112 protein-coding genes, 1 tRNA gene, 1 pseudogene and 1 riboswitch are annotated in these 109,866 nt (G+C 71.7%); of the genes and pseudogenes, 57 read left to right on the top strand and 57 right to left on the bottom strand.

Translation table 11 applies throughout. From position 1 onward, the window contains the following. The first annotated feature begins 469 nt into the window (after positions 1–469). Positions 470–796, top strand: a complete 327-nt coding sequence (locus AB0I06_RS18670) for a GYD domain-containing protein (protein ID WP_363119899.1) — start codon at positions 470–472, stop codon at positions 794–796. Between the two features lie 81 nt (positions 797–877). Here the strand turns inward: AB0I06_RS18670 and AB0I06_RS18665 are convergent, their stop codons facing one another. Next, the gene (locus AB0I06_RS18665; protein ID WP_363119898.1) at positions 878–1,174 is read right to left on the bottom strand and encodes a ribosomal protein L7/L12; all 297 of its coding nucleotides are present in this window, start codon (positions 1,172–1,174) and stop codon (positions 878–880) included. A gap of 466 nt (positions 1,175–1,640) precedes the next feature. On the opposite strand from AB0I06_RS18665, the gene AB0I06_RS18660 reads away from it, so the two are divergent. The 3 genes from AB0I06_RS18660 to AB0I06_RS18650 all read left to right on the top strand — a co-directional run bounded on the left by AB0I06_RS18660 (position 1,641) and on the right by AB0I06_RS18650 (position 3,720). Continuing rightward, positions 1,641–1,871: a hypothetical protein gene (locus tag AB0I06_RS18660; RefSeq protein WP_363119897.1), complete on the top strand. Its 231-nt coding sequence runs from the start codon at positions 1,641–1,643 to the stop codon at positions 1,869–1,871. Between the two features lie 248 nt (positions 1,872–2,119). After that, the gene (locus AB0I06_RS18655) at positions 2,120–2,527 is read left to right on the top strand and encodes a YciI family protein (protein ID WP_363120002.1); all 408 of its coding nucleotides are present in this window, start codon (positions 2,120–2,122) and stop codon (positions 2,525–2,527) included. Between the two features lie 8 nt (positions 2,528–2,535). After that, complete coding sequence (locus AB0I06_RS18650) at positions 2,536–3,720, top strand: DUF6596 domain-containing protein (RefSeq protein ID WP_363120001.1); 1,185 nt, start codon at positions 2,536–2,538, stop codon at positions 3,718–3,720. Between the two features lie 93 nt (positions 3,721–3,813). On the opposite strand, the gene AB0I06_RS18645 is transcribed toward AB0I06_RS18650, so the two are convergent. The 3 genes from AB0I06_RS18645 to phoU form a co-directional block, all read right to left on the bottom strand. Next, positions 3,814–4,065, bottom strand: coding sequence for an SCO4226 family nickel-binding protein (locus tag AB0I06_RS18645; protein WP_363119896.1), 252 nt, complete (start codon positions 4,063–4,065; stop codon positions 3,814–3,816). Between the two features lie 165 nt (positions 4,066–4,230). Beyond that, a complete protein-coding gene (locus AB0I06_RS18640; RefSeq protein ID WP_167345925.1) occupies positions 4,231–4,386 on the bottom strand; it encodes a hypothetical protein in 156 nt (51 codons plus the stop codon). Positions 4,387–4,588: 202 nt separating this feature from the next. Further along, positions 4,589–5,290, bottom strand: coding sequence for a phosphate signaling complex protein PhoU (gene phoU, locus AB0I06_RS18635; protein ID WP_363119895.1), 702 nt, complete (start codon positions 5,288–5,290; stop codon positions 4,589–4,591). A 246-nt stretch (positions 5,291–5,536) separates the two neighbouring features. Here phoU and AB0I06_RS18630 point away from each other — a divergent pair, with 246 nt between their 5' ends. Then, on the top strand, positions 5,537–6,829 hold the full coding sequence (locus AB0I06_RS18630) for an ATP-binding protein (protein ID WP_363119894.1): 1,293 nt from the start codon (positions 5,537–5,539) through the stop codon (positions 6,827–6,829). Continuing rightward, the gene (locus tag AB0I06_RS18625) at positions 6,826–7,506 is read left to right on the top strand and encodes a response regulator transcription factor (protein ID WP_030243122.1); all 681 of its coding nucleotides are present in this window, start codon (positions 6,826–6,828) and stop codon (positions 7,504–7,506) included. The genes AB0I06_RS18630 and AB0I06_RS18625 overlap by 4 nt, the downstream gene beginning before the upstream one ends. A 162-nt stretch (positions 7,507–7,668) precedes the next feature. Here AB0I06_RS18625 and AB0I06_RS18620 read toward each other — a convergent pair whose 3' ends face one another. Continuing rightward, complete coding sequence (locus tag AB0I06_RS18620; protein ID WP_363119893.1) at positions 7,669–8,343, bottom strand: DUF461 domain-containing protein; 675 nt, start codon at positions 8,341–8,343, stop codon at positions 7,669–7,671. 580 nt (positions 8,344–8,923) lie between these two features. Here AB0I06_RS18620 and AB0I06_RS18615 point away from each other — a divergent pair. From AB0I06_RS18615 to AB0I06_RS18590, 6 genes are all read left to right on the top strand, one after another. Then, entirely contained in the window at positions 8,924–9,406 is a 483-nt protein-coding gene (locus tag AB0I06_RS18615; RefSeq protein WP_003953493.1) for a CarD family transcriptional regulator, read from the top strand. Between the two features lie 289 nt (positions 9,407–9,695). Next, positions 9,696–10,460: a 2-C-methyl-D-erythritol 4-phosphate cytidylyltransferase gene (gene ispD / locus AB0I06_RS18610; protein WP_363119892.1), complete on the top strand. Its 765-nt coding sequence runs from the start codon at positions 9,696–9,698 to the stop codon at positions 10,458–10,460. Then, positions 10,450–10,944: a 2-C-methyl-D-erythritol 2,4-cyclodiphosphate synthase gene (gene ispF, locus AB0I06_RS18605; protein WP_363119891.1), complete on the top strand. Its 495-nt coding sequence runs from the start codon at positions 10,450–10,452 to the stop codon at positions 10,942–10,944. Before ispD ends, ispF begins: the two co-directional genes overlap by 11 nt. Before the next feature lie 99 nt (positions 10,945–11,043). Further along, complete coding sequence (gene cysS / locus AB0I06_RS18600) at positions 11,044–12,441, top strand: cysteine--tRNA ligase (protein ID WP_363119890.1); 1,398 nt, start codon at positions 11,044–11,046, stop codon at positions 12,439–12,441. A 114-nt stretch (positions 12,442–12,555) separates the two neighbouring features. Then, the gene (gene rlmB / locus AB0I06_RS18595; RefSeq protein ID WP_363119889.1) at positions 12,556–13,497 is read left to right on the top strand and encodes a 23S rRNA (guanosine(2251)-2'-O)-methyltransferase RlmB; all 942 of its coding nucleotides are present in this window, start codon (positions 12,556–12,558) and stop codon (positions 13,495–13,497) included. Positions 13,498–13,625: 128 nt separating this feature from the next. Further along, on the top strand, positions 13,626–15,326 hold the full coding sequence (locus tag AB0I06_RS18590; protein WP_363119888.1) for a DoxX family membrane protein: 1,701 nt from the start codon (positions 13,626–13,628) through the stop codon (positions 15,324–15,326). A 222-nt stretch (positions 15,327–15,548) separates the two neighbouring features. Here the strand turns inward: AB0I06_RS18590 and AB0I06_RS18585 are convergent, their stop codons facing one another. The 4 genes from AB0I06_RS18585 to AB0I06_RS18570 all read right to left on the bottom strand — a co-directional run bounded on the left by AB0I06_RS18585 (position 15,549) and on the right by AB0I06_RS18570 (position 19,349). After that, positions 15,549–16,280, bottom strand: a complete 732-nt coding sequence (locus AB0I06_RS18585) for a nucleotidyltransferase family protein (RefSeq protein ID WP_351626508.1) — start codon at positions 16,278–16,280, stop codon at positions 15,549–15,551. A 97-nt stretch (positions 16,281–16,377) separates the two neighbouring features. Beyond that, on the bottom strand, positions 16,378–16,827 hold the full coding sequence (locus AB0I06_RS18580) for a hypothetical protein (RefSeq protein ID WP_363119887.1): 450 nt from the start codon (positions 16,825–16,827) through the stop codon (positions 16,378–16,380). Positions 16,828–17,045: 218 nt separating this feature from the next. Further along, on the bottom strand, positions 17,046–18,134 hold the full coding sequence (gene ugpC / locus AB0I06_RS18575) for a sn-glycerol-3-phosphate ABC transporter ATP-binding protein UgpC (RefSeq protein WP_363119886.1): 1,089 nt from the start codon (positions 18,132–18,134) through the stop codon (positions 17,046–17,048). Positions 18,135–18,371: 237 nt separating this feature from the next. After that, positions 18,372–19,349 carry a YafY family protein gene (locus AB0I06_RS18570; protein WP_363119885.1) on the bottom strand — a complete coding sequence of 326 codons (978 nt, stop codon included), beginning with the start codon at positions 19,347–19,349 and terminating at the stop codon, positions 18,372–18,374. 98 nt (positions 19,350–19,447) lie between these two features. On the opposite strand from AB0I06_RS18570, the gene AB0I06_RS18565 reads away from it, so the two are divergent. Both AB0I06_RS18565 and AB0I06_RS18560 read left to right on the top strand, forming a co-directional pair. After that, positions 19,448–19,879, top strand: coding sequence for a DUF3224 domain-containing protein (locus AB0I06_RS18565; protein ID WP_363119884.1), 432 nt, complete (start codon positions 19,448–19,450; stop codon positions 19,877–19,879). 93 nt (positions 19,880–19,972) lie between these two features. Continuing rightward, positions 19,973–20,046 (top strand) — tRNA-Thr (locus tag AB0I06_RS18560). Positions 20,047–20,114: 68 nt separating this feature from the next. On the opposite strand, the gene AB0I06_RS18555 is transcribed toward AB0I06_RS18560, so the two are convergent. Then, the gene (locus tag AB0I06_RS18555; protein WP_363119883.1) at positions 20,115–20,774 is read right to left on the bottom strand and encodes a L,D-transpeptidase; all 660 of its coding nucleotides are present in this window, start codon (positions 20,772–20,774) and stop codon (positions 20,115–20,117) included. Further along, on the bottom strand, positions 20,764–21,288 hold the full coding sequence (locus AB0I06_RS18550) for a SigE family RNA polymerase sigma factor (protein ID WP_363119882.1): 525 nt from the start codon (positions 21,286–21,288) through the stop codon (positions 20,764–20,766). Before AB0I06_RS18550 ends, AB0I06_RS18555 begins: the two co-directional genes overlap by 11 nt. Positions 21,289–21,485: 197 nt before the next feature. Between AB0I06_RS18550 and AB0I06_RS18545 the strand changes: the two genes are divergently transcribed. Beyond that, on the top strand, positions 21,486–22,361 hold the full coding sequence (locus AB0I06_RS18545; RefSeq protein WP_363119881.1) for a L,D-transpeptidase: 876 nt from the start codon (positions 21,486–21,488) through the stop codon (positions 22,359–22,361). 151 nt (positions 22,362–22,512) lie between these two features. Then, entirely contained in the window at positions 22,513–22,854 is a 342-nt protein-coding gene (locus tag AB0I06_RS18540) for an SH3 domain-containing protein (protein ID WP_363119880.1), read from the top strand. Between the two features lie 100 nt (positions 22,855–22,954). Here the strand turns inward: AB0I06_RS18540 and AB0I06_RS18535 are convergent, their stop codons facing one another. The 3 genes from AB0I06_RS18535 to AB0I06_RS18525 all read right to left on the bottom strand — a co-directional run bounded on the left by AB0I06_RS18535 (position 22,955) and on the right by AB0I06_RS18525 (position 26,241). Next, on the bottom strand, positions 22,955–23,854 hold the full coding sequence (locus tag AB0I06_RS18535; RefSeq protein WP_363120000.1) for an aminoglycoside phosphotransferase family protein: 900 nt from the start codon (positions 23,852–23,854) through the stop codon (positions 22,955–22,957). Between the two features lie 198 nt (positions 23,855–24,052). Continuing rightward, entirely contained in the window at positions 24,053–25,036 is a 984-nt protein-coding gene (locus AB0I06_RS18530) for a zinc-binding dehydrogenase (RefSeq protein ID WP_363119879.1), read from the bottom strand. 44 nt (positions 25,037–25,080) lie between these two features. Next, positions 25,081–26,241 (bottom strand): NAD(P)-binding protein, encoded by a 1,161-nt coding sequence (locus AB0I06_RS18525; RefSeq protein WP_363119878.1) that lies wholly within the window; start codon positions 26,239–26,241, stop codon positions 25,081–25,083. A gap of 129 nt (positions 26,242–26,370) precedes the next feature. Here AB0I06_RS18525 and AB0I06_RS18520 point away from each other — a divergent pair, with 129 nt between their 5' ends. After that, positions 26,371–27,048: a pentapeptide repeat-containing protein gene (locus AB0I06_RS18520; RefSeq protein WP_363119877.1), complete on the top strand. Its 678-nt coding sequence runs from the start codon at positions 26,371–26,373 to the stop codon at positions 27,046–27,048. A gap of 28 nt (positions 27,049–27,076) precedes the next feature. Here AB0I06_RS18520 and AB0I06_RS18515 read toward each other — a convergent pair whose 3' ends face one another. Together AB0I06_RS18515 and AB0I06_RS18510 are read right to left on the bottom strand one after the other, a co-directional pair. After that, entirely contained in the window at positions 27,077–27,718 is a 642-nt protein-coding gene (locus AB0I06_RS18515; protein WP_363119876.1) for a hypothetical protein, read from the bottom strand. Positions 27,719–27,797: 79 nt separating this feature from the next. Continuing rightward, the gene (locus AB0I06_RS18510) at positions 27,798–28,298 is read right to left on the bottom strand and encodes a hypothetical protein (RefSeq protein ID WP_363119875.1); all 501 of its coding nucleotides are present in this window, start codon (positions 28,296–28,298) and stop codon (positions 27,798–27,800) included. Between the two features lie 7 nt (positions 28,299–28,305). On the opposite strand from AB0I06_RS18510, the gene AB0I06_RS18505 reads away from it, so the two are divergent. Then, positions 28,306–29,736 (top strand): M1 family metallopeptidase, encoded by a 1,431-nt coding sequence (locus tag AB0I06_RS18505; protein ID WP_363119999.1) that lies wholly within the window; start codon positions 28,306–28,308, stop codon positions 29,734–29,736. A 3-nt stretch (positions 29,737–29,739) separates the two neighbouring features. Here the strand turns inward: AB0I06_RS18505 and AB0I06_RS18500 are convergent, their stop codons facing one another. After that, positions 29,740–30,252, bottom strand: coding sequence for a GNAT family N-acetyltransferase (locus tag AB0I06_RS18500; RefSeq protein WP_363119874.1), 513 nt, complete (start codon positions 30,250–30,252; stop codon positions 29,740–29,742). A gap of 206 nt (positions 30,253–30,458) precedes the next feature. Then, a complete protein-coding gene (locus AB0I06_RS18495) occupies positions 30,459–31,034 on the bottom strand; it encodes a TerD family protein (protein WP_010035999.1) in 576 nt (191 codons plus the stop codon). Positions 31,035–31,194: 160 nt separating this feature from the next. On the opposite strand from AB0I06_RS18495, the gene arfB reads away from it, so the two are divergent. Next, complete coding sequence (arfB, locus tag AB0I06_RS18490; protein ID WP_363119873.1) at positions 31,195–31,632, top strand: alternative ribosome rescue aminoacyl-tRNA hydrolase ArfB; 438 nt, start codon at positions 31,195–31,197, stop codon at positions 31,630–31,632. Here arfB and AB0I06_RS18485 read toward each other — a convergent pair. Together AB0I06_RS18485 and AB0I06_RS18480 are read right to left on the bottom strand one after the other, a co-directional pair. Next, positions 31,629–32,120: a GNAT family N-acetyltransferase gene (locus AB0I06_RS18485; protein WP_363119872.1), complete on the bottom strand. Its 492-nt coding sequence runs from the start codon at positions 32,118–32,120 to the stop codon at positions 31,629–31,631. The two genes, arfB and AB0I06_RS18485, sit on opposite strands and share 4 nt — an antisense overlap. A 73-nt stretch (positions 32,121–32,193) precedes the next feature. Further along, positions 32,194–32,778, bottom strand: coding sequence for a flavin reductase family protein (locus AB0I06_RS18480; RefSeq protein WP_363119871.1), 585 nt, complete (start codon positions 32,776–32,778; stop codon positions 32,194–32,196). A 346-nt stretch (positions 32,779–33,124) separates the two neighbouring features. On the opposite strand from AB0I06_RS18480, the gene cdgB reads away from it, so the two are divergent. Together cdgB and AB0I06_RS18470 are read left to right on the top strand one after the other, a co-directional pair. Beyond that, positions 33,125–34,783, top strand: coding sequence for a diguanylate cyclase CdgB (cdgB, locus tag AB0I06_RS18475; RefSeq protein WP_363119870.1), 1,659 nt, complete (start codon positions 33,125–33,127; stop codon positions 34,781–34,783). 117 nt (positions 34,784–34,900) lie between these two features. Then, positions 34,901–35,839, top strand: coding sequence for a CBM35 domain-containing protein (locus AB0I06_RS18470; protein WP_363119869.1), 939 nt, complete (start codon positions 34,901–34,903; stop codon positions 35,837–35,839). 69 nt (positions 35,840–35,908) lie between these two features. Here the strand turns inward: AB0I06_RS18470 and AB0I06_RS18465 are convergent, their stop codons facing one another. The 4 genes from AB0I06_RS18465 to AB0I06_RS18450 all read right to left on the bottom strand — a co-directional run bounded on the left by AB0I06_RS18465 (position 35,909) and on the right by AB0I06_RS18450 (position 39,426). Further along, the gene (locus AB0I06_RS18465) at positions 35,909–36,160 is read right to left on the bottom strand and encodes a hypothetical protein (protein WP_363119868.1); all 252 of its coding nucleotides are present in this window, start codon (positions 36,158–36,160) and stop codon (positions 35,909–35,911) included. 39 nt (positions 36,161–36,199) lie between these two features. Beyond that, complete coding sequence (locus AB0I06_RS18460; protein WP_363119867.1) at positions 36,200–37,129, bottom strand: 1-phosphofructokinase family hexose kinase; 930 nt, start codon at positions 37,127–37,129, stop codon at positions 36,200–36,202. Positions 37,130–37,249: 120 nt separating this feature from the next. Continuing rightward, positions 37,250–38,485 (bottom strand): N-acetylglucosamine-6-phosphate deacetylase, encoded by a 1,236-nt coding sequence (gene nagA / locus AB0I06_RS18455; protein ID WP_363119866.1) that lies wholly within the window; start codon positions 38,483–38,485, stop codon positions 37,250–37,252. Next, positions 38,485–39,426, bottom strand: a complete 942-nt coding sequence (locus AB0I06_RS18450) for an ROK family protein (protein ID WP_363119865.1) — start codon at positions 39,424–39,426, stop codon at positions 38,485–38,487. The genes nagA and AB0I06_RS18450 overlap by 1 nt, the downstream gene beginning before the upstream one ends. A 133-nt stretch (positions 39,427–39,559) precedes the next feature. Here AB0I06_RS18450 and AB0I06_RS18445 point away from each other — a divergent pair, with 133 nt between their 5' ends. Beyond that, a complete protein-coding gene (locus AB0I06_RS18445; protein WP_363119864.1) occupies positions 39,560–40,813 on the top strand; it encodes an extracellular solute-binding protein in 1,254 nt (417 codons plus the stop codon). 35 nt (positions 40,814–40,848) lie between these two features. Continuing rightward, complete coding sequence (locus AB0I06_RS18440; RefSeq protein ID WP_363119863.1) at positions 40,849–41,094, top strand: DUF3263 domain-containing protein; 246 nt, start codon at positions 40,849–40,851, stop codon at positions 41,092–41,094. A gap of 85 nt (positions 41,095–41,179) precedes the next feature. Here AB0I06_RS18440 and otsB read toward each other — a convergent pair whose 3' ends face one another. The 3 genes from otsB to AB0I06_RS18425 form a co-directional block, all read right to left on the bottom strand. Further along, positions 41,180–42,007: a trehalose-phosphatase gene (gene otsB, locus AB0I06_RS18435; protein WP_363119862.1), complete on the bottom strand. Its 828-nt coding sequence runs from the start codon at positions 42,005–42,007 to the stop codon at positions 41,180–41,182. A 6-nt stretch (positions 42,008–42,013) separates the two neighbouring features. Continuing rightward, positions 42,014–43,402, bottom strand: coding sequence for a trehalose-6-phosphate synthase (locus AB0I06_RS18430; RefSeq protein ID WP_363119861.1), 1,389 nt, complete (start codon positions 43,400–43,402; stop codon positions 42,014–42,016). A 72-nt stretch (positions 43,403–43,474) separates the two neighbouring features. After that, on the bottom strand, positions 43,475–44,419 hold the full coding sequence (locus AB0I06_RS18425) for a glucosyl-3-phosphoglycerate synthase (RefSeq protein ID WP_363119860.1): 945 nt from the start codon (positions 44,417–44,419) through the stop codon (positions 43,475–43,477). Positions 44,420–44,575: 156 nt separating this feature from the next. Further along, positions 44,576–44,731, top strand: a riboswitch (SAM riboswitch). Positions 44,732–44,746: 15 nt separating this feature from the next. Here AB0I06_RS18425 and thrC point away from each other — a divergent pair. The 6 genes from thrC to AB0I06_RS18395 all read left to right on the top strand — a co-directional run bounded on the left by thrC (position 44,747) and on the right by AB0I06_RS18395 (position 52,042). Then, on the top strand, positions 44,747–46,033 hold the full coding sequence (thrC, locus tag AB0I06_RS18420; protein ID WP_363119859.1) for a threonine synthase: 1,287 nt from the start codon (positions 44,747–44,749) through the stop codon (positions 46,031–46,033). 126 nt (positions 46,034–46,159) lie between these two features. Continuing rightward, positions 46,160–46,435, top strand: coding sequence for a MoaD/ThiS family protein (locus AB0I06_RS18415; protein WP_003991133.1), 276 nt, complete (start codon positions 46,160–46,162; stop codon positions 46,433–46,435). Positions 46,436–46,881: 446 nt separating this feature from the next. Further along, positions 46,882–47,085 carry a cold-shock protein gene (locus tag AB0I06_RS18410; RefSeq protein WP_010035953.1) on the top strand — a complete coding sequence of 68 codons (204 nt, stop codon included), beginning with the start codon at positions 46,882–46,884 and terminating at the stop codon, positions 47,083–47,085. Positions 47,086–47,417: 332 nt separating this feature from the next. Continuing rightward, positions 47,418–49,040: a chaperonin GroEL gene (groL, locus tag AB0I06_RS18405; RefSeq protein WP_363119858.1), complete on the top strand. Its 1,623-nt coding sequence runs from the start codon at positions 47,418–47,420 to the stop codon at positions 49,038–49,040. Positions 49,041–49,268: 228 nt separating this feature from the next. Then, positions 49,269–50,393 (top strand): NADH:flavin oxidoreductase, encoded by a 1,125-nt coding sequence (locus AB0I06_RS18400; RefSeq protein ID WP_363119857.1) that lies wholly within the window; start codon positions 49,269–49,271, stop codon positions 50,391–50,393. A 92-nt stretch (positions 50,394–50,485) separates the two neighbouring features. Further along, entirely contained in the window at positions 50,486–52,042 is a 1,557-nt protein-coding gene (locus AB0I06_RS18395; protein WP_363119856.1) for a carboxylesterase family protein, read from the top strand. A gap of 3 nt (positions 52,043–52,045) precedes the next feature. On the opposite strand, the gene AB0I06_RS18390 is transcribed toward AB0I06_RS18395, so the two are convergent. The 4 genes from AB0I06_RS18390 to AB0I06_RS18375 all read right to left on the bottom strand — a co-directional run bounded on the left by AB0I06_RS18390 (position 52,046) and on the right by AB0I06_RS18375 (position 54,694). Further along, a complete protein-coding gene (locus tag AB0I06_RS18390; protein WP_363119855.1) occupies positions 52,046–52,615 on the bottom strand; it encodes a hypothetical protein in 570 nt (189 codons plus the stop codon). A gap of 13 nt (positions 52,616–52,628) precedes the next feature. Then, positions 52,629–53,432, bottom strand: a complete 804-nt coding sequence (locus AB0I06_RS18385) for a hypothetical protein (RefSeq protein WP_363119998.1) — start codon at positions 53,430–53,432, stop codon at positions 52,629–52,631. Positions 53,433–53,679: 247 nt separating this feature from the next. After that, positions 53,680–53,871: a DUF397 domain-containing protein gene (locus AB0I06_RS18380; protein ID WP_363119854.1), complete on the bottom strand. Its 192-nt coding sequence runs from the start codon at positions 53,869–53,871 to the stop codon at positions 53,680–53,682. After that, positions 53,855–54,694, bottom strand: coding sequence for a helix-turn-helix transcriptional regulator (locus AB0I06_RS18375; RefSeq protein ID WP_363119853.1), 840 nt, complete (start codon positions 54,692–54,694; stop codon positions 53,855–53,857). Before AB0I06_RS18375 ends, AB0I06_RS18380 begins: the two co-directional genes overlap by 17 nt. A 114-nt stretch (positions 54,695–54,808) precedes the next feature. Between AB0I06_RS18375 and AB0I06_RS18370 the strand changes: the two genes are divergently transcribed. The 3 genes from AB0I06_RS18370 to AB0I06_RS18360 all read left to right on the top strand — a co-directional run bounded on the left by AB0I06_RS18370 (position 54,809) and on the right by AB0I06_RS18360 (position 57,966). Beyond that, positions 54,809–55,054, top strand: a complete 246-nt coding sequence (locus AB0I06_RS18370) for a hypothetical protein (protein WP_363119852.1) — start codon at positions 54,809–54,811, stop codon at positions 55,052–55,054. 135 nt (positions 55,055–55,189) lie between these two features. Continuing rightward, entirely contained in the window at positions 55,190–57,220 is a 2,031-nt protein-coding gene (locus AB0I06_RS18365) for a hypothetical protein (RefSeq protein WP_363119851.1), read from the top strand. Positions 57,221–57,324: 104 nt separating this feature from the next. Further along, positions 57,325–57,966 carry a hypothetical protein gene (locus AB0I06_RS18360; protein ID WP_363119850.1) on the top strand — a complete coding sequence of 214 codons (642 nt, stop codon included), beginning with the start codon at positions 57,325–57,327 and terminating at the stop codon, positions 57,964–57,966. A 52-nt stretch (positions 57,967–58,018) separates the two neighbouring features. On the opposite strand, the gene murQ is transcribed toward AB0I06_RS18360, so the two are convergent. After that, positions 58,019–58,951 (bottom strand): N-acetylmuramic acid 6-phosphate etherase, encoded by a 933-nt coding sequence (gene murQ, locus AB0I06_RS18355; RefSeq protein WP_363119849.1) that lies wholly within the window; start codon positions 58,949–58,951, stop codon positions 58,019–58,021. Positions 58,952–58,996: 45 nt separating this feature from the next. Beyond that, the gene (locus AB0I06_RS18350; protein WP_363119848.1) at positions 58,997–59,932 is read right to left on the bottom strand and encodes a MurR/RpiR family transcriptional regulator; all 936 of its coding nucleotides are present in this window, start codon (positions 59,930–59,932) and stop codon (positions 58,997–58,999) included. A gap of 55 nt (positions 59,933–59,987) precedes the next feature. Between AB0I06_RS18350 and AB0I06_RS18345 the strand changes: the two genes are divergently transcribed. After that, positions 59,988–60,371, top strand: a complete 384-nt coding sequence (locus AB0I06_RS18345) for a hypothetical protein (RefSeq protein WP_363119847.1) — start codon at positions 59,988–59,990, stop codon at positions 60,369–60,371. A 7-nt stretch (positions 60,372–60,378) separates the two neighbouring features. Next, on the top strand, positions 60,379–60,666 hold the full coding sequence (locus tag AB0I06_RS18340) for a DUF4031 domain-containing protein (RefSeq protein WP_363119846.1): 288 nt from the start codon (positions 60,379–60,381) through the stop codon (positions 60,664–60,666). On the opposite strand, the gene AB0I06_RS18335 is transcribed toward AB0I06_RS18340, so the two are convergent. Both AB0I06_RS18335 and AB0I06_RS18330 read right to left on the bottom strand, forming a co-directional pair. Next, positions 60,636–61,691 (bottom strand): GNAT family N-acetyltransferase, encoded by a 1,056-nt coding sequence (locus AB0I06_RS18335; protein ID WP_363119997.1) that lies wholly within the window; start codon positions 61,689–61,691, stop codon positions 60,636–60,638. The two genes, AB0I06_RS18340 and AB0I06_RS18335, sit on opposite strands and share 31 nt — an antisense overlap. Before the next feature lie 34 nt (positions 61,692–61,725). Continuing rightward, the gene (locus tag AB0I06_RS18330; protein ID WP_363119845.1) at positions 61,726–62,388 is read right to left on the bottom strand and encodes a hypothetical protein; all 663 of its coding nucleotides are present in this window, start codon (positions 62,386–62,388) and stop codon (positions 61,726–61,728) included. Between the two features lie 46 nt (positions 62,389–62,434). Here AB0I06_RS18330 and AB0I06_RS18325 point away from each other — a divergent pair, with 46 nt between their 5' ends. Together AB0I06_RS18325 and AB0I06_RS18320 are read left to right on the top strand one after the other, a co-directional pair. Continuing rightward, on the top strand, positions 62,435–63,115 hold the full coding sequence (locus AB0I06_RS18325) for a maleylpyruvate isomerase family mycothiol-dependent enzyme (protein ID WP_363119844.1): 681 nt from the start codon (positions 62,435–62,437) through the stop codon (positions 63,113–63,115). Positions 63,116–63,230: 115 nt separating this feature from the next. Next, positions 63,231–63,923: a copper homeostasis protein CutC gene (locus AB0I06_RS18320; RefSeq protein ID WP_363119843.1), complete on the top strand. Its 693-nt coding sequence runs from the start codon at positions 63,231–63,233 to the stop codon at positions 63,921–63,923. A 130-nt stretch (positions 63,924–64,053) separates the two neighbouring features. On the opposite strand, the gene AB0I06_RS18315 is transcribed toward AB0I06_RS18320, so the two are convergent. Next, on the bottom strand, positions 64,054–66,096 hold the full coding sequence (locus tag AB0I06_RS18315) for a UvrD-helicase domain-containing protein (RefSeq protein WP_363119842.1): 2,043 nt from the start codon (positions 66,094–66,096) through the stop codon (positions 64,054–64,056). A gap of 269 nt (positions 66,097–66,365) precedes the next feature. Between AB0I06_RS18315 and AB0I06_RS18310 the strand changes: the two genes are divergently transcribed. Then, on the top strand, positions 66,366–66,557 hold the full coding sequence (locus tag AB0I06_RS18310; RefSeq protein ID WP_363119841.1) for a hypothetical protein: 192 nt from the start codon (positions 66,366–66,368) through the stop codon (positions 66,555–66,557). A 15-nt stretch (positions 66,558–66,572) separates the two neighbouring features. Here the strand turns inward: AB0I06_RS18310 and AB0I06_RS18305 are convergent, their stop codons facing one another. Then, positions 66,573–68,216 (bottom strand): DNA repair helicase XPB, encoded by a 1,644-nt coding sequence (locus tag AB0I06_RS18305; protein WP_363119840.1) that lies wholly within the window; start codon positions 68,214–68,216, stop codon positions 66,573–66,575. A gap of 190 nt (positions 68,217–68,406) precedes the next feature. On the opposite strand from AB0I06_RS18305, the gene istB reads away from it, so the two are divergent. Then, the gene (gene istB / locus AB0I06_RS18300) at positions 68,407–69,735 is read left to right on the top strand and encodes an IS21-like element helper ATPase IstB (RefSeq protein ID WP_363119839.1); all 1,329 of its coding nucleotides are present in this window, start codon (positions 68,407–68,409) and stop codon (positions 69,733–69,735) included. On the opposite strand, the gene AB0I06_RS18295 is transcribed toward istB, so the two are convergent. The 3 genes from AB0I06_RS18295 to AB0I06_RS18285 all read right to left on the bottom strand — a co-directional run bounded on the left by AB0I06_RS18295 (position 69,713) and on the right by AB0I06_RS18285 (position 72,831). Beyond that, positions 69,713–69,901, bottom strand: a complete 189-nt coding sequence (locus AB0I06_RS18295; RefSeq protein WP_363119838.1) for a hypothetical protein — start codon at positions 69,899–69,901, stop codon at positions 69,713–69,715. The genes istB and AB0I06_RS18295 overlap by 23 nt on opposite strands. 91 nt (positions 69,902–69,992) lie before the next feature. Next, positions 69,993–70,124 carry a hypothetical protein gene (locus AB0I06_RS18290; protein ID WP_267886819.1) on the bottom strand — a complete coding sequence of 44 codons (132 nt, stop codon included), beginning with the start codon at positions 70,122–70,124 and terminating at the stop codon, positions 69,993–69,995. 169 nt (positions 70,125–70,293) lie between these two features. Continuing rightward, the gene (locus AB0I06_RS18285) at positions 70,294–72,831 is read right to left on the bottom strand and encodes a helicase C-terminal domain-containing protein (RefSeq protein WP_363119837.1); all 2,538 of its coding nucleotides are present in this window, start codon (positions 72,829–72,831) and stop codon (positions 70,294–70,296) included. Between the two features lie 152 nt (positions 72,832–72,983). Between AB0I06_RS18285 and AB0I06_RS18280 the strand changes: the two genes are divergently transcribed. Both AB0I06_RS18280 and AB0I06_RS18275 read left to right on the top strand, forming a co-directional pair. Next, complete coding sequence (locus AB0I06_RS18280) at positions 72,984–73,994, top strand: hypothetical protein (protein WP_363119836.1); 1,011 nt, start codon at positions 72,984–72,986, stop codon at positions 73,992–73,994. 52 nt (positions 73,995–74,046) lie between these two features. Then, positions 74,047–74,679: a haloacid dehalogenase-like hydrolase gene (locus tag AB0I06_RS18275; RefSeq protein WP_363119835.1), complete on the top strand. Its 633-nt coding sequence runs from the start codon at positions 74,047–74,049 to the stop codon at positions 74,677–74,679. Here AB0I06_RS18275 and AB0I06_RS18270 read toward each other — a convergent pair. After that, positions 74,658–74,906, bottom strand: coding sequence for a hypothetical protein (locus AB0I06_RS18270; protein ID WP_363119834.1), 249 nt, complete (start codon positions 74,904–74,906; stop codon positions 74,658–74,660). The two genes, AB0I06_RS18275 and AB0I06_RS18270, sit on opposite strands and share 22 nt — an antisense overlap. 164 nt (positions 74,907–75,070) lie before the next feature. On the opposite strand from AB0I06_RS18270, the gene AB0I06_RS18265 reads away from it, so the two are divergent. Next, a complete protein-coding gene (locus AB0I06_RS18265) occupies positions 75,071–75,454 on the top strand; it encodes a cold-shock protein (RefSeq protein ID WP_010035896.1) in 384 nt (127 codons plus the stop codon). Positions 75,455–75,456: 2 nt separating this feature from the next. Here AB0I06_RS18265 and AB0I06_RS18260 read toward each other — a convergent pair whose 3' ends face one another. The 4 genes from AB0I06_RS18260 to AB0I06_RS18245 all read right to left on the bottom strand — a co-directional run bounded on the left by AB0I06_RS18260 (position 75,457) and on the right by AB0I06_RS18245 (position 78,958). Then, positions 75,457–76,305, bottom strand: a complete 849-nt coding sequence (locus AB0I06_RS18260; RefSeq protein WP_363119833.1) for a 1,4-dihydroxy-6-naphthoate synthase — start codon at positions 76,303–76,305, stop codon at positions 75,457–75,459. Next, positions 76,295–77,005: a futalosine hydrolase gene (locus AB0I06_RS18255; protein WP_363119832.1), complete on the bottom strand. Its 711-nt coding sequence runs from the start codon at positions 77,003–77,005 to the stop codon at positions 76,295–76,297. The genes AB0I06_RS18260 and AB0I06_RS18255 overlap by 11 nt, the downstream gene beginning before the upstream one ends. Then, the gene (locus AB0I06_RS18250) at positions 76,975–77,448 is read right to left on the bottom strand and encodes a DUF2771 domain-containing protein (RefSeq protein WP_363119831.1); all 474 of its coding nucleotides are present in this window, start codon (positions 77,446–77,448) and stop codon (positions 76,975–76,977) included. Before AB0I06_RS18250 ends, AB0I06_RS18255 begins: the two co-directional genes overlap by 31 nt. A gap of 76 nt (positions 77,449–77,524) precedes the next feature. Then, positions 77,525–78,958, bottom strand: a complete 1,434-nt coding sequence (locus AB0I06_RS18245) for an MFS transporter (RefSeq protein ID WP_363119830.1) — start codon at positions 78,956–78,958, stop codon at positions 77,525–77,527. Positions 78,959–79,229: 271 nt separating this feature from the next. Between AB0I06_RS18245 and AB0I06_RS18240 the strand changes: the two genes are divergently transcribed. From AB0I06_RS18240 to AB0I06_RS18225, 4 genes are all read left to right on the top strand, one after another. Next, positions 79,230–80,156: a DUF3027 domain-containing protein gene (locus AB0I06_RS18240; protein ID WP_363119829.1), complete on the top strand. Its 927-nt coding sequence runs from the start codon at positions 79,230–79,232 to the stop codon at positions 80,154–80,156. A gap of 124 nt (positions 80,157–80,280) precedes the next feature. Continuing rightward, on the top strand, positions 80,281–83,439 hold the full coding sequence (locus AB0I06_RS18235) for a molecular chaperone Hsp90 (RefSeq protein ID WP_363119828.1): 3,159 nt from the start codon (positions 80,281–80,283) through the stop codon (positions 83,437–83,439). A 170-nt stretch (positions 83,440–83,609) separates the two neighbouring features. Then, the gene (locus AB0I06_RS18230) at positions 83,610–84,476 is read left to right on the top strand and encodes a calcium-binding protein (RefSeq protein ID WP_363119827.1); all 867 of its coding nucleotides are present in this window, start codon (positions 83,610–83,612) and stop codon (positions 84,474–84,476) included. Positions 84,477–84,696: 220 nt separating this feature from the next. Beyond that, entirely contained in the window at positions 84,697–85,551 is an 855-nt protein-coding gene (locus tag AB0I06_RS18225; RefSeq protein ID WP_363119826.1) for a hypothetical protein, read from the top strand. A 55-nt stretch (positions 85,552–85,606) separates the two neighbouring features. Here AB0I06_RS18225 and AB0I06_RS18220 read toward each other — a convergent pair whose 3' ends face one another. The 3 genes from AB0I06_RS18220 to AB0I06_RS18210 form a co-directional block, all read right to left on the bottom strand. Continuing rightward, positions 85,607–85,990: a hypothetical protein gene (locus AB0I06_RS18220; protein WP_363119825.1), complete on the bottom strand. Its 384-nt coding sequence runs from the start codon at positions 85,988–85,990 to the stop codon at positions 85,607–85,609. A gap of 159 nt (positions 85,991–86,149) precedes the next feature. Beyond that, a complete protein-coding gene (locus AB0I06_RS18215) occupies positions 86,150–86,542 on the bottom strand; it encodes a hypothetical protein (protein ID WP_363119824.1) in 393 nt (130 codons plus the stop codon). A 46-nt stretch (positions 86,543–86,588) separates the two neighbouring features. Next, positions 86,589–86,957 carry a hypothetical protein gene (locus AB0I06_RS18210; protein ID WP_363119823.1) on the bottom strand — a complete coding sequence of 123 codons (369 nt, stop codon included), beginning with the start codon at positions 86,955–86,957 and terminating at the stop codon, positions 86,589–86,591. 688 nt (positions 86,958–87,645) lie between these two features. Between AB0I06_RS18210 and AB0I06_RS18205 the strand changes: the two genes are divergently transcribed. Beyond that, positions 87,646–88,026 carry a hypothetical protein gene (locus AB0I06_RS18205; protein WP_363119822.1) on the top strand — a complete coding sequence of 127 codons (381 nt, stop codon included), beginning with the start codon at positions 87,646–87,648 and terminating at the stop codon, positions 88,024–88,026. A gap of 107 nt (positions 88,027–88,133) precedes the next feature. Further along, positions 88,134–89,318: a hypothetical protein gene (locus AB0I06_RS18200; RefSeq protein ID WP_363119821.1), complete on the top strand. Its 1,185-nt coding sequence runs from the start codon at positions 88,134–88,136 to the stop codon at positions 89,316–89,318. A gap of 62 nt (positions 89,319–89,380) precedes the next feature. Here the strand turns inward: AB0I06_RS18200 and AB0I06_RS18195 are convergent, their stop codons facing one another. The 3 genes from AB0I06_RS18195 to AB0I06_RS18185 form a co-directional block, all read right to left on the bottom strand. After that, complete coding sequence (locus AB0I06_RS18195; protein WP_363119820.1) at positions 89,381–91,804, bottom strand: HAD-IC family P-type ATPase; 2,424 nt, start codon at positions 91,802–91,804, stop codon at positions 89,381–89,383. Between the two features lie 145 nt (positions 91,805–91,949). Beyond that, entirely contained in the window at positions 91,950–92,795 is an 846-nt protein-coding gene (locus AB0I06_RS18190) for a methyltransferase domain-containing protein (RefSeq protein ID WP_363119819.1), read from the bottom strand. A 121-nt stretch (positions 92,796–92,916) separates the two neighbouring features. Further along, on the bottom strand, positions 92,917–93,192 hold the full coding sequence (locus tag AB0I06_RS18185) for a DUF2530 domain-containing protein (protein WP_363119818.1): 276 nt from the start codon (positions 93,190–93,192) through the stop codon (positions 92,917–92,919). Between the two features lie 118 nt (positions 93,193–93,310). Between AB0I06_RS18185 and AB0I06_RS18180 the strand changes: the two genes are divergently transcribed. Continuing rightward, the gene (locus AB0I06_RS18180; protein WP_363119817.1) at positions 93,311–94,762 is read left to right on the top strand and encodes an NCS2 family permease; all 1,452 of its coding nucleotides are present in this window, start codon (positions 93,311–93,313) and stop codon (positions 94,760–94,762) included. On the opposite strand, the gene AB0I06_RS18175 is transcribed toward AB0I06_RS18180, so the two are convergent. After that, positions 94,732–94,971 carry a ribbon-helix-helix protein, CopG family gene (locus AB0I06_RS18175; protein ID WP_142162634.1) on the bottom strand — a complete coding sequence of 80 codons (240 nt, stop codon included), beginning with the start codon at positions 94,969–94,971 and terminating at the stop codon, positions 94,732–94,734. The genes AB0I06_RS18180 and AB0I06_RS18175 overlap by 31 nt on opposite strands. A 149-nt stretch (positions 94,972–95,120) precedes the next feature. Here AB0I06_RS18175 and AB0I06_RS18170 point away from each other — a divergent pair, with 149 nt between their 5' ends. Then, complete coding sequence (locus AB0I06_RS18170; RefSeq protein ID WP_031135926.1) at positions 95,121–95,558, top strand: MarR family transcriptional regulator; 438 nt, start codon at positions 95,121–95,123, stop codon at positions 95,556–95,558. 26 nt (positions 95,559–95,584) lie between these two features. Then, the gene (locus tag AB0I06_RS18165) at positions 95,585–96,949 is read left to right on the top strand and encodes an MFS transporter (protein WP_363119816.1); all 1,365 of its coding nucleotides are present in this window, start codon (positions 95,585–95,587) and stop codon (positions 96,947–96,949) included. A 5-nt stretch (positions 96,950–96,954) separates the two neighbouring features. Here the strand turns inward: AB0I06_RS18165 and AB0I06_RS18160 are convergent. After that, positions 96,955–97,314, bottom strand: a pseudogene (locus AB0I06_RS18160) (Uma2 family endonuclease); the annotation flags it as partial. A gap of 42 nt (positions 97,315–97,356) precedes the next feature. Further along, entirely contained in the window at positions 97,357–97,878 is a 522-nt protein-coding gene (locus AB0I06_RS18155) for a GNAT family N-acetyltransferase (RefSeq protein WP_363119815.1), read from the bottom strand. 25 nt (positions 97,879–97,903) lie between these two features. On the opposite strand from AB0I06_RS18155, the gene thpR reads away from it, so the two are divergent. Beyond that, positions 97,904–98,476 carry an RNA 2',3'-cyclic phosphodiesterase gene (gene thpR / locus AB0I06_RS18150; protein WP_363119814.1) on the top strand — a complete coding sequence of 191 codons (573 nt, stop codon included), beginning with the start codon at positions 97,904–97,906 and terminating at the stop codon, positions 98,474–98,476. 184 nt (positions 98,477–98,660) lie between these two features. Here the strand turns inward: thpR and AB0I06_RS18145 are convergent, their stop codons facing one another. Continuing rightward, positions 98,661–99,653 carry an aldo/keto reductase gene (locus tag AB0I06_RS18145; RefSeq protein ID WP_363119813.1) on the bottom strand — a complete coding sequence of 331 codons (993 nt, stop codon included), beginning with the start codon at positions 99,651–99,653 and terminating at the stop codon, positions 98,661–98,663. A 198-nt stretch (positions 99,654–99,851) separates the two neighbouring features. Here AB0I06_RS18145 and AB0I06_RS18140 point away from each other — a divergent pair, with 198 nt between their 5' ends. Continuing rightward, on the top strand, positions 99,852–101,522 hold the full coding sequence (locus tag AB0I06_RS18140; RefSeq protein ID WP_363119812.1) for an amidase: 1,671 nt from the start codon (positions 99,852–99,854) through the stop codon (positions 101,520–101,522). Between the two features lie 7 nt (positions 101,523–101,529). Here AB0I06_RS18140 and AB0I06_RS18135 read toward each other — a convergent pair whose 3' ends face one another. Then, positions 101,530–102,204, bottom strand: coding sequence for an SGNH/GDSL hydrolase family protein (locus AB0I06_RS18135; protein ID WP_363119810.1), 675 nt, complete (start codon positions 102,202–102,204; stop codon positions 101,530–101,532). A gap of 129 nt (positions 102,205–102,333) precedes the next feature. On the opposite strand from AB0I06_RS18135, the gene AB0I06_RS18130 reads away from it, so the two are divergent. Beyond that, on the top strand, positions 102,334–103,311 hold the full coding sequence (locus tag AB0I06_RS18130; RefSeq protein ID WP_363119809.1) for a WD40 repeat domain-containing protein: 978 nt from the start codon (positions 102,334–102,336) through the stop codon (positions 103,309–103,311). A gap of 295 nt (positions 103,312–103,606) precedes the next feature. Here the strand turns inward: AB0I06_RS18130 and AB0I06_RS18125 are convergent, their stop codons facing one another. After that, entirely contained in the window at positions 103,607–104,380 is a 774-nt protein-coding gene (locus AB0I06_RS18125; RefSeq protein WP_363119808.1) for a TetR/AcrR family transcriptional regulator, read from the bottom strand. Positions 104,381–104,489: 109 nt separating this feature from the next. On the opposite strand from AB0I06_RS18125, the gene AB0I06_RS18120 reads away from it, so the two are divergent. The 4 genes from AB0I06_RS18120 to AB0I06_RS18105 all read left to right on the top strand — a co-directional run bounded on the left by AB0I06_RS18120 (position 104,490) and on the right by AB0I06_RS18105 (position 109,797). Continuing rightward, positions 104,490–105,449 (top strand): ATP-binding cassette domain-containing protein, encoded by a 960-nt coding sequence (locus AB0I06_RS18120; protein ID WP_363119807.1) that lies wholly within the window; start codon positions 104,490–104,492, stop codon positions 105,447–105,449. Beyond that, positions 105,446–106,264 (top strand): ABC transporter permease, encoded by an 819-nt coding sequence (locus tag AB0I06_RS18115; RefSeq protein ID WP_363119806.1) that lies wholly within the window; start codon positions 105,446–105,448, stop codon positions 106,262–106,264. Before AB0I06_RS18120 ends, AB0I06_RS18115 begins: the two co-directional genes overlap by 4 nt. 136 nt (positions 106,265–106,400) lie before the next feature. Further along, positions 106,401–107,921, top strand: a complete 1,521-nt coding sequence (locus tag AB0I06_RS18110; RefSeq protein WP_363119805.1) for a cellulase family glycosylhydrolase — start codon at positions 106,401–106,403, stop codon at positions 107,919–107,921. Between the two features lie 271 nt (positions 107,922–108,192). Continuing rightward, positions 108,193–109,797 carry an alpha/beta hydrolase gene (locus AB0I06_RS18105; protein WP_363119803.1) on the top strand — a complete coding sequence of 535 codons (1,605 nt, stop codon included), beginning with the start codon at positions 108,193–108,195 and terminating at the stop codon, positions 109,795–109,797. The last annotated feature ends 69 nt before the right edge of the window (positions 109,798–109,866 follow it).

The following is a 109,866-nucleotide window of genomic DNA, read 5'->3' as shown; positions in this document are numbered from 1 at the left end:
GGGTTGGTTCGAGGTACTGCGCAACGCGGTAAGTCGGCGCTCATGACGGCGCTGGCTGGGCCGTCCCTGGGCCGTCCGAGGCCGCTCAACGGTGGCCAACGACGACCAATGACGACCACCCAGCCGCTCACGAACCGCGCCCTGACCAGCGAAAACCCAGCTAACCGAGATCCCCGACAACACCCAGGGCAAGAAGAAGTAACCAGAGCTGAAGAAGCCCCCTGCCTGCGGGTTGTCCGCGGGTAGGGGGCTTTTTGTTGGGCTTGGGCCGTCCGGGGCGACGCGCGAGCGACGGACTCGGATGTCGGGGAACAGCGGGGAGTGGCGGTGAGAAATGGTCGGGCGGCGGAGTCGCTCACGCAGTGGTCATGCCGGTCGTCATCCCGGCCATTCGAGGGAGATGCGCGCGGCCCCGGGGGCGTGTCGCACCTCGCGGGGGCATCCCTTGCTGGGACGAAAGGGAGACATCGTGCCGCTCTATCTGTCGAGGTTCAGCTATACGCCGGAGACTTGGGCGAGACTCATCGACCACCCCGAGGACCGTGCGAAGGCCGCTCAGTCGTACATCGAGTCCGTCGGCGGCAAGCTGCACGGCTTCTGGTACGCCTTCGGCGCCCGCGACGGCTACAACTTGTGGGAGGCCCCCGACAACGTCTCCATGGCCGCGGTCGCCCTGGCGATCAGCGGAGGCGGCGCGCTCAGCTCGTTCGAGACGACCGTTCTCCTGAGCATCGACGAAACCATGGAGGCCCTGCCCAAAGCCGGGCAAGTCCGGTACCGGGCCCCCGGCGCGTAGCGGTTCGGGTGGTCGGCGCCGACGAGCAACTCCCGGTTTCCGGGCCGTTCGAGGCCGCTCCGACCCCTGAACAGGTAGCGGTCAGGGCGAAGGGGCCGTGCGCTCACCGGGCTCCGGCTCCTGCCTCCACTCCGCTCCGGCTCCGGCGCTTTGGAGCACAGCGACAGCGGACTGAGCCTCGCCCGGAGACAGACCCCCAAGGAGGGTGACGGGCGCTTGGCGCGCCAGGTCCCGGCTGTGCCACAAGCTCTGCCCGGTCACCTTGCGCACCGCCAGGATCACATGCATCTCGAAGGGCCCGCAGTCGACGAGCACCACCTCGTGGGACGGGTCGTCGCAGAGCAGCGTGCAGTAGTCGGTGGACTCCTCGTCGGACATCTCGCCCTCCTGCCTCGGCGAACGCGAGCGTATGTGCCCTCGGGCGAGGCAGCCATGGCTTTTCGGGTGCGGTCGGGCCTCCTCGGCAGGAGGTTGGCGTACACCCGCCGAGCCAGGCCAGGGACGGTGTGGCCCAGGCATGCCGTTCTCGCGGGACTCCGTGTGACCGGCCCCACCCAGGCACGGCGAGCAGGCCCGCTCTCGCATGACCGGCGAGCGACCCCGGCCCTTCGCGCGCACCATGGAGGAAGCAGCAAGGAGGCGCGTCATGAGCAGGAAGCACCGCGCTTCGGAACCGCAGACATGGGGTCCACGCCCGCGCCACCCTCAAGGGGCGATGCCGCCGCCGGACGCCTGGCCGGGACCTCCACCTCAGGGCTCACCCCCTGGCCCGCCTCCGTATCAGGGCGGCGCCGCGCCCCCGCCGAGGAAGCGGCGCCGTGTCTTCCTGTGGGTCTTCCTCGCCGTGCAAGTCCTGTTCCTGGTCTGGGTCATCTGGGCTGCGACGAACGCCGGTGGGACACCCGCGGAATGCCGCGGACTGACGGGAGACGAACGGGAGCTGTGCAACGACGCGAACGACGTCGGGACCACGATCGGGGTCGGCTTGCTGATCGGACTGTGGGCCGTCACGGACTTCATCCTCGCCCTGACGTACCTGATCTACCGGCTCGCCAACCGCCCGCCTCGGTACTGAGGCACACTCACCTCAGTCCAGCCGGAGGAGCACCGCCTCGTCCGACCGGCACTGCAACCATGCCGATCTCCTGCGCGAACGGATCGACGGTCGCGTCGGGCAGTGAGACGTACGCGCCGCCGAGCCGGACAGCGGGTCGGAAAAAGACCCGAAAAAAACTTCGGCGGCGATGTCGAGAACCCGCGTCCGGCTCCGTCCCCGGGGTGAAGGCGGCCAAGATGGGTCGCACCAGCACCGAGGAGACGACGATGGCCAAGTACCTGCTGCTGAAGCACTACCGCGGCGCCCCGGCACCGGTGAACAACGTGCCCATGGACCAGTGGGCGCCCGAGGAGATCTCGGCGCACGTGCAGTACATGAACGACTTCGCGGCCCGGCTCGAGAAGACCGGCGAGTTCGTCGACGGCCAGGCGCTCGCCCCCGAGGGAGCGTGGGTCCGCTACGACGGTGAGGGGCGCCCGCCGGTCACCGACGGCCCGTTCGCGGAGACCAAGGACCTCATCGCCGGCTGGATGATCATCGACGTCGACAGCTACGACCGTGCCGTCGAACTGGCCGGGGAACTGTCGGCGGCCCCCGGGGCGGGCGGGAGGCCGATCCACGAGTGGCTCGAGGTGCGTCCCTTCCTGACCGCGCACCCCACCATCACGGAGTGAACCCACTCATGGACGAGGCACTGCTCCGCCGCCTCACCCCGAGCGTGCTCACGATCCTCGTCCGCCGCGGAGCCGACTTCGCGGCGGCCGAGGACGCCGTGCAGGAGGCGCTGATCGAGGCGCTGCGCGTGTGGCCGACCGGCTCTTCCCCGGGCTCTCGGCCCGACTCCGGCAAGGGAGACCCCGTTCGGGACCCGAAGGGCTGGCTGGTCACCGTCGCCTGGCGCAAGTTCCTCGACCACACGCGGGCGGACAGCGCCCGCCGCCGGCGTGAGGACCTGGTCGTCGAGGAGCCGGCGCCCGGGCCGGCGCCCGACGTGGACGACACACTCCAGCTCTACTTCCTGTGCGCCCACCCCTCGCTCACGCCGTCGTCGGCGGTCGCGCTCACCCTGCGCGCCGTCGGCGGTCTCACCACCCGGCAGATCGCCCGGGCGTACCTCGTCCCCGAGGCGACCATGGTGCAGCGCATCAGCCGGGCCAAGCGCACCGTCTCCGGTGTGCGGTTCGACCAGCCCGGCGATGTCACCACCGTGCTGCGCGTGCTCTACCTGGTCTTCAACGAGGGTTACTCCGGCGACGTCGACCTCGCCGCCGAGGCCATCCGGCTCACCCGGCAGCTCGCGGCCCGCATCGACCACCCCGAGGTGGCCGGGCTGCTCGCCCTCATGCTGCTCCACCACGCCCGGCGCGCCGCCCGTACCGCGCCCGACGGCAGCCTGGTCCCGCTCGCCGAGCAGGACCGCGGCCGGTGGGACACGCGTCTGATCGCCGAGGGCGTCGCGATCCTCCAGGCGGCCCTCGCCCGTGACCGGCTGGGCGAGTTCCAGGCGCAGGCCGCCATCGCGGCCCTGCACGCCGACGCGCCGACCGCCGAGGAGACCGACTGGGTGCAGATCGTCGAGTGGTACGACGAGCTGCTGCGCCTGACGGACAGCCCGGTCGTGCGGCTCAACCGCGCGGTGGCCGTCGGCGAGGCCGACGGGCCGCGTGCCGGCCTCGCGGCACTCGCGGCCCTGGACGACTCGCTGCCCCGCCACACCGCGGTGGCGGCCTACCTCCACGAACGCGACGGCGACCTGGACACGGCGGCCCGCCTGTACAGCGAGGCGGCCCGGAAGGCTCCCCACCTCGCCGAACGCGACCACCTGACCCGTCAGGCGGCCCGCCTCAACGCCGCCCTACGCCGCTGACGGGCCCCGTGCCGCGCATCGACCCCACCGCACATCGACCTCACCGCCCGTCAGCGCACCACAATCAGTGCACCCCAATCACCGCTCCGTACGTCACCGCACGATCAACGGCACGGGGTGCACCTCGTCCGCCTTGTGCCCGGCGCGCTCGTGGATGCGCTGGACCGCTTCGGCCGAGGGGGCCTCGGAGAGGCAGTAGACATGGCCGGACTCCGGGTCCGCCCAGGCCATCTCGAAGTGGACCTGCTCGTCCTTCTCTATCGCGAGGTCCGCGTTGTGGGCTTCACGCAGCTGTTCCTCCGTGATGCCTTCCATGCCGCGATGGACATCCATGAACTTGGGCATGCCTCGCGTCTCCTTCCCGGCACGGCGCTCGCCCGCGCCGTCTTGCCTCCCTCTCATGCTCCGCCCGTACGGCCGCCCGGGCGACCCCGGATCCCGGGGCCGCACGCCGAGGGGCCCCGGCGACACGGCCGGGGCCCCACAGGTCGTACGGGCAAAGCGTCGGCGTCAGCCGCACTGGCAGGGGCTGCCCGACTGGCAGCCGCAGCCGCAGCCCGAGCCGCAGCCGCACGCGGCGATCAGGGGCAGGCTCCTGATCTCGGCGGGCTGTTCGGTCTCACGCTGCCGGGCGGGGTCGGGCGTGGTGCTGGGGGATTCGGCCATGGGTCCCTCCTCGAGGCTGGTGCCTGTGCCCATTGGATGCCCCGGCAGCTGGGCGCATCAACGGCGCACTGAGGCGCCCGCGCGCCCAGACCGCCCCCGACCGTCCCCGGGCCCCGCCCCCGACCGGTGCCGCCAGTGCTCCCGGCCCCGACACCGACCCGCCCCGTCAGGCGCTCCCGGCCCCCGGCACCGACCCGCCCCGTCAGGCGCTCTCGGCCCCCGGCACCGCCTGGATCTCCGGCTGCGCGTCCGTCTGGAGCTCGTCCGCGTGCTCGCCCGTCACCAGGTACACCACGCGCTTGGCTACCGACACGGCGTGGTCGGCGAACCGCTCGTAGTAGCGGCCGAGCAGCGTGACGTCCACGGCCGTCTCGATGCCGTGCTTCCAGCGGTCGTCCATCAGGTGCTGGAAGAGCGTGCGGTGCAGCAGGTCCATCTCGTCGTCGTCCTGCTCCAGCTGGAGCGCCAGGTCGACATCCTTGGTGATGATCACCTCGGCGGCCTTCGCCATCAGGCGCTGCGCGAGCTGGCCCATCTCCAGGATCGTGGCGTGCAGGTCGCTCGGGACAGCGCGGTCCGGGTAGCGCAGGCGCGCGAGCTTCGCCACGTGCTGGGCGAGGTCACCCGAGCGCTCCAGATCGGCCGACATGCGCAGCGACGTGACGACGATGCGCAGGTCCGTCGCCACCGGCTGCTGCCGCGCCAGCAGGGCTATGGCCCGGGCCTCCAGGTCGTGCTGGAGCTCGTCGACCCTCTGGTCGGCCTCGATGACGTTCTCGGCCAGCTTCAGGTCGGAGTCGAGCATGGCGGTCGTGGCGCGCCCGATCGCCGACCCGACCAGCCGGGCCATCTCCACCAGACCGTCGCCGATCGAGTCCAGTTCCTCGTGGTACGCGTCCCGCATCAGGCTTCCCTCTCGTACGTCTTCACTCGGGGGTCCAAGGGCCGGGGTCCACCGGACAACCGGCGGTACGACCGTCGTACTACCAACGGTCCGAACCCCACGCTCCCACGTTCCGGCCTGTACGCGTCCGTTTCCGGCATCCCAAATGAACCAATACTGGCTCCAAGGTGAACTCTGGGCGACGAGTGTTCGAGCTCGCACCCCGACGGCTGTGGAGGGTGCCCGAGCCATGCCTAACCTGGGTGCATGGACGTGAACGCGGCGGTCGCCGCAGCGGCAGCGATCGCCGGGGTGCTCACCGGCGTCATCGCCATGCTCGCGTTCCGCTGGAGTGAGCGCGAGCAGAAGCGCCCCACCCGCAGCTCCCTGCACACCGACGCGGTCCTTCCGCCCGGCGTGGACACGGTCCTGTCGGTCCTGCGATCGTCCGCCGTCGTCCTCGACGAGGCGGACGCCGTGGTCAAGGCCAGCTCGGCGGCGTACGCCCTCGGCCTGGTGCGCGGCGGCAAGCTCGCCGTCGAGCCGATGCTGCAGATGGCCCGGGACACCAGGCGGGACGGCGAGATACGCCAGGTCGAGCTGGACCTGCCACGGCGCGGCACCGGACGCGGAGAGGCCCTGGCCGTCTCCGCGCGGGTCGCGCCGCTCGGCTCCCGGCTGGTGCTGCTGCTCGTGGAGGACCTGACCGAGGCCCGCCGCATCGAGGCGGTCCGGCGCGACTTCGTCGCCAACGTGAGCCATGAGCTGAAGACGCCGGTCGGTGCCCTCTCGCTGCTCTCCGAGGCCGTCATGGACGCCTCCGAGGACCCCGAGGCGGTCGAGCGGTTCGCCGGGCGCATGCAGATCGAGGCCACCCGGCTCACCAGCCTGGTGCAGGAGCTCATCGACCTCTCCCGGGTGCAGAACGACGACCCGCTGGAGGACGCCGAGCCGGTCCGGGTCGACGAGCTCGTCGCCGAGGCCGTCGACCGCTGCCGGCACCAGGCCGGTGCCAAGCAGATCACCATGGCCGCCGGTGGCGCCGCCGACCTGCACGTCTGGGGAAACCGCGGCCAGCTCGCCGCCGCCCTGGGCAACCTCGTCGAGAACGCCGTCAACTACTCACCCGCCCGCACCCGCGTCGGCATAGCGGCCCGCAGGGTGAACGCACCCGGCGGGGAACACATCGAGATCGCCGTCACCGACCAGGGCATCGGCATCTCCGACAAGGACAAGGAGCGCATCTTCGAGCGCTTCTACCGCGTCGACCCGGCCCGCTCCCGTGCCACCGGCGGCACAGGACTGGGACTGGCGATCGTGAAGCACGTGGCCGCCTCGCACGGCGGGGAGGTCACGGTGTGGAGCGCCGAAGGCCAGGGCTCCACCTTCACCCTGCGGCTGCCGGAGGCCGGTGCGCCCCGCGATCGCGCCCATCAGCAGCCCGCCCGAGAGACACGCGCAGGAGGCGCGGGCCTCGACGTGGAGGCCGGGCGGTACACCCCTGAATCCCCCGAATCGAACGCGTACGAAACGCTTCCCGCCCCGGAGGTCCTTCCGTGACCCGTGTGCTCGTCGTCGAGGACGAGGAGTCCTTCTCCGACGCCCTGTCGTACATGCTCCGCAAGGAGGGCTTCGAGGTCGCCGTCGCGACCACCGGGCCCGACGGACTCGACGAGTTCGAGCGCAACGGCGCCGACCTCGTCCTCCTCGACCTGATGCTGCCCGGCCTGCCGGGCACGGAGGTCTGCCGTCAGCTGCGCGGCCGCTCCAACGTCCCCGTCATCATGGTGACCGCCAAGGACAGCGAGATCGACAAGGTCGTCGGGCTGGAGATAGGAGCCGACGACTACGTCACCAAGCCGTTCTCCTCGCGCGAGCTGGTCGCGCGCATCCGGGCCGTGCTGCGCCGCCGCGGCGAGCCGGAGGAGGTCACCCCGGCCGCCCTGGAGGCGGGCCCGGTCCGCATGGACGTGGACCGGCACGTGGTCACGGTCGGCGGCACCAAGATCGACCTGCCGCTGAAGGAGTTCGACCTGCTGGAGATGCTGCTGCGCAACGCCGGCCGCGTCCTGACCCGCATGCAGCTCATCGACCGCGTCTGGGGCGCCGACTACGTCGGTGACACCAAGACCCTCGACGTCCACGTCAAGCGTCTGCGCGCCAAGATCGAGCCGGACCCGGGCGCTCCGCGCTACCTGGTGACGGTCCGCGGCCTGGGCTACAAGTTCGAGCCGTAGGCCGGCCGCGCACGACGGCGAAACGAAGGGCGGGACCTCTCTTCGGAGAGGTCCCGCCCTTCGTTCTGTGCTGTTCAGGGCCCGCGCACTGCGCAGGACCCTGCGCGTTGCTCAGCGCCCGCTACGGCTCAGCGCCCGCTACGGCTCAGCGCCCGCTACGGCTCAGTGGCCGGCGCTCGCGCTCGCCGACGCCGCGTCGGTCGGCGTGCCGGACGCCTCGTGACCGCCCGGCTTCGCACCGGCGGCGGGGCTCTCCGACTCGCCCTCGGCCGGCGAACCGGACGCGGAGGCGGACGGGGACGCGGAGGTGCCCGGAGCGGCCGGGACCTCGGTGGGGCCCCACTCCTTGAAGTAGTGCTCGGCGGGCACGACGAACGCGCTCAGGCTCACGGCGCCGGTCTTGCTGAAGGTGAAGGTGACCTTCTGGGCGTTGCCGTCCTGCACCGCCTCACGGCTGCTCGGCAGCATCGCCGTGGCGTTGTCCTTGCCGCCGACGACCAGCGAGCCGCCGGGCGGGATGCTGAGGCTGCCGCCCTTGGCCGGCTTGAGCTCGGCGGTCTTGCCGGTGCCGGGCAGGGTGATGGACTCCAGCGTCTCGGCGCTGGAACCGGAGTTGAAGAAGGTCGCGGAGATCGCGGCCGGGCCGGTCGATTCGAGATCGGGCTGCGTGATCACGATCGCGTTCTGGACCTTGATGTCGCCGACGCTCGTCGCCGCGTTGTCCGGCTTGATCTCCAGGGTCTGGGCGTTGTTGCCGGCGCCGCACGCGGCGAGCGAGGCGATCGAGAACGCGGTGACGGCGGCGGCGAGGGCACCGCGTCGAAGGCTGCTGCTCACGGCGGAGGCAACTCCTTGACTCGAGCGGAGCGGCCGATAAAGCCGCCCTAAGTGTCTGTCAGCGGCCCTTAGGTTACCGAGCCGCCCTGGTCCGGCCGCACCCGACCCCCCGGCACCGGTGATCCCAGCTGAGTCGCACAGACTCCTGCGTCACATTGGCGCGGTGCTCGTCCGGCATTCACATAAGAGTCGAGGCCGGTCCCGCAAATCTTCCGTGAAGGAATGTGCGGCCACCTCGGAATTGATCACGCACGGCTCCTCCGCGTGGCCGGTGATCAATTCCGGATTCGACCGGAACCCGGCTCGGGCATCCGAACGGAGTAGCGGAAGTCGAGCACACGGAACCGGACATATCGGGATGTTCGGCCATCTGGAGGGCGCTCCGGATGCGTGTAACGTACGCGTTTCGCTCACCCCGGACAGCCGCTCCCACCTGCGAATACCTTCTTCCACTCCCTGTCCGAAGCACGTTCCTGTCGGAGTTGTCAAGCCCCGAGATACGCCCTGACCTGCGAAAACGCCATTCAGAACCCGCGATTTCCGTGTTACCCTGGATAGCCACGGAAGGGGTACCTGTCACATGACGTTCAAGGTTGGCGACACCGTGGTCTATCCCCATCACGGGGCCGCGCTGATCGAGGCCATCGAAACTCGCCAGATCAAAGGCGTGGACAAGACCTACTTGGTGCTGAAGGTCGCCCAGGGTGACCTGACGGTACGTGTGCCAGCGGACAATGCGGAGTTCGTCGGCGTGCGTGATGTGGTCGGTCAGGACGGGCTGGACCGGGTCTTCGAGGTGCTGCGCGCACCGTACGCCGAGGAGCCCACGAACTGGTCCCGTCGTTACAAGGCAAACCTGGAGAAGCTCGCTTCGGGCGATGTCATCAAGGTCGCGGAAGTCGTGCGTGACCTGTGGCGTCGTGAGCGCGAGCGCGGACTCTCCGCCGGTGAGAAGCGCATGCTCGCCAAGGCCCGCCAGATTCTGGTGAGCGAGCTCGCCCTCGCGGAGAACACCAACGAGGACAAGGCCGAGGCTCTGCTCGACGAGGTTCTCGCCTCCTGAGGCGAAGCCGGTCGCTCAGCGCTCAGCAGATCAGGCGCGCGCCTGACCATCGAAATGCCGCGGTGCCCGATGACGAATTCCTGTCGCCGGGCGCTGCGGCATGTTCGTACTCCGGCGCCGATGCGCCGCCACCCCGGGATGTGTTATCACTCACGCCCCGGTGCTTGCTGTGCCGGGCCCGGGCACCGGCTCGACCAGCGTCACGGAAGGGTCCGGTCGAGCGCGTCGCGCCCGGCACTCCTCCAGGCCATACCCACGCCAGGCCAGCACACAAACCTGACAGGAACCGATGTCTGACGATTCGCGTCCCTCGCCGTCCGCCGCCTCCTCCGCGGCCCGTACGGCGGCCGTGATCCCGGCCGCCGGACGGGGGGTACGGCTCGGTCCGGGTGCCCCCAAGGCGCTCCGCGCGCTGAGCGGCACCCCCATGCTGATCCACGCGGTCCGCGCGATGGCCGCCTCCCGCGCCGTCTCCCTGGTCGTCGTCGTCGCCCCGCCCGAGGGCGCGGCCGAGGTCAAGTCGCTGCTCGACGCGCACGCCCTGCCCGAGCGGACGGACTTCCTGGTCGTGCCCGGCGGGCAGACCCGCCAGGAGTCCGTGAAGCTCGGCCTCGACGCGCTGCCGCCCGGCCACGACATCGTGCTGGTGCACGACGCGGCCCGGCCGCTGGTCCCGGTGGACACCGTCGACGCCGTGATCGAGGCCGTGCGTGACGGCGCCCCGGCCGTGGTCCCGGCGCTGCCGCTCGCCGACACCGTCAAGCAGGTCGAGCCCGCCGCCGTGCCCGGCGAGCCGGAGCCGGTCGTCGCCACGCCGGAGCGCGCACTGCTGCGGGCGGTGCAGACCCCGCAGGGCTTCGACCGGGACACCCTGGTCCGGGCGCACGAGACGGTGACCGGCGAGGTCACCGACGACGCGGGGATGGTCGAGCGGCTCGGCCTCACGGTCGTGGCCGTCCCCGGTCACGAGGAGGCCTTCAAGGTCACCCGCCCCCTCGACCTGGTCCTCGCCGAGGCGGTCCTGGCCCGCAGGAGGCTCAACGATGGCTTCTGACCTGCCCGTTCTGCCCCAGGTCGGCATCGGCACCGACATCCACGCCTTCGAGGACGGCCGCGAGCTGTGGTGCGCCGGCCTGAAGTGGGAGGGTGAGGGCCCCGGCCTGGCCGGCCACTCCGACGCGGACGTCGTCGCCCACGCCGCCTGCAACGCCCTCTTCTCCGCCGCCGGCCTCGGCGACCTCGGACAGCACTTCGGCACCGGGCGCCCCGAGTGGTCGGGCGCCTCCGGGGTCACGCTCCTGACGGAGGCCGCCCGCATCGTGCGCGAGGCCGGCTTCCGGATCGGCAACATCGCCGTCCAGGTGGTGGGCCCCCGCCCGAAGATCGGCAAGCGCCGGGACGAGGCCCAGAAGCTCCTGTCGGAGGCGGCCGGGGCCCCCGTGTCGGTCTCGGGCGCGACGACGGACGGGCTCGGTTTCCCCGGCCGCGAGGAAGGGCTGATGGCGGTGGCCACCGCGCTGGTCGTGCGCGTCGGCTGAGGGCGAGGGACCGGGCCGCGCCGACGGCCGATGTCACGAATCCGTGCGCCCCGCGGGGAAGGTCCTGAGGCACACCCGCGGGCCCACTACCCTGGAGTGGTGACTATTCGCCTGTACGACACCAGCGCCCGGCAGATCCGTGACTTCTCCCCGCTCCAGCCGGGTTGTGTCTCGATCTACCTGTGCGGTGCCACCGTGCAGGCCGCGCCGCACATCGGGCACATCCGCTCCGGGCTGAACTTCGACATCATGCGCCGCTGGTTCGAGTACCGCGGCTACGAGGTCACGTTCGTGCGGAACGTGACCGACATCGACGACAAGATCATCGCCAAGTCGGCCGACCTGAACCGCCCCTGGTGGGCCATCGGCTACGAGAACGAGCGCGCGTTCAACGACGGTTACGCCGTGCTCGGTTGCCTGCCGCCCACCTACGAGCCGCGGGCCACCGGCCACATCACCGAGATGATCGAGATGATGCGCGGCCTCATCGAGCGCGGGCACGCCTACGAGGCCGACGGCAGCGTCTACTTCGACGTCCGCTCCTGGCCCTCCTACCTGGAGCTGTCCCGGCAGGACCTCGACGAGATGCGCCAGCCCGCCGAGGAGGGCATCACCGGCAAGCGCGACCCGCGCGACTTCGCCATGTGGAAGGCCACCAAGCCCGGCGAGCCCGACTGGGAGACGCCGTGGGGACGCGGCCGGCCCGGCTGGCACCTGGAGTGCTCGGCCATGGCGCACAAGTACCTCGGGTCCGCCTTCGACATCCACGGCGGCGGCCTGGACCTGGTCTTCCCGCACCACGAGAACGAGATCGCCCAGGCCAAGGCCTACGGTGACACCTTCGCCCGGTACTGGGTGCACAACGCCTGGGTCACCATGAGCGGCGAGAAGATGTCCAAGTCGCTCGGCAACTCGGTCCTGGTCAGCGAGATGGTCAAGCGCTGGCGCCCCATCGTGCTGCGCTACTACCTCGGCACCCCGCACTACCGGTCGATGATCGAGTACAGCGAGGAGGCACTGCGCGAGGCCGAGTCGGCGTTCGCGCGGATCGAGGGCTTCGTGCAGCGCGTGGTGGAGAAGGCCGGCCCGGTCGAGCCCGCCGCCGAGGTGCCGCTCGCCTTCGCTGAGGCCATGGACGACGACCTGGGCGTGCCGCAGGCGCTCGCCGTGGTGCACACCACCGTCCGGCAGGGCAACAGCGCGCTCGCCGCCGACGACAAGGAAGCGGCCGTGGCCCGGCTCGCCGAGGTCCGCGCGATGCTCGGCGTGCTCGGCCTCGACCCGCTGGATTCCCAGTGGGCCGGGGAGGGCGACCGTGGCGAGGACCTGCACGGCGTGGTCGACACGCTCGTGCGCATGGTCCTCGACCAGCGCGAGGCCGCCCGGGCCCGCAAGGACTGGCCCACCGCGGACGCCATCCGCGACCAGCTGAGCCAGTCCGGCCTGGTCATCGAGGACGGCCCGCAGGGCCCGCGCTGGAGCCTCGGCCCGCGCTGAGACCAGCGCCACGGCTGATCGACTGTGCCGCCCGGGCCTCCGGGCGGCACACTGCAGACGTAAGAGCCGTGCACAGACGTACGGACGAATCACTTCACGGAGACGAGTAGCTCAATGGCCGCGAACAACCGCCGCATGTCCGGCAAGAAGGGCGCGCAGGTCGGCAGTGGCGGCCAGCGGCGCCGGGGCCTGGAAGGCAAGGGCCCGACCCCGCCCGCCGAGATGCGCAAGGGGCACAAGAAGAACCGCGTCGCCAACGCCAAGGCGAAGCAGGCCGTACGCCGGCCCACCGTGCGCGGCCGTGGCGGCAAGGGCACGTCCGAGCTGGTCGTCGGACGCAACCCGGTCCTGGAGGCGCTGCGCGAGGGCGTCCCGGCGTCCACCCTGTACGTCCAGCAGTTCATCGACAACGACGAGCGGGTGCGCGAGGCCCTCCAGGTGGCCGCCGAGCGCGGCGGCATCAACCTCATGGAGGCGCCGCGCCCGGAGCTGGACCGGATGACCAACGGCCTCAACCACCAGGGCCTGGTCCTCCAAGTCCCGCCGTACGAGTACGCGCACCCCGAGGACCTGGCGTCCGCCGCCTACGACGAGGGTGTGGACCCGCTGATCGTCGCCCTCGACGGGGTCACCGACCCGCGCAACCTGGGCGCGGTCGTCCGCTCCGTCTCCGCCTTCGGCGGGCACGGCGTCGTCGTCCCCGAGCGGCGTGCGGCCGGCATGTCGGCCGGTGCCTGGAAGACGTCCGCCGGTACGGCGGCCCGCACCCCGGTCGCCCGCGCCACCAACCTCACCCGGGCCCTGGAGGCGTACAAGAAGGCCGGCATCACGATCGTCGGCCTGGCCGCCGACGGCGAGTCGGAAGTCGGTGAGCTGGCGGCGCTCGACGGCCCCGTCGTCATCGTCGTCGGCAGCGAGGGCAAGGGCCTGTCCCGGCTGGTCGGGGAGACCTGTGACCACCGGGTGCGGATCCCGATGCCGGGCGGCGCCGAGTCGCTCAACGCCGGTGTGGCGGCCGGGATCGTGCTGTACGAGGCGGCCCGTCGCCGTCGCTGAACAGGCGTCCGGAACTTCACCCGTACGGGGTAATTTCGGTGTCAGTGGTGCGACGAGGACAAGCTTGACGGGGTCCGGACAGATCCGGCGGGTCAAAGCAGTGTCCTAACGCGACGTCACTCGGTTAGATGAGTGTGGACACCAGAACACCCCGCACACCCACGGGGGACCGCTCGTCGGGACTCGACGACGCTCCCGCGCTGAGCATGGTGAAGGTGCCGAGCGACCCGGCGCAGGTCATCGTCAATCACGCGAGTTTCCGCGTGCAGTTGGGCGTCTCGACGCGTCGCGTCCAGTCCCCCCGGGTCGCACGGCATCTGACCGCCACCGAGGACACCGCCCGCGTCCCCCTCGTCGGGGGCGAGGCGGGCGGGGCCACCGCCCGTCGCCGGCCCGTCGTCTGGAGCGGCAGATCGGCGCCGGACGACACCGGTGCGCACCGCCTCCTCCAGGCCGTGCGGCACGAGAGCGTCCGCCACGCCGAGGAGTCCGTCTCCGACACCGGAGCCACCCAGGTCATCTCCCGCGTGGGACCGGGCTACGACACCCCCGGATACCAGGGCGCGGGCTACGGCGGCGCCGGCTACGAGGGCGACGGCTACGAGGACGGCCTCGCCCAGACCGTCGAGACCCCGGTCGTCGGCCCCCAGCGCACGCATGAGCCCGCCGACGGCACCCGGCTGCTGCCGCCCATGCGCACCGTCGGCAGCGCCTACGACGAACAGGGCGACGCGGACGCCGAGTTCGGGGACTCCGACCTCGACGTGGACGGCACCGGGCGCCGGGCGAAGCGGCACGGCGACGACCCCGCACGGCACGCCTACTACCCGGGCCGCCGGATGAACCTCGGTGTCGTCCTGCTTCCGCTGCGCGTCTTCCTCGGCTTCATCTCCATCTACGCCGGCATGGGCAAGCTGTGCGACCCCGTCTACTTCGAAGGCGGCAAGCGCGGCTCCATGGTCAAGTGGCTCAACACCCTGCATCCGTGGGAAGTCGCCGAACCACTGCGCCAGTTCGCCCTGGAGCACCCGGTCGGTGCCGGTCTGGTCATCGCCTTCGCGCAGGTCATCGTCGGCGTCCTGACCGTCCTGGGCTGCTGGCAGCGCGTCGCAGCCTGCCTGGGCGCGCTGCTGTCGGCCGCGCTGCTGGTCACGGTCAGCTGGAAGAGCGTCCCCGCCTACGAGACGCCCGACATCATCTACCTCGCCGCCTGGTCCCCGCTGATCATCGCCGGCGCCCCCGTGTACTCCGTCGACGGGCGGCTGGCCGGCAGTGCCTGGCGCCGTCTCGGCCCCCGCGCGGACATCTGGGACCTGCGGCGTTACGTGCTGCGCCGCGGCGCCCTCGTCACCGCCATCGTCACCGGAGTCACCCTGCTCGTCGGCTCGCTGCTCGGCGGTGCCGTCCGGGACGCCGACCGGGTCGTCGTCCCGGGCCCCGGCGAGGCCCCGCGCAACGAACTGCCCGGCTCCCCGCTCCCGGGCGAGCCCGGCAAGCGGAAGGAGAAGCGGACCCCGTCGGCCTCCTCCTCGCCCACCCAGAGCGCCACGGCCGGCTCCGCGAGCCCCACTGCGGGCACCACGACCCGGCCCGGTGCCACCCGCGACACCGGCACCGTCACCGGCGGCTCCCCGAGCCAGACCCAGGGCACCGCGGGCCAGGCCCCGCCCCAGCAGTCCTCCCCGGTCGACCAGGCCCCGAGCACCACGACCGGCCCCACCTCCGGCGGCGGCACGGCGACGGGCGGCACGGGCTCGACCGGCGGCACGGGCGGCGGTGGCTCCTCCTCCACGGGCCGTCCGGGACTCGTGGGCGGCCTGCTGGGCTGACGGCCGGCCGGCACGACACAAGGCCCCGCTCCGGGAAGGTGCGGGGCCTTGTGCATGCGGAGGGGGACGAAGGCCATAGGGGGCGCGGGGAACTGCGCGAGACGTCACGACGAGCGGTCAGTCGCCGACGGGAAGCGACCGGCCGAGCGCTCAGCGCCGCGAACGCCGCCAGTTCTTTGACGGCTGTCAGGCCCTTCACCACCGGCGCGACCGGCGGAGCTCTCAGCGTCCCAGCGCCGCCAGCTCCTTCGCGGCCTCGGTCAGGTCCTTCGCCGTGTCGATGGCCCGCCAGTACGACCCCTGCGGGATCGTGAACCCGGCCAGCCGCCGCTCACGGGCCAGATGCGGGAACGTCGTCCGCTCGTGGTCCCCCCGGTGCGGCAACAGCCCGGCGAACTCGGGGGAGAAGACGTACACGCCGGCGTTGATCTCGAACGTCGACGGCGGCGCCTCGATGAAGTCGGTGATGCGCCCGAACCCGTCGGTCCGCACCGCGCCCCACGGCAGCCGGGGCCGCGCCAGCGCCAGCGTCGCGAGGGCGTCCCGCTCGGCGTGGAAATCGGCCATGTCCCGCAGCGAGAACCGCGTCCAGATGTCCCCGTTCGTCGCGTACCAGGGCTGGTCGGGGTGCGGAAGGTGCGCCGCCGCGTACTTGAGGCCGCCGCCGCGCCCGAGCGGCTCCGGCTCGACGACCGTCGTGACGGAGACCGGCAGCTCGGCCGTCTCCAGCCACTTCTGCAGCACCTCGGCGAGATGGCCGCAGGAGACCACGACGTCCGTCACGCCCTCGTCGGCGAGCCAGGACAGCTGATGGCCGATGATCGGCGTCCCCGTCCCGGGAATCTCGACCATCGGCTTGGGCCGGTCGTCGGTGTACGGACGCAGCCGGGAGCCCTGGCCACCGGCCAGAACGACGGCTTGAACGGGGCGGGACGCGGCGCTCGGATCGCTCATGGACACGAACTGTACGGGGCGTCCCGCCCGGGACAGCGGCCGACGACGGTTTCCGTCAGCCGTGAAGGACCTCCCACCCGGTGGCAGGGCGGTGTGCTCAGTTGTGCGCGGCGGCGACGCCGGTGGCGAAGGCGGTGTCGCACACCGGGCGCGCGTAGGACTGGGCGCGGGTCGGGCCGTAGACCCGGACGGCGGCCTGGCCGAGGGCGCGGGCGATGGACGCGCAGTGCTTCGCCAGCGACGGGCGGCCGTTGACCGCCTGCTGGAGGTGGGTGAGGGCGACGCCCGGGTCCTCCTCCTGCAGTTCGGTCAGCAGCTTGTCGCGCAGGATGTCCTGGGGGGCGCGCTTGGCGGCCCGTGGCGTGCCCACGGAGGTGTCCGCGGCGGTGAGCACCGGGTCGGTGGAGTTCCCCGACCAGTTGACTCGGGTGACCGCGAGGGTCCCGGAGAGCACCAGGACGACGGGCAGGACGAAAGCGAGGGTGCGGCCGATCCGGCGGGCGGGGCCCCGGCCGCGTCGCGTCTGTTGGTTCATGGAGTGCTTCACGCGTGTGAGGGTAGCGCCCGGTAGTGGTTTGTAGACATTTAGTCACCGGTTCGGGGGATGAGAGAGTGCCACTTTCCGGGTAACGCGTTGACGCACACTGCTCGAAACGTCCGGTCTGCCGGGGTATTTGTCGACAACGGCGAGGGCCCCGCAGCACGCTGCGGGGCCCTGTTCGTCAACCTGGGTGAATCACCCGGGGTTGTGGGTGCGCGAGTTGATCAGTCGGACAGTCGCGCGCCGGTCGACGTCGAGAACACGTGGGTCTCGCCGGAGCGGGGCACGACGTGCAGCTGGCTGCCCTTCTCCGGGACGTCACGGCCGCTGACGCGGACGACGAGGTCCTTGGACTCGTCGCCGACCTTGGCGGTGCCGTAGACGTACGCGTCGGCGCCGAGCTCCTCCACGACGTTGACGGTGACCGGGAGGCCCAGCTCGGCGTCCGCGCCGGCCACCTCGAAGTGCTCGGGGCGCACGCCCACGGTGACGGTCTTGTCGGTGGCGGCGGCGATCGCGTCGCGCTGCACCGGCACGACCGACTTGCCGAACTTCACGCCGCCGTCGGTGATCGGCACCTCGACGAGGTTCATCGCCGGGGAGCCGATGAAGCCGGCCACGAAGAGGTTGGCGGGCCTGTCGTACATGTTGCGCGGGGTGTCGATCTGCTGGAGCAGACCGTCCTTGAGGACCGCCACACGGTCGCCCATCGTCATGGCCTCGACCTGGTCGTGGGTGACGTAGACGGTGGTGATGCCCAGACGGCGCTGGAGCGAGGCGATCTGCGTACGCGTGGACACACGCAGCTTGGCGTCCAGGTTGGACAGCGGCTCGTCCATGAGGAACACCTGGGGCTCACGCACGATGGCGCGGCCCATGGCGACACGCTGGCGCTGACCGCCGGAGAGGGCCTTCGGCTTGCGGTCCAGGTACTCGGTGAGGTCGAGGATCTTCGCGGCCTCCTCGACCTTCTGCCGGATCTCCGCCTTGTTGACGCCGGCGATCTTGAGCGCGAAGCCCATGTTGTCGGCGACGGTCATGTGCGGGTAGAGCGCGTAGTTCTGGAACACCATGGCGATGTCCCGGTCCTTGGGCGGCAGGTGCGTGACGTCGCGGTCGCCGATGCGGATCGCGCCCGCGTTGACGTCCTCGAGCCCCGCGAGCATGCGGAGCGAGGTGGACTTGCCGCAGCCGGAGGGGCCGACGAGGACGAGGAACTCGCCGTCCTCGATGTCGATCTCCAGCGCGTCGACGGCGGGCTTGGTGGAACCCGGGTAGATCCGGGTCGCCTTGTCGAACTGCACAGTGGCCATGGTGAATGAACCCCTTCTACCGGCAGGAACGTGCCGGACGATCCGAGTAGGAAGGTGGTGCCACGACGGTGTTCCGTTGTGGTGTAGTCCACGCGCGTGAACTGGCTCAGGACGGTACCTGGCGTTCACACGTCTGTCAGTAGTTCCGGGCCTGTGAACTTCGCGGAAATTTTCGAAGCGGCAGCTCGGGTCCGGTCGTCAGTGAGAGCGCGCCTGCGCCACCTCGGGTCCGGTCGGTCAGGGGGAGCACGCCCGCCCGTACCGGTCCGCCAGTGCCGCGACGGCCCGGGCGACGGCCTGCCGAAGCCCGGGAGGGCCGAGCACCTCCGCCTCCGGGCCGAGCCGCAGCAGGTCGCCCACCGCCACCGCCTCCGACTCCACGGGCAGTTCCACCTCGACCCAGCCGTCCCCGTCGGGCGGTCCCGCTCCCTCCAGCGCCCGGGCGCCCGCCGCACCGAACTGCATGGGGAGCAGCCGCCGGGCGCGAGGGGAGATCCGCAGCCGTGCGGTGTCCTGGTGCAGGGCCGCCTCCAGACGCCGGGAGGACTCGGCCCAGTAGGCGGCCAGGTCGAAGCCCGCCGGCCGTTCGAAGACCTCCCCGGTCTCCTCCACGGCCAGCACGCGGGACACCCGGTAGGTGCGTACGGCCTCCTCCGCCAGGGCGACCAGGTACCAGATGCCGCCCTTGAGGACGAGCCCCAGCGGCCGCACCTCCCGCTGCACCTCGCCGCGCCAGCGCCGGTAGTGCAGCCGCAGCGCCCGCCGCTCCCACACGGCCGCCGCCACCGCCTCCAGACAGGGCACCGGGTCGGCCTCCCGGAACCAGGCCGGCGCGTCCAAATGGAACCGCTCCTGCACCCGCCGCGCCTGCCCGGCGAGCTCCGCCGGCAACGCCGCCTGCACCTTGAGCTGGGCGCTGGCCAGCACCGCCCCGAGCCCCAGGTCCCGCGCGGGCCCGGGCATCCCGGCGAGGAACAGCGAACCGGCCTCGGCGTCGGTCAGGCCGGTCAGCCGCGTCCGGTACCCGTCCATCAGCCGGTAGCCGCCCTCGGGCCCCCGGTCGGCGCACACCGGCACACCGGCCGCGCCCAGCGCCTCGACGTCCCGGTAGACCGTCCGCACCGACACCTCCAGCTCGGCGGCGAGCTCGGGGGCGGTCATCCGCCCGCGGTTCTGGAGCAGCAGGAGCAGCGAGAGGAGCCGGTCGGCGCGCATGGAGCCATTGTCACGGCGCATCCCGCCGTACCTGACAGGAGATGTCAGGTACGGCGTCCAGGCTGGTCGCGCCATCAGGCCGACCGAGAGGACCATCCATGCCCGGCACCACCCGCACCACCCGCACCACCACCACCGGTCACTTCACCTACGCCGACTGGCAGGAGCGCGTGATCGGCCCCGGCGAGGACGCGAACCCGCGCCTGGCCCACGCCTCCGTCCGGAACACCTTCACCGGCGGCATCGAGGCGGCCGCGACCACCTGCGAGTACACGATCGTCTACGTCACCGCGAAGACCGGCTCCTTCACCGGCATGGAACTGCTCACCGGCCGCGTCGACGGCCGCGAGGGGAGCTTCGCGGTCGAGGAGCGGGGGTTCTTCGGCGAGGACGGGACCGTGCACTGCACCTTCGAGGTGGTGCCGGGCTCGGGCAGCGGCGGTCTGACCGGCATCCGGGGAGAGGGCGCCTTCATGGCACGGCACGGCGAGACGGCTGTGGAGTATCGGTTCGCCTACGAGGTGGAGTAGACGGCAGCCCGCACGGAACTTCGTGGCTCGGCGTGACGGGCTCTGTGTACAGTGGATCCGCCCTCACCCGCGGCAACGCGGTACACGGCGCCCGCCTCCTTAGCTCAGCTGGCCAGAGCAACGCACTTGTAATGCGTAGGTCGTCGGTTCGAATCCGACAGGGGGCTCGGTTGAAACCCCAGGTCGGCCCTTGCGACCTGGGGTTTCGTCGTGAGGTGGGGGAGTGGGGGTGCGGTCAGTCGCGGGGTGGGCTCGTGCGGTTGATGCGGACGGTGTCGCCGGGGCGCAGCAGCTCGTAGCACCACTTCGCGTCCGCCGAGCGCAGTCCGATCCAGCCCCGTGTGACATCGCGTTCGCCGGGGGCCTGCTCGTTGAAGGACAGGGCGACGAGGTAGTTGGTCGTGCCGTCGGCGGCCCGCAGTTCGACCACCCAGCGCAGGGCGATGTCGTACTCGTCGCCCAGCCCGACGGTCCCGGCCGTCATGCGCCGTTCGGCGTACTTGGCGACGACGGTCATGCGGCCGGTCGGCGTGGGGTGCTGTGCGGTGCCGCCGGACACGGGCAACCGGCGTCCGGACAGGGCGAGTTCGTGCTGCGTGAGGTCGATCGTCGCCGTGGCCTTCGCCCGGTGCGGCCGGGCCGGTGACGGCTGGAGCGGCGCGCTGGCGCTCGCGGCGGCGGGGGGCGCCGGGCGGATGCCGTCGTCTGCGGTGAACGCCATGGCGAGGCCCCCGGCGAGGGCCAGTGCGACGGCGGCGGCCCCGCCCGCGTAGGCCGCACGGCGCCGGCGTCCACGGCGGTCGGCCAGCCGCCTGATCTCCTGCCCCGGCACGTGCGGGGGGACCCGATGACGGTCGGCGACGTCGTGCAGCAGGTCGGTGAGGTCATCGGACACGGTCGCCCTCCTTCTCACCGCTGTCGTTCCGCAGGCCGGTCCGCTCGGGGGCGAGATGCGCGGCGAGCGCGGCCCTGCCGCGTGACAGGCGGGCCTTCACCGTACCCACGGCCGCGCCGGTCTCGGAGGCTACCTGCTCCACGCTCAGGTCGCACAGGTGGTGCAGGACGATCGCGGTGCGCTGGGCCTGCGGCAGCCGGCGCAGGGCCTGGACCAGCGCGGCGTGCTCCGGACCCGGCCCGGGGACATGCTCGGGGACCGCGTTGTGGCGTACCAGTTCCAGCCAGCGCCGGGCACGGCGCCAGCGGCTGATCGCGAGCCGTACCGCCACCGTGCGCACCCACGCTTCCGGCGCCTCGTCGGCCAGCATCTCGCGCCGCCGGTCCCAGGCGCGCACGAACGCCTCCTGGACGACGTCCTGTGCCTCCGCCAGATCCCCGGTCACGGCGTAGACCTGCCCGACCAGCCGTGGGAAGGCGGAGGCGTAGAAGATGTCGAACTCCTCCTCCGTCATGGCCCGTTCGCCCCCGTGTGGTCCTCGCCCCGAAGTCCCGCGAAAAGAGTTCGCATCCGCTGCAACCCGGCTGCCCTGCCGTGCGTACAGGTGGCGTACATGGAAACACAACGAGAGGGTTGCGCGTGATCACGGGGGAAGAGCGTGGCCGGGCCGGGTGGACCGCATCCGTCTGGGCGGTCATCACCGTCTGCGTCATGGGGGCCGTGACGGCCTGTTCGGGGCCGGTCGCCTCGGACGCCACGGCCCGGCAGGACGCGAGGACGGGCACCACGGCCCCGTCGCCGGACACGGCCAAAGCGCCCGAACGGCCGGAGCCCGAGGCGCTGAGGGATGCGCGCCTCAACGTCCGGGACGGGCAGGTCGTGGGGGTGGGCATGCCGCTGTCGGTGACCTTCGCCCGGCCGGTCCCGCCGGCCGAACGAGCCCGGGTGGAGCGGGCCTTGGAGGTTCGTACCGCGCCCGCGGCGGACGGGGCGTGGAGCTGGGTGAAGGACCGGAACCTGCCGGAGGGGCAGCGGATCGACTACCGGCCCCGCGCGTTCCACAGACCGGGCACGGACATCACCGTGCGCGTCGGCTCGCGGCTGACGCGCCATGTGACCGTCGGGCGCTCGCTGGTCGCCACGGTCGACGTCCGCCGCCATGAGATGACGGTCGTGACCGCCTCCGGTGAGCGTCGTGTCCCGGTCACCGCCGGCGCACCGGGCATGGACACCTGGAACGGCACGATGGTGGTGTCCGACAAGCAGCGCAGGGTGTGGATGGACTCCCGGACCGTCGGCTATGGCGACGCCTACAAGGGCTACTACGACTACGCGGTCCATCTGACGGCCTCGGGCACCTACCTTCACCAGAACGCCAAGGCCGACACCTACGCGGGCCGCGGCAACGTCACCCACGGCTGCATAGGCCTGGCCACCGACGGCACGGCGCGCCGTTTCTACGAGCAGGTGATCCCCGGCGACGTCATACGGGTCGTCGGTTCCAAGGAGACCGTCGCGCCCGGCAACGGGTACGGCGACTGGAACCTGTCGTGGGAGCAGTGGCGGGCCGGAAGTGCCCTGACCTAGGGCCTCCCACCGGCCCTGGCGGCCTTCCCCTGACCACGCGTCACACATGACCGCACGGCGAGGACGCCGTCCCGCAGGGACAGCGCCTCGAAGACAACGGAGGAGACAGACAACGATGCAGCGTCTTACGTCACGTTCGAGGACCGGGCTCATGACCGCGGCGGCCGCCGCCGCGGTCCTGGTCGCGGCCGGTACGGCCGCTCCCGCGGTCGCCGCGCCGGCCCAGCGGGCCGAGGCCGTGAGTGTCCAGTCCCAGACGGTCACCACCTGGATCAACGGCAACGTACGGATCGGGCCGGCGACGGGCTACCGGATCGCCTACACCGTCGCGGCGAACCAGAGCCTGAGCGCCGAGTGCTGGCTCGTGGGCGGCTTCGTCAGCGCCAACGGCGTCCACCACGACAAGTGGGTGCTCCTGTCGGACGGCAACTACATCTGGGGCGGCCTGCTCAAGGGCAACGAGGTGGGCAACGTCTCCAGGCCCTGCTTCTGAGGTCGGCACCGGACCGGCAGCGTGCCGCGGCACGACGAGGGGGTACCGCGGCACGCTGCCCCTCGCCCTCCCCATGTGCTCGTGGGGGGGGTGGTGCGCGTCAGGGACCGTGGACGCGCAGACGGCGGGCGATGTCCAGCTGGTCGTCGTCGAGGGGGCGGCCGTCCTCGACGTCCCACAGGGCGTTCTGGAGGAGGCGGCCCAGGGTCCAGGCGCGGGCGCGGGGGCGGTCCAGGGCGAGGATGTCGGTCATGGCGTCGAAGCGCCAGAGGACGTCGTCGGGGTCGTAGCGGTTGTCGAGGGCGGGCCACAGCTCGAAGCCGGGGTCGCCGGCGAGCGGCTTGGGGTCGATCGCGAGCCAGGGGGCGCGGCCCGAGGCGAGGACGTTCTCGTCGTGGAGGTCCCAGTGCAGGAGCCGGTCGCCCGGTTCGCCGACGACCTCGCGCACGGCGGCGGCGCAGTCGGCGACGAGGCGGCGGACCGCGGGGTCGGGGATGCGGCCGAGGGCCCAGGGGGTCTTGTCGAGCATGGCCCGGGCGATGTCGCCGAGGCGGCGCAGGCCGGGCGGGGCCGGGAAGGACGTCAGGTGCGCCAGGAGCTCGGCGATGGTGACGACGGCCCGGTGAGGGTCCGGCTCCCGGGACAGCATGCGGGTCTCGTCGAGGCGCTCCAGCAGCATGGTGCCGGTGGGCTCGTGGTGGTCGAGGAGGCGTACGGCTCCGTCGCCGTCCCAGACGCGCAGCGCGACCGGTTCGCCCTCGCTCTCCTCGTCGAGGATCTGGAGCTTGAGGACCGCCGGGGTGCCGTCGGCGGTCCGGACGACCGGGAGGACCAGGGCGGAGACGCCGTGCATCGGGGGGCCGTCGGGTTCGAGGGCCCAGTGGTCGAGGAAGCGGGCCGTCCGCTCGGGCAGTCCTGCGATGAAGGCGCGGCCCGCCTCGCCGTTGAACTTCTCCTGTGATGCCGCCAGTTCCCGGGGAATGTCGATCACCCGCGGCACGGTAGTGGGCGGGCCGGGGAGGGTCATGCGAATTTCGCTCCCGCCCCGGGCCGCCACACCCTCAGGCCTCCGCGCATGACGCCGACGGCTCACCAGACGGCGACGGCCCACCAGACGCCGCCGGCCCACCAGGCGGCGACGGCTCGCCAGATGTCGACGGCCCCTCAGACGCCGACGGTGCAGCCGTGGTCGTCGCCCTCATGGCTCCAGAACCACCTTTCCGATCGTGCGGCGGGACTCCAGCGCCCGGTGCGCGGCCGCGGCCTCGGAGAGCGGGAAGCGCTGTACGGCCGGGGTCAGCCGGCCCGCCGCCGCCTCGGTGAGGGCGCGCAGTTCGAGGGTGCGCAGAGGGTCGGGTCCGCCGGCCTTCCCCAGCATCACCGGGCCGAGGACCTGCTCGGAGACGCCGTCGACGAGGTAGGGGCCGCCGTCCTTGATGCCCTCGCCGGACCAGCCGAAGACGATGTGTCTGCCGCCCGGGCCGAGGAGGGCGACGGCCTCGCGGGCGACGTCGCCGCCGACGCCGTCGAAGACGACGGTCGCGGTCCGGCCGCCGAGGTGGGCGCGGACCTTGGACGGCCAGGCGGGGTCCTTGTAGTCGACGGCGAGGTCGGCGCCGCCGGCCTGCACACGGGCGGTCTTCTCCGGCCCGCCCGCGAGGCCGACGACGGTCGCGCCGGCGTGATGGGCGTACTGCACGAGCAGGGTGCCGATGCCTCCGGCGGCGGCCGGCACGACCACCACGGAGTCGGGGCCGAGGTCGGCGAACTGGAGGATGCCCATCGCCGTGCGGCCCGTGCCGATCATGGCGACGGCCTCGACGAAGTCCAGGTTGCCGGGGATCTCGTGCAGGCGCTCGACCTCGGTGACGGCCAGTTCGGCGTAGCCGCCGGGGACGAAGCCGAGGTGGGCGACCACCTGCTTGCCGAGCCACAGCCCGGCGACGCCCTCGCCCAGGGCGTCCACGACACCGGCGACCTCCCGGCCGGGGACGGTGGGCAGCGGTGTCGGCTCGGCCGCCGGTCCGCCCCGCATGCCCTCGCGCAGGGCGGCGTCCAGGAGGTGGACGCCCGCCGCGCGTACGGCGATCCGGACCTGGCCGGGACCGGGCCGGGGGTCCTCGACCTGCTCGTAGGTGAGGTTCTCGGGCGGGCCGAAGGCGTGCAGGCGCACGGCGTACATGGCAGCTCCTCTGGTGGGGCGTTCGGTGCGACCAGCTTTCAACCTCAAGCATGCTTGAGGTCAAGCTCCCGTCGGCCGAGGGCCAGGGACACGGCCGTCAGGGCGCTGTTGAAGGAGACCTCCGACAGCACACCGGGGGCCGCGACCTGGTCGCCGGCGAGGTAGACCCCGTCGCCCCGGTCCACGGCCGGACGGTCCCGCCAGCTGGTGCCGGGCGGATCGACCGCGCCCGTACGGCCGGTCGCCACCGCCTCGCGCCGCCAGGTGACGCGCTCGCGCCAGCCCGGGAAGCCCAGGTCGAGCAGCTGCTCGGCGCGGGCGGTGCCGTCGGCCTTGAACTCGTGCGGGGCGAGGGGGAGCTGTCCCTGGATCAGCTGTTCGCCGGCCGGGGCGAGGGTGCGGTCCTGGGCGGTGAAGCGCTCCAGCCAGCCGGGCGCGTCCAGGTCGGAGATGACGAAGGGGTCCCCGCGCCGGGTGCGCACGGCCAGGTCGACGAGGGCGGTGCGGCCGCTCGGCCAGGTCAGGGAGTCGTCGCCGAGCAGGCGGCGGGCGGCGTCGAGGGAGGTGGCGACGACGACGGGCGTGCCGGTGGGGAGCGTGTCGACGCGGGACAGGGTCTCCATCCGCACGCCCAGGTTCCAGGCACGGGCGGCCATCCGGTCGATGAGGCCGGCCCACCCGCCGCGCGGGTAGTGCGCCTCGGGCGGCAGCTTGGTGGCGCGGCGCAGCCGTTCCTGCACGAACGCGGCCGACAGCGACCCCGGGTCGTGGTGGAACAGGGCGACCGCGGAGTAGTGGGCGGCGGCCCGGGCACCCTCCTCGCCCGCGATGCCGGTCGCCCAGGTCAGGAAGTCGGCGTCCACGGGCGCCTGCCGGACCGTCCGGCGCAGCAGTTTCAGCATCGGGAAGGGCGGGGTGCGGCGCAGCACGCCCCGGTGCCGCAGCCGGAGCCGGGCCGCCTCCAGGGGCGGGAGCGGGGCGAGCGGCCCGATGAGGTCGCGCTGCTTGAGCCAGGCCCAGTGCGGGCCGCCGTTGTAGAGGGCGTGCGGTCCCTCGTTCGTGCGGTACGGGCCCTCGGCGGTGCGCGCCCGGCCGCCGAGGGTGTGGTGGGCCTCATGGAGGGTGACCTTGGCGCCTGCCTCGGCGGCGGTGATGGCCGCGGTCAGGCCGGCGAAGCCACCGCCGATGACGGTGATGCGGTGCATGGCTGGGAATCTCCCTCGGGTCGGGGTCACCTTCTGCACGTACGACCGATCCGGGGCGCCGGAATGTGACACGGCCGGTGTTCTCGCAGCTCAGGGCCGGTTGTCAGTGGCCGGGTGCAGCATGGGGGCATGGCAAGGAGAGCGGCGGGCGGTACGGGTGTGAAGGGCGCGCGGCGACCGGAGGTGCGGCTGCCGGTGCTGGAGCCGTACGAGGGCGCCGCGCTGGAGCCGGACGGGGACTACGACGGGCTGGATTTCCGGGAGGCGGATCTCTCCGGTCAGGACGGCTCGGGCGCCCGGGTCATGGACTGCGCCCTGACCGGCTGCGCGCTGGACGAGTCCCGGCTGCGGCACGCCCGTGTCCTGGACTCGGTCCTCACCGGAGTCCGGGGCGTGGGCACCGACCTCGCCGAGGCGACCCTGCGCGATGTGGAGCTGGTGGACGCGCGGCTCGGCGGACCGCAGCTGCACGGGGCGGTGCTGGAGCGGGTGCTGATCCGCGGCGGCAAGATCGACTATCTGAATCTGCGCACGGCCCGGCTCAGGGACGTCGTCTTCGAGGGCTGCGTCCTGGTCGAGCCGGATTTCGGCGGGGCCCGTCTGGAGCGGGTGGAGTTCGTGGACTGCGCGGTGAAGGGCGCCGACTTCCACGCGGCGACCCTGGCGGACGTCGACCTGCGGGGCGCCGCGTCCCTGGAGATCAGCGGCGGGCTCGACCGGCTGGCGGGGGCGGTGATCAGCCCGGCGCAACTGCTGGATCTGGCGCCGGTGCTGGCGGCGCAGTGGGGGATCCGCGTGGAGGGCTGAGACACGCCGCCCCGCACCGCGGCAGGGCTCAGGCCTCGTACCAGCCCAGCGGGCCGGTCCCCTCCGCCGGTTCGTAGGACCGGTGCAGCGCGATGAGGGCGTTGACCAGGCGTGGATCCAGCTCGTGCCGCAGCATCCGGTAGTCCTCGGCCACCGCGCGGAAGACGAGGTGGGCGCTGCGGGAGGAGTCCCGCCAGATGATGCGCCGGGGCGGGCGGAAACCGAGGTCGGCCTCGGCCATCAGGACCCACAGCAGGAACAGCAGGCGCAGGGGCAGTCCCAGGGGCCACCACAGGACCCACCACACGAGACGGCCCGCGTAACCCTGGAGGACGGGTCCGGTGACAGGCTCCACGGTCCAGCGCTCGCGTCCCCAGCGGAAGGCGCGGCGCCGCCGGAAGGTGATCCGTCCGAGCGGGGCGCCCCGGGGATCCAGGACGTGGTAGACCGCCGGGTGCCCGCTCAGCCGTGTGCCCAGGGGCTGCTGCGTGACCACGCGGGCGACCGGTGTGCCGTCCTCGGCGCGCAGCTGGAAGGCCCGGAGCGAGCGGAGCCGGTCGGGAGCCGGAGCGTCGGGATCGCGGCAGAGCCGGACGGACGTGCCCGGCCCCGCGCCGTCCTCGCCGACCACGGCCGGCGGGTGCACCGTGTGGTTCAGGTGGTACGTCACGCGCCCGTGGTCATGCTCCCGCTCTCCCCGTGTCAGGTACTGATCACCGGTGATGGTGTCACCGCGGTCGCCCGGCGCCTCAGGAGACCCGGGGGAAGCGGGCCTGGAGGGTCCAGATCGCCGGGTTCTCCGCGAGGTCGTCGTGCAGGTCGGTGAGGTCGGCGATCAGGTCGTGCAGGAAGTCCCGTGCCTCCCGGCGCAGTTCGGCGTGGGAGACGGTCAGGGCGGGTTCCTCCGCGCGCATCCAGTCGGCCTCGATGTCCACCCACCCGAAGCGGCGCTCGAAGAGCATCCGGTCCGTCGACTCGGTGAAGTCCAGCTCGGCGCGCTGCGGCCGGGACGCCCTGGAGCCCGCCGGATCCCGGTCGATGCGTTCCACGATGTCGCACAGGGCCCACGCGAAGTCGAGCACCGGCACCCATCCCCAGGCTGTGGACACCTCGTGATCGGTCTTGGTGTCCGCCAGATAGACGTCCCCGCAGAACAGGTCGTGGCGCAGGGCCCGGACGTCCGCGCGGCGGTAGTCGGTCTGCGGCGGGTCGGGGAAGCGGTTGGAGAGGGCGTAGCCGATGTCGAGCACGCAGGTGATGGTGTCACGTGATCGTAGGATCACGGTCGTGGCCCGTTCTGTACGTCTTGTCCCCGTCCTGCTGGCCTCGGCCCTGGCCGCCACCGCCTGCGGCGGCGGAGTGCACGGCACCCCCGGCGGCTCCGGCGTCCGCGACCCCTACTTCCCGAAGGCCGGCAACGGCGGCTACGACGTCACCCACTACGGTCTGCGCCTCGCCTACGACCCCGGCGCCCACCACCTCACCGGCACGGCCACCCTCACCGCCCGCGCCACCCAGGACCTGTCCGCCTTCGACCTCGACTTCCTCGGCATGGAGGTCGAGAAGGTCACCGTCGGCCGCGAGGCGGCCCGCTGGAACCGCGCCGGGCAGGAGCTCACCGTCCGGCCGCACGACGACATCGACCGGGACGAGACGTTCCGGGTGACCGTCCGCTACTCCGGAGCGCCCGAGACCGTCACCGACCCGGACGGCTCCCGGGAGGGCTGGCTGCGCACCGCCGACGGGGCGCTCGCGCTCGGCGAGCCGACGGGGTCGATGGCCTGGTTCCCCGGCAACCACCACCCGTCCGACAAGGCGGCGTACGACCTGACGGTCACCGTGCCGCGAGGCCTGCGGGCCGTGTCCAACGGGGAGCTGCGCGGCGAGAGGACCGAGCGGGGGCGTACGACGTTCGTGTGGCACTGCGGTGAGCCGATGGCCGGCTACCTCGCCACGCTCGCGATCGGCCGCTTCGACGTCGGCCGCTCCGCGGCCGGGGACCTGCCCATGTACACGGCCGTCGACCCGGCCGAGGCGGCGGCGAGCCGGCCCGTGCTGAAGAGGATCCCGGAGGTGCTGCGGTGGGCGGAGCGGCGGTTCGGTCCGTACCCCTTCTCCTCCACCGGCGCGATCGTCGACCGCGCCGCCGAGGTCGGCTACGCGCTGGAGACCCAGACCCGGCCGGTGTTCCCGGGGGCGCCCGATCTCACGCTCCTCGTGCACGAGTTCGCCCACCAGTGGTACGGCGACTCCGTCACGCCCGAGAGCTGGCGGGACATGTGGCTCAACGAGGGCTTCGCGACGTACGCGGAGTGGCTGTGGGAGGAGGACCACGGCGGGCGGAGCGCGCAGGAGACCTTCGACGCCCTGTACTCCGGCGCCCACTTCGACACCGAGGAGGCCGGGGAGGAGATCTGGGAGTTCCCCCCGGCGGACCCGCCGAGCGCCGCGCGGATCTCCGACCCGCCCGTGTACTGGCGGGGAGCGATGGTGCTGCACAAGGTGCGGCAGGCCGTCGGGGACGACCGGTTCTTCTCGATCCTCAAGGGATGGGCGGCCAAGTACCGGTACGGCAACGCCGGCACGGCCGACTTCACGGCGTTCGCCGAGAGGCAGGCGCCCGGCGCGGACTTGCGGCCGGTCTGGGACGAGTGGCTGTACGGGGACGGGAAGCCGGAGCGGGTCTGAGCGCTACGGCGTGGACAGGTCCTTGCGCAGCACCGAACAGGGGCGCCGCCGCAGCAGATCCTCACGGTGGTCGATGACCCGGTAGCCCAGCGCCGTCCAGAAACCCGAGGCCGTGTGGTTGCCGTCCAGGACGGCCAGACGCACTGCGGTGCGGCCGGCCGCGCGGAAGCGGTCCTCCACGAGGGTGGCCAGACGGCGGCCGTGGCCCTGGCCGTGCAGGCTCGCGTCGACCATCAGCAGGCCGATCCAGGGATCCGGGTCGGCCGGGTCGGGGTGGTGGGCGAGGGTGACGGCGATGCCGATCAGGCGGCCGAAGCTGCGGGCGAGCAGGATCTCGGTGCCGGGGTGTTCCCGCTCCTGCGCCAGGGCGGCCGCGACCTGCTCGGGGCGGATGTCCTTCGGGTCGGGGAAGTCGCCGCCGAGGGTGTGGAACGCGTGGTTGGAGGCGTAGAGGGCGGTCAGCTCCGCGAGGAGGCCGTCGCCCAGGGGGGCCGGGGGCAGGGGGTCGAGGATCACGTGGGGAACGTATCCCGGGTGGGGCGGATTCCGGCGCGCCGTGGGGGGCTCGGGGGGACCTGTGCGGCGTCGGGGGTCAGGCCGCGCAGGACGGTAGGCGGGTGCGGGCCGGTGGTGGCTTGTCGCGCGGTTCCGCGCGCCCCTGAGGGAGGAGCCCCCGGGCCGGATCTCCGGCTCGGGGGCTCCTCCCTGCGCTCGGGCGTCCGTCAGACGTTGACGCCGAAGTCCTGGGCGATGCCCACCAGGCCCGAGGCGTAGCCCTGGCCGACCGCGCGGAACTTCCACTCCGCGCCGTTGCGGTACAGCTCGCCGAAGACCATGGCCGTCTCGGTCGCCGCGTCCTCCGACAGGTCGTAGCGGGCGATCTCGGCGCCGCCGGCCTGGTTGACGATGCGGATGTAGGCGTTGCGGACCTGGCCGAAGTTCTGGCTGCGGTTCTCCGCGTCGTAGATCGAGACCGGGAAGACGATCTTGTCGATGTCGGCCGGGAGGGCGGCGAGGTTGACGTTGATCGCCTCGTCGTCGCCGGCGCCCTCACCCGTGCGGTTGTCGCCGGTGTGGACGATGGAGTTGTCCGGCGTCTGCTTGTTGTTGAAGAACACGAAGTGGGCGTCCGAGTAGACCTTGCCCTGCGTGTTGACCGCGATCGCCGAGGCGTCGAGGTCGAAGTCCGTGCCGGTGGTGGTGCGGACGTCCCAGCCGAGGCCCACGGTGACGGCGGTCAGGCCCGGAGCCTCCTTGGTGAGCGAGACGTTGCCACCCTTGGACAGGCTTACAGCCATTGTTGGGAGTCCCTTCCCTCGTTTACATGCGGCGAAGAAGCTGCGGCACCGAAGCTACCGCTACCCCCATGAACGTGGAGAGGGGTACGCGAGGTTCCAGGTCCTTTACTTTCTTTACTCGCCGTTATTGGGATGACGTGGACGGGACAGAAGCGGGAACATGGACGGCATGTCCGGTCACCACGTCATCCGCGGCTCCGTCTCCCTGCCCGAGGCCGAGCTCATGTGGCGTTTCTCGCGGTCGTCGGGGCCGGGTGGGCAGCACGTCAACACCAGCGACTCGAAGGTCGAACTGAGCTTCGACCTGGCGAAGACCGAGGCGCTGCCCGCGGTGTGGAAGCAGCGGGCCCTGGAGCGGCTGGCCGGGCGCCTGGTCGACGGGGTCGTCACCGTGCGGTCCTCGGAACACCGCTCCCAGTGGCGCAACCGCGAGGCAGCCGCCGTGCGCCTCGCCGCACTCCTGGCGGAGGCCACCGCACCCCCGCCCAAACCCCGCAAGCCCACCCGGATCCCCCGGGGCATCAACGAGCGGCGGCTGCGCCAGAAGAAGCAGCGCTCGGAGACCAAGCAGGGGCGCTCCACGCGGAACTGGGGCTAGGCGCCGCCAGGCAGGCGCCGCTGGGTCAGGGGCAGCACGCCCACGGTCTGGCCTCCGCTCTGCTCCCCGTTCGTGCGGAAGCCCAGTCCCAGGTAGAACCGTTCCGGGCCGTCGGGGCCCGGGTGCCAGGTGACGTAGAGCTCTTCGCTGCCGCGCCGGCGCAGTTCGGCCGCCACGGCCTCCACGGCGAAGCGGCCGTAGCCCTTGCCCTGCTCCCCGGCCGCGATGTTCAGCCGCCACAGGCCCGAGCGGCGGACGCTGCCGTCCTCGAACCAGTCGATGTCGAGGCAGGCCATGAGGAAGCCGACCGGGCGGTCGCCGTCGACGATCAGGCGGGGCCAGGCGACGCCGGAATGGACGTAGGCCTCGGCGAGCGACTTCACCACGGGGGCGACGGCGTGTTCCTGGTCGGGGCGGACGTGGATGCCGAGGGCGGCGTCGAGGTTCGCGGGGGTGATCTCCTCGAGGCGGAGGCCGGTCGTCGTCATGCGCGCACCCTAGGCGGGCGGCTCGGCGCCCGGCCAGCGATTTCCTCAGCCCGACCGACTCAGCCCGACCGACTCAGCCCAACTGCCGGTACCGGCCGTGGAAGTACGTCAGGGGGCCGCCCTGCGCGTTGGGGACGGTGGCCGTCAGGACGCGGCCGATGACCAGGGTGTGGTCGCCGGCGGGCACCCGCTGCTCGGTGCGGCACTCCAGGACGGCCAGGGCGCCGCCGACCAGCGGGGCGTGGGTGTACTCGCCGCGGGTGAAGGGGAGGTCGGCGAACAGCAGGCGGTCGCTGACGCGGCCCTTCATCGCGAAACGGCCCGCGATGTGCCGCTGGCTCTCGGAGAGCACCGACACCGCCCACAGCTCCTGCTCCTCCAGCAGCTCGTCCATGCGGGAGCCCTCACGCAGGCTGACCAGCACCAGGGGCGGGTCCAGGGACACCGACATGAAGGCCGTCGCCGTCATGCCCACGTCCTCGACGTCCGGCGCCGAGGGGTCGTCCGGGTCGAGCGAGGGCTCCTGCGCGGTCACCAGGACCACACCCGAGGCCAGCCGGGACATGGCGGCGCGGAACTCGTCATTGCTCACCCCTTCAGCATGCCCGGCGGCGGGCGGCGGAAGGACCGGGGACGTGGCAGCGGGAGTGTTCGGCACACGGCAACGCTAATCGCCGCTTCCCGCGCACCGCATCGGACTCCCGCCCGATCACGGTCTTAGGACTCTCGACCGACGTCAAAGGGCCCGCAGACGGGCGGGACGGAAATACATGTGCGCAACCTGACAAAGTTTGCGTTCGGTAGCCGCACGTGAAGAACGCAGAAACTCCACTCAATTGTTCAGCTTTGCCTGTGACTTGAGTCACAAGGGGCAGGAATTGTTGACCCTGTGTACCGAGTGGGCAGCGCGCTGTGATTCAGTGGCGGGGAAGCTGCCAGGACCGTACGCCGATGAGAACCCTTGATTCTTGATTCGCTGCGAGGTACTCGGGGGGAGGGCGAGCATGGAGACCGAGTCGGAGCCCTACGTCCGTCTTGCGTCCCTGCGACAACTGCACCAGGTCATGGCCGACATGAACACGGCCCGCAGCCTGGCGGACACACTGCAGACGGTCGCGGAGGGCGTCGTCGCGGCCCTCGGGTACGAGCTGGCGTGCGTGAACCTCGTCCGGCCGGACGGCGACCTCGTCGTCGCCGCCTTCGCCGGGAACCCCGCCGCCGAGGCCCTCATCACCGGCCGGGTCGGCTCGCGTGACTCCTGGGAGCGCCGTCTCGGCATGGGCGAGCACTGGGGCGACCTGGTGTTCATACCGCACACCGAGGGCTGGGTCCTCGACGACGACGACGTCCCGCAGTGGTACACCGACGGCCCCGCCCCCCGCTTCGAGGACGAGTGGCACCCGGCCGACCGCCTCTTCGCCCCCATGTACGCGCCCGCCCCGAAGGGCAGCGGTACGTGCGGTGAGCTGATCGGCGTGCTCTCCGTGGACCGGCCGCGCAACGGCCGCCGGCCCGGGGCGTGGGGCCGTGAGGCGCTCCAGATGTACGCCTTCCAGGCCGCCATCGCGATCAGCAACGCCCGGCTCCGTGCCAACATGCAGCGGGCGCTCGTCCGTCTGGAGCGCGAGCAGCAGGCGCTGCGGGCGAGCGAGGAAAGCTTCAGGCAGGCCTTCGAGTACGCCCCGTCCGGCATGGCCATCGCCGAGATGGGCGGCGACCAGCACGGCCGGATCCTGCGCACCAACGACGCCCTGTGCCGGCTGCTGGGCCGCCCCGCGTCCGCGATGCGCCGCTACTCCTTCTCCGACCTGGTCCACCCCGAGGACATAGGCACCCTGCTGCGCACCTCGGCGGAGGGCGGGCGCGCCGAGCTCCGCCTCGGCCGCCGGGACGGCACGTACGTATGGGTGTCGCTGCGCAACAGCGTGGTCGCGGACGCCGCCGACGGGCCGCGCTTCCTGCTCACCCACGTCGAGGACATCGAGGAGCGCAAGCGCCGCGAGCTCCAGCTCGCCCACCGGGCCTCGCACGACTCGCTCACCGGCCTGCCGAACTCCGCGGAGCTGCGCTCCCGGCTGTCCGCCCGGCTCTGTCAACGCGCGTCCACCCCGCACACCGCCGCCGAGTCCGTCGACGCGGCCTACGGCCATCCCGCCTTCGACGTGGTCGGCCCCGGCTTCGACTTCCGGCAGGGCGCCGAACCGTACGACGCCTACGACCACCACGTGCACACCGTCGCCCCGGACGGGGATCACGACGACGGCACCAAGGGCCTCGCGGTGCTCTTCTGCGACCTCGACGGCTTCAAGTCGATCAACGACCGGTTCGGGCACAACGCGGGTGACGCGGTGCTCATCGAGGTCGCCCGGCGGCTGAGCAACGGCGTCCGCGACGGCGACACGGTCGCGCGGCTCGGGGGTGACGAGTTCGTCATCCTCGCCGACGGGCTCGGGCGGGCCGACGCCCAGGACCTCGCGGTCCGGCTGCGCAACGAGATCATCCAGCCCATCCGTGCCGAGGGGCGGGCCGTCCGGGTGGGCGCGAGCTTCGGCATCGGATGGGCACACTGTGGAATGACGGCGGACGAAGTGTTGAAATCCGCTGACGAGCGGATGTACGTCGAGAAACGATCTCGTCCCAAACAACACAGACGCGCCGGGTGAAGCCCTGGTCAGTGAGTTGATGCGGTCTGAGTCACCCGTTTGGGTCTCCGGGAGCGGGTAGGCTCGCTTACTCACCCGTGTACCGCATGCACCGCACCTGACTGAGGAGACCAAGGGATGACGCCCGGCAACAACGGCGCGAGCACGCCCGAGGACGACGACCCGTTCGGCTATCTCTACGCCGACGGGCAGGCCAACGGAGCCCAGCCGCCGTCCGGGGGCTACGGCTACCCGAACTCGGTCAACCGGGTGCGGGCGGTCGGCACGCGTCCCTACGGCCAGCAGCAGCCGCAGGCCGCTCAGACCGCGCCCTACGGGCAGGTCCCGCAGCAGCAGGGTGCGTACAGCCGGCCGAACGCGCACTACGCGGCGCCGGAGACGCTGCCCGGCGGTGCCACGACCGCGCAGCAGCAGCTGCCGGGCGCAGGCGGTGGCGGCCGGGGTGGGCGTGGGCCGAATCACAAGGGCCTGCTGATCGGCGCGATCGCGGTGGTCGCCGCGGTCGTCATCGGCATCGGCGTGGCCATGCTGGGCGGCGACAAGGACAAGGACAAGGCGTCCGACGAGGTGGGCACGTCCCCGACCCAGTCCCAGGAATCCAAGCCGAGCCCGTCGAAGAGCGAGGCCGGCGGAAGCACGGCGGAGCTGCCGAAGACCGACGCGAAGGCGCTGCGGCTCGCGCCGGGCGTTTCGACCGCGTCGGACATCAAGGGCTCGAAGGCCGACGGTGGCGTCTATGTGACGGGCTTCAACCATGTCGGAGCCACGGTGACCTGGACGGTCAACGGCATCGAGAAGGCCGGTGCCTACCGGCTCTATGCCCGCTACAGCGTTCCCGGAGCCGACGCCAATGCGACGCTGCTGGTGAACGGCAAGGCGAACGCCCAGCCCATGGGCCTGAAGAACTTCATCAACTCACCGAAGGGCGACTGGGAAAAGGGCTGGCAGACCTCCTGGGCTCCGGTCACCCTGACCAAGGGCACCAACACGATCGAGCTTGCCTGTAACGAGGGCAATCAGTGTGACGCGATCCTCGACAAGTTCTGGGTGCAGTAGGGCTCGTACAGCGAAACGGTCCGCCGGTACATCGGCGGACCGTCCCTGTGAGGCTCGGGCTACGCGGCACTAACCTCCATAGACAGCGATACCGGTGACGGTGCCATGGGTGTCGTCCGAGTAGGTGTGCGGCTTCAGAGTGACCAGCTTGCTGCCGACGCCGCAGCCGGTGCCGGGGGTGATGTGCCAGAACTCGATGCGATAAGATGTCTGGTTCGAGACGGGCCGGGCAGTTTTGAAGGTGTCGCAGCCGGGTGTCACGGACAGGACGGTCCTGGTCCCGTCCTGTTCTTCCCGCCGCAGCCGGTGTGGCGAAAACACCGGACAGCAGTGCACCGACGAGGACCCCCGTCACAGCTTCTACGCGGCCGACGCCGCGCTGGTCACCGACACTCGTACCAGGAACTCCTCGTACGCCCCCCGGTCGAACTCGCCGGCCACCGGTGCCCGCACTGTCGCCGCCGCGAGGGCCGTCGCCCGGGTGAGGCGGGCCGGCCAGGGGAGGTGTTCCACCAAGCCCGAGAGCAGGCCCGCCACCACCGCGTCGCCCGCGCCTGTCGGGTTGCCTCGTACGGGGGTCGGTGGGGTGGCTCGCCAGTGGCCCTCGGGGGTGGCTGCGAGGAGGCCCTCCGGGCCCAGGGAGGCGACCACCGTGTGCGCGCCGCGGCGGCGGGCGTCCTGGGTGGCGCGCAGGGGCTCGTAAGAGCCGGTCAGTTCCGCGAGTTCGTCGGCGTTCGGCTTGATGACGTCCGGGCGGGCCGCGACGCCCCGGCGCAGCGGTTCGCCGCTGGTGTCCAGCAGGACCGGGACCGCGAAGGAGCGGGCCGTGCGGACCAGGCCCGCGTACGCGCCCACCGGGACGCCCGGCGGCAGGCTGCCGCACAGGGCCACCGCGGAGGCGGAGGGAAGCAGGTCCTCGTACGCCTCCTGGAAGGCGGACCACTCCGTGGGTGTGACCGTCGGGCCCGGTTCGTTCAGCTGGGTGGTGTCGCCGGTGCGCTCGTCGACCACGGCGATGGTGCGGCGGGTCGCTCCGGAGATCGGCACGAGCGCGTCCACGACGCCCGGTGCCGCCGCGAGCTTCTCCCGCACGACCCGGCCCGTCGCCCCGCCCGCGAATCCCGTCACCGTCACCTCGTGCCCGAGCGCCGCGAGCACCCGGGCGACGTTGACGCCCTTGCCGCCGGGGCGCTCCGTCACCTCGGTGACGCGGTGGGAGGTGTGCGGCCTGAGGGACGGTACGCGGTAGGTGATGTCGAGAGCGGTGTTCAGCGTGACCGTGAGGATCACCTGGGCCGACCTCCCCCGATGTGCTTGCCGACGTGAACGTGCAGGAAGCACGATCATGCCAAACAGACGGCGGTCGGCCCAGTCCTGGAGTCGGCCACCGTCCGCCGACTGCGGGACGCATCAGCCCAGTTGGGGAGGGACCACCCATTCGCCCCGGCGCATGACGCCCTTCAGCTCGTACGCCGAGTCGACGAGCAGCAGGTCGGCGTACTTCCCGGGCTCCAGTGAGCCGATCGTGTCGGCCATGCCGAGCAGGCGCGCCGGGGTGGCGGACAGGGCCGTCACTGCGTCCTCGACGGAGAGGCCGTCGACCGTGACCGCTCGCTTGAACGCGCGGTCCAGGGTGAGGGTCGAGCCGGCGATCGTGCCGTCCTCCAGCAGACGGGCCACGCCGTCGGCGACCTCCACCTCCAAAGGGCCAAGCCAGTAGCGTCCGTCGCCGAAACCGGCCGCGTCCATCGCGTCCGTGATGAACGCGACCCGGCCCGCGCCCGCGTGGTGGAACGCCAGCTGGAGCGCGGCGGGGTGCAGGTGCGTGCCGTCGTTGATCAGCTCGACCGTGATCCGGTCGTCCTCCAGGAGGGCCGTGATCGGGCCGGGGGAGCGGTGGCCGAGCGGGGGCATCGCGTTGAAGAGGTGCGTGGCGACGGTGGCGCCCGCGTCGATGGCCTCCACCGTCTGCTCGTAGGTGGCGTCCGTGTGGCCGATCGCCGCGATCACGCCGTGGTCGGCGAGCAGGCGTACGGAGTCGAGGCCGCCGGGCAGTTCGGTGGCCAGGGTGACCATCGCCGCCCGGCCCCGGGCCGCGTCGATCAGCTTGCGGACGTCCGCGGGGTGCGGGTCGCGCAGCAGGGCCTCGGAGTGGGCGCCCTTGCGGCAGGGGGAGATGAACGGGCCCTCGAAGTGGACACCGGCGATCTCGCCCTGCTCCGCCAGCTCGCTCAGCAGGCCGGCGCGCCTTGTGAGGGAGTCCATGTCGCCGGTGACGGTGGAGGCGACCAGGGTGGTCGTGCCGTGCAGGCGGTGGGTGTGGATGCCCTTGAGGATGTCGTCGACCGTGCCGGAGGTGAAGGAGGCTCCGCCGCCGCCGTGGTTGTGCAGGTCGACGAAGCCGGGGATCACGTAGTGGCCGGTCGCGTCGATGACGTGGGCGTTTTCAGGGGCGGTGGCGGTGATGCGGGTGCCGTCGATCACCAGACGGCCGTCTTCGGCTGTTCCTGTGGGGAGTACCACGGTCGCGCCGGTGAGGACCGTGGGGTGTCCGGCCGTCGCGGGGTGCGGGTGCGTCGGGGCTGGTCGCGCCCCGCGGCGGAGCCGCAGTTCGGCGCTGTCCCGCGCCCCTGAGTCGGCTGCCATCAGGGCGTTACCTCCATGCGGTCGGTCGATGCCAGAAGATCCCAGGCCAGTAGGCCCGCGCCGAGACAACCCGCGCTGTCACCCAGGGCCGCCGGGACGAGTGACGGCTGTTTCTGAAAGGTGATCCGCTGCCGGATGGCCTCCCTCAGCGGCGTGAACAGGGTTTCCCCCGCTTCCGCGAGGCCACCGCCGATGATCAGAGTGCGGGGATCCAGCAGCGTCAGGGCCGTGACCAGGCCGTCGGCCAGGGCGGCCACGGCCTCCTGCCAGACCGCGGCCGCCCTGGGGTCGCCGGAGTCCACCGCCTTCGCGCAGTCCGCCGCGTCCGCGCCCGGGGTGCCGGAGGCCGCCGCCCAGGCCTCGCTCACGGCGGCGGCGGAGGCGAAGCGCTCCAGGCAGCCGTGCTGCCCGCACGGGCAGGGCGCGCCGCCGGGGCGTACGACGATGTGGCCGATCTCCCCCGCGAAGCCGTGCGCGCCCGCCTCGACGCGGCCGTCGACGCCGATGGCGCCCGCGATGCCGGTGCCCAGGGCTACGAACAGGAACCGGTCCGCGCCCCGGCCCGCGCCGACCCGCCCCTCGGCGAGGCCGCCGGTGCGCACGTCGTGCCCGAGGGCGACCGGGACGCCCAGCCGCTCGGTCAGCAGGGCGCGCAGCGGGACGTCGCGCCAGCCGAGGTTGGCGGCGTAGACGGCGACGCCGTCCGCCTCGTCGACGATGCCGGGGACGGCCACGCCCGCGGCGGACGCGGGCGTGCCGAAGTGCTCGGTGCCGTAGGCGCGCAGCTCGGCGGCGAAGTCGAGGATGCCCGCGACGACGGCGTCCGGCCCCTGGGCGCGTCCGGTGGCCCGGCGGGCTCGGTGCAGCACCTGGCCCCCCGGCCCGGCCAACGCGGCCTTCATTCCGGTGCCGCCCACGTCCAGGGCGATGACATGTCTCACGGGGAACAGTGTGACCCGGGGACCCGCAAGAGGTCTAGTCCACTTACGTGGTGTAGACCTTGTTCCGCATATCGAAATGTTTCGGCGGCGGTGACGCCGGGGTTGGGGAAGAACAGCAGTGCAGCGGCGGCGGATGGCAGGAACGATCGCGGTGGTGTCCGCACTGGGCATGACGGCGGTTCTCGGCGGCTGCGGTGTCACGGGCGGCTCGGCCGACGTGACCCTGAAGCTGGTCGCCGCCGACTACGGCGACAGTGCGGCCAACAGCTCGAAGAAGTACTGGGACAAGCTGGTCGAGGAGTACGAGGCCGACCACCCGGACGTCCGGATCGACGTCAGCGTCTACTCCTGGAACGACGTCGACCGCAAGGTCAGGGAGATGGTCGCCGCCGGTGACCCGCCGGACATGGCGCAGATCGGCGCGTACGCGGACTACGCCGCTCAGGACCAGCTCTACAAGGCCGACGACCTGCTCTCCATACGCGCGCAGGCCGACTTCAACGGGCAGCTGGCCTCCGCGGGCCAGGTGAAGGGCGTGCAGTACGGCATGCCGTTCGCCGCCTCCACGCGGGTCCTCTTCTACAACAAGACCCTCTTCGCCAAGGCCGGCATCACCCCGCCCGAGTCCTGGGACGACCTGGCCGAGGACGCCGAGGCGCTCAAGGCCAAGGGCGTGAAGTACCCCTACGCGCTGCCCCTGGGCCCCGAGGAGGCACAGGCCGAGACGATGCAGTGGATGCTCAGCGGCGGGGGCGGCTACACCGACGGCGTCGACAGCTACGGCATCGACTCCGCGGAGAACATCGACACCTTCTCCTGGCTGAAGAACGACCTGGTCGGCAAGGACCTGACCGGGCCGGTCGCGCCCGGCGGGCTGAACCGGGCCGCGGCGTTCGCCGCCTTCGCCAGGGGCGAGGTCGGCATGCTCAACGGCCATCCCTCGCTGATGAAGACGGCCGAGAAGAACGGCGTGGAATTCGGGATGGTGCCCACGCCCGGCAAGGACGGCCCGAGCCGGTCCACCCTCGGCGTCTCCGACTGGATGACGGCGTTCCGCAAGAACGGGCACCGCGACCAGGTGGGCGAGTTCCTCGACTTCGTCTACAGCGAGAAGAACGTGCTGGCCTTCTCCCGCGAGTACGACCTGCTGCCGGTCACCACCTCCGCCTCCACCACCATGGCCTCCTCGGACGAGGACAAGCACCTCAGGCCGTTCCTGGAGGAACTGCCGGCCTCCGAGCTCTACCCGGTCGGCAAGACGTCCTGGGCCGACGTCAGCGCCCAGGTCAAGCAGCAGATCGGCAAGGCCGTCACGTCCGGCGGCAGCCCCTCGGGCGTCCTGGGCCACCTCCAGGCGGCGGCGGTGCGGGCCGAGAGCGCGGAGTAGCCCCGCTGTCGGTGGCAGGCGTTACGGTGCCGTGCATGGACGAGGACACGGGTGAGCGGGAGCTCGGGCGCAGGGAGCGGGACATCCTCGCGCTCGAACGCCGCGGTTTCTCCGGCCCGGGTGTGAAGGAGCGGGCCATACGGGAGGAGCTGGGGCTCGCCCCCGTGCGCTACTACCAGCTTCTCAATGCCCTGCTGGACGACGCTCGGGCGTTGGCGCATGATCCGGTGACGGTGAACCGGCTGCGGCGGGTTCGGGAGCGGCGTCGGTCCGAGCGGTGAGGGGCGGGGGCTTCGGGCCGTCGTGTGGGTGCGGGTGCGTCGTGGTTGTTCGCCCAGTTCCCCGCACCCCTGGGGGCGTTGCCCCTCAGCCGATCGAACGCGCCAGCGCGGCCAGCAGCTCCACGACACCCTCCGGGCCGTCCACCACCACGTCCGCCCGTTCCCTGAGTTCGGTCACCTCGTCGCTGCCGCTGCACACCAGCAGGCCCGGGGTGCCGTCCACGCGCAGGGTGTCCACGGCGGCGTAGGCGGGCAGGTCGCCCAGGTCGTCACCGCCGTAGAGGACGGAGCCGGCGCCGATCTCGCGGGCGAACGCGCTCAGGGCGACGCCCTTGTCCACGCCGGGCGGGCGCAGTTCCAGGACCAGGCGGCCGGGCTCGACGATCAGTCCGTGCCGGGCCGCCAGGTCGGTCAGCGGCGCGCGCAGGGCGTCGAAGGCGGCCTGCGGGTCGGCGGCCCGGCGGGTGTGCACGGCCACGGCCCGGCCCTTGTCCTCGACCCAGGTCCCGCTGCCTTCCAGCAGCCCGGGCAGCTCGACGCGGACGGCGTCGACGCCGGGGTGCGGGCCGGGCGCGGTCACCTCGCCGCTGCGGGCGTCCCACCGCTCGGCGCCGTAATGCCCGAGGATCACGAGGTGCTCCAGGCCCGGCACGTCCGCGAAGCCGCCGTTGCGCACCGCGACCTCGGCGGGCCGGCCGGTGATCACGGCGATGGCGGCGACCTTCGGGGCGAGCGCCGCCAGCGCGCCCAGCGCCCGTGGATGGGCCCGGGCCAGCTCGGGATCGGCCACGATCGGCGCGAGCGTCCCGTCGAAGTCCAGGGCGATCAGCGCCTTGCCGGGATCGGCGAGCAGGGCGGCGAGGCCGTCCCGCCCGGCTGCCGTGACCGGCGTGGGCAACGCGTTCGCGCTCATCGCCGCTCAGCCCCTCAACGCGTCGAGCTGGTCCAGGAACCACTGCGCCGGTGGCAGTGCCGTCGCCGCCGCGGCCAGGCGCTTGCCGCGTTCGGCGCGTTCGTCCGGGCGCATCGACAGCGCCTCGTGCAGGGCCGCCGCCGTGCCCGTCACGTCGTAGGGGTTCACCGTGATCGCGTCCTCGCCGAGCTCCTCGTGCGCCCCGGCCTCCCGGGACAGCACCAGCGCGCAGCCCGCGTCGGAGACCACCGGGACCTCCTTGGCGACCAGGTTCATGCCGTCGCGGATGGGGTTGACGAGGGCCACGTCCGCCAGGCGGTAGGCGGCCAGCGAGCGGGCGAAGTCGTCCTTGACGTGCAGCACGACCGGAGTCCAGCCCGGCGTCCCGTACTCGGCGTTGATCTCGTCGGCCAGCCGCCGCACCTCGGCCGTGTAGTCCCGGTACACCGCCAGGTCCTGCCGCGAGGGGTAGGCGAAGGCGACGTGCGCGACGCGCTCGCGCCACTCGGGGTGGTCCGCCAGCAGCTGCCGGTACGCCAGCAGCCCGCGCACGATGTTCTTCGACAGCTCGGTGCGGTCGACCCGGACGATGGCACGGCGGCCCTCGCCGATCTCCTGCCGCAGCGCGGACATCCGCTCCTCGACGTCCGGTTCGTGGGACCGGGCGCGCAGGAAGTCGGCGTCGGCGCCCAGCCCGTGCACTCCGACCCGGGTGCCGCCGAGCCCTCCCGCGAACCGCTCGGCGCACGCGGTGAACGCCTCCGCCCAGCGCTCGGTGAGGAAGCCCAGCCGGTCCGCGCCCAGCATGCCGCGCAGCACCTGCCCGGCCACGTCGTCCGGCAGCATCCGGAAGTACTCCGGCGGCGCCCACGGCGTGTGCGAGAAGTGCCCGATGCGCAGGTCCGGCCGCAGCTCGCGGAGCATGCCCGGCACCAGCGTCAGGTGGTAGTCCTGCACCACGACCGCCGCGCCCCGCGCCGCCTCCTCGGCCAGCGCCTCGGCGAAGGCCCGGTTGTACGTCTCGTAGGACGCCCACTGCCGCCGGAACTCCGCGTCGAAGACCGGCTCCAGGGGGGTCTGGTAGAGCATGTGGTGCACGAACCACAGGACCGAGTTGGCGATGCCGTTGTACGCGTCGGCGTGCACGTCGGCCGGGATGTCCAGCATCCGCACGCCGTCCTCCCCGACCCCGCGCCGCACCGCCTCGCGGTCGCCGTCGGACAGCGCCGAGCACACCCACAGCGCGTCCGCGTCCGAGCCGATCGCGGAGAGCCCGGAGACCAGTCCGCCGCCGCCCCGTTTGGCGTCCAGCGAACCGTCCTCACCCACCGTGTACGAGACGGGACCCCGGTTGGAGGCCACCAGCACCTGCGCAGCACCGTACGTTGAAGCCATAGACCTCAACCTAGCCCGGCCCGGAAACGCTCAAACGTACGGATCTTCCGGGCCCGGCCGAAAACGGCCCGGTCAGGCCGCACTGCGCGCCCGGTACTCGGCGATCTCCACCATGGGCGGACGCTCCTCGGTGTCCACGGAGTAGGTGCGCGGCGCGAAGCCGTCCCGGCTCCGCTCGAACTGCGTCAGGGACGGCCGGATCAGATGCCCGCGGGCCAGCCGCAGCTGGGCCGTGCGGTAGATCGCGGCGGCCATCCGGCCCAGCGCCTGCCCGTCCTGGTGCCGGTGCTTGCGCACCCCCACGTCCACCTGGGCGAGGGCGTCCAGGCCCGCCAGGTGCAGGGCGTCGACCAGCATGCCCAGCTCCACGCCGTAGCCGACGGGGAAGGGCAGCTGCTCCAGCAGGGAGCGGCGGGCCGCGTACTCGCCGCCGAGCGGCTGCACGAAGCCGGCCAGCTGCGGCCAGTGCATGTTGAGCAACGGGCGCGCCATCAGCTCGGTGACCCGGCCGCCCTGCCCGGAGGCGCCGTCCAGCGGACGGTCGTACATGGCCTTCACCAGGGCCACGTCCGGCTCGGTGAGCAGCGGGCCGACGATCCCGGAGACGAAGTCGGACGAGAAGTCCCTCAGGTCCGCGTCGACGAAGCAGACGACGTCCCCGCGGGTGACCAGCAGCGAGCGCCACAGCACCTCGCCCTTGCCGGGCACGGCGGGCAGGCGCGGGAGTATCGCGTCCCGGTGCACCACCCGCGCGCCCGCGGCGGCGGCCACCTCGGACGTGCGGTCGGTGGAGCCCGAGTCGACGACCACCAGCTCGTCGACGAGCGGGACCTGCCGCATCAGGTCATGGCGGATGACGGCGACGATGTCACCGACCGTCGCCTCCTCGTTGAGCGCGGGCAGCACCACGCTGACCGTCTGGCCCGTGCGCTGCTTGGCGGCCAGGATCTGGTGGAGCGGACGATCGTTCGCGGACCAGGAACGGGTGCTCAGCCAGCGCTCGACTTCTTCCAGCACCGTGGCGGCTCCTCTGCGTACTCTCGGCGGGACGGGTTGTGATCCATCTCGCGGTTCGGACGGCTATCTCAACTGTCCTGGTCGTCGGTTACAGTCTTGAACAACGCGGATGACCATCGCATGTCCGGGGGTCACCCGCCGCCTACAACCACATACAGCTCATCCAGAGGGGCAGAGGGAAACGGCCCGATGAAGCCCCGGCAACCCTCCAGTCGGTACTCGTAGGTCACTGTCGACCGCGTCGCGAGGCTCCCGGCTAGGGAAGGTGCCAAATCCGTCTCACGGCGAAACGCGTCGTGAGGAAGATGAGGAAGGGCCTCGCCTCACATGGCTGTGCAGACTGTTGCAAGCACCACTGACTCCACCGTAGACCTCGGTCCCGCCGCCGCGCTGAGCTGCCGCGAGTGCGGTCACCGCGTGCCCCTCGGCCCGGTCTTCGCCTGCGAGGAGTGTTTCGGCCCGCTGGAGATCGCCTACGACTTCTCGGCCTACGACACCGAAGAGCTCCGCAAGCGCATCGAAGCGGGTCCCGCGAACATCTGGCGCTACGCCCCGCTGCTGCCGGTCCCGGCCGACGTGGCGGACAAGCCGAACATCAACCCGGGCTGGACCAAGCTCGTCAAGGCCGACAACCTCGCCCGCGCGCTGGGCGTCGACGCCGGCAAGCTCTTCGTCAAGGACGACTCCGGCAACCCGACGCACTCCTTCAAGGACCGGGTCGTCGCCCAGGCCCTGGAGGCCGCCCGCGCCTTCGGCTTCACCACCCTCTCCTGCTCCTCCACCGGCAACCTCGCCGGTGCGGTGGGCGCCGCCGCGGCCCGCGCCGGCTTCCGCTCCTGCGTGTTCATCCCGCACGACCTGGAGCAGGGCAAGGTCGTCATGGCGGCGGTCTACGGCGGCGAGCTCGTGGGCATCGAGGGCAACTACGACGACGTGAACCGCTTCTGCTCCGAGCTGATCGGCGACCCGGCCGGCGAGGGCTGGGGCTTCGTCAACGTCAACCTGCGGCCGTACTACGCCGAGGGCTCCAAGACGCTGGCGTACGAGATCTGCGAGCAGCTCGGCTGGCAGCTGCCGGACCAGCTCGTGGTGCCGATCGCCTCCGGCTCGCAGCTGACGAAGATCGACAAGGGGCTCCAGGAGCTGATCAAGCTCGGTCTGGTCGAGGACAAGCCGTACAAGATCTTCGGCGCGCAGGCGCTCGGCTGTTCGCCGGTGTCCACGGCGTTCAAGGCCGGGCACGACGTGGTGCGCCCGCAGAAGCCGGACACCATCGCCAAGTCCCTGGCCATCGGCAATCCGGCGGACGGGCCCTACGTGCTGGACATCGCGCGGCGGACCGGTGGTGCGGTGGAGGACGTGGACGACGAGCAGGTCGTCGAGGCGATCAAGCTGCTCGCGCGGACCGAGGGGATCTTCGCGGAGACCGCCGGTGGGGTGACGGTGGGTGTCACCAAGAAGCTGATCGAGAGCGGGCTGCTGGATCCGTCGAAGACGACGGTGGTGCTCAACACCGGGGACGGTCTCAAGACGCTGGACGCGGTGGCGGGGACGGGGCTGACCGCGACCATTCGTCCCAGCCTGGAGTCGTTCCGGGAAGCGGGCCTCGTCTGACCGTCGTTCGCTGCGGGCCGGTGGGGGCCGGTCGCGCCCACGCGGCGGAGCCGCAGATCGAGACAGCCCCGCGCCCCTGAGGGCGCGCCCCAGCCGTAGCTCACAAAGAACCGGAGGACATGTCCGATGAGCGTCACCGTCCGCATCCCCACCATCCTGCGTACCTACACCGGCGGGCAGGCCGAGGTCGCCGCCGAGGGGGCGAACCTCGGTGAGGTCATCGCCGATCTGGAGAAGAACCACACCGGGATCGCCGCCCGCGTGCTGGACGACCAGGGCAAGCTGCGCCGGTTCGTCAACGTCTACGTGAACGACGACGACGTGCGGTTCGAGCAGGGGCTGGAGACGGCCACGCCCGACGGTGCCGGAGTGTCGATCATTCCCGCCGTCGCCGGCGGCTGAACCGGTCGGACGGCCCGATTATTACCTTCGGTAACGGCCGTCACCCAGAGTTCATCGAATTGCCCCTTCCGTGAGAGAAGCGGAAGGGGCAATTCTGTGTGGTTGAGCGGGGTACAGTTGGGGAACGCGATCCCGATCCCTTGATCGGAATCCTGAATTCCTGCCGCGAGCCCGACAAGATGTAGCCAAAGTGTGCGCGTCTTTCGCGGCTTTTGTTCTTTTTGTGTGGCCCGACTTGACCCGAATTCGGGCGAATTCTCCCTACATTCCGGATCCTGCGCGTCCGGAATTCTCGTCCGATTGACCTGTTGCAGACGGCAGTTGGACAGATACATTCAGCCGCGGTCGACGCGTTCCGGCGCACGCCCCCAACCGTGGGGGGTGAGGTCTGACCCGGATCCGCGAAGTGTGGATCTGTGCAAGGGCCAGTAATAGGGGAGTTAGGCATGGCTCAGGGCACCGTCAAGTGGTTCAACGCGGAGAAGGGGTACGGCTTCATCGCGGTCGACGGTGGTGCGGATGTTTTCGTCCACTACAGCGCGATTCAGATGGACGGCTACCGCACCCTTGAAGAGGGCCAGCGGGTCGAGTTCGAGATCTCGCAGGGTCAGAAGGGACCGCAGGCCGACATGGTTCGCGTCTCTGCCTGAACGCGCACCACGACCACCGCTCAAGCGACCGGTCTTCTCAGAAGGGCCCGTACCCCCCGGGGTGCGGGCCCTTCGGCCTGTTCGCACGCCCTGTCGGTCCCTGTTCGCGGGTGGCTGACGCCCCGGCCCAGTCCCCGGGAGGCGCTTGCACTCGCAGGGGTCGAGTGCTAATCATTGCGTTAGCACTCTGAAGGTGAGAGTGACAACGTAAGGACCGGGTCGGTGAGGCCCACGGACCGGATGGGGCAAGGAACCAACCGGTCGGGGCCGTCCGTCGCGGGCGCGGGCGCGGTCCGAAGTAATCACCCCCAGTCCTGGAGGGACCACTTCACATGGCCAAGATCATCGCGTTCGACGAGGAGGCGCGGCGCGGCCTCGAGCGCGGCATGAACCAGCTCGCGGACGCCGTCAAGGTGACGCTCGGCCCCAAGGGCCGCAACGTCGTCCTCGAGAAGAAGTGGGGCGCGCCCACGATCACCAACGATGGTGTCTCCATCGCCAAGGAGATCGAGCTCGAGGACCCGTACGAGAAGATCGGCGCCGAGCTGGTCAAGGAAGTCGCCAAGAAGACGGACGACGTCGCCGGTGACGGTACGACCACCGCGACCGTGCTCGCCCAGGCCCTGGTCAAGGAGGGTCTGCGCAACGTAGCCGCCGGCGCCAACCCGATGGCCCTCAAGCGGGGCATCGAGCGTGCCGTCGAGGCCGTCTCCGCCGCCCTGCTGGAGCAGGCGAAGGACGTCGAGACCAAGGAGCAGATCGCCTCCACGGCCTCCATCTCCGCCGCCGACACCCAGATCGGCGAGCTCATCGCCGAGGCGATGGACAAGGTCGGCAAGGAAGGCGTCATCACCGTCGAGGAGTCCCAGACCTTCGGTCTTGAGCTGGAGCTCACCGAGGGTATGCGCTTCGACAAGGGCTACATCTCGGCGTACTTCGCCACCGACATGGAGCGTATGGAGGCCGTCCTCGACGACCCGTACATCCTGATCGCGAACTCCAAGATCTCCAACGTCAAGGACCTGCTCCCGCTCCTGGAGAAGGTCATGCAGTCGGGCAAGCCGCTGCTGATCATCGCCGAGGACGTCGAGGGCGAGGCTCTGTCGACGCTGGTCGTCAACAAGATCCGCGGCACCTTCAAGTCCGTCGCCGTCAAGGCCCCGGGCTTCGGCGACCGCCGCAAGGCCATGCTGCAGGACATCGGCATCCTCACCGGCGGCGAGGTGATCTCCGAGGAGGTCGGCCTCAAGCTGGAGAACGCCACGATCGACCTCCTGGGCAAGGCCCGCAAGGTCGTCATCACCAAGGACGAGACCACCATCGTCGACGGTGCCGGCTCCGCCGACCAGGTCCAGGGTCGCGTGAACCAGATCCGCGCCGAGATCGAGAACAGCGACTCGGACTACGACCGCGAGAAGCTCCAGGAGCGCCTGGCGAAGCTCGCCGGCGGTGTCGCGGTCATCAAGGCCGGTGCCGCCACCGAGGTGGAGCTCAAGGAGCGCAAGCACCGCATCGAGGACGCCGTGCGCAACGCCAAGGCGGCCGTCGAGGAGGGCATCGTCGCCGGTGGTGGCGTGGCCCTGCTCCAGGCCTCCTCGGTCTTCGAGAAGCTGGACCTCGAGGGTGACGAGCAGACCGGCGCCAACGCCGTGAAGCTGGCCCTGGAGGCCCCGCTCAAGCAGATCGCCGTCAACGGTGGCCTCGAGGGTGGCGTCATCGTCGAGAAGGTGCGCAACCTGCCCGTCGGTCACGGCCTGAACGCCGCGACCGGTGAGTACGTCGACATGATCGCCGAGGGCATCATCGACCCGGCGAAGGTGACGCGCTCCGCGCTCCAGAACGCCGCGTCGATCGCCGCGCTGTTCCTCACCACCGAGGCCGTCATCGCCGACAAGCCGGAGAAGGCCGCCGCGCCGGCCGGCGGCGGCATGCCGGGCGGTGACATGGACTTCTGATCGACCTGAAGGTTGATCAACGTCCTGACGAGGGCGGTACTCCCTGTTCCGACAGGGGGTGCCGCCCTCGGGCGTGTCCGGGGTGCGGCCCCTGTGGCGTGTCCGGGATGCGGCCGGTGATGTGACCGGGGTCATGCCGGGGGCGGGATGGCCGCGCGGCGCGGGGTGGTTGACGCCTGTGTCCTATGCGTATGCACATACCGTCCGGTACCCCCAAGGGAGCCCCACGTGACCGTCGCCGCCTCCGCTTCCCGCGCCGCCGCCATCCTGTCCCGGCCCGTATCGCTGGGCGGTCTGACCGTCCCGAACCGGATCGCGATGGCGCCGATGACCCGCATGTTCTCCCCGGGCGGCGTGCCCGGCGAGGACGTCGTCTCGTACTACGCGCGCCGCGCCGCCGCCGGGGTCGGCCTGATCGTCACCGAGGGCACCTACGTCGGCCACGAGTCGGCCGGGCAGAGCGACCGTGTGCCGCGGTTCCACGGCGAGGAGCAGCTCGCGGGCTGGGCGAAGGTCGCCGACGCGGTGCACGCCGCCGGCGGCACGATCGTGCCGCAGCTGTGGCACATCGGCATGGTCCGCAACCAGGGCGAGCCGCCCGTCGCCGACGCCCCCGCCGTCGGCCCCTCCGGCCTGCGCATCGGTGCGACGGAGCCCACCGGCAAGGCCATGACGCAGGCCGACATCGACGCCGTCATCGGCGCGTTCGCCGAGGCCGCGGCCGCGGCCGAGCGCATCGGCTTCGACGGTGTGGAGATCCACGGCGCCCACGGCTACCTGCTGGACCAGTTCCTCTGGGAGGGCACCAACCGCCGCACCGACGCCTACGGCGGCGACCGGGTCGCCCGCGCCAAGTTCTCGGAGGAGATCGTCGCGGCCGTCCGCGAGGCCGTCTCCGCCGACTTCCCCATCATCTTCCGCTACTCCCAGTGGAAGCAGGAGGCCTACGACGCCCGCCTCGCCGAGACCCCCGAGGAGCTGGAGTCCATCCTGACCCCGCTCGCGGCGGCCGGTGTCGACGCCTTCCACGCCTCCACCCGCCGCTACTGGGCCCCCGAGTTCGACGACTCGGACCTCAACCTGGCCGGCTGGACCAAGAAGCTCACCGGCAAGCCCGCCATCACCGTCGGCTCGGTCGGCCTCACCGGCGACTTCATCAAGGCCTTCCAGGGCGAGGGCGCCGAAGTGGGCGACCTCGACAACCTCCTGGACCGCTTCGAGCGCGACGAGTTCGACATGGTCGCCGTCGGCCGCGCCCTGCTCCAGGACCCCGAGTGGGCCCGCAAGGTGCTCGACGGCCGCTTCGAGGACCTGGCGCCGTACGACCCGGCGGCGCTGAAGACCCTCAGCTGACCCGCCTCCTCACGGGGTGCCTGGATCTGCTTGCGCCGGTCGAGGAGACTGACCGGACGCTTGTTCGCCAGCCCCCGTGAGGAGATTCCCAGATGACGACGACCGACTCCCGCCCCTCGGCGGACGGCCCGTCCGAGCAGCCCGGCCCGGTGGTGCGCACCACCGCCGGAGCGGTACGCGGACGGAGGGAAGAAGGCCTCGCCGTCTTCCGTGGCATCCCCTTCGCCGCACCCCCGGTGGGCGAGGCCCGCTTCCAGGCGCCGCGCCCCGCCCCCGCCTGGGACGGCATACGCGAGGCGTACGCCTTCGGCCCGCCGCCCCCGCAGGATCTCGGCCTCATGGGCGGCCCGGGTCTGATCGACGTGCCCCAGGGCGACGACTGGCTCACGGTCAACGTCTGGACCCCCGAGCCCGACCCGGACGCGCGCCGCCCGGTGATGGTGTGGATCTACGGCGGCGCCTACAAGCTCGGCCACTCCGGCAGCCCCGGCTACGACGCCCGGCGCATCGCGGCCGACGGCGACCTCGTCGTCGTGTCCCTCAACTACCGGGTCGGCATGGAGGGTTTCGCGCACATCGAGGGCGCGCCCGCCAACCGCGGACTGCTCGACCAGGTGGCCGCGCTGGAGTGGGTGCGGGAGAACATCGAGTCCTTCGGCGGTGACCCCGCGCGGGTGACGGTCTTCGGCGAGTCGGCCGGGGCCGGTTCCATCGCCTCCCTGCTCGCCATGCCGCGCGCGGCCGGACTGTTCCGGCGGGCGATCGCGCAGAGCGTGCCGGGCACGTTCTTCTCCGACGCCCTGGCCCGGGACATCGGCATGGCCCTCGCCGCGGAGCTGGGCCTGCGTCCCACGGTCGCCGACCTGGCGACGATCGCCCCGCGCAAGCTGACCTCGGCGGGCGAGACGCTCGGCCCGAAGATGCCCCAGCACATCGACCGCTGGGGCCAGGCGGCACCGACGGTCACACCGTTCTCGCCGGTCGTGGACGGCGAGGTGCTGCCGGCCACGCCCTGGCAGGCGCTGGCGGCCGGTTCGGCGAGGGACGTCGACCTCCTCGTCGGCCACAACCGCGACGAGTACCGCCTCTTCATCGCCATGGCGGGCCGGCTGGGACGGATCACCGACGAGCAGGCCGCCTCGGCCCTGCGTCTGTTCGCCCCCGGACCCGACGGCGAACAGGCCTACCGCGCGGCCTTCCCGGAGGCCTCCCCCTCGGAGCTCTACGAACGCGTCCAGACGGACTGGCTGTTCAGCATGCCCTCCCTGCACCTGGCCGAGGCGCAGCGCGCGGGCGGCGGCAGCACGCACCTCTACGAACTGACCTGGCCGGCCCCGGGCAACGGCGGCGCGCTCGGCGCCTGCCACGGCCTGGACATCCCGCTGCTGTTCGGCACGTACGGGGCGGATCTGGGGCTGCTGCTGTTCGCGGGCGCGGAGCCGTCCGCCGAGGCGCTCTCGCTGTCCTCCCGCTTCCGCGCGTCCTGGACGTCCTTCGCGAGGTCGGGGGACCCGGGCTGGCCGGCGTACGACGACGCGGAGCGGCTGGTGCGGGTGCTGGACGCCGAGCCGGTGGTCACGGCCTATCCGGAGGAGCGGTCGCGGCGGCTGTGGGAGGGGTATGAGTTCCTGCCCCTGCCACTGCTGTAGGGCCTACAGGTTGCCCATCGGCTCGATGTCGATCCGCAGGGGCGTCCCCCACACCCGCAGCACCTCGTAGTCGGTGAACTCGTGCACCAGCCGGTACGCCATGGCGGCCCGGGGCGCTTTGCGCTGAGCGGCGATGAACAGCTCCGCCTCGCGGCGGTCCCGGCGCGGGGTGCCGCACAGCTGCCAGGTCTGGCCGTTCCACAGCTCCGCCAGCCAGCGCTGCTGGGGCTGCGGGCGGTCGCCGCGGACGCCGTAGCGGGACTGGACGGGTTCGGTGGGCTGGTGCTGGGGCGCGGGCCCGTTGAACTCGTTGCGGCGGGCGGCCCTGCGGCGCGTCTCGCACAGCAGGCACCGGTCGGGGGCGCTCTCGTCGACCGGGCCGGTGGGGTGCTCGGGGCAGCGCGTGGTCGGGGCCGCGGTGCTGACGCTGTCCTCCAGCAGGTCCAGGGCACGCTTCAGGTCGGCCTTGACCTCGTGCAGCTTGGCGTCCGGGGTGTCGGAGCCGAGGGCTTCCCCGTGCTCACCGAGAAGACGGAGGGCACGGCCTAGAGCGGTGAGCTGGGCGTGGTTCATGGGTCCATTGTCGTCAGTCGGCGTAGTCGTGGCGTCGTCGGGACATCGCCGCGCGGATCCCGGCCGCGTGGGCGTGGACCGTGGGGGCGGACACGGGTGCGGGTGGTTGTGCGGGGGTGCGTTCGCCCCGGCAGGCGCTGCAACGCCCCCCTGGCAGGGTTTCCGGTCGTCCCGGGGCGCCGCAGTTCGCGCACTCCAGGACCCGTAGGGGTGGGCGTGGGGCGGGTGGGGGCGGGAGTTTTCCGGTCAGGCGGTTGCGGACCAGGGCCGCGGCGTGGTGGACGGGCGTCGGCAGGCCGGCGGTGAGGGCACGCAGTACGTCGTCCTCCGAGGCGCCCCGCTCGAACCAGGCCGTCACGAGTGGGGCGAGGTCCGCGCAGTCGCTCTGGGAGAGGGACAGGACGGGGGCTGTGCGGCCGAGGGCGGCCAGGAGGATGTGGGCGCGGGAGCGAGTGGGGCGTGCTGCCTGCCGCGGTACGTCGCCGCGGGTGAAGGCGGTCCACCAGTCGTCATCCCGGGCGGCGCGCGACCACCACGAACGGGTGATCCATCGGGAGCTGCCGTCGTCGGCCGTGATGCACTCCCGACCACGCCGTAGATGCCCTGCCTGCTGGATGCGGTTGAGGGCGGTGCCCAGGGCGCACTGTCCGTAGGGGAGCTGTTTGGCCAGCGTCTTCACGGAGATGTCGGCGCCGTCGGGGAGCCGGTCCAGGTAGGCGGCGATGGCGGCTTCGCGGGGTGGGAGGTGGGCGAAGTCGTGCTTTGTGCGCGGGGGTTGGCCGGGGGTCGTGCGTTTGCCGTAGCCGGGGTTGGCCATGGGGTGCGCGGACGGGATGGCGGCACTAAAGTTGGCGTCAGCCATGGGATCGCTGTCCGATCTCGATGGTTAAGCCCCCGCAGGTGTTGGCGCACCGGGCGGGGGCTGTTGCTTGTCCAGGAACGTTAGAGGCAGGTGACTGTCCGTGGCAAGCCGAACGCGTCAAGTCAACACGCGGGGTGGGAGGGCGGGTTGAGGCCCTCCACCCGTTCCTTGAAAAGAGAGCTCGAAGCCCGGGTCCCGAAGCTCAGGCCGTCTCGTCCTTGAGGTTCTCGACGAAAGCGGACCAGGCGGCGGCCCGGAACACGAGCTTCGGGCCGTGGGGGGTCTTCGAGTCGCGGACGGGGATGACATCGGGGAGTGCCTGGGTGACTTCCAGGCAGTTGTCGCCGCTCCCGCCGCTGTAGCTGGACTTGTACCACTCAGGCATTTTCCTCATGGTCGTAATCCTGCGTCATTGCCTCGAGCAGGGCCAGAGACTCCTTGGGCGAGAGTGCGGAGGCCGCGAGGAACTCGTAGTAGAAGCGGTACTCCGCAACGATGGCGGGATCGTCGTCCAGTCGCCCGGTGCCCACGCCTTCCAGGTACGCCAACGGAGGCGCGTCGGCGAAGTCCATCAGCTTGACGCACCCTTGCATGGCAGGGTGCGCCCCCGCATCGAACGGCAGCACCTGCACGATGGACCGGCTGCGGCGGGCCAGGTCGGTGATGTGTCGCAGAGCTTCGGCCATGACATCCGGCCCACCTGTCACCCGGCGCAACGCCGACTCGTCAATCACGGCCCACAACAAGGGCTTTGTTGGATCGTCGAGGATGTGGGTCCGTTCCATGCGGGCGGCCACCCTCTTCTCGATCTCCTCGTCCGGCGCCGTCGGCTGATACGCGCGGCACACTGCCCGGGTGTAGGCGGGGGTCTGGAGCAGGCCGGGGATCAGCATCGATGCGAACTCCCTGATGGCCGTGGCCCGGGCTTCCGCCTCTGCCGCCTCCGCAAAATGGTCCGGATACTTCGACTTCGCCGCCGCCCCACAGTTCCGTGAGAAGAAGTCCCCCGTCCCCAACTCCCCATCCAGCAAACGGGCGTACTCCGCCTGCAACCTCCGCGTCCCCGCCTCCAACTGCCCGATGAACGACCCGCTCACGAACAGCCGTTGACCCAAGTCCTCCTGGCTGAGGCCGGCCTTCTCGCGGGCGTGGCGGAGCTCGGCGCCCAGGAGGGCCCGAGGGGAGGAGGACGGGTCGAGGTCCCTGGAACCGGGCATGGGCGACTCCCTGTCGTACAGATCGGGCTGTTGGACCGCCGTATCTGGCCAGGCTAGAGAGGAGTCGGACACGCTGTGTGGTGAACTGCAAACACAGCGTGGAGGTAGGAAACGGTGCGTTCGACCGAAGAGATCGTGCAATCGCTGCGGGACGCCCTCGCCGGAGTCGGGGTCGTGCTGCCGTCGCTGGGCGTCGACCCGGTGACCGGCGCGAGCGACGAGCCGTTCGCGCTGGTCGATCTGGGGCGGTGCAACGTACGGACGGCCGAGCATCTCACCGACGTACTGCGCTCGCTGCCCGCGGGGGAGGCGCTGCGGGCGCGCGTGCGGCAGGTCAACCGGGAGATGAAGTCACGGTGAAGTAATAGCCAACGGTTGATGTACAACCATTCGCCCTCCACCACCGTCGAACAGGCGTATCGCGCATACACCGGCGTTCGCCCCACCGCACGCCACTCCGGAAATCACATCCTTTCCCCAGAGGAATCCTGTCTTATGACGTTCCGTTGGCTGTGCGGTGTCCTGCGTGTGCGCGGGAAGACCGATCTTCTCCTCGTGCTCCTGTTCGCCGCCGGCTTCGCCGCCCTCCCCGTGTTCGCGCTGCTCCCATCGCTGTGGGGGTTCGTGGCCGCCTCGGCCGTGACGTACGCCGCGGACGAGGTCCTGCACACCCGTGCTCCCGCCTTCGTGCGGCGGCTGGCCGCGCTCCAGCTGACCCGCACGATGCGGTTCGCCGTGCGGACGGTGATGCTGCTCGCGCTGGCCGAGCGGATGGACGCGCCGGAGGCCGTGCTGGTGGCCGGACTGGCCGTGTTCGCCGCCCACTTCACCCTGGTGATCCTGTACACGGCGGTGCACCATGCCATCCGGCGGCGGCGCACGCTGCCGGTCGTGGTGCGCAACCTCGACATGAGCGGGGCGGGCATCCCGCAGTCGCCCCCCGCTCTGCTGTACCGGCGCTTCCTGCGCAAGCTGCTGCACCTGGACCTGCCGGCCCATGCCGGGCTGATCGCCGCGCTGGCGGCCGGGACGTGGCAGCCCGCGGGCATCGGCTTCGCCCTCACCGCCGGGCTGACGGTCGCGGCCGTCCTGGCGCTGCTCGGGCAGTTGCGCCGGGCCCGCCGGATGCCGTCGGGGGACGAGGTCATCGCCGAGGTCAACCGCCAACTGGCCGGGTACCGGCCGGAGGTGGCGCTGTACTTCAGTTTCGCGTCCGTGTCCCGGGACTTCATGTACCAGGTCAACATGTGGATCGAGACCCTGGAGCAGCTCGACCGGCGGCCGCTGATCATCCTCAGGGAGCGGGCCTCGTTCCGCTACCTCGGTCGTACGTCGATCCCGGTCGTGTGCGTCCCGAAGGCCGACGACGTGGCGCAGTTGGAGCTGCCCGAGCTGCGGGTCGTGCTCTACCCGGGCAACGCGGGCAAGAACGTGCACATGCTGCGCGTCGCCGAGGCCAAGCACGTCTTCATCGGGCACGGCGACAGCGACAAACTCGCCAGCAGCAACCGCGTGAGCAAGGTGTACGACGAGATCTGGGTGGCCGGGCGGGCCGGGCGCGACCGCTACCAGCGGGTGCGGCACGCCATCAGCGACTCGGCGATCGTCGAGGTCGGCCGCCCGCAGCTGTCGTCGATCCGGCTGCACACCGACCACGTGCCGGGGGCGCTGCCGACCGTGCTGTACGCCCCGACCTGGGAGGGCTGGAGCGACGACGACTGCCACACGTCGCTGATCCCGATGGGCGTGACGCTGATCGAGAAGCTGCTCGCCGAGAACGTCCGGGTCCTCTACAAGCCGCATCCCCTCACCGGCAAGCGCTCGCGCGCGGCGGCCGAGGCGGACCGGGCGATCCGGGAGCTGCTGCGCGCCGACGACGAGCGGCGGGGCGCCCAGGAGGCCGAGGCCGCGATCGCCGCCGCCCGGCCGCGGCTCACGGAGATCCAGGCCCGGCTCGGCGAACTGTCCGGGCGGCTCGCCGGTGACGACGCCCAGCAGACCCGCGAGGCCCGCCCGGCCGGCCAGGACGGGGAGGCCGAGTGGCACGAGCTGCGCGCCGAGTGGCACCGGCTGTTCTGGCAGAGCCGGGGCCCGCTCGGGCACCAGGTGATCGTCAAGCAACTGCCCACGCTGTACGAGTGCTTCAACCAGGCCGACATCCTCGTCAGCGATGTGTCGTCCGTGGTCGCGGACTTCGTGGCGAGCCTCAAGCCGTACGTGCTGACGAATGCGAACGACCTTCCGGACGAGGAGTTCCGGGCGGCCTACACCACGGCCGGTGGCGCCTATCTGCTGGACCGGGACTGCACCCGGCTGCCCGAGATCCTCGACGCGGTGCGCGCACCGGGCCGCGACCCGATGGCACCCGAGCGCCGGGTGCTGAAGGAGTACGTCCTGGGCCCGGACCGCCCCACCTCCATGGAACGCTTCAACGCGGCCGTCAACGCGCTGGCCGAGAAGGCGACGGCGGAGCACGCCGAGCGCCTCGGCGAGGGGCGGGGGGCGGTCGCCGAGCTCATCGCCTGAGCAGGGCCGGGAACGCCGCCCCCGCCAGTGAGTCGATGCCTCGCGCCCGTTGGATATCGTGACGGGCGCAATCGAACGGGCGAACTGGCAGGGGGATCGCGGACATGGGCGCGTCCGGGACGGCTGTGGCCGCCGACGGGACCGGTGGGGCCGAGACCTCGCGGGCGGGGCTGCCCGGCGGGCGCAGGGCGGCAGGTTCCGTGCTGTGGGCGCTGCTGGTGCCCGGCCTGCTGCTGCTCGGTTCCGCGCTCGGGCAGTGGGTGACCTGGCTCGGGGTCGTCGTCGTCCTGGCGGTCATCGCGGTCGCCGCCTGGCGCGTCGGCGGTGTCTGGCGCCGGGCCGGGGCGGCGACGCTCGTCTCCTTCGGCGGGTTCGCGCTGATGCTGTTCGCCGGGCCCGCTGTGTACGAGGCGTACATGACGACGGTGGGACAGCCCGTCGACGCCGTGGTGACCCGGGTGGCCGACCGGGACCAGCGGCGCGGACCGGACCTGTTCTGCACGGTCCGGGAGCTCGGCGGGGACCGCAGGACGTACGAGGTGTCCCAGCGGGAGAACTGCTTCGGCCAGGCCGGGCCCGGCGACCGCGTCGAGATCCGCGAGGATCCGCTCGGGCTGCTCGACCCGAGGCTGCCCGACAGCCCCGACCAGCGCAACACCACGGAGATCACTCTCGCCGCCACCGCGGCACTGACCGTGCTCGTCGCCGCAGGCACGCTGTACGGCGGTCTGCGCCGCCGGGGGTGAGCCCGGGTCGCCCCCGCCGGGCCGGGGAGCCGGTGCCGCCGGGGCGGGGGAGTCAGCCGGCTGCCGCCAGGGCCGCCCGCAGGTGGCCGTCGGATGCCGCCAGGAGCTTGGCCGCCGTCGGGCCGTCCACGCCGGCCAGGATGGTCAGGATCGCGTGCTTCACCTCGCCGTCCGTCGCGGTGAGGGCCTCCTCGATCTCCTTGTCCTGTGCGCCGGTGGCGAGGGCCACGATGCGGTGGGAGCGGGCGCGCAGCTTGTCGTTCGAGGCGCGGACGTCGACCATCAGGTTCCCGTACGTCTTGCCCAGCCGGATCATCGTGATCGTCGAGAGCATGTTCAGGACGAGCTTCTGGGCCGTGCCGGCCTTCAGCCGGGTGGAACCGGTGAGGAGTTCGGGGCCCACGACGATCTCGATGCCGTGGTCGGCGGCGGCCGCGAGCGGACTGCCGGGGTTGCAGGCGAGGCCGACGGTGAGGGAGCCGCGGGCGCGGGCGTGCTCCACCGCGCCGATGGCGTACGGGGTGCGGCCGGAGGCGGAGATGCCGACCACCGTGTCGTCGGGGGTGAGGGCGAGGCGCTCCAGGTCCGCCCGGGCCAGCTCCCGGGAGTCCTCCGCGCCCTCGACCGAGGTGATCAGGGCGTCCGGGCCGCCCGCGATCAGGCCGACGACCCGGGAGGGGTCGGTGTTGAAGGTGGGCGGGCACTCGGAGGCGTCCAGGACGCCCAACCGGCCCGCCGTGCCCGCACCGGCGTAGACCAGGCGGCCACCGCGCGCCATCCGGTCCGCGACGGCGTCGATCGCGGCGGCGATCAGGGGCAGCCGGGCCGCGACCGCCGCGGCCACGGTGGCGTCCTCGCCGTTCATCAGCCGCGCGATGTCCAGGGTGGGCAGCCGGTCGATGTCCGCGAGGTCCGGCCGGAAGGCCTCGGTGGTCAGGGACTCCAGCTCGGTCCTGAGGTCACGGGGGTCGGAGGTGGAGGTCATGAACGGCTCTTTCCGTGTCTTTCCGGGCGGGGCGGGGCGGCTGCCTCAGGAACGGTGCCGGTGGGCCAGCGCCTCGTACGACGCCGAGAGCGCCGGCGCCGCCGTCTCGTACGTCCGCTGCGCCACCCCCACGAACAGGCAGTCCACCACGAGGAGCTGGCCGGTGCGGGACGACATGGCCGCCGGACGCAGCTCGCTCTCGCGGGCGGTGGACGTCGTCAGGACGTGGTCGGCGTACTGCGTCACCGGGCCGTCGGGGCGGCCGGTGATCGCCACCGTCGTCGCCCCGCGTTCGAAGGCGGCCCGCAGCGGCTCGATGACGTCCCCGGTCGACCCGGAGTGCGTGATGGCGACGGCGACATCGCCCGCGCGCAGCTGCACGGCGTTGGTGACGGCGAGGTGCGGGTCGCTGTGGGCGTGCGCCATCAGCCCTATGCGCAGCAGCTTCTGTGTGAGGTCCTGGGCGACCAGGCCGGACGCGCCGACGCCGTACACATCGGTGCGGCGGGCCGTGGTCAGCGCGGTGACGGCCGCGCCCAGCTGGACGGTGTCGAGGCCGGCGGCCGTGTCGGCGAGGGTCTGCTGCTCGTCGTAGGCGAGCTTGGCGACCACGTCGGCGATCGGGTCGTCCACCGCGATGTCCGTGGTGATGGCCGGGGCGCGGCCCGACTGCTGCTGGGCGGCGAGGCCGGCCAGGGCCAGGCGCAGGTCCCGGTAACCCGGATAGCCCAGCAGGCGGGCGGTGCGTACGACGGTCGCCTCGCTGGTGCCGGTGAGTTCGGCGAGGCCGGTGACCGTGAGGGCCGCGCAGCCGGCCGGGTCGCCCGCGACGGCCTCGGCGACACGCTGCATGGAACGCGTCATCGACGGGCCCAGGGTGCGGACCTTGGCCGCGAGGGCGGCCGGGGCGGGCGGGGCGCCGCTCGCCCCCGGGGGGCCGCCACGCTCACGGGCGAAAATTTCCTTCACGTCTCGGGTCACGCTTGAAAGATATTTTCGGCGCGGCGTTCGGGTCAAGAGTGCGCACAATGGGTGCATGGATCCCATCAGCCCCCTGGAGCAGGCGCTGCACGCCGCACGCGCCCTCGTGCTGGCCGACCTCGTCGCGGGACGCGTCGCCGACGCGGACGTCGTCTCCCTGGTCGAGGAGTCCGTCAAGCAGCGGCGTTGGTGGGTCGAGCAGTGGCCCGAGGGCGCGCGGTACGTGGCCGGCCTGGTCGCGCAGGACGTGCAGGACGCCCTGCTGGAGCGGTACGGCCGCTGGCCGCTGTGTCCGGTCTGCGGCACCGGCGGGCCGCACGCGCTGGACGTGGAACCGGAGTTGGGACCCGACCCGCACTGGGTGTGCGGCGAGGCGGGTGTGAAGGTCGCCGCCGTGGGGTCGCTGGGCGAGGCCCTCGGCGGTCCGGCGTCCTCGTGAGGCCCTGGTGACGATCTACATCGACCCGCCGACCTGGCCCGGCCACGGCCGCCTGTGGTCCCACCTCGTCAGTGACGTCTCCTACGACGAACTGCACGCCTTCGCCGAGCGCCTCGGCGTGCCACGCCGCGCGTTCGAGCGCGACCACTACGACATCCCCGACGGGCGGTACGCCGACGCGGTGCGGGCCGGGGCCGTGGAGGTCAGCAGCCGCGAGGTGGTCCGGCTGCTGCACGCGGCGGGGCTGCGGCGGCCCAAGGGGCGTTATCCCTCGCGGGGTTCGCGCAGCTCGTAGGTCAGCAGCTCGGGGTCCTCGGCGACCTGGGTGAACCCGGCCCGCGCGAGCACGTTCTGCGACGGCAGATTGTCCCGCTCGACGTTCGCGACCACGGTCCGCGCCTCGTCCCGGCCCAGCGCCCAGGACGACAGCGCCCGCAGCGCCTCGGTGGCGTAACCGTGACCACGGGCGCCCTCGACCAGGTCGTAGCCGATCTCGACCCGGCCCGTGTCGTCCGGGACGCTGTGGAACCCCATGGCGCCGATCGCGCGGCCGTCCTCGCGCCGGACCAGCGCGTACATGCCCCACTCGGGCCGGTGGACGCCGTCCTCGTACTGCTTGTACACCAGTCCGGCACCGACCCGGGTGCCCTCGGCCGGACCGCCCTCGATCCACGCGAAGCCGCCGTCCCCGACCGTGGACAGATCGGTGGCCGCCGCCGGTGTGACGCCCTGGAGGGTGAGCCGCTCGGTGCCGATCACGAGGTTGTTGTTCCACCGCCATCCGGTGACGGGCGGGCGTCCGGGCAGCTCGGCACGGCCGGTGGCCCACAGCAGGGTCGACCACGGGGTGGGTCCCGGCTGGACGTGCGGGAAGATCCGGGCGAGCACGAAGTCGCACAGCTCGGGCGCCGGTTCGTAACTCAGGCCGAGCCCCTCGGCGATGTCGTGCGTGTGCAGCAGCACCTCGGTGACGCCCATGGCGGCGAACCCCTCACGGTTCGCGCTGCGGAAGGGGTAGGGGTGGAAGGCCCGCACCTCGCGCGGGGCGGTGCGGACCGCGGCGGCCAGCAGGGCGCCCATCGTGCTGATCACCCGCAGCGCGCCCGCGTTGTCGGTCCCCTCCTCCAGCGACATCTCGAACGGCGAGTACCCGTCCTGCTCCCGCCCCGCGAGCTGCCCCGCGTACGCGATGAGGTCCTCGGCGATGTGCACCGCGGTCTCCCGGCAGCTCCACTCCAGCCGCCCGGCCCGCGCCCCTTCCCAGTCCCGCTCGACGACCGCCCCCAACAGCCCCACACACTCGGCGACCGCCTGCTCCACCTGTTCCGCACCCGTTGTCCGCATGGTGGGCAGGCTACGAGGCGTCGTGGGGTGCGGGCGACAGCATTTCCAGCTCGGCGGCGAGGTTGTGGCGGGCCGTCGCCTCCCACTCGGCGGCGCCGTACGGCGTCCTGAACAGGCGGGGCAGAGCCAGCAGTTGCCGCAGGACCGCGGAGCGGCCCTCGCGGAAGGCGTCGTTGGGGACGAAGTGGTACTCCTCGCGCACCGCGGTCGTGTACGCCGCGTACGCCGAGGGGGGCGAGGCGAGGATCGCGAGGTCGGCGTCGCACAGGACCTGCCCGTCGGGGTCGTCGTCGGCCGGGTCGTGCGTGACCGTGAGGCGGACCAGGCGGGCCACTTCGGCCGTCTTCGCCTCGGGAACACCGGCTTCCGGCAGGGCGCGTTCGGCCAGGCGGGCCGAGCGCTCCTCGTTCTCGGAGCGGTCGGGAAGGTAGACCGCGTCGTGGAACCAGGCGGCCAGCCGGACCACGTCCGGGTCGTGCGCGTACCGCTCCAGTTCGTCGACGCGGTCGAGGACCGCGGTGAGGTGCCCGGCCGTGTGGTAGCGGCGCTGGGGTTCCTGCCAGCGGGCGAGCAGGTTGTCGGCGTACGGCGCCGGGTCCGGTCCGCCGGCCGGGCCCCGGGCCGCCTCCAGGGTGCGGGCGAAACGGGTGCGCAGGGAGTCGAGATCGGCCATGGGGGCATTCTCCCGCCGAGCGGGGCCGTGCACCTAGCGTGGGGGCATGACGACTCCTGCTGATGTGCATGACGTACGGGACCCCGAGCAGCCCGGGCGGCTGCTGACGATCGAGCGTGACGCGCTGATCCCGCTGCTGCGCGGCCGGGCCGGGGAGGACTTCGCGCGGCCCGTGGCCGCGTGTCCGGGCTGGACGGTGCGGGACGTGCTGGCGCACTGCTCCGCCGCGCTGACACGGGTGGCGGAGGGCCGGTTCGAGGAGGGCGTGTTCTCGCCCGAGTCCAACGACCGGGACATCGCCGAGCGGGCCGGCTGGAGCGACGCCCGGGTCGTCGACGAGCTGGAGCGGGGGATGAGCGAGGCCGGGGCCGTGATCGCCGGGGCCGGCGGGAAGCTGGACGGTCTCGCCCTGGGGGAGTGGGTGCACGCCGGTGACGTCCGCGAGGCTCTCGGTGAGCCGGGGGCGTACGGCGGGGCCGGGCTGCCGGACGCCCTCGCGCTGCTCGCCCGGATCACCCGCGAGCGGGGGCACGTGCCGCTGCACGCCGATCTCGACGACCTGGACGAGCCCCTGCGGCTGGGGGAGAGCGGCGGGGAGCGGCCCCCGGGCCGGTTCATCGGGGACGCGCCGACCCTCGTACGGCTGTACACGGGGCGGCCGGTCGACGACGCGGCGGCGTTCGAGCTGGCCGGGGTGGAGGCCAAGGAGCTGAACATCTTCGGCTGAGGCGCGGCCGGGGGCTTGGGGCCCGGCGGGAGTGGGCAGCGTAGTCTTGATTGGACTAGACCTGTCGCAACCGTCAGGCGTCCGTACGCCGACGCCGTGCCGTCGAAGGGGCCCCATGAGCAAGCGTGCAGTCCTGGAGGTGATCGCCCTCGGCGTCGAGGACGCGGTCGCCGCCCAGGCGGGAGGCGCGGACCGCCTCGAGCTGGTCACCGACATGGCGGCCGACGGACTCACCCCGTCGGCCGCCACCGTCGCCGGCATCCGCCGGGCGGTCGACCTCTCCCTGCGGGTGATGCTGCGGCTCGCCGACGGGTTCGCCGCGGGCGACGTCGACCGGCTGGTGCGGGTGGCCGGACAGCTGCGGGAGGCCGGGGCCGAGGAGTTCGTGCTGGGGTTCCTCGACGCCGGGGGCGTGGTCGATCTGGCGGCCGTGGAGCGGGTGGTGGCGGTCCTGGACGGCTGCCCCTGGACCTTCCACCGGGCCATCGACCGGGCCGCGGACCGGGACGCCCTGCGCAAGCAGCTGGACGGGATGCCGGGCTTGGACACGTACCTGACGGCCGGGGCTTCGGGCGGGGTCGACGAGGGACTGCCCGTGCTGCTCGCGGAGGCCGGACGGGCCGGGGAACCGGGGTACGCACAGCGGTTGCTGGTGGGGGGTGGGCTGCGCCTGGAGCACGTGCCGGTGCTGCTCAAGGCCGGGGTCGACGGCTTTCACATCGGCGGGGCGGCCCGCCCGGGAGGCTGGGACGAGCCGGTGTCCGCCGCGGCGGTGGCGGAGTGGCGGGCGGTGCTGGACGGGTCATGAGGGATGCCCGGCGCGGAGGCTGGGGCCGGGTGGGTCCGCAGCCCGGCGGAGCGGGGTGCCGCCCCGCACACCCGCCGCGCCCACCCGCCGCGCCCACCCGTGCCACCCCGGGCGGCACACATGCCCGGGGCTAAGCGGCCAATTGCGGCGGCAGCGGGGCCGTGTGGGTCACCGTCAGGCCCGACACCGCTCGCGTGAGCGCCACGTACAGGCGGCGCAGGCCGGTCCGTTCGTCCGGCTCGCCGTCGACCACCGCCCGAGGTTCGTCCAGGACGACGTAGTCGTACTCCAGGCCCTTGGCCAAGGACGCCGGGACCAGGGTCAGCCGGGTGTCCTGGGTGGTTTCCTCACCGGGGCCGAGGCAGGGGATTCCGGCCTCCTCCAGCGCCTCGGCAAGTTCCGGGACGCGGGCGTCCGCCGCGATCAGGCCCGTCGAGCCCTCGTGGCGCAGCAGGTCGCGGCAGGCCTCGACGACGTCCTTCGCGCCGCAGACCGGCCGCACCTCGAAGTGGCCCGGGTTCTCGCGGATCGACTCCACCGGGGTGAGGCCCGGGGCGATGTGCGGGAGCAGGCGGGAGGCGTAGGCGATGACGTCCGTGGGGACGCGGAAACCGGCCGTCAGCTCCTCCACCAGCGCCTCCGGCTTGCCCAGGTGGGTCAGTGCCTCCTGCCAGCTGCGCGTCGCCCACGGCGTCGTGCCCTGCGCCAGGTCGCCGAGGACGGTGGCGCTGCCGGTCGTGCAGCGGCGGCCGACCGCCCGGTACTGCATGGGGGAGAGGTCCTGCGCCTCGTCCAGGACGACATGCCCGAGGGAGTGCGTGCGCTGGATCAGGTCGGTGGCCTCGTCGATCAGGACGGCGTCCGCCGCCGACCACTTGGCCGACTTCACGCTCCGCGCCGGCTTCGCCCGGAGGATCGCCTTCTGCTCGTCCTCGTCGAGGATCCCCTCGGCGTGCACCGCGAGGAACTCCGCGTCCGACAGCAGCCGCAGCACCAGCTTCGCCGGGTCGACCGCCGGCCAGATGGCCTTCACCGCCGCCTTGACCGCGCTGTTGCGGGCCACCGCGTCCTGCACCCGGTCGTCCGGCGCCTCACCCGAGCGCTCCATCTGCACCAGCACGGCGTGCGCGATGCGCTGCGGCAGGGCCTCGCGGGCGGCGCCGTAGCGGATCTCGCGGTCGAGCAACTCGCGGACGAGCTCCTCCAGTTCGTACGCCGGGATCCGCCAGCGGCGGGAACCGCGCACGACCACGACCGGCTCGGTGGGCAGGGTGACGTGCGCGTAGAGGGCCCGGCGCAGCACCTGCGCCAGCCGGGCGTCGCCCTTGACGACGGCGGCCCGCGCGTCGTCCGTGCCCTTGATCTCGACATGGGCGACCAGGTCGTCGACGGTCGCCTGCTGCACGGTCAACTCACCGAGTGCGGGCAGGACTTGCTCGATGTAGTGCAGGAAGGAGCGGTTCGGCCCGATGACCAGGGTGCCGGTGCGGGCGAGGCGCTCGCGGTGGGCGTAGAGGAGGTAGGCGACCCGGTGCAGGCCGACGGCGGTCTTCCCGGTGCCCGGGCCTCCCTGCACGCAGACCGTGCCCGCGAGACCGGACCGGACGATCTCGTCCTGCTCCGGCTGGATCGTCGCGACGATGTCCCGCATCGGGCCGACGCGCGGCCGTTCGATCTCCTGCTGGAGCAGCTTGCTGGTGCGGGCCGCCTCGCCGGGGTCCGACAGGTGCTCGTCCTCGTACGCCGTGATGTCGCCGCGGGTGTAGCCGAAGCGGCGGCGCAGCGCGACGTCCATCGGGTCCTTCTTGGAGGCCCGGTAGAACGGCTGCGAGACGGGTGCGCGCCAGTCGATGACCATGGGGTCGCCGTCGTGGTCGTGCACGTGCCGCCGCCCGATGTAGAAGCGTTCCCCCCGCGCCCCCTCGGCCTGCTCGCCCCCCGGCGCGTGCAGGTAGTCGAGCCGGCCGAAGAACAGCGGGGTGTCGCTGAGGTCGGCCAGGGACTTGACGCGCTCCTCGATCTGGCGGGCCAGCACCTCGGCGTTGACCCAGTTCGCGGTGACGTCGGTGATGTCGAGGGCCTCGACGTCCTCGCGCATGGCACGCAGGGCCGAACGGGACGCGGAAAGGTGGGAGCGCTCACGGGAGAGCGGATCGTCGACGTGCGTGGACAAGGGGGTGCCTCCGGAGGGACCTGCTGAGCAGTGGCGATGAGGTGCCGGCCGGTTTCCGTCCGGTCGGCGGCGCTCCGTGAGGGAGGCGGGCACGAGCGGTAGATCTTAGAGGAGCCGGGCCACCGTCCGCGAACGGTTTTTCCGCCCCCTAGGGGACGGGCCCCCTCCTCCTCGGGGGAAGCGGTCGGCCCAGCGGCGTACCCGCAGGGCCGTGAGGTTCGGTCCCGAGACCGACGCGGGCCTTATGGACCGAAACGCACCATGGAGACATGAGCGCAGCAACCATCCACCCCGCCCCGGCACCGGGCCGTCCGCCCGGCGCCACCGCCGTGGCGGGCAGCCACCGTCACCGCCTCGGCGATGCCCTGCGCGCCGTCAAGGTCTTCGCGGGCGCCGCCTTCGACGTGATCGTCCTCGGCCAGTACGGAGAGGAGGTCGGCGTGGTCCGCCGCCCCCGGTGAGCGGACCCGCGGGTCTCAGCTCTCCGCCAGCAGCTCGTCCGCGTCCATGATCCGGTACGCGTAGCCCTGCTCCGCCAGGAAGCGCTGGCGGTGGGCGGCGAAGTCCTGGTCGATGGTGTCCCGGGCGACCACGGAGTAGAAGTGCGCCTGGTGGCCGTCCGCCTTGGGCCGCAGCACCCGGCCGAGACGCTGCGCCTCCTCCTGCCGGGAGCCGAAGGTGCCCGAGACCTGGATGGCGACCGTCGCCTCCGGCAGGTCGATCGAGAAGTTCGCGACCTTGGACACCACGAGCACGCTGATCTCGCCCTCGCGGAAGGCGTCGAAGAGCTTCTCCCGCTGCGCGTTGGACGTCTCGCCCTTGATCACGGGCGCCCCGAGGTGCTCGCCCAGTTCGTCGAGCTGGTCGATGTACTGGCCGATGACGAGGATCTGCTGCCCGGCGAAGCGCCGGACGATCGCCTCCGTGACCTTCCGCTTGGTCGCGGTCGTCGCGCAGAAGCGGTACTTCTCCTCCGCCTCGGCCGTCGCGTACGCGAGCCGCTCGGAGTCGGTGAGGTTGACCCGGACCTCGACGCAGTCGGCGGGCGCGATGTAGCCCTGCGCCTCGATCTCCTTCCACGGCGCGTCGAACCGCTTGGGCCCGATCAGGGAGAACACGTCCGACTCCCGGCCGTCCTCACGGACCAGGGTGGCGGTCAGACCGAGCCGCCGCCGGGCCTGGAGGTCGGCGGTGAACTTGAACACCGGCGCGGGCAGCAGGTGCACCTCGTCGTAGACGATCAGCCCCCAGTCCCGCGAGTCGAACAGCTCCAGGTGCGGGTAGACGCCCTTCCGCCGGGTCGTCAGCACCTGGTACGTGGCGATCGTGACCGGCCGGATCTCCTTGCGCGTCCCGCTGTACTCGCCGATCTCCTCCTCGGTGAGCGAGGTCCGCTTCACCAGCTCGTGCTTCCACTGCCGGGCGGAGACGGTGTTGGTGACGAGGATCAGGGTGGTCGACTTCGCCTGGGCCATCGAACCGGCCCCGACCAGCGTCTTCCCGGCGCCGCAGGGCAGCACGACGACGCCCGACCCGCCGTGCCAGAAGTTCTCCACGGCCTGCTTCTGGTACGGCCGCAGCGCCCAGCCGTCCTCGGCCAGCTCGATCGGGTGCGCCTCGCCGTCGACGTACCCGGCGAGGTCCTCGGCCGGCCAGCCCAGCTTCAGCAGCGTCTGCTTGATCTGGCCGCGCTCGGAGGGGTGCACGGCGACCGTGTCCGGGTCGATGCGGGCGCCGACCAGCGGCGTGACCCGCTTCGACCTGAGGATCTCCTCCAGCACCGGACGGTCGGTGGTGGTCAGGACCAGACCGTGCGTGGGGTGCTTGGAGAGGGTGAGACGGCCGTAGCGGTCCATCGTCTCGGCGATGTCCACGAGCAGCGCGTGCGGCACCGGGTAGCGGCTGTACTTCACCAGCGCGTCGACGACCTGCTCGGCGTCGTGGCCGGCCGCGCGCGCGTTCCACAGGCCCAGCGGGGTCACGCGGTAGGTGTGGATGTGCTCCGGCGCCCGCTCCAGTTCCGCGAACGGGGCGATGACCCGACGGCAGTCGTCGGCCTGCTCGTGGTCGACTTCCAGGAGCAGGGTCTTGTCGGACTGGACGATCAGCGGACCATTCACGCGCGGCACCCTTTCTGTGGCCGGAGGGCTCGGACGGCTCGACAGCGCGACGCCTCGGCCAAACGTCCAGTGTGCCTGATCGACCGCGTCAGGTGGTGTGATCTGCGCGTCCGGTCGTACTGAATGCCTATTCATCCCAACGTGTGGTGTGAATTCAGTTTTTCCGTTCCGGCCCCGAAGAATGGCGAAGGTGCAGAACCCGACGACCACCACGCTCGGATACGCCCTGTTCGCCACCCGCTGGCTCCAGGCCCCGCTGTACTTCGGGCTCGTGGCCGCCCAGGGCGTCTACGTCTACAAGTTCTTCAAGGAGCTCTGGACCTTAATCCAGATGTGCGTGAGCGGGCACGCGACCGAGACGTACGTGATGCTCGCGGTGCTGAAGCTGGTCGACGTCGTCATGATCGCCAACCTGCTGATCATGGTGATCGTCGGCGGCTACGAGACGTTCGTCTCGCGCATCGGCCTCCAGGGCCACCGTGACCAGCCGGAATGGCTGTCGCACGTCAACTCCAACGTGCTGAAGGTCAAGCTCGCCACGGCGATCGTGGGCATCTCCTCGGTGCACCTGCTCCAGATGTTCGTGGACGTCCACCACACCTCCCACCACGCCCTGCTGTGGGGGACGGTGATCCACATGGCGTTCATCGCCTCGGCGGCGATCCTCGCCTACATGTCGGGCCCGATGGTCGCCCAGGCGGACCGCGGCCACACCGACCGCCCGCAGTCCGGGCACGCACCGGCCGGGCACGCACCCGCTGGGCACGCGCCGACCGAGCACGCGTCGACCGAGCACGTACCCACCGAGCACGTACCGGCCGGGCCCGCGCGGATCTCGGAGCAGGAGGAGAGCGACCGCGGGGACCGCCACCGCGCCCAGCCGGAAGCCGGGGCCTCGGTGGCCGCACCGGCCGTCCCCCGGCAGCCCGGCCCGGACGTCGACGCCGAGGCCCGGATCCGTGCCGCCGGCTTCCCCGCCCGCAAGCTGCTGGAGGACTTCGACCAGCGGCACCCCCGGGACTTCGACGCGGACGCCGTGGCCCGGCTCGGCAAGGCGGAGTTCGTCGCCGCCCGGCGCAACGTGGTCTTCGTCGGGCCGCCCGGCACCGGCAAGACCCATCTGGCCATCGCCCTGGGCGTCCGCGCCTGCCAGGCCGGACACCGGGTGCTGTTCGCGACGGCCGCCGAGTGGACCGCCCGGCTCTCCGGCGCCCGGGCCGCCGGACGGCTCGACGAGGAGCTCGCCGCTCTCGACGATCACCCCCTCCTGATCGTCGACGAGGTCGGCTACACACCCCTCGACGCGACGGCCGCCGGCCTGCTCTACCGGCTCGTCGCCCACCGCTACGAGCGGGCCTCGCTGATCGTGACCAGCGACCGCCCGCTCGGCCGCTGGGACGAGGTCCTCGGCCCGTCGGCCCCGGCGATGACGGACCGCCTCGCCCACCACGCCGACCTCGTACGGCTGGACGGCGACAGCTACCGGACCCGCCGGGCTACGTCAGCGTGGGCAGACTGACGTTCTGGATCAACGGGCCCTCGATGGTGACCCCCTCGGTGACCAGCGGCTCCGCGCCGACGACCGGCAGGGGCAGCGGCGGCGCGGGGGCAGCGGCGGCACCGGGCCCGAGCACCCCCACGAGCGCGGCGGCACAGACGGCGACGACGGAGAGCTTCACCTGCATGGGGGCGACGGCCTTTCACGGGTGGGGGGCGGGGCATGCCACGGGCCGGCCCGGGACACCGGAGCCGGCCCGGCGAGGGCGCGGGAGCGGATCAGATCTGCGGTGTCTCGAGGACCAGACCGGCGACGTCGATGCTCACCGCGGAGGCCGGGGTGGCGAGCCCACCGAACGTCATGAGGGCGGCGGTGGCGAGGACGGCGGCGACTCGACGGACAGCGCGCATGTGGGGGGCTTCCTTTCGGCTGAGCTCACAAGGACACCCGGTGGCTGCCCCCGCCCGCACGGCCTGATGCGGCACGCCCGGCAAGGTCGCCCGAGCGTGGGACATCCCCGGCGTGGCGTGCATGAACGCCCGCCCACACCCGAACGGGTGACACCGCCCGGACCGGCCGTCACGCGTCGTCGGCGAGCTCCGCGACCCCGGTGATCCGGTGCAGCGGATAGGTGCGGACCTCGTCCGCGGTGTGGTCGTACGCCGTGACGAAACCGCCCTCGACCCGGATCGGGGCGATCAGCCGCTGGCTCGCGGCACCCTCGGCGTTGACGTAGCCGATCCACAGGGCCTCGCCGGTGAGGACGGCGGCCTGCACGGTGGCGAGGGTCTCGGCGGCGCCGGTGCGGGGCAGCTCGCCGTCGGCCGCCGGGGCCCCGCCGGGCTTGCGCGGGGTGGTGGAGGCGAGGTCGCCGGCCCGGATGGCGCGCAGGGCCGCCGCCAGCAGGGTGTCGTCGGGGACCGGCGGGCCGTCCGGGACCGGCTCGGGAGCGGTGCGCGGCGGGGTGCGGTGGGCCAGGGCACGGGTGATCAGCACATCGCCCTCGGCGGACTCGGCCGCGGGCGCGAACCCCATCGCCCGCAGCCCTTCCAGCAGCCCGGACGGGTCGGTCCGCGCGGCCAGCACGGTCGGCGCGAGCCGCCGCAGCCCGAGCCCCGCGGCCCGTTTGTCGGCGAGGATCTCGTTGAGCACCGCGTCGTCGTCGCAGCGCACGTACGCCGAGGCCGCCCCGACCCGCAGGTGCCCGTGCCGACGGGCCACGTCGTCGATCAGGTAGGCGAGCGGCTGCGGCACCGGCGTGCGGGAGTGCGTGGTGAGGAAGGAGTGCAGGTCGGAGGAGGTCTGCCCGGCGTCTAGCGCCCGCCGCACCGAGCCGGGCGTGAACCGGTAGACGGTGGCACCGCCCTTGGACTCCACCTCCGCCAGGACGCCCAGCATGTCCGCGAGGGGCCGTTGCAGGGGCCCGGGCGCCACCGCCGTCAGGTCGGCCTGGAGCAGCACGTGGTCCAGCGGCTCGGGCAGCAGCGGCGCGAGCAGCCGGGCCGCGGCGGCGGAGGCGACGGCCTGTTCGGCCGGGCCGAGGGGAGCGAGCCGGGCGGGGCGGTGATGGTGGTGGACGGGCAGCTTGTCCCCCGGCCCCGAGGGCTCCGCTTCCGGGCCCGGCGCGGGGACGGCGGGCGCGCCGAGCAGGGCCCGGCCCTGCGCCGACAGCGCGCCCCGGCCCGTGACGCCCAGCAACTCCGCCTCCGACAGGGCCCACTCGGCGAGCCGGCCGCGCAGGTCGTCCTCGCGCCGGTCACCGCGCAGAGGCCGCTCCCAGCGCAGCCGGGCCAGCACCGACCCGGCAGCCGGGGCGGCGCCCTCCGGCAGCCCGGCCAGCAGCGCCAGCACCCGGTGCCGTACCTCGGGCGCGGCCGAGCGGTCCAGACCCGGCCCGAGCGCCGACAGGGTGCGGTCCTTCGCGTCCCGTCCGCCCACGAGACCGGCCGTGCGGGTCGCCGCGAGCCAGGCCGTGACCAGCCGCGACCAGCGCTCGGCGGCGGGCAGTTCGCGCCACTCGTCGTAGGCCGGGGTGGCCGCGTACCGCTCGTCGGCCTCGCCGTCCGAGGCGATGAGGCCCGCCGCGTAGGCCAGTTCCACCCAGAACGCGGCGACCGGCTCCGGTACGTCCAGGGCGACGGCGGTCCGTTTCAGGTCCCGCACGCTCAGTCCACCGGCGCGCAGCACCGCCGGCCCGCCCTCGTCCCAGTCCTTCAGCAGTTCCTCGACGGTCGCGAGCGCGGTGTACGCCTGTCCGGCCGCGGCGCTGTCCACAACCTGTGGACGATGAACGGCCGCCGCCTCGACCAACGGCGGCACCGGCTCGGGCGTCCGGTGCGCCAGGCCCCGCCGCAGGTGCAGGGCGACCTCGCGCGGCAGGACGACCGTCCCGGGCGCCGTCGGCAGCAGCAGCCCGCGGTCCAGCAGCCAGCGCAGCCGAGGCGCCGGATCGGCCGTGACCTGCCCGTACGGCGGCCCCCACACCAGGCGTTCCAGCACCTCGAGGGAGTCGGCCGGGGCCCCGTCGAGCAGCGCGGCCATCCGGGCCCGGTCCCCGAACAGTCCGGCCAGGGCGCTCACCGCGGACACCGAGTCGTGGGTGGAGGGCAGTCCGGCGGCCGTGACGATCGCCTGGATCCGCCCCGGGGACATCCCGGCGGTGGCCTCCTGGACCGTCGGGCCGAGGCCGGTCGGCGAGGGGTGCTGCGGGGAGGGGGCCAGCAGCTCACGCGCCGTGCGGACCAGGCGCAGCCGGTCGTCGCCGCCCCACACCAGGGCCTGCTCGCGCAGCAGGTCCACGGCGTGCGGCAGGGCCGTGACGACGGCCGGGTCGGGGTCGTCCCCGGCCATCAGGCCGAGCAGTTCGCCGTAGGCCGCCGGGTCCGGTGCGACGGCCAGCGCCTCCGCCGTCTGGAGCGCGAACCGGTCCAGCCGTTCCAGGGCCCGCACCACCGAGGCGCGGGTGCCGGCGCGGGTCGCGAGCTGGGTGAGGTCGGTGGGGACGGGCGTGATGAGATCCGGGCGGCTGCGCAGGAGCGCGCCCAGCGAAGCGTCGCCCCGCGCGCGGAGCTCTTCCGCGAGGGAGCGGGGGGCCGGGGGCCTGTCCTCGGTGCTCATCCGGTCCACGGTAGCGGGTCGCCTCCCCGGGCAGGGCCGACAGCGCACGGCCCCGTCCCCGAACGCGGGACGGGGTTTTGGCCGCTGAGCGGGCACTCGCGGTACCGTCGTGCGACGGCGTCACGCAACGCACCCGCCCCGGAGGGGACTTCGTGGGGATTGAGAGCGACCAGGTCGTTTACGAGTATCTGAGCCGCGTCGGTGACGTGGCCCAGCAGCGGCAGTTGTCGTCGGCCACCCGGATGCGCCTGGTCGCGGATCTGCGCAACGAGATCGACAAGCGCCGGGCGAAGGCCACCGTCGACTCGCCCGCCGCCGTCCGCCGCATCCTCTCCCGCCTGGGCAGCCCCGACGACGTGGTGACCGCGGCGGCGGGCGGCACGCCCGGCGAGCCGTACGGCGCCGCGCCCGCCCCCGTCCAGCCCGCCTCCGTCCCGGTGCAGCGCGACGCGGAGCCGCAGGAGCGGGCCAGGGGCGTCAGGCGCCGCGTCGTACCGCGTCCCCGTCCGGCACGGCGGGCCGAGGAGTCGCACCCAGCGCCCTCCGACGGCCCGGCCCCGCCGCATCTGGCCGCCGGGCACGAGCTCGGCGACAGCGCGGTCCGGCCCGACTGGTGGCGGGTGGACAGCGGCCCCTTCGGTGTGGGCGACGAGGTGCCGGGGTTCGTCGGTGGTGTGGAGCTGCCCGACCTGCTGAAGCCGCCGGCGCCGCGCAAGCCGGAGGCGGAGAAGCCGGCCGCCGCCGAACCGGTCCCGGTCGAGGCGGCCGAGGTGGCCGAGGTGACCGGGAAGGGCAGCCGCCGCCGTCTCCCGCGTCTTCCCGCCGGGAACTGGAGCAACCCGCTCCTTCTGGCCGCCGCCGCACTCCTCGTCGCCGGTGCCGTGCTCGGCAACTGGTTCGTCCTGCTGCTCGGCTGGCTCATCGCCTACGCGTCCCGCCGCCTGAGCCAGGCCGAGACGAAGTGGGCGGTCGTGATCCTGCCGGGCCTGTCCGCAGCGGGCGGTCTGGTGTGGCTGTGGGGCCGGATGAACGGCCGCTGGGGCACCCCGATCGCCGAGGGCCAGCTGAACGCCGCGGTGGCGCAGACCTGGCCGTGGGTGGTGCGGGCGGCGGCGGTGGCGTCGGCGCTGTTCCTGGTGTGGCGTTCACAGCGTTCGCGCTAGACCGTCAGCGGCGGGTGTCCGCCGGTCACACCGGCTGGGCACAATGGCCCATATGGCCTTCACGACCCCGCCCGCGCCCACCGTCGGCTTCGACCTCGACATGACCCTCATCGACTCCCGCCCCGGCATCCGCGCCTGCTACCGGGCGCTGTCCGAGCGGACGGGGACGTACGTCGACGCCGACCTGGCGGTGACGCGGCTCGGGCCGCCGCTGGCCGAGGAGCTGATCAACTGGTTCCCCGCCGAGGAGGTCGCGGCCGTGGCGGACCTGTACCGGGAGATGTACCCGGCGATCGCCATCGCCGCGACCCCGGCGATGACGGGCGCCCGGGAGGCCATCGCGGCCGTACGGGAGGCCGGTGGACGCGCGATCGTCGTCACCGCCAAGTACGAGCCCAACGCCAAACTGCACCTGGCCCACCTCGGCATCGAGCCCGACGCCGTCATCGGCGACCTGTGGGCCGAGCAGAAGGCCGAGGCCCTGCGCGAGCACGAGGCGGGCGTCTACGTCGGCGACCACGTCGGGGACGTGCGCGGCGCCCGGGCCGCCGGGGCGCTGTCGGTCGCGGTGGCCACCGGGCCCTGCCCCGCGCAGGAACTGCGTCGAGCGGGCGCCGACGTCGTCCTCGCCGACCTGACCGAATTCCCGGGGTGGCTTTCGGACTACCGTCCCGCGCGCGCCTGACGCCGGCCCGCCGCCACGGAACGCAGCACTCCCGCTCCGGCCATCAGGAATCCGACCGCCATGAGCATGCTCAATCCGAACATGTACGTCGGAAAGGGCTCCGTTCCGAGCAGCAACGGGGCGACCGTGACCAGTGTGGCCAGGGCGCCGATGAAGAACACGAGGGCTCCGGCACGGACCAGGCGGTCACCGGGAGCGGCGGAATTCGTTTGGGTTTTGTCACGCACCCGACCAGGGTAGTTCCCAGCGCGGAGGAACAACCGGGTGACGTCTTGTCACCGGCTGCAAGAGCATTAGCCTGGGTACCGGCGGGTCCGTACGACCCGCCCGAGTGCTATCAAGAGCCGTTTCCAGAAGCAGTTTTCCGACGAGTACGAGGACGAGGACAGACGTGCCTACCGGCAAAGTCAAGTGGTTCAACAGCGAGAAGGGCTTCGGCTTTCTCTCCCGCGACGACGGCGGTGACGTCTTCGTCCATTCCTCGGTCCTCCCCGCCGGAGTCGAGACACTCAAGCCGGGTCAGCGCGTGGAGTTCGGTGTCGTCGCCGGACAGCGCGGCGACCAGGCGCTGTCCCTGACGATCCTGGACCCCACCCCGTCCGTCGCCGCCGCGACCCGCAAGAAGCCGGACGAGCTGGCGTCCATCGTGCAGGATCTGACGACTCTCCTGGAGAACATCACGCCGATGCTGGAGCGGGGCCGCTACCCCGAGAAGACCGCGGGCAAGAAGATCGCCGGCCTGCTGCGCGCGGTCGCCGACCAGCTGGACGTCTGAGCTCAGGGAAAACGCAGCGCGTCGGGGCCGAGGGGCGGCAGGAGCCCCTCGGCGGCGGCGCGGGTCAGCAGGCCGCGTACGGCCGCGTACCCGTCCTCGCCGAGGTCGGCGGTGAACTCGTTGACGTACAGCCCGATGTGCTGGTCGGCGACGGCCGGGTCCATCTCCTGGGCGTGTTCCATGACGTAGGGCCGGGAGGCCTCGGGGTCGTCCCAGGCGGCGCGCACCGACGTCCGGATGGAGTCGGCCAGCAGCCGCAGCCTCTGCTCGCCCAGCGACCGCTTGGCGATGATCGCGCCCAGCGGGATCGGCAGCCCGGTGGTGCTCTCCCAGTGCTCGCCCATGTCGGCGAGCCGGTGCAGCCCGTAGTCGCGGTAGGTGAAGCGCGCCTCGTGGATCACGAGTCCCGCGTCGACCTTCCCGTCCCGCACGGCCGGCATGATCTCGTGGAACGGCATGACGACGATCTCGCCGACGTGGCCCTCCAGGGTGTCCGCGGCCCACAGCCGGAACAGCAGATAGGCGGTCGACTTCTCGCTGGGCACCGCGACGGTCCGCCCGGTCAGGTCGAGGCCCGCCTCGCGCGTCAGCACCAGCGGCCCGCAGCCCCGGCCCAGCGCGCCCCCGCAGGGCAGCAGGGCGTAGTCGTCGAGGACGTGGGGCAGCACCGCGTACGACACCTTCAGCACGTCGAACTCGCCGCGCTCGGCCATGCCGTTGGTGAGGTCGATGTCGGCGAAGGTCACGTCGAGGGCGGGCGCCCCGGGGACGCGGCCGTGGGCGAGGGCGTCGAAGACGAACGTGTCGTTCGGGCAGGGCGAGTACGCGATCTGCAACTGCTCAACTGTCATACCGGTTCCAACTCTCCAGTACGGGCGCGAGCTTCCCGAACCCCTCGGTCAGGGCGGCCAGGGCGTCCGGGATGCGCCAGGCGGCACGGTCCCTCGGCCCGACGGGGTTGGAGATCGCCCGGACCTCCAGCACGGGTACCCCGTGCGCGGCGGCGGCCTCGGCGACGCCGAAACCCTCCATCGCCTCGGCGAGGGCACCGGGGTGCCGTTCCCGCAGCGCGGCGGCCCTGGCGGCCGTGCCGGTCACGGTCGACACGGTGAGCACGGACCCGGTCCGTGCCCCGGTGGCGCCGGCGGCCCGCCGGACGAGGTCCGCGGGCGGCTGATGGCGGACGGTCCCGAAGCCGAGCTCCGTGACCGGTACGAACCCGTCCTCGGTCTCGGCCCCCAGATCGGCCGCGACGATCTCGTCGGCGACCACGAGCGACCCGACGGCCGCCTCGGGCTGGAACCCGCCGCCGATCCCGGCGGACACCACGAGGGCGTAGGGCTCGTCCTTCAGGGCGGCGGTGGTGAGGGCGGTGGCGGTGGCGGTGGCCGCCAGAGCGGGCCCGACCCCGACCGTGATCACCTCGATGCCGCTGTCGCCGGGAAAGCCCCGCGCCACCGCGTCCCTCTCCACGGGGACAGCGGTGGCGACGAGTACCCGGCCGAGCCCGGCGGCAGCGATCAGACGTCCTTCTTCAGCTTGAAGTTCCACAGGCCGGACGGGTCCTTGTCGCCCTCCTTGATGGACACCAGCGTCGAGTTGCCCTGCGCGCCGTACTGGGCGTTGAAGAACACGCTGCCCGGAATGGTGCGGTAGGTCTTCTTGCTGGAGTCGGTCAGCGGCTGACCGTTCATCAGGATCGTCCAGCCCTTGTCGGCGACCTCGGGGTCGACACCGAAGCGCACGGTCTCGTCGGGGTCGACGGAGATGCTCTTGATGCCCTTGTTCTTCAGGCACTGGCTGAGATCGGACGGCTTCAGGGTGTCGCCCTCGCCGCCGCAGGTGGCCTCGGTGTTCACCGAGTCGCTGCCCACGGTGACCGTGGCCATCGGCGTCGGCTTGTTACAGGCCGACAGGACGAGCAGTCCGGCGGATACGACGCCGGCGACGGCGACGGCGCGGCGGCGTCGCACAACGGATTGCAACGTGTTCATGGGCGAAGGCTATCGGGCCTGCGCTCCGCACCGCCCAGGAGGGGTACGGCTCCCCCGGAGATCCATCAGAAGGGCCCTACGCGACCCGCGGCCGCCCGGGGCTGCCGCGCCGGGCCGAGTCGATCAGCCCCCGTACGGTCGCCAGCCACCCGGCGCCCACGATCGCGGCGCCCACCGCCAGCCCGGCCGTGCCGTTGAGCGGCATGACGATGCCCACCGCCCCGCCCAGCACCCAGCTCATCTGCAACAGCGTCTCGGAGCGGGCGAAGGCCGACGTGCGGACGAGTTCGGGCACGTCACGCTGGATCAGCGCGTCCAGGGACAGCTTGGCCAGGGCCTGGGCGAACCCGGCGATCGCGGCCAGAGAGGCCACCAGGACCGCGCCGAAGAACACCGCGGCCGTGATCGCCGCGCCCGCCACACCCGCCACGACCGTCACGATGATGATCTCCGGGGCCCGGGAGCGCAGCCACGCCCCGACGGCCGTGCCGAGCGCGTTGCCCACGCCCGCCGACACGCCCACGATCCCCAGGGACACGGCGGCGCTCTGGCCGGAGACCGGGTGCTCGCGCAGCAGGAACGCCAGGAAGAAGATCAGGAACCCGGTCAGGCAGCGGATGGCGGCGTTGGCCGCCAGGGCGTGGGTGACGGCCGGGCCGACCGTGCGCAGCCCCGGCCGCTTGACCGGCTGCCGGTGCGGTCCGTGCAGGTGCTGCTCGTCCGACGCCAGCAGGGCGCGGTCCTCGCCCTTGGCGGAGTCGACCTTCGGCGGCAGCGTGAACGACAGGATCGTCCCCGCCACGAAGAGCACGAAGGCACCGTAGAGGGGCCAGCGCGGCCCGATCTGCTGGAGTCCGGCGCCGATGGGCGCGGCGACGCCGGTGGCGAGGAGGCCGCCGAGCGTGACCCTCGAGTTGGCTTTGACCAGGGAGAAGCGTGGTGGCAGCAGCCGGGGCACGACGGCGCTTCTGACCACGCCGTAGGCCTTGGAGGAGACGAGGACGCCGAGTGCGGCCGGGTACAGCTCCAGGCCGCCGCTGACGACCGCGCCGGACAGGACGAGCGCGAGCAGCGCCCGGGCCAGCATCGCCCCGGCCATCGCGGCGCGCCGGCCGTGCGGGAGACGGTCGAGCAGGGGGCCGATGACGGGTGCGAGGAGGGTGAAGGGCGCCATGGTGATGGCGAGGTACAGGGCGACGCGGCCGCGGGCCTCGTCGGTGGGCACGGAGAAGAACACCGTGGAGGCCAGCGCGACGGTGATCATGACGTCGCCGGCGCCGTTCACCCCGTGCAGTTCGATCAGCTTGCCGAGGCCGGACTCGCCGGCGCCGTGCGCGTGGGTGGCCTTGCGGATGCCGCGGGCGGGGCCGGTCACCGGGAAGTGCAGGGCACGGCCGATCGCGCGGAAGGGGCCGCCCACACGGCCCGGTCCGTTCGGTCGGCTGTTTCCCTTGACCCCTTTCGACCCACCGGTCCCGGTGGCGCCCGGGGGTGTCTTCGCGGCTGCCACGACGTCATAGTGCCCCGATAAGGCCGTGGGTAGTGCCATTACCGCTTGTATAGGGCCTGTGGGGTGACGGTGCGGGGCGGCGGGCCCGTGGTCCGGTGGAGGACGCAAGGGGACCGTCGGTGTACGCGAAGTGGGGCGGAAGGGTAGCGTGCGTATCTCAGCCATCCCGCAAAATGGATGAAGGACGTCGACGCGGTCCCCCGGTCCGCTCCGTCCGCCCCCGCGCCGGGAGTGGCGCACCCGCGACGGCGTATGGAGAGAAGCGATACCTGTGAGCGCAGCGACAACGCGAAGCCGCACCCCTGACCGCCTGTGCGCCGAGGCCGTCGACCTCGCCCGTGCCGCAGCCGAGGAGGCCGCCGCGCCGGGAATCGTCGGGGAACACGTGGGACTGGTCTCCGAGGGGGACCGCGTGGTGACCCACTTCTTCGAGTGCCGCGAGCTCGGCTACCGGGGCTGGCGCTGGGCCGTGACGGTGGCCCGGGCGTCCCGGGCGAAGATCGTCACGGTGGACGAGGCGGCCCTGCTGCCCGGCCCGGACGCGGTGCTGGCGCCCGAGTGGGTGCCGTGGAGCGAGCGGCTGCGCCCCGGTGACATGGGGCCGGGCGATCTGCTGCCCACCGACGCCGAGGACCTGCGCCTGGAGCCGGGCTACTCCGGCGAGGACGAGCCGGCGCCGGCGTCCCCCGTGTCGCACGAGATGGCCGACCTGGTGGAGGCGGAGGACGCGGACCTCACCGCCGGTTCCCCCTCCGGCTTCACGTCCGTCCCCCTGCGCGGTTCGATCCCGGCGGTCGCCGAGGAACTGGGCATGCGGCGGGCCCGAGTGCTGTCCCGCTACGGCCTGCACAGTGCCGCCGACCGCTGGGAGGAGGCGTTCGGCCCCAAGACGCCCATGGCTCAGGCGGCCCCCGCGGCCTGCGTCAGCTGCGGCTTCCTCGTCCCCATCGGCGGTTCCCTCGGCCAGGCCTTCGGTGCCTGCGCCAACGAGTTCTCCCCGGCCGACGGCCGGCTGGTCTCCCTCGCCTACGGCTGCGGCGGCCACTCCGAGGCCGCGGTCATGCCCCGGCCGCCCCAGCCGGCCGCCCCGGTCATCGACGAGACCCGGGTCGACCCCTTCCCGCTGCGCCCGTCCTCGGACTCGGGCTCGGTGACGCCGACGGCGGACGCCGACACGGAGGACCTGGGGCACTCGTAGCGGCCGGGTGCACACAGGTCCCGCACATCACCGCCCGCCGGGGCCACCCGCGCCGGACGGGCGCACGCCGTCCGCTTCCCAGGCGGTACCTTCTCCTCACGTCCACGAGGAGAAGGAACGGAACGTGAGCAGCAAGTTCGTGCGGCCCGCCGCCGAGGGGGCCGATCCGTTCGGTACCGCCCGACTGCGGCGCGGTGTTCTCGACGCCTGGGCCACCAGCCCCGCCCGGTTCCGTGAGGACGCCAACGCCGAGGAGGACCTGGTCCTCGGCGGCTACCGGGACCGGCTCGTCGTGGAACTCGCCCAGAACGCGGCCGACGCGGCGGCCCGGGCCGGGACGCCCGGCCGGTTGCGGCTCACGCTGCGCGACGGGGTGCTGGTCGCCGCCAACACCGGTGCCCCGCTGGACGCGACCGGCGTCGAGTCGCTGTCCACCCTGCGGGCGTCGGCCAAGCGGGACTCGGGCGACACGTCCTCGGTGGGACGGTTCGGCGTCGGGTTCGCCGCCGTCCTGGCCGTCACCGACGAGCCCGCCGTCGTCGGCCGGCACGGCGGTGTGCGGTGGTCGCTCGCCGAGGCGAGGGCACTGGCCGCCGAGACCGCCCGGCACAGCCCCGGCCTCGGCGACGAGGTCCGGCGGCGGGACGGGCACGTGCCGCTGCTGCGGCTGCCGTACGCCGCCGAGGGCACCGCCCCCGCGCCGTACGACACCGCCGTCATCCTGCCGCTGCGGGACGCGGCCGCCGCCGATCTCGCCGAGCGGCTGCTGCGGGCCGTCGACGACGCCCTGCTGCTCACCCTCCCCGGCCTCCAGGAGCTGGTCGTCGAGATCGGCGGGGAGAGCCCGCGGACCCTCACCCGCCGCACCGACGGGCCCTTCACCGTCGTCGACGACTCCGCCGAGGGCGTCACCCACTGGCGCACCGCCGCCGCGCACGGCCCCCTCACCCCCGACCTCCTCGCGGACCGGCCGGTCGAGGAACGGCTGCGGCCGCACTGGTCCGTCACCTGGGCCGTGCCCGTCGACAGCGACGGCAGCCCGGCCCGGCCCCGCACCAGCCCGGTGGTGCACGCGCCCACCCCCAGCGAGGAGCCGCTGGGGGTGCCTGCCCTGCTCATCGCCTCGTTCCCGCTGGACTCCACCCGCCGGCACGCGGCCCCCGGCCCGCTGACCGACTTCCTGGTCCAGCGCGCGGCCGACGCCTACGCCGAACTCCTCGGCGACTGGCGGCCCGTCACGTCCGGGATCATCGACCTCGTGCCCGGCCCGCTCGGCAAGGGCGAACTGGACGGCGCCCTGCGCCGGGCGATCCTGGACCGGCTGCCGCGGACCTCCTTCCTGCCGCCCGCCCTCCCTCCCCGCGAGGGGGACGACCTGCCCGAGTCCTTGCGGCCCCGGGACGCCGAGGTCGTCGAGGGCGCGGGCGCGGACACCGTGCGGGTGCTCGCCGAGGTGCTGCCCACCCTGCTGCCGGCCGGTCTCGAGCGCCGCGCCGAGCTGCGGACCCTGGGGGTCGCCCGGGTCCCGCTGACCGACGCGATCGACCGGCTGGCCGGACTGGAGAAGGAACCCGGCTGGTGGCGGCGGCTCTACGACAGCCTGGCCGGGGTCGACCCGGAGCGGCTGTCGGGGCTGCCGGTGCCGCTTGCCGGGGGCACCTCCCAGGCTTTCGGCACCGGGGGAGCGCGGACGACCATCGGGCCCCGGCAGGTTCTGCTGCCCGGCGCGGACACCGCCCGGATCGACCCCGAGGTGCTGGCCCGGCTCGGTCTGAAGGTCGCCCATCCGGACGCCGCCCACCCGATCCTGGAGAAGCTCGGCGCGCTGCCCGCGACACCCCGGGCCGTCCTCACCACCCCGCAGGTGCGGGCGGCCGTCGCCGCGTCCCTGGACGACGAGGGCGGCGTGAACTGGGAGGAGGACGTCCTCGACGCCGACGAACTGGCCGACACCGTGCTCGCCCTGGTGCGGGACGCCGGCCTCGAGCCCGGTGACGAGCCCTGGCTCGGCGCGCTCGCCCTGCCCGACGAGGACGGCGAACCGGCCCCGGCCTGCGAACTGGTTTACCCCGGCGGCCCCTTCGCCCAGGTCATGCGCGAGGGCGAACTCGCCTTCGTGGACGCCGAACTGGCCGTCAAGTGGGGCGAGCAGCCGCTGGCCGCCTGCGGGGTCCTGGTGGACTTCGCGGTCGTCCGCGCCACCGACGTCGTCCTCGACCCGGACGAACTGGAGCCCCGCGAGGGCGACTTCGCCGAGCCGGACGACGCGGGTCTGCTGGACGCCGTCGACGTGTGGTGCGAGGACGTCCTCGACCGCTTCCCGGACAGCCCGGTGCCGCCGGTCGCCACCGAGATCGTCGCCGTACGGGATCTGGACCTGGTCGACGAGGACAAGTGGGGGCAGGCGCTCGCGCTGTTGTCCCGGCCGCCGCTCAGGGACGCGATCGTGCAGCCCGTGCGGATCCTGCTGCCGGACGGGACCCACGAGGTCGTCCGGCCCTACACCGCCTGGTGGCTGCGCGGGAACCCGGTGCTCGACGGCCGCCGCCCGGCCGGACTGCGCTCCGCCGGGGGCGACCCGCTGCTGCGCGGCCTGTACGACGAGGCCGACGCGACCGGGTTCGAGGACGAGCAGGTGCTGCGGGCGCTGGGCGTGCGGACGTCCGTCGCCGCGCTGCTGGACGAGCCCGGGGGCGCCGCCGAACTGCTCGACCGGCTCGCCGACCCCGGGCGAGAGGTGACGGGTGCTCAGCTGCACGCGCTGTACGGGGCGCTGGCGGATCTGGACCCCGAGCAGGTGACCCTGCCGGACGACCTGCGAGCGGTCGTCGACGGCCGGGTGCGGGTCGTGGACGCGGCGGACGCCGTGGTGTGCGACTCGCCCGACCTGCTGCCGTTCACCGAGGGCGTGCCGCTGCTGCCGGTACGGCCGTCACGCGCCGCCGAACTGGCCGAACTGTTCCAGGTGCGGCGCCTGAGCGAGTCCGTGACCGGGCAGGTCACCTCCGAGGGCACCGAGCACGACGTACCGGAGCCCGTGCGGGTGCTGCTCGGCGGGCGGACCCCGTCCTCCTATGTCGAGCACGACGAACTCGTCGTCGACGGCGTGGAGATCGACTGGCGGCTCACCGACGACGGCGTGCTGCACGCGGCCACGCTGGAAGGGGTCGCGGCGGGGCTCGCCTGGGCGGCGGGGCAGTGGCCGCGCAGGTTCGAGGTGGCGGCGCTGCTGGAAGACCCGTCCCGCACCGAGGAGTTGGCTCGGGACCGCTGGTTCGACTGATCCGGTGAGGTGTACGACCGCTGGTGAAAACTCCCGCACATTTTTTTCACTTGTCGTACAACCATGCGCACTGCTGGGCTATCTGATCACGTGAGTCAACAGACTCCACGATCACTTGGGCCCCGAGAGCCGACGACGAGCGCCGGGGCCCCTCTCCACCTGGAGAACGCATGCGTATCCGAGCCACCGTGGCCGCCGTCACCGGCGCCCTGGCCCTTTCCGCCCTCGCCGTGCCCGCCGCGCAGGCGCAGGACCACATGCCGAGCCTCGCCTCGCTGGTCCCGACCACCTCGAAGGCCACGCCGTTCACCGCCGCCACCCCCGCGGACGAGACGGTCGGCGACACCAAGATCACCGGCGTCACCGTCAACGGCGGCAAGAACATCGTGGTCGGCACGACCGTCAAGAAGTCCTTCACCGTCTCCGTGACGGCCACCGACCCGACGGGCATCTACGACGCCTACCCGGTCCTGTGGCACGGTTCGGACCCGGACAACGCCGACGGCGCCATCGCCCCGGACAACCTGGACGACGAGCAGGTCGGCAGCTGCTCGCACTCCAGCGCCACCACCGCGACCTGCAAGGTCACGCTCGTGGCCGACCCGCAGACGAACATCTACGCCAACCTGCTGGCCGGCACCTGGAAGGTGTGGGTCGGCGCCGCCGGCAACGACGGCGACTACGTCATCCGCGACGCCTACAAGACGACCAAGGTCCAGCGCGCCTCCAAGCTGACGGTCAACGCCTCGCCCGAGCCGGTGACCAAGGGCAAGACCATCACCGTCACCGGCAAGCTCTCCCGCGCCAACTGGGACGACCTCCAGTACCACGGCTACACCGGCCAGTCGGTCAAGCTCCAGTTCCGCAAGAAGAGCGCCAGCACCTACACCACGGTGAAGACCATCACGTCCAACTCCACGGGCGAGCTGAAGACCACCGTCAAGGCCTCGGCGGACGGCTACTTCCGCTACTCCTTCGCGGGCACCACGACCACCCCGGCCATCAACGCCACGGGTGACTTCGTCGACGTGCGGTAACACCGCCCGCAGCGAGCGTCCACGCGAGCACACCGCCGGTTCCGGAGCCATGCCGGGGCCGGCGGCGCCGTCTGTACGCCGGGCATATGCCAAGCGTTCGTCAAACGTTGCGGATGGGACGGCAAAACCAGGGCCGCGCCCTACAACCCCGGGCGCGGCTCGTGGATCTGATCGCGTGAGTCAACAGACTCCGCGATCACTTCTCCCCCTGGGGAAACACATGCACATCCGAGCCACCGTGGCCGCCGTCTCCGGCGCCCTGGCCCTCTCCGCCCTCGTCGTCCCGGCCGCGCAGGCCGCCGACGCCCCGTCCGGCAAGCAGGCGTTCAGCGCCGCCTCGGCCGACGCGGGCACGGGCACCACCGCGTCGACCCTCGACGTCACCTTCTCCGACATGAAGGTGAACAGCGGCAAGAACATAGTCGTCGGCACCACCAACGTGGTGAGCGTGCCGGTCACCTTTACCGTGACCCACGCCGCGGACCTCGACACCAGCAGCGACCACTTCGCCACGGGCCCGCTGATCTACCACGGCTCCTCGCTCGACACCGCCGACAACGTCCTGATCAGCGACGACCCGGCCACCTGCACCGCCGCCTCGTCGACGGTCCTCAACTGCAAGGGCGTCATCAGCATCCGCCCGGCCGACGGCGACCTGTTCAACTCCGACGCCGGCACCTGGAACGCCGGTGCCCTCGCCGTCACCAGCGACGGCGCCGAGAAGGAGCAGGGCGGCCTGGGCACCACCAAGGTGCAGCGCTACTCCAAGCTGACGGTCAACGCCGGTCCCGAGCCCGTCTCCAAGGGCAAGACCATCACCTCCACCGGCAAGCTGTCCCGCGCCAACTGGGAGGACAACGCCTACCACGGCTACACCAACCAGCCGGTCAAGCTCCAGTTCCGCAAGGCGGGCACCAGCACGTACACCACCGTCAAGACGGTGTACTCCGACTCGTACGGCAACGTGAAGGCCACCGCCACCGCCCAGTACGACGGCTACTGGCGCTTCAGCTTCGCCGGCACGACGACCACCCCGGCCGTCAACGCCACGGGCGACTACGTCGACGTGAAGTAAGAGCGCCCTTCCTGCGGCCGGCCCGGCATCGTCGGCCGGCCCGGCCGCGGATCGGCTACTCGTTGAAGAGTGCCGAGTAGGCAGCGGGCCCGCCTCCGTCCCACTGCAGCTGCATCTGGTAGCTGCTCGGCCAGTTGTCCACGTTCCAACCGTCCTTGTCGCAGCCGGCGTCACCACCATCGGTGAGAAGCAGAAGAATCCGTCCGGTGTCTGAGTTCTTCAGGTAACCGGTCATGCCGTGGCCGTCCGCGTTGGTGTCACAGACTTCGAACATGTCTCCGTCGTCGTGGAACACCATCTTCCCGCGGTTGGGAATGTTGACCGTGATGTCAGTCGTGAGAATCTGGGACTCCGCGGCGAAGGCCGGCGTCGTGACGCCGCCGAGAGTTGCCGCAAGCGCCGCGCTCGCCACAGCGATGCGGGAGAAAGACTTCACCATTGGATTCCTTTCGTCTGCGGGCCGCACTCGCGGCCGGCAACCTGATCTCTTGAGCCAACCCGCTGCCGGAAAGACCCGCCCGGCATCTCGTCCCGCGAGATGCCGGGCGAACCGGCCCCCTTCTCCCCCATCACGCCGAGACGGGGGAGAGATCTTCCATTACTCGTTGAACCATCCCGAGAGCACGGGGTCGCCGCCCCCGTCCCACCAGAGCCACATGCTGTATTCCTCACCGAGATGGTTTCCGACGTTGTAGCCCTTCTTGTCACAACCCGCGTCGCCGCCATCGGTGACCTCGATCATGGTGGGGAACCCCGAAGCGTTCTTTCTGAGCTGCCCTGTGACGCCGTGGCCGTCAGCCCTGGTGTCACATACCACGAACATGTCGCCGTCATCGATGTACGTCATCGTGCCCCGGCCATCGGGGAGCGAGATCTTCTTGTCGGTGTCCTGAATGCCGGATTCCGCAGCCATGGCCGGCGTCGATGCGCCGACGACTACGGCGGCGATCGCGGCGCCGGCGATGGCAAAACTTCCGAGCTGCTTGATCATTTGCGGTCGCTTTCTTGGGGAGCCGTGACGATGTGTTGGGTGAGATTTACTCGCTGAACGATGGCGACATCACAGAGGGGCCGCCGCCCATCCAGGCGAGTTCCATGTAGTAGGACTTGCCCCACGAGATGTCGTAGCCGCCCTTGTCGCAGCCGGCGTCGCCGCCGTCAGTGAGGTAGAGAACCGTCTTGTCGCCCTCGAGCAGCTGGCCTTCCACTCCCTGGCCGTCGGCTTTTGTGTCGCACACCTCGAACATGTCGCCGTCGTCGTAGAAGGTCATACGTCCGTGGTCGTTGCTGATGGTCTTGTTGGTAATGCGCACTTGGGTGTCGCTCGCCATGGCGGGGGCTGCGATTCCGGTAAACAGCACTGCGGCGGATCCGGCAACAGCGAGGCGCGCGAGGGCTATGCGCATGTGTATCTCTTTTCTCGTAGAGATTGCGGAACACACGAGGCGGCTCCGTCGAGGTAGCTGACCATATGGCAGCGTGATCGTTAGGTAAAGAACCTTTTTCGGGAAGGCGCACCGTGTTTATGGGACGGAGTGTGACGCGATTGAGGTTCCCTTGAGGTGCCCCGAACGTCGACCGTTATTTATGTGGCAATAAGGGGCACCGCGCTGCCACTCTGCGTGCATGAAGCCTCTACATGGTGATCTGCGCCACACTCGTGACACGGTTTCCCGCGCCGCCGCAGGGCTCGTCATGTGAGTGGCCGGCTTCTTCCGGACGGCTCTGCGACCCCAGGGTGACCGTCTCCTCCGGCCTTCAACCCCTTTGGGCGGGTGGTGAGTTGGGACCGACCCTCCCGCATGGCCGATCGAGGCGGGAGACGGCGGCCCGGATCGCAGGCGTGACGCAGGTCACTGTGTGGAGGCCTCGTGCACGCAGAGTGGCAGGGCCTGTGCCCCTTATTGCCAGAAAAACAACAGTCGATCCTCTGGGCACCTCAAGGGAACCTCAATTGCGTCACACTCCGTCCCATAAACACGGTGCGCCTTCCCGAAAAAAGTTCTTTACCTAACGATCACGCTGCCATATGGTCAGCTACCTCGACGGAGCCGCCCCGTGGGTTCCGCAATCTCTACGAGAAAAGAGATACACATGCGCATAGCCCTCGCGCGCCTCGCTGTTGCCGGATCCGCTGTCGCCGCGGTGTTCGCAGGGACCGCAGTCCCCGCCATGGCCGGCGAAGCCGGTGTGATGGATACGAACAAGACCATCAGCAACGACCACGGTTACATGACCTACATCGATGACGGTGACATGTTCGTGGTGTGCGACACGAAGGCCGACGGTCACGGAATGACTGGCATCGTCCAGAATCCGAAGGCGATCCCCTTGGACAAGCTGGTCATCACCGATGGAGGCGATGCCGGCTGCGACAAGGGTGGCATCGATATCACGAATTCGTCCGACTACCGGATGAAGCTGACGTGGGACGGCGGCGGTCTCTCCGTCTACTCCGAGTGGTTCAACGAGTGAGTCGTTCTGTTTTCCATGTGGCCCTGCGTCTGCCTGCATGCCTTCATGGATGAGTGAAAGATCGCCTGTCGCCCCGGCCAAGGGGTGCTCACCTGCGAGGTACACCTGTGAAATCCGACCCACAGAGCCGCGAGAAGCTGATGACTCAGAAAACTCATGAGCAGAAACAGCGGAGAACTCGCGCTCTGATAGCCGTCGGGGCCGCCGTGTCGCTCGTCGCAGGAGGCACCGTCATAGCCCTGGTTGCGGGCGGCGGCGATACGGAGTCGAACGCTGTGAAGCCGCCCAGCGCGTTGCACGTACTGGCCAGGCCGGAGCAATCGCCACCGCAGGATTTGATTGCGGCAGGAGGAGTCGCCGTATCCGGCTACCACACGACGAAGATCGCGAATGAGGCGGACGGTGATGCCGTCGTCACCTACACGTGGAGCCTGTACAACGCGGCCGCCAAGCGCTATCAGAAGACCGACTGGGCCTGGGTGGATGTCGCCCCCGGCATGCGGACTGCGGCCGTCCTGGAGCGCGACCTGCCCGCCGATCGAATCGGCATGCTGAACATGGCCACAGGCAAGGTCCAGCGCTGGATCAAGGTGGACAAGGGGATCGGTGGCGTTCAGTTCTCGCCCGACGGAAAGTCTCTGATCGCGACCACGTACAGCCTTAATCCTGATGGTCTCTTCAAGGACGCGTCCTATCGGTTGAACCGCAAGAAGGTTCCGGGACCGAAGCCGAGCCGCACCGGCTTCTACGTCATCGATCTCGCGACGGACAAGGCCAGTTTCTCCGCCTTGCCGCCGAGGAAGGACGGGCCCGGTGTCTACGGTGGTGCGGGACGCCAGGATCTCCGTTGGAGTTCTGACGGAAAACTGTTGTGGGAGCCCGCGGCCAACAAGGCCGGCAAGGTCTACTACAACGAGCACGCTCACAAGAGTGCGGTTCCCGAACTGGAGGCATCGTTGCCCTCCCCGGGCGGCGTTCTCTCTCCGGACGGAGCGCACATCACCGGATCCTTCGCAGGTGAAGACGGGCAGATCGTCTCCGAGGTCCTGGACGCGAAGACCGGCAAGCGATCCGCGCTCGTCCCCGGACAGCAACTGCTCGCCTGGGCGGATGACGACCACCTCATCGCGTGGAGGTGTGACCCCGAGCAGTGCGAGCCAGGTAAGGGCGAGTTCCGCAACCGGCTGCTCCTGGTGGGACTCAACGGAGAGGACACGATCCCCCTGTCCGGTTTCCGGCAGGCGAAGCTGCGCGATGAGAACCGCTGGACGCCGATACTGAGCGATCGGTGACGAACATCAGCCGCGCCCTCTCGCGGTCGACCCCGCGCAGCCACCGGTAGAACCGCGATGCGTCACCGGCCTGCCTGCACTACCTCGGTCTCCGCCCCTGGCATGCGGCGGTCCACCCACCTCCACAGGAGTTCGAGGGCGGCCGCCGCCACCGCCGCGATGCCGACGGCGGTCCACGGCATCGTCACCCCCACCAGCTTCAACGCGAAGAAGTGCTGCAACCACGGCACGACCAGCACCAGCAGGAACGCCCCGGCCATCGACGCGACCAGGGCGACACGCCACCAGGTGTAGGGGCGGGCGATGATGGCCAGCACCCACATCGAGACGAGGAACAGCGTGAGCGTCGCCGCACTCGTCTCCGCGTCCAGCTCCCCCGCCCCCGTGTAGTGCTCCCGGGCGAGCAGATACGTCGCGAAGGTCGCCACCGCGGCCACGGTCCCGCCCGGGATCGCGTACCGCATGACCCGCCGGACGAAATGCGGCTTCGCCCGCTCCTTGTTGGGCGCGAGCGCCAGGAAGAACGCCGGGATGCCGATGGTCAGCGTCGACAGCAGCGTCAGATGGCGGGGCAGGAACGGGTACTCCACCTGTGAGCACACCACCAGCACCGCCAGCAGCACCGAGTAGACCGTCTTGACGAGGAACAGCGTCGCCACCCGTGTGATGTTGCCGATGACCCGGCGCCCCTCGGCGACCACCGACGGCAGCGTCGCGAAGCTGTTGTTCAGCAGCACGATCTGCGCGACCGCCCGGGTCGCCTCCGAGCCGGAGCCCATCGCCACGCCGATGTCGGCGTCCTTCAGGGCGAGCACGTCGTTCACCCCGTCACCGGTCATCGCGACCGTGTGCCCGCGGGACTGAAGAGCCCCCACCATGTCCCGCTTCTGCTGCGGGGTGACCCTCCCGAACACCGTGCCGCCGTCCAGGGCGTCGGCCATGCCCTCCCGCTCGGCCGGCAGCCGGCGCGCGTCCACGGTGGTGCCGGACAGCCCGAGCTTGGCGGCGACCGCCCCGACCGACACGGCGTTGTCGCCGGAGATGACCTTCGCCCGGACGTCCTGGTCGGAGAAGTGGCGCAGCGTGTCCGCGGCGTCCGGCCGCAGCCGCTGCTCCAGCACGACCAGGGCAGTGGGCCTCGCCCCCTTCGCCACGTCGGGATCGTCCAGGTCCCGCGCGACCCGGGTGAGCAGCAGCACCCGCAGGCCCTGCTCGTTCAGCCGCCCGGTCTCGGCCAGGGCCGGATCGTCCTCCGCCAGCAGCACGTCGGGCGCGCCCAGCAGCCAGCGGCTCGACTGCCCGTCGCCCTCGCTGAACGCGGCGCCGCTGTACTTGCGGGCGGAGGAGAACGGCAGCGCCTCGGTGCAGCGCCACTCCTCGACGGCCGGGTAGGTGTCGATGATCGCCTTCAGCGAGGCGTTCGGCCGCGGGTCCGACGCACCGAGCGCCCCGAGCACCTTGCGCACATAGGTCTCGTCGGCGCCCTGGAGCGGGCGCAGCTCGGTGACGTCCATGCCGCCCTCGGTGAGGGTGCCGGTCTTGTCGAGGCAGACGGTGTCGACCCGGGCCAGCCCCTCGATCGCGGGCAGCTCCTGCACCAGGCACTGCTTGCGGCCCAGCCGGATCACCCCGATGGCGAAGGCGACCGAGGTGAGCAGGACCAGCCCCTCGGGGACCATCGGGACGATGCCGCCGACCGTGCGGGCGACGGAGTCGTCGAAGGCGTTCTCCTTGACGACCAGCTGGCTGATGATCAGGCCGATCGCGGTCGGCACCATCATCCAGGTGACGTACTTGAGGATCGTGGAGATGCCCGAGCGCAGTTCGGACTGGACGAGGGTGAAGCGCGAGGCCTCCTCGGCGAGCTGGGCGGCGTAGGCCTCGCGGCCGACCTTCGTGGCCTGGAAGGCGCCGCCGCCCGCGACCACGAAGCTGCCGGACATGACCTGGTCGCCCGGGTGCTTGACGACCGGGTCGGCCTCGCCGGTGAGCAGCGACTCGTCGATCTCCAGGCCGTCGGCCTCGACACAGACCCCGTCGACGACGACCTTGTCCCCGGGCCCGATCTCGATCAGGTCGTCCAGCACGATCTGAGAGGTGCTGACCGCCCTGGCGGTGCCGTCCCGGCGTACGGTCGGCCGCACCTCGCCGATCAGCGCGAGCGAGTCCAGGGTCTTCTTCGCCCGCCACTCCTGGACGATCCCGATCCCGGTGTTCGCGAGGATCACGAACCCGAAGAGGCTGTCCTGGATCGGCGCGACCACCAGCATGATCAGCCACAGCACGCCGATGATCGCGTTGAAGCGGGTGAAGACGTTCGCGCGGACGATGTCGACGGTGGAGCGGCTGCTGCGCACCGGCACGTCGTTGACCTGGCCGCGCTCCACCCGTTCGGCGACCTGAGCGCCGGTCAGGCCGATCTCGCGGGAGGTGACCGTCGCCGGCCGCGCGGAGTCGGGCCGGGCACCCGCGTCGAGATGCGTCATGCATTCGACGGTACGTGCGGTTTTGCCGCTTCACCCGCTGAATGCGGCGAAGATCCGACCTGGGGAGGACGGACTTCGTGCCGTGGTCGTACGGCAGTTGTGCGGCGTGGGACTCCGGTCCCACGCCGCGCCGTACGCCCCGGACTCAGTCCGCCCGGCGGGCGGTGAACAGCAGGTACTCCCACTCCAGGACCGTCCTGCCCGCGCCCTGGCCGAGGTCGCCGTCGCGGGCGAGGTCCACCAGGGCGGCGTCCAGGGCGGCGGCCTGTTCGGGCTCGCCGGCGATGTTCTTGTAGACGCTGATGGTCGGGCCGTAGCGCTCCTTGAAGTAGTCCCGGAACGCCTCGGGCGTCCCGAAGCGGTCGACGCGGACCGTGCGGCGCTCGGCGCGGACGTCCGTGACCCGGTCGCCGAGGAGGGCGCGCACATGGTCCTCGTCCCCCCACAGCGGGGGCGGCTGCGCTCCGGGCGGAGGCGGGGGCGCGTACGGCTTCATCGCGGCGAACATCCGGCCGATGAAGCCCTGGGGCGTCCAGCTCAGCAGCCCGAGGATGCCGCCGGGGCGGCAGACCCGGACGAGTTCGTCGGCGGCCTGCTGGTGGTGTGGGGCGAACATGACGCCCACGCAGGACAGCACGGTGTCGAACTCCGCGTCGGCGAAGGGCAGGGCCTCGGCGTCGGCCTCCTGCCAGGCCAGGCGGGCGCCTTGCTTCTCGGCCACGGCCCGGCCTGCCTCGAACAGCTCCGGCGTCAGGTCGGAGGCGACCACGTCCGCGCCGGCCAGGGCCGCCGGGATCGCGGCGTTGCCGGATCCGGCGCCCACGTCCAGCACCCGCTGCCCGGAGCGCACCCCGCACGCCTCGACCAGGATCGCGCCCAGCTCCGGGATGACCTCGGCGGCCAGGGACGGGTAGTCGCCCTGGGCCCACATCGCCCGGTGCCTGGACTTCAGGGCACGGTCGGTCTCGGCCGCGCTGTTCGGCATCGTCATCGCTGCGCTCCTCACCGGTCGGGCGGCGGTCGCGTGCCGACGGTTTCGAGCGTGTCGCCGCCTTCTACGAGCGTAGGGAGGGGGCGTGGGCGTGTCTCGCCGGAAGACGGACAGAAGGTGCCTACTCGGCGGAGGGCGCCGTCATCCCCTCGGCGGCGGACGACCGCTTGATCGCGGCGTCGCGCCTGCGGACGTACCAGACGCCGATCAGTCCCAGCCCGCCGCCGGCCAGGCAGGTCCACACCCACCAGGCGTGGCCGCGGTCGTCGAACCAGCCGTAGAAGGGGAGCTGCACCAGGAAGAGGACGAACCACAGGATCGTGCCGCCGGTGATGGTGGCGACCACGGGGCCCTCCAGGGGCTCCGGCGCCTCGTGTCGGGGGGTCCACTTCGCCATGGGGGACAGCTTACGAGGCGATCGGGTCTACGCGCGGAGATGGCCGACCCGGGCTTTATATGTTCATACTGAAACGGTTTATGTCTGACCACTTCTCTTCGTAGGAAACACCAAACACATGTCCTCCTCGGCTCCCGCCAAGGTCCCCGCCCCTGAATCGCCGGGAGCCGGACCCACGTACGGCGCACTCGACCGCTACTTCCGGATCTCCGAGCGGGGCAGCACCCTGTCCCGCGAGGTCCGGGGCGGTCTCGCCACCTTCTTCGCGATGGCCTACATCATCGTGCTGAACCCGATCATCCTCGGCAGCGCCAAGGACATGTACGGTCACCAGCTCGACAACGGGCAGCTGGTCACCGCGACGGCCCTCACCGCCGCGCTCACGACCCTCCTCATGGGCGTCATCGGCAACGTGCCGATCGCGCTGGCCGCCGGCCTCGGTGTGAACTCCGTCGTCGCCCTCCAGCTCGCCCCGCGCATGTCCTGGCCGGACGCGATGGGCATGGTGGTCCTCGCCGGGTTCGTGGTCATGCTGCTGGTCGCCACCGGACTGCGCGAGCGCGTCATGAACGCCGTGCCCTACGGGCTGCGCAAGGCCATCTCCATCGGCATCGGCCTGTTCATCATGCTGATCGGGCTGGTCGACGCGGGCTTCGTCTCGCGGATCCCGGACGCCGCGCAGACCACCGTCCCGCTCCAGCTGGGCGGCGACGGCCACCTGAACGGCTGGCCGGTGCTCGTCTTCGTCCTGGGCGTCCTGCTGACCCTGGCGCTGATCGTGCGCAAGGTCTCCGGCGCGATCCTGATCTCCATCGTCGCCATGACGGTCCTCGCGGTGGTCATCAACGCGGTGGCGAAGGTACCGAGCTGGGGCTTGACCACGCCGAAGTGGCCCGGCAACCCGGTCGCCAGTCCCGACTTCGGGCTGGTCGGGCAGGTCAGCCTGTTCGGCGGCTTCGGCAAGGTCGGCGTGCTGACCGGGGTGCTGTTCGTCTTCACCGTGCTGCTGTCGTGCTTCTTCGACGCGATGGGCACGATCATGGGCGTCTCCGACGAGGCGAAGCTGACGGACGCGCAGGGGCAGATGCCCGGCATCAACAAGGTGCTGTTCGTCGACGGCCTCGCGGTCGCCGCCGGCGGCGCCAGCTCCTCCTCCGCGACGACCGCCTTCGTGGAGTCCACGGCCGGGGTCGGCGAGGGTGCCCGGACGGGTCTGGCGAACGTCGTCACCGGCGGCCTCTTCGCCGTCGCCCTCTTCCTGACGCCCGTCGCCACGATGGTCCCGTCCCAGGCGGCCACGCCCGCGCTCGTCGCGGTCGGCTTCCTGATCATGGCCGGTTCGGTCAAGGAGATCGACTGGGCGGACCACACGATCGCCGTCCCGGCCTTCGTGACGATGCTGATGATGCCGTTCACCTACTCGATCACCAACGGCATCGGCATGGGCTTCCTCACCTTCGTGGTGCTGCGGCTGGCGGCCGGGCGGGGCCGGGAGGTGCCGGTGGCGATGTACGTGGTGTCGGCGGTCTTCGCCTTCTACTACCTGATGCCGGCGCTGGGTCTGACCTGATCCGGATCCTCGTCACCGGAGTCGGGTGAGCCGTAGAACCGCTCCGTCTCCTCGACGGCGGCCTGGAAACGCTGGTCGAAGTCATCTCGAATGAGCGTCCGGACGACATAGTCCTGGACGCTCATTCCCCTTTTCGCGGCATGGTGCCTGAGCCGTTCGAGCAGGTCGTGGTCTATTCGCAGGCTGAGCACACTGGTCCCCATGGCCATGAGGGTCCCGGCACCGTTCGGTGCGGTGGGGCGCGTTCACCCGTCGTGTCACCCATATGAGTGATGTCACGGTTCAGTGGCGGGCGTCACGGACCGTGCGGTGCGTGACGACTGGTCTTTAGCGAGAGTAATGAGTTACGCTAAAGAACATGCCGGACCTCACCCATGGCGACGACGTAGCCGCCGTGAACTCCCTCCGCTCCGCCGTGATGCGGCTGTCCCGTCGGCTCAAGCATCAGCGGGTCGACGAATCGCTCAGCCCCACCGAGATGTCGGTGCTGGGCACCCTGTCCCTGTGCGGCAGGGCCACACCGGGCGAGCTCGCCCGCAAGGAGCACGTCCAGCCGCCGTCGATGACCCGCATCGTGGCGCTGCTGGAGGCCAAGGGCCTGGTCCGGCTGGAGCCGCACCCCGAGGACCGGCGCCAGAAGGTCGTCACACGCACCGAGCAGGCCGAGGCCATGCTCGAGGAGAGCCGCGCCAAGCGGAACGCGTTCCTGGCCACGCTGGTGGAGAACCTCGACGAGGACGAGTGGGCGAAACTGCGTGCCGCCGCCCCCGTGCTGGAGAAGCTCGCGCATCTGTAAGAAGCCGTTGCAAGGAGGCGACCCATTTGAGTTCGGGACCCGGAGCAGCTTCCGCCCCCGCACCTGACCCCCACGACTCCCCGCCCACCTCCGGCGCGCCCGCGCGCACGTCCTCGATGTTTTCCTCCCTCAAGGTGAGGAACTACCGCCTGTTCTTCATGGGACAGGTCGTCTCCAACATCGGCACCTGGATGCAGCGCATCGCGCAGGACTGGCTGGTGCTCAGCCTCACCGGCTCCTCCGCCGCCGTCGGCATCACGACCGCGCTCCAGTTCCTGCCCATGCTGCTCTTCGGCCTCTACGGCGGCGTCCTCGTCGACCGGCTGCGCAAGCGGCCCGCGCTGCTCGTGACGCAGTCGGCGATGGCGCTCACAGCGATCGCCCTGGCCGTCCTCACCCTCACCGGGCACGTCCAGGTGTGGCACGTGTACGTCGCCGCCTTCGCGGTCGGCCTCGCGACCGTCGTCGACAACCCGGCCCGGCAGTCCTTCGTCTCCGAGCTGGTCGGCCCGGGGCAGTTGCAGAACGCGGTCAGCCTGAACTCGGCGAACTTCCAGTCGGCCCGCCTGGTCGGCCCCGCCGTCGCGGGCCTGCTCATCACCGGCGTCGGCACCGGCTACGCGTTCCTCTTCAACGGCCTGTCCTTCATCGCGCCGCTCACCGGCCTGCTGCTGATGCGCGCCCGCGAGCTGCACGTCGTGGAGCGCGCACCGCGTGGCAAGGGGCAGCTGCGGGAGGGCGTGCGGTACGTCACCGGCCGTCCGGAGCTGATCTGGCCGATCGTCCTGGTCGGCTTCGTCGGCACGTTCGCCTTCAACTTCCCCGTCTACCTGTCGGCCTTCGCGGACGACGTGTTCCACGCGGGTGCGGGCGCGTACAGCATGTTCAACACGCTGATGGCGGTCGGCTCGGTCGCGGGCGCCCTGCTCGCGGCGCGGCGGGGCACGGCCCGGCTGCGGCTGCTGATCGTGGCGGCGATGGCCTTCGGCGCCCTGGAGATCCTGGCGGCGACGACCCCCGAGCTGTGGATGTTCGCCCTGCTCATGGTCCCGCTGGGCCTGTTCGGCATGACGGTCAACGTCACGACCAACACCAGCATCCAGATGTCCACCGACCCCGCCATGCGCGGCCGGGTCATGGCCCTCTACATGATGATCTTCCTGGGCGGCTCCCCGGTCGGCGCCCCGATCGTCGGCTGGATCACCGACACCTACGGCGCCCGGGTCGGCCTCGCGGCCGGCGGCGCGGTGGCGGCGCTCGCCGCGGCGGTGATCGGCCTGATCCTGGCCCGCGTCGGCAACCTGCGCCTGTCGGTGGGCTGGCACGGCGGGCATCCCCGGGTGCGGTTCGTGCCCAGGGAGCAGCAGGAGCAGCTGGCTCCGGCGGCTTAGGGCGGTCAGTCCCGGGGGAACTCGCCGGTCTCGAGGACGAGCCCGACCACGGTTCCGGTCAGGTCGATCTCGGCCCCGAAGTCCAGGCTCAGCTCGCCCCGGTACTCGCCGTCCTTGGGCTTGGTGTGCAGATGCCAGCGGCCGGTGTACGGATCCACGATCAGGTACACCGGCACACCGGCGGCGGCATAGGCGTCCTTCTTGGGGCCGTAGTCGTTCGCCCCGGTCTTCCGGGAGATCACCTCGGCGACGAACTCGACGTCCTGGTAGCGCCACAGTCCCTTGGCGTTCTTGGCCGCTCCCTCCGCCATCACGGTGATGTCGGAGGCGAAGCCGTTGAGGTGGCCCGGGTAGTCGACACACAACGATACGCACGGTGACCCGGACACGCCCGGGCCGGAGACCGCCTACACCCTCCGGGCCAGCAACTGTCCGGGCCAGTCGTTCTCGCCGACCGTGAAGGCCTCGGTGCGGGTGAAGCCGTTGGATTCGTAGTAGCGGACGAGCTTGCCGTCGTCCCCGGCGTAGCAGTCGACGCGGAGCAGGGAGATTCCGGCGCGGCGGGTCTCCTCGGCCGCGTGGGCCAGCAGGGCGCTGCCCACGCCGTGCCCCTCGAAGCGGCGGTCGGTGGCGAGCCAGTGGATGTAGCGCTCGGGTTCGCCGGGCTGCGGGAGGTGGGACAGGTAGGCGCCCGCCGAGCCGGTGAGGGTGAGGGTGCCGGCGGGGACGCCGTCCACGTCGGCCATGTACACGCTGCCCTCCGCCATGTACCGGCGTACGGACTCCACCGTCTTCGGGCTCTGGGACAGGGGCCGCGTCCCCCACTGCCCCGTGCGCCCCTGGGAGACCAGCCACTCCACGCAGCTGTCGAGCATGCCGAGTATCGAGGGAATGTCGTCGGGCCCGCCGTCCCGGATGGTGATCCGCATGGCCTCATGGTGCCAGGCTGGCTTCATGAGACTCTTCGCGGCCGTGTTGCCCCCAGACGAGGTGTGCCGTGAACTCGGCACCGTGGTCGACGAGTTGCGCGCGCTGCCCGGCGCCGACGGCATGCGCTGGACCGGCCGCCCCGGCTGGCACTTCACGCTCGCCTTCTACGGCGAGGTGGACGACGGCCTCGTCCCCGACCTGTCGGAGCGGCTGGAGCGGGCCGCGCGCCGCAGCGAGCCGTTCGCGCTGGCCGTGCGGGGCGGGGGGCAGTTCGGGCACGGCAAGGCGCTGTGGGCCGGGGCCGAAGGGGACCTGCCGGCCCTGCGGCTGCTCGCCGAGCGGGCCGAGGCGGCGGCGCGCAAGGCGGGGGTGCCGATGGGGGAGCACCGGCGGTACAAGGCGCATCTGACCGTGGCGCGGAGCCGGGAGACACGGGACGTGCGGGCGTGTCTCGACGTGCTCGCGGGATTCACCGGCCGGGCGTGGACCGTGCGGGAGCTCTGCCTGGTCCGCAGCAATCTGCCGGCCTCCGGGGTCCCGGGGGAGCAGCCCCGCTACGAGACGGTCGGGCGCTGGCCCCTCGGCGGCGCCGGTTAGGCTCGGTGCCGTGGACCCGAAAACCCGCAACCGGATCATGGCCGGTGTGCTCGTGCTGATGTTTCTCGTCGTCGCCCTGGCTTCCGTGCTGGGGAGGTAGGGCGGGGGACTGCGGACGGCCGTTTCTTCGGCTGCGGGCCCGTGGGGGCTTGTCGCGCAGTTCCCCGCGCCCCTGTAAGGCGACCTACCAGGCGAAAGCCTCCGGGCTCGGGCCCGGGCCCGGGAAGATCTCGTCCAGGCCGGCCAGGAGCTCCTCGGACAGCTCCAGCTCCGACGCGCGGACCGCGGAGGCGAGCTGCTCGGCCGTGCGCGGGCCGACGATCGGGCCGGTCACGCCGGGGCGGGTGAGCAGCCAGGCCAGGGCTGCCTCGCCGGGCTCGATGCCGTGCTTGTCGAGCAGGTCCTCGTAGGACTGGATCCGCGCCCGGGTGACGGGGTCGTTGAGCGCGTCGGCGGCGCGGCCGGAGGCGCGGCGCCCGCCTTCGACCTCCTTCTTGAGGACACCGCCCAGCAGACCGCCGTGCAGCGGCGACCACGGGATGACCCCGAGGCCGTACTCCTGCGCGGCCGGGACGACCTCCATCTCCGCGCGCCGCTCGGCGAGGTTGTACAGGCACTGCTCACTGACCAGGCCGATGGTCCCGCCGCGCCGGGCGGCGATCTCGTTGGCCTGGGCGATCTTGTAGCCGGGGAAGTTCGACGATCCGACGTAGAGGATCTTGCCCTGCTGGACGAGGACGTCGATCGCCTGCCAGATCTCGTCGAAGGGGGTGTCCCGGTCGACGTGGTGGAACTGGTAGACGTCGATGAAGTCCGTCTGGAGCCGCTTGAGGCTGGCGTCCACCGCCCGCCGGATGTTGACCGCGGAGAGCTTGTCGTGGTTGGGCCAGGCAGGGCCGTCGGCGCCCATGTTGCCGTACACCTTCGTGGCGAGGACGACCTTGTCGCGCCGTCCCCCGCCCTTCGCGAACCAGTTGCCGATGATGCTTTCGGTACGGCCCTTGTTCTCGCCCCAGCCGTACACATTGGCGGTGTCGAAGAAGTTGATGCCCGCGTCCAGCGCCGCGTCCATGATGGCGTGGCTGTCGGCCTCGTCGGTCTGCGGGCCGAAGTTCATGGTGCCGAGGACGAGCCGGCTGACCTTGAGTCCCGTGCGTCCGAGCTGCGTGTACTCCATGGTGTCCAAGACAACGTCTTGAAGTGCGCTCCAGGCAAGCGTCCGTCTCGGCGAGCGGGCTTTCCCCACGTTTTCCCCACGGCCGTACCGCACCTGGACTCGGGTTCGCCCCAGGTCGGGTGAGGGGGCGGTCCTCCGGCCCGAACCGGGTGACAGCCTCAGTGAAAAGACACCGCTCCCGCCCCTAGCGTTCTCGGCATGAGGACTCCCGCGTCACCCACCACGCGCCGTAGCGTGCTCGCGCTCGGCACCGCCGCGGCGGCGACGCCCTGGCTGGGTACGGCTCCGGCTGCGGCCGGGACCGGCACCGGCGACTCCGGCTCGCCGCCGGACCGGGCTCGGCCGGACGGCTCCGGCCCGGCCCGGGCCGACACCGCCCCCGGTGAGCTGGACGAGCTGGGCGTCGCCGAGTTGCGCCGCCGGATGTCCGAGGGGCGGCTCGACGCCGAGCGACTCACCCGCTACTACCTCGACCGCGTCGAACGCCTCGACCCGCTCCTCCACTCGGTGATCGAGGTCAACCCCGACGCCCTGCGCGAGGCCCGGCGTCTCGACGCCCGGCGGGGCGCCCGCGGTCCCCTGCACGGCATGCCCGTCCTGCTGAAGGACTTGGTGGAGACCGCCGACCGGATGCACACCACGGCCGGCTCGCTCGCCCTGACGGGCCTGAGGCCGGCGGCGGACGCCACGGTCGCGGCCCGGCTGCGCGACGCCGGAGCCGTCATCCTCGGCAAGACCAACCTCAGTGAATGGGCGGGCGGCATGTCCCTCACCCACCACGCCGGGTGGAGCGCCCGGGGCGGCCAGACCCGCAACCCGTACAAGCTCGACCGCTCCCCGAACGAGTCCAGCTCCGGTACGGGCGTCGCCGTCGCGGCCAACCTGTGCGTCGCCGGCATCGGCACCGAGACCAACGGCTCGATCGTCGACCCGTCCTCGGCGAACTGCCTGGTCGGGGTGAAACCCACGGTGGGCCTGGTCGGGCGGGGCGGAGTGATCCCCGGCGTGCCGAGCCAGGACAGCGTGGGCCCGATGGCCCGGACGGTCCGCGACGCGGCGATCATGCTGGGCGTACTCGTGGGCGTCGACGAGCGGGACCCGGCGACCCGGGCGGGCCGCGGCCACCACCACCGCGACTACACCCGCTTCCTGGACGCCGACGGCCTGCGCGGCGCCCGCATCGGCGTGCCGCGCAGCGTGTACTTCGGCTACGACCACCACGCCGACGAGATCGCCGAGCGCGCAATCGCCCTGCTCAGCAAGGCCGGGGCGACGATCGTGGACCCGGCGGACATCCCCACGGCAGGCCGACTGGAGGACCTGCCCGGCTCGATGGTGGTCCAGGCGTACGAGATCAAGAGGGCGCTGAACGGCTACCTGGCGGCAGCGCCCGGCCATCACCCGCGCAGCCTGGCCGAGTTGATCGACTTCAACCGCGAACACGCCGACCGGGAGCTGCGCTACGTACGCCAGGACGGCCTGGAGATCGTGGAGAAGCTGGACTTCACCGAACACGAGTACCGCGAGGCCCTGGCCGGCAACCACCGGCTGTCCCGCGCCGAGGGCATCGACGCCGTGCTGCGCGAACACCGCCTGGACGCCCTGGTGATGCCGACCTGCGGGCCCCCGGCCAAGATCGACCTGATCCGTGGCGACGCCCACGGCGGCGGCTCCTCCACCCCGGCCGCCCTCGCGGGCTACCCGGTGATCACCGTGCCGGCTGGCTTCGCCTTCGGCCTGCCGGTGGGCCTGACGTTCATGGGGACGGCGTGGAGCGAGCCGACGCTGCTGCGGCTGGCGTACGCGTACGAGCAGGCGAGCGGGGTGCGCAGGGCGCCGGCCTACCGGCCGGCCGACGTGGGGTTCTGAGGGGCGGCTATCCCTCGTACGGGCCGGCCAGGGCCCAGCCCTGGTGCATCGCCTCGGCGAAGGCCGCCGCGATCTTGTGTTCGCCGTCCGCGTTGGGGTGGGTGCCGTCGTAGGTGTCGGCGGCGATGTCGTACGACGGCGGGGGCGAGGCCAGGAGGACGGGGGAGCCGGGCTCGTCGAGGTCCGCGGCGGTCTTGGCGAGCAGTTCGTTGAAGCGGGTGACCTCGGTGGCGAAGGCGGTGTCCGACTGGGCGCGCACGTTCGGGGTGACCGGGAGCCACACCATGCCCACCCGCCGGTTCGCCGCCCGCGCCCCGGCCACGAAGGCCCGGACGTTCTCGGCGGTCTGCTCGGCGTTGGTGTAGAAGCCCAGGTCGATCAGGCCGAGGGAGACCAGGAGCACATCCGCACGGCAGGAGCGCACCGCGTCGCCGATCAGCGGCGCCATGTGCTGCCAGCCCTCGCCCCAGCCGGCCAGGTGGGCGCGCGGGAAGTCCGGTTCGGCGTAGGCGTACGACACCGGGGCGTCGGCGGCCTTGTCGTAGAGCGTCTCGCGCGGGCCGACGAAGGTGAAGGGGCCGTCGTGGGAACGGCACAGGTGCTGCCACAGCCGGTAGCGCCATGTGTGTTCGCCCGTGCTTCCGATCGTCATGGAGTCACCGACGGGCATGAACCTGAGCATCCGCTCATCATGGACGATCAGCTCGCCCGGCGGGGTGTGAGTCGGACCACGCCCGGTGGCCGGCCCCTCGATGATCCTCAGCGCGGTGAACCGCCGTTGAACCGCCGAGCGGGATGGCAGGCTTGGGGCATGCGCAGACCGTTCGTCCTCCTCGCCGCGGCCCTCCTCACGGGCGCCCTCGCCGTGCCCGCCTCCGCCGCCGACGGCGACGGGAAGTTCACGATCAAGGACCCGCGCATCACGGAGTCCAGCGGTCTGGCGGCCTCGCGGCAGCACCCCGGCATCTACTGGACGCACAACGACAGCGACGACGGGGCGTATTTGTACGCCGTCGACAGCTCGACCGGCGAGACGGTCGCCACGATCACCATGTCCGGCGTGGGCAGCCCCCGCGACGTCGAGGCCATCTCCATCGGCCCGGACGACCAGATCTACGTCGGCGACATCGGCGACAACCTCGGTGGCACCTGGCCGTACGTCTGGATCTACCGGCTGCCCGAGCCGAAGAAGCTGCGCGACCAGACGATCAAGGCCACGCAGTACGTCGTGAAGTACTCCGACGGTGCGCGCAACGCCGAGTCCCTCGTCGTGCACCCGAAGACCGGCCGTGTCTACATCGTCGACAAGAACGAGAAGGGCGGCCACCTGTACGAGGGCCCGGCCCGGCTCTCGCCCTCCGGGCCGAACGTATTCCGCCCCATCGCGGCCGTCCCCGACCTGGAGGCCACCGACGCCGCGCTCTCCCCGGACGGCGAACACCTCGTCGTGCGCAGCTACTTCGGGGCGATCGCGTACGACTGGAACGGCGGGAGGATCAAGCGGAAGGAGCGGCTCGGAGTGCCCTTCCTCGGCCAGGGCGAGTCCGTCACGTACACCGCCGACGGCAAGAAGCTCATGTACGGCGCCGAGGGCGCGGACAGCCCCGTCGAGCCACAGGACGCCCCCGGGGCCGAGACGTCCGGCTCCTCCTCCGGCAGCGGCGGCCCGGCCACGTCCGAGGACGGCGGCGAAGGCCTGAGCGGCAACCTGAAGACGGGGGCGATCGCCGCGGGCGTGGCCCTGCTGGTGGTACTGGGGCTGCGGGGGATGAGGCGGCGACGGGGGTAGGAGGGCCGGGGCTGCTGCCTGGGTGCTGTTCGCGGACGGGTTTCCGCCCTGGCCCGGGCTGCCGCCCGCGGGCCCGGGCCGTGTCCGCAGGCCCGGGGCGGGCTCCAGGGTCGGGCTACCGCTGTCGTAGGCGTTCCGTCCGGGCGGAGCCCACCTCCGTTGCGCGGCGCAAGTAGCGTGCGATCACCATGAGTTCGTCGCGTACGGGACCTGCACCGACATCCTGGCCGGTCTATCCCAGCTCGGTGCCGTATCCGGCCCCAACGGCGCGGCCCTGCCGTGACGGCCCGCACTGCTAGGCCGTGCGCTCCGCCACCAGTACCTCCAAGCCGTCCAGCATCCGCTGCAACCCGAACTCGAAGTGGTCGAACTCCGAGTTGAAGGCGTCCTCGGAGAGGGACGCCATCACCGGGTAGCGGCCCGTGGCCATGGCCTTCTCCAGGGCCGGCACCTGCGCCTGCCAGAACTCGGCGTCCGTCAGGCCCGTCCGGCGTTCGGCCTCGATCTGGTACAGCCGCGTGCGCGCGGCCCCGACCACATACCCGTCGATCATGATGATCGCCGAGACCAGTTCGGGGTCGCTCAGTCCCATCGGGCGGATCAGGGTCAGCACCTTCTCCATGCCGTCGAGGGCGCTGGGGCCGAGGATCGGCCGGGACTGGTTGACCTGGAGCAGCCAGGGGTGGCGCTGGTAGAGGGCGAGCGTGGCACGGGCCAGGGCCTCCAGGGCGGCCCGCCAGCCGCCGTCGCCCAGGGCGGCCGGGTTCTCGGAGGGGCGCTGCACCCGGTCCAGCATGAGGTCGAGCAGCTCGCCCTTGCCCGGCACGTACCGATACAGCGACATGGTCCCGGTGCCGAGCTCCGCCGCGACGCGGCGCATGGAGAGGCCCTCCAGGCCCTCGGTGTCCGCCACCCGGATGGCCGCTTCCACGATCCGGTCCAGCGTCAGGGTCGGTTTGGGGCCCCGGCTCGGTCGGTGGCCGGTGTCCCACAGCAGTTCGAGGGTGCGGGCGATGTCGCCGCTGCCACTGGTCTCCGTACCGCCCGTGCCACTCGTGCCGCTCGTCATGGTGTCCAGCTTAAGTGGCCGGCCAAAAACTGGGTACGGCGTACGCGTAATCGGGTACACTGTACTCAGTTCGGTGCCGACGGGGCACGGGCGCACAGGAGGGGGCGGCATGGAGGGATACGCGGTGCGGGCCGAGGCCCTGGAGAAGCGGTACGGCGAGAAGCGCGCTCTGGACGGCTTCGACCTGGCCGTGCGCGAGGGCACGGTGCACGGTCTGCTCGGGCCGAACGGGGCGGGCAAGACCACCGCCGTCCGCATCCTGTCCACGCTGATCCGGCTGGACGGGGGCAGCGCGACGGTGGCGGGGCTGGACGTCACCCGACAGGCGCGTGAGGTACGGGCCCGCATCGGCCTGACCGGCCAGTACGCGGCGGTCGACGAGGTGCTCACCGGCCGGCAGAACCTGGAGATGTTCGGCCGCCTGTTCCACCTGGGCGGCAGGCGGGCCCGGCTGCGGGCGACCGAACTGCTGGAGCAGTTCGACCTGACCGACGCCGCCGACCGGGGCGTGGGCAAGTACAGCGGCGGCATGCGGCGCCGCCTCGACCTCGCCGCCTCGATGATCCTCGCCCCGGCCGTCCTCTTCCTCGACGAGCCGACGACCGGTCTCGACCCCCGCAGCCGGGGCGAGGTCTGGGACTCCGTACGGGCGTTGGTGGCCGGCGGCACGACCGTGCTGCTGACCACGCAGTACCTGGAGGAGGCCGACAAGCTGGCCTCGCACATCACCGTCATCGACCAGGGGCGGGCGATCGCCGACGACACCCCGGACGGTCTGAAGAACCTGGTCGGCGGCGACCGGATCGAGGTCGTGGTCGCCGAGCGGTCCGAGATCGGCCGGGTGGCGAAGGTGGTGGCCCGGGTCGCGGACGGCGAACCCGAGTCGGACGAGACCGAGTTGCGGGTGCACGCCCCGGTCACCGACCGGGTCACGGCCCTCACCGAGGTCGCGCGGACCCTCCAGGACGAGGGCGTCCGTGTCGAGGACATCGGGCTGCGCAGGCCGAGCCTCGACGACGTGTTCCTGCGCCTGACCGGGCACCGCACCGAGAAGGAGGCAGCGGCGTGAGCACCGTCGACCTGAGCACACCGAGCACCCGGAGCGGTCTGTACTGGCTGCTCGCCGACTGCTGGAACATCGTCCGCCGCGGCCTGACCCACTACCAGCGCCAGCCGGTCAACATCGCCTGGCAGCTCGGTTTCCCGATCCTGTCCGTGCTGCTCTACGGCTATGTGTTCGGCAGCGCGATGAAGGTGCCGGGCGGCGGGGACTACAACGACTTCCTGATGCCGGGCATGTTCGCGATGACCATGGCGTTCGGTTTCATCAACACGGCGACCGTGGTGGTCTACGACTCCACCAAAGGCGTCATCGACCGCTTCCGCTCGATGCCGATGGCCTCCTCCGCCGTGGTGGCCGGGCGTGGGGTCACCGACATCATCGTCGCCTGCGCCGAGTTGGCGATCATGATGCTGACCGCGCTCGCCATGGGCTGGCGGCCGGACGGCGGCCCGGGCTTCCTCGGCGCGTTCGGGCTGCTGCTGTGGCTGCGCTTCTCGCTGATCTGGATCGGGGTGTGGCTCGGCCTGCTCGTGCCCAACCCCGAGGCGGCGGGCGGCCTCTTCGCGGTCGCCTTCCCCTTCACGATGATCTCCAGCATCTTCGTCGCGCCGCAGCTCATGCCCGACTGGCTGGGCTGGGTGGCGGTCTGGAACCCGATCTCCTCCACGGCGGCGGCCACCCGGGAGCTGTTCGGCACGCCGGTCACCGGCGACTCGTGGGTCGAGCGGCACGCGCTGCTGATGGCCGGGGTGTGGCCGGTGATCCTCACGGTGATCTTCCTGCCGCTGGCGGTACGGCGGTTCAAGAAGCTGAGCCGTTAGCGCTCCCGGCGGCGGCAACACCTCCCAGAGTCTTGACGTGCTCATGTTGCGTCAGTTCTCTGGGAGGTGCACGGCGTGATGGGAGCGCTCCCAGACTGTTCCGGGCGCCGTGCCTCCCCCGAGAGGAAGCAGCCACATGTTCCGCACTCTGCGCAGAGCGCTGTGTGTTGCCGCGGCGCTCCTGTTACCGCTGGCGGGTGTGCAGTCGGCGCGCGCCGATGTCTCCGCCGAGGCCGCCGGTGGCGGGTACTGGCACACCAGCGGCCGGCAGATCCTGGACGCGTCCGGGCAGCCCGTCCGGATCGCCGGCGTCAACTGGTTCGGCTTCGAGACCGACATCCACGTCGTCCACGGCCTGTGGGCCCGCGACTACAAGAGCATGATCGACCAGATGAGGTCGCTGGGCTACAACACCATCCGCATGCCCTACAGCGACGACATCCTCAAGCCCGGCACCATGCCGGACAGCATCAACACCGACGGCAAGAACGCGGACCTGCGCGGCCTGACGTCCCTCCAGGTCCTGGACAAGATCGTGGCCTACGCCGGTCAGTCCGGCCTCAAGATCGTCCTGGACCGGCACCGCCCGGACGCGGCGGGCCAGTCGGCCCTCTGGTACACGTCCTCGGTCCCCGAGTCGACCTGGATCGCCAACCTCAAGGCCCTGGCGGCGCGGTACAAGGGCAACTCCACCGTGGTCGGCATCGACCTGCACAACGAACCCCACGACCCCGCCTGCTGGGGCTGCGGCGACACCGCCCGGGACTGGCGCCTGGCCGCCCAGCGCGCGGGCAACGCGGTGCTGTCGGTCAACCCCGAGCTGCTGATCATGGTCGAGGGCGTGCAGTCGCACAACGGCACCAACGGCTGGTGGGGCGGCAACCTCATGGGCGTGGCCCAGTACCCGGTCCAACTGGACGTGCCGAACCGGCTGGTGTACTCGGCGCACGACTACGCCACGTCGGTGGCGCAGCAGTCCTGGTTCTCCGACCCGTCCTTCCCGGCCAACATGCCCGGGATCTGGGACAAGTACTGGGGGTACATCTTCAAGCAGAACATCGCCCCGGTGTGGCTCGGCGAGTTCGGTACGACGCTCCAGCCGGCGGTGGACCAGAAGTGGCTGTCCGAACTGGTGAAGTACCTGCGCTCGACATCCGCGTACGGCGCCGACAGCTTCCACTGGACGTTCTGGAGCTGGAACCCCAACTCAGGTGACACCGGCGGCATCCTGAAGGACGACTGGCAGACGGTCGACACGGCGAAGGACGCGTACCTGGCGTCCGTCAAGGCCCCCGCCTTCGACTCCGGCACGCCCGGCCCCGGCCCGGGCGGTCCCGGCGACCCCGGTGGCTCCACACCCACCTGCTCCGCCGCCTACACAATCAGCAGCGACTGGGGCGGAGGCTTCAACGCCGAGGTGAAGGTGACCAACACGGGCACGCTCGCGCTGAAGTCCTGGAAGGTCACCTGGACGTGGAGCGGGTCGCAGAAGGTCACGAGCATGTGGAACGCGTCCCACACCCAGAGCGGGGCGACGGTCACGGCGGTGAACGCGGCGCACAACGGGACTGTGCCGGTGGGCGGTTCGGCGAGCTTCGGTCTGGGCGGCGCGCCCGGGGGCGGGGCCGTGCCGAGTGTGAGTTGCACGGCGACCTGAGCAGAGGGTGAGGCGGCGTGCCCGGTGTTCCGCCGGGCGCCCGCTGCCCGGCCCGGCCGACCGGACCTCCGCGACCGGCCGGCATGCCGATCCGGCTGTCCGGAATTGCCAAAAAATCCGCTTTCCGAGGGGTTCTTGAGGGCCGGCTGTGACTCGATTCGGTCAAGTCTCTGTCGAATCCGTACATGAGTGCTGCGCTCTTCCGAAACGATGCGGCACGGCCCGTGTCAACTCGCGGGCCTGACCCCCCTCACCGTTGCGAGAGAACTCCATGAGAAGAAGCGCAGCCGTACTGTGCGGCGCGACCGTCGTTCTGGCCGGGACACTCACCGCCGTCCCCGCCAACGCGTCGCAGTCCGCGAACACCGCCCCGGTGGCGACCGCCGCCGCGAAGATCACCTGGAAGAAGTGCGGGACGGACGACACCCCGACGCTCCAGTGCGCGTCGGTGAAGGTGCCGCTCGACTACGCGAAGCCGCGAGGGAAGCAGATCAAGCTGGCCCTCTCCCGTGTGCCGCACACCGCGTCGAAGTCCCAGGGCCCGCTGCTGGTCAACCCCGGCGGTCCCGGCGGCAGCGGCCTGTCCCTGGCCGAATTCGTCGCGTCCTCCCTGCCCAAGGCGGTCGCCGCCCAGTACGACGTCATCGGCTTCGACCCGCGCGGAGTGGGTCAGAGCCAGCCCGCCCTGGACTGCAAGCCGGGCCACTTCGACCCCGTGCGCCCCGACTCCGTGCCGAGCACACCGGCGCTGGAGAAGGCCAACGTCGCCCGCGCCAAGGCCTTCGCCAAGGCCTGCGGCACGAAGTACGCGGACGTCCTGCCGCACATCGACACGGTCAGTGCCGTGAAGGACATGGACTCGATCCGCAAGGCCCTCGGCGCGTCGAAGATCAACTACTTCGGCTACTCGTACGGCACTTACCTCGGCGCCGTCTACGCCAAGCTGTTCCCCGAGCGGGTGCGGCGCCTGGTGCTGGACTCGATCGTCGACCCGACCGGCGTCTGGTACGACGACAACATCCAGCAGGACTACGCCTTCGACAAGCGCCACAAGGCGCTCATGGCGTGGGTGGCCAAGTACGACTCCACCTACCACCTCGGCACCGACCCGAAGAAGATCGAGGCCAAGTGGTACGCCATGCGGGCGGCCCTGGCCAAGAAGCCGGCCGGCGGCAAGGTGGGCGCCTCCGAGCTGGAGGACATCTTCATACCCGGCGGCTACAACAACGCCTACTGGCCCACGCTCGCCCAGACGTTCGCCGCCTACGTCAACAACCACGACACCGCGGCGCTGGTCAAGGCCTACGACAGCATCGCCGCCATCGACGCCTCCGGTGACAACGGCTACAGCGTCTACACCGCCGTGCAGTGCCGTGACGCGTCCTGGCCGCGCGACTGGAAGCAGTGGCGCAAGGACAACTGGGCGGTGTACGAGAAGGCTCCGTTCATGGCCTGGAACAACGCCTGGTACAACGCGCCCTGCGCGTTCTGGCCGACGAAGTCGCTGAAGCCCGTGAACGTCAGCAACACCAAGCTCCCGCCGGTGCTGCTGTTCCAGGCGACGGACGACGCGGCCACGCCCTACCAGGGTGGCGTGACCATGCACCGGCTGCTGAAGAAGTCCAGCCTGGTCGTCGAGCAGGGAGGCGGCAACCACGGCATCACGCTGAGCGGCAACGCCTGCCTCGACAAGTACCTCGCGACGTACCTCACCAACGGCAAGGTTCCGCACGGCAGTGGCGTGGCCGACGCGGTGTGCAAGAAGAACCCCGACCCGAAGCCGCAGCCGGCGACGCAGAAGGCGCCGAACACACCGCAGGCCGCCGTCGCGGCGGTGGGTGACAGCCTGCGGGGGATCCTGGGATCCGGTCGGTGAGTTCGCCCGGCTGAATATCGGCTGACAACAGGGGGGCGCCCGGCGGCAGTTGCCGGGCGCCCCCTAGGG

Source organism: Streptomyces sp. NPDC050674, assembly GCF_040654575.1.
Lineage (GTDB): Bacteria > Actinomycetota > Actinomycetes > Streptomycetales > Streptomycetaceae > Streptomyces.
Note: the sequence above shows the minus strand (reverse complement) of the source record. Positions and strands in the feature narration are given on the sequence as shown.

Bases quoted from the DNA above. Each gene is read 5' to 3' on its own strand.
- AB0I06_RS18260 (WP_363119833.1), bottom strand. From the start codon at position 76,305: ATGACAGTTGAGCAGTTGCAGATCGCGTACTCGCCCTGCCCGAACGAC.
- AB0I06_RS18470 (WP_363119869.1), top strand. From the start codon at position 34,901: ATGACGCCCGGCAACAACGGCGCGAGCACGCCCGAGGACGACGACCCG.
- AB0I06_RS18205 (WP_363119822.1), top strand. From the start codon at position 87,646: ATGCGCATAGCCCTCGCGCGCCTCGCTGTTGCCGGATCCGCTGTCGCC.
- AB0I06_RS18215 (WP_363119824.1), bottom strand. From the start codon at position 86,542: ATGATCAAGCAGCTCGGAAGTTTTGCCATCGCCGGCGCCGCGATCGCC.
- AB0I06_RS18195 (WP_363119820.1), bottom strand. From the start codon at position 91,804: ATGACGCATCTCGACGCGGGTGCCCGGCCCGACTCCGCGCGGCCGGCG.
- AB0I06_RS18615 (WP_003953493.1), top strand. From the start codon at position 8,924: ATGACGTTCAAGGTTGGCGACACCGTGGTCTATCCCCATCACGGGGCC.
- AB0I06_RS18430 (WP_363119861.1), bottom strand. From the start codon at position 43,402: ATGGCTTCAACGTACGGTGCTGCGCAGGTGCTGGTGGCCTCCAACCGG.
- AB0I06_RS18440 (WP_363119863.1), top strand. From the start codon at position 40,849: ATGGACGAGGACACGGGTGAGCGGGAGCTCGGGCGCAGGGAGCGGGAC.
- thrC (WP_363119859.1), top strand. From the start codon at position 44,747: ATGGCTGTGCAGACTGTTGCAAGCACCACTGACTCCACCGTAGACCTC.
- AB0I06_RS18130 (WP_363119809.1), top strand. From the start codon at position 102,334: ATGCGCAGACCGTTCGTCCTCCTCGCCGCGGCCCTCCTCACGGGCGCC.
- groL (WP_363119858.1), top strand. From the start codon at position 47,418: ATGGCCAAGATCATCGCGTTCGACGAGGAGGCGCGGCGCGGCCTCGAG.
- AB0I06_RS18630 (WP_363119894.1), top strand. From the start codon at position 5,537: ATGGACGTGAACGCGGCGGTCGCCGCAGCGGCAGCGATCGCCGGGGTG.
- murQ (WP_363119849.1), bottom strand. From the start codon at position 58,951: ATGACCTCCACCTCCGACCCCCGTGACCTCAGGACCGAGCTGGAGTCC.
- arfB (WP_363119873.1), top strand. From the start codon at position 31,195: ATGGACGGCATGTCCGGTCACCACGTCATCCGCGGCTCCGTCTCCCTG.
- cdgB (WP_363119870.1), top strand. From the start codon at position 33,125: ATGGAGACCGAGTCGGAGCCCTACGTCCGTCTTGCGTCCCTGCGACAA.
- AB0I06_RS18275 (WP_363119835.1), top strand. From the start codon at position 74,047: ATGGCCTTCACGACCCCGCCCGCGCCCACCGTCGGCTTCGACCTCGAC.
- AB0I06_RS18185 (WP_363119818.1), bottom strand. From the start codon at position 93,192: ATGGCGAAGTGGACCCCCCGACACGAGGCGCCGGAGCCCCTGGAGGGC.
- AB0I06_RS18565 (WP_363119884.1), top strand. From the start codon at position 19,448: ATGCCCGGCACCACCCGCACCACCCGCACCACCACCACCGGTCACTTC.
- AB0I06_RS18295 (WP_363119838.1), bottom strand. From the start codon at position 69,901: ATGCAGGTGAAGCTCTCCGTCGTCGCCGTCTGTGCCGCCGCGCTCGTG.
- AB0I06_RS18330 (WP_363119845.1), bottom strand. From the start codon at position 62,388: ATGGCCGATCTCGACTCCCTGCGCACCCGTTTCGCCCGCACCCTGGAG.
- AB0I06_RS18570 (WP_363119885.1), bottom strand. From the start codon at position 19,349: ATGCGCGCCGACCGGCTCCTCTCGCTGCTCCTGCTGCTCCAGAACCGC.
- AB0I06_RS18550 (WP_363119882.1), bottom strand. From the start codon at position 21,288: ATGACGGAGGAGGAGTTCGACATCTTCTACGCCTCCGCCTTCCCACGG.
- AB0I06_RS18495 (WP_010035999.1), bottom strand. From the start codon at position 31,034: ATGGCTGTAAGCCTGTCCAAGGGTGGCAACGTCTCGCTCACCAAGGAG.
- AB0I06_RS18585 (WP_351626508.1), bottom strand. From the start codon at position 16,280: ATGAGCGATCCGAGCGCCGCGTCCCGCCCCGTTCAAGCCGTCGTTCTG.
- AB0I06_RS18385 (WP_363119998.1), bottom strand. From the start codon at position 53,432: ATGGCCAACCCCGGCTACGGCAAACGCACGACCCCCGGCCAACCCCCG.
- AB0I06_RS18125 (WP_363119808.1), bottom strand. From the start codon at position 104,380: ATGACGAGCGGCACGAGTGGCACGGGCGGTACGGAGACCAGTGGCAGC.
- AB0I06_RS18310 (WP_363119841.1), top strand. From the start codon at position 66,366: ATGAGCGCAGCAACCATCCACCCCGCCCCGGCACCGGGCCGTCCGCCC.
- AB0I06_RS18285 (WP_363119837.1), bottom strand. From the start codon at position 72,831: ATGAGCACCGAGGACAGGCCCCCGGCCCCCCGCTCCCTCGCGGAAGAG.
- AB0I06_RS18345 (WP_363119847.1), top strand. From the start codon at position 59,988: ATGGATCCCATCAGCCCCCTGGAGCAGGCGCTGCACGCCGCACGCGCC.
- AB0I06_RS18175 (WP_142162634.1), bottom strand. From the start codon at position 94,971: ATGGCCATGGGGACCAGTGTGCTCAGCCTGCGAATAGACCACGACCTG.
- AB0I06_RS18390 (WP_363119855.1), bottom strand. From the start codon at position 52,615: ATGAACCACGCCCAGCTCACCGCTCTAGGCCGTGCCCTCCGTCTTCTC.
- thpR (WP_363119814.1), top strand. From the start codon at position 97,904: ATGAGACTCTTCGCGGCCGTGTTGCCCCCAGACGAGGTGTGCCGTGAA.
- AB0I06_RS18325 (WP_363119844.1), top strand. From the start codon at position 62,435: ATGACGACTCCTGCTGATGTGCATGACGTACGGGACCCCGAGCAGCCC.
- AB0I06_RS18230 (WP_363119827.1), top strand. From the start codon at position 83,610: ATGCGTATCCGAGCCACCGTGGCCGCCGTCACCGGCGCCCTGGCCCTT.
- AB0I06_RS18365 (WP_363119851.1), top strand. From the start codon at position 55,190: ATGACGTTCCGTTGGCTGTGCGGTGTCCTGCGTGTGCGCGGGAAGACC.
- AB0I06_RS18180 (WP_363119817.1), top strand. From the start codon at position 93,311: ATGTCCTCCTCGGCTCCCGCCAAGGTCCCCGCCCCTGAATCGCCGGGA.
- AB0I06_RS18540 (WP_363119880.1), top strand. From the start codon at position 22,513: ATGACCGCGGCGGCCGCCGCCGCGGTCCTGGTCGCGGCCGGTACGGCC.
- AB0I06_RS18590 (WP_363119888.1), top strand. From the start codon at position 13,626: ATGAGTGTGGACACCAGAACACCCCGCACACCCACGGGGGACCGCTCG.
- AB0I06_RS18140 (WP_363119812.1), top strand. From the start codon at position 99,852: ATGAGGACTCCCGCGTCACCCACCACGCGCCGTAGCGTGCTCGCGCTC.
- AB0I06_RS18155 (WP_363119815.1), bottom strand. From the start codon at position 97,878: ATGCGGATCACCATCCGGGACGGCGGGCCCGACGACATTCCCTCGATA.
- AB0I06_RS18485 (WP_363119872.1), bottom strand. From the start codon at position 32,120: ATGACGACGACCGGCCTCCGCCTCGAGGAGATCACCCCCGCGAACCTC.
- AB0I06_RS18545 (WP_363119881.1), top strand. From the start codon at position 21,486: ATGGGGGCCGTGACGGCCTGTTCGGGGCCGGTCGCCTCGGACGCCACG.
- otsB (WP_363119862.1), bottom strand. From the start codon at position 42,007: ATGAGCGCGAACGCGTTGCCCACGCCGGTCACGGCAGCCGGGCGGGAC.
- nagA (WP_363119866.1), bottom strand. From the start codon at position 38,485: ATGGCAGCCGACTCAGGGGCGCGGGACAGCGCCGAACTGCGGCTCCGC.
- AB0I06_RS18380 (WP_363119854.1), bottom strand. From the start codon at position 53,871: ATGAGGAAAATGCCTGAGTGGTACAAGTCCAGCTACAGCGGCGGGAGC.
- AB0I06_RS18190 (WP_363119819.1), bottom strand. From the start codon at position 92,795: ATGACGATGCCGAACAGCGCGGCCGAGACCGACCGTGCCCTGAAGTCC.
- AB0I06_RS18250 (WP_363119831.1), bottom strand. From the start codon at position 77,448: ATGAACACGTTGCAATCCGTTGTGCGACGCCGCCGCGCCGTCGCCGTC.
- AB0I06_RS18655 (WP_363120002.1), top strand. From the start codon at position 2,120: ATGGCCAAGTACCTGCTGCTGAAGCACTACCGCGGCGCCCCGGCACCG.
- AB0I06_RS18220 (WP_363119825.1), bottom strand. From the start codon at position 85,990: ATGGTGAAGTCTTTCTCCCGCATCGCTGTGGCGAGCGCGGCGCTTGCG.
- AB0I06_RS18665 (WP_363119898.1), bottom strand. From the start codon at position 1,174: ATGTCCGACGAGGAGTCCACCGACTACTGCACGCTGCTCTGCGACGAC.
- AB0I06_RS18145 (WP_363119813.1), bottom strand. From the start codon at position 99,653: ATGGAGTACACGCAGCTCGGACGCACGGGACTCAAGGTCAGCCGGCTC.
- AB0I06_RS18135 (WP_363119810.1), bottom strand. From the start codon at position 102,204: ATGCTCAGGTTCATGCCCGTCGGTGACTCCATGACGATCGGAAGCACG.
- AB0I06_RS18650 (WP_363120001.1), top strand. From the start codon at position 2,536: ATGGACGAGGCACTGCTCCGCCGCCTCACCCCGAGCGTGCTCACGATC.
- phoU (WP_363119895.1), bottom strand. From the start codon at position 5,290: ATGCGGGACGCGTACCACGAGGAACTGGACTCGATCGGCGACGGTCTG.
- AB0I06_RS18320 (WP_363119843.1), top strand. From the start codon at position 63,231: ATGAGCAAGCGTGCAGTCCTGGAGGTGATCGCCCTCGGCGTCGAGGAC.
- AB0I06_RS18290 (WP_267886819.1), bottom strand. From the start codon at position 70,124: ATGCGCGCTGTCCGTCGAGTCGCCGCCGTCCTCGCCACCGCCGCCCTC.
- AB0I06_RS18170 (WP_031135926.1), top strand. From the start codon at position 95,121: ATGCCGGACCTCACCCATGGCGACGACGTAGCCGCCGTGAACTCCCTC.
- AB0I06_RS18445 (WP_363119864.1), top strand. From the start codon at position 39,560: ATGGCAGGAACGATCGCGGTGGTGTCCGCACTGGGCATGACGGCGGTT.
- AB0I06_RS18525 (WP_363119878.1), bottom strand. From the start codon at position 26,241: ATGCACCGCATCACCGTCATCGGCGGTGGCTTCGCCGGCCTGACCGCG.
- AB0I06_RS18410 (WP_010035953.1), top strand. From the start codon at position 46,882: ATGGCTCAGGGCACCGTCAAGTGGTTCAACGCGGAGAAGGGGTACGGC.
- AB0I06_RS18520 (WP_363119877.1), top strand. From the start codon at position 26,371: ATGGCAAGGAGAGCGGCGGGCGGTACGGGTGTGAAGGGCGCGCGGCGA.
- AB0I06_RS18360 (WP_363119850.1), top strand. From the start codon at position 57,325: ATGGGCGCGTCCGGGACGGCTGTGGCCGCCGACGGGACCGGTGGGGCC.
- AB0I06_RS18645 (WP_363119896.1), bottom strand. From the start codon at position 4,065: ATGCCCAAGTTCATGGATGTCCATCGCGGCATGGAAGGCATCACGGAG.
- AB0I06_RS18110 (WP_363119805.1), top strand. From the start codon at position 106,401: ATGTTCCGCACTCTGCGCAGAGCGCTGTGTGTTGCCGCGGCGCTCCTG.
- AB0I06_RS18415 (WP_003991133.1), top strand. From the start codon at position 46,160: ATGAGCGTCACCGTCCGCATCCCCACCATCCTGCGTACCTACACCGGC.
- rlmB (WP_363119889.1), top strand. From the start codon at position 12,556: ATGGCCGCGAACAACCGCCGCATGTCCGGCAAGAAGGGCGCGCAGGTC.
- AB0I06_RS18530 (WP_363119879.1), bottom strand. From the start codon at position 25,036: ATGTACGCCGTGCGCCTGCACGCCTTCGGCCCGCCCGAGAACCTCACC.
- ugpC (WP_363119886.1), bottom strand. From the start codon at position 18,134: ATGGCCACTGTGCAGTTCGACAAGGCGACCCGGATCTACCCGGGTTCC.
- AB0I06_RS18505 (WP_363119999.1), top strand. From the start codon at position 28,306: ATGGTGTCACGTGATCGTAGGATCACGGTCGTGGCCCGTTCTGTACGT.
- ispD (WP_363119892.1), top strand. From the start codon at position 9,696: ATGTCTGACGATTCGCGTCCCTCGCCGTCCGCCGCCTCCTCCGCGGCC.
- ispF (WP_363119891.1), top strand. From the start codon at position 10,450: ATGGCTTCTGACCTGCCCGTTCTGCCCCAGGTCGGCATCGGCACCGAC.
- AB0I06_RS18375 (WP_363119853.1), bottom strand. From the start codon at position 54,694: ATGCCCGGTTCCAGGGACCTCGACCCGTCCTCCTCCCCTCGGGCCCTC.
- AB0I06_RS18210 (WP_363119823.1), bottom strand. From the start codon at position 86,957: ATGCGCATAGCCCTCGCGCGCCTCGCTGTTGCCGGATCCGCCGCAGTG.
- AB0I06_RS18120 (WP_363119807.1), top strand. From the start codon at position 104,490: ATGGAGGGATACGCGGTGCGGGCCGAGGCCCTGGAGAAGCGGTACGGC.
- AB0I06_RS18225 (WP_363119826.1), top strand. From the start codon at position 84,697: ATGCACATCCGAGCCACCGTGGCCGCCGTCTCCGGCGCCCTGGCCCTC.
- AB0I06_RS18105 (WP_363119803.1), top strand. From the start codon at position 108,193: ATGAGAAGAAGCGCAGCCGTACTGTGCGGCGCGACCGTCGTTCTGGCC.
- AB0I06_RS18640 (WP_167345925.1), bottom strand. From the start codon at position 4,386: ATGGCCGAATCCCCCAGCACCACGCCCGACCCCGCCCGGCAGCGTGAG.
- AB0I06_RS18395 (WP_363119856.1), top strand. From the start codon at position 50,486: ATGACGACGACCGACTCCCGCCCCTCGGCGGACGGCCCGTCCGAGCAG.